Raw genomic sequence first — 115,343 nt, forward strand, 5'->3', positions numbered from 1 at the left:
ACCACAGTGAGCGCAGCGAACGGAGGGAGTTTGGCGCCGCTGAGCCGCGGAGTGAGCAGCGAGGGGAGTCGGCTCGCCCGAGCCGACCCGCGAACCATGAGCCCGGCGGCGGGCCGAGCCACCGCAGCGAGAAAGAACAAGACAGCCGAGGTCTGCAACGTGCCGAGAACCGTCAGTCCAAGCAGCTGAAAACAAAAAGCCCGGTCTCCTCGTGGGAGCCGGGCCTGCCGTTCAGGGCGCGATCAGAGAGTTCAGCCGTGCTTGGCTTCGAAGAACTGTTCGTCTTCGGTGGAACCCTTGAGCGCGGCGGTGGAGGCGTCGCGTTCGATGGTGGTGGTCACGGCGTCGAAATAGCCGGTGCCGACTTCGCGCTGGTGCTTGACGGCGGTGAAGCCCTTGTCGGCGGCGGCGAATTCAGCTTCCTGCAGTTCCACGAAAGCGCTCATATTGTTGCGAGCGTAGCCGTAGGCCAGGTTGAACATGCTGTAGTTCAGGCTGTGGAAGCCGGCCAAGGTGATGAACTGGTACTTGTAGCCCATGGCTCCCAGCTCGCGCTGGAACTTGGCGATGGTGGCGTCGTCCAGGTTCTTCTTCCAGTTGAAGGACGGCGAGCAGTTGTAGGCCAGCAGCTTGCCCGGGAACTTGGCGTGGATGGCGTCGGCGAAAGCCTTGGCGAAGGCCAGATCCGGCTTGCCAGTTTCGCACCAGATCATGTCGGCGTAAGGGGCGTAAGCCAGGCCCCGGCTGATGGCTTGGTCCAGGCCGTTCTTGGTGCGGAAGAAGCCTTCGACGGTGCGCTCGCCAGTGCAGAAGGGCTTGTCGTTGTCGTCGATGTCGCTGGTGACCAGATCGCCGGCTTCGGCATCGGTGCGGGCCAGCAGCACGGTGGGCGTGCCCATGACATCGGCTGCCAGGCGGGCGGCGACCAGCTTGGCCACGGCCTCACGGGTGGGCACCAGCACCTTGCCGCCCATATGGCCGCACTTCTTGGCCGCAGCCAGCTGGTCTTCGAAGTGCACGCCAGCGGCGCCGGCCTCGATCATGGCCTTCATCAGCTCGAAGGCATTCAGCACGCCGCCGAAACCGGCTTCAGCATCGGCCACGATGGGGGCGAAGTAGTCGCGGTAGTCCGGGTCGCTGGGGTTCTTGCCTTCGCTCCACTGGATCTGGTCGGCGCGGGCAAAGGTGGCGTTGATCTTCTTGACGACCTTGGGCACCGAGTCGACCGAGTACAGCGACTGGTCGGGGTACATCTCGCCATTGCTGTTGGCGTCACCGGCGACCTGCCAGCCCGACAGGTAGATGGCCTTGAGGCCGGCCTTGACCTGCTGCATGGCCTGGTTGCCGGTCAGGGCGCCCAGCGAGTTGACGAAGGGCTCGGTGTTGACCAGGCCCCAGAGCTTCTCGGCGCCGCGCTTGGCCAGGGTGTGTTCGATCTGCAGCGAGCCACGCAGGCGCACGACATCGGCGGCGGTGTAGCCGCGCTTGATGCCCTTCCAGCGCGGGTTCTCGGCCCAGTCTTTTTCGAGGGCGGCGATTTGCTGTTCACGGGTGGCGATGCTCATGGTGTGCTCCTGCAAGTGGGTGGTGCGATATCGAAACTTGGAAACCAAGGCTTGATCTGCTGGCGCCGATTTCAGCGTCGGGACCGGGCTGGGTTTGGCATCCAGGTCCTGCGGCTGAAGGGCCGAACAAAGAAGAAGCTTTGTTGGGCTCAAGATTAGCCCTCCGAGCCGTCTTGCGGAACACTTATGTCTTATATAAGACTTAATTTTTTATCTATAAAATTCAATGACTTAAGTTTTAAATTTCTGATCGTGAAAAGCATTTCACCATCATGAGAAATTTTGCGGCGGCGCAGCATGGGTGGAATTCACCATATGAAAACATGTTTCCGCATCGTGCAAGGCATGGCGAGACCAGGCCCAACGGGAGAAAGAAAGAACCGCAGGACTCCTCACGGAGAGCCTGCGGTGTCGATGAAGGCTTGCGCAGAAGCGGTGAGCAAAGGCGAAACGGCTTGAGCCGACTCAGCCGCGGCCAACCCATTCACCGTGTGGGCCCACACCGGCCTGCGCAGGCGAGGCCGCAGCGAGCCGATGAGCCGCGACTCGCACCGCCCCGCCCCTGCCCTTATTTGCCGAGCACGTGGTTGAACTCCAGCCAGAACTGGCGGCCATGCGGCAGGTAGTAGCCCACCGGGTAGTAGGGCCAGCCGCCGCTGTCATCCTTGCGCACGCTGTTGGCCAGGTTGTTGACGATCAGAGTGACGCTGCTGCTCTTGTTCAGCTCATAGCTGCTGCTCGCATTGAAGCTCCACTTCGGCGAGATCCAGCCCTTGCCGTCGCTGCTGACGATCTTGCCGTTGCGCAGGCCGGCCAGGGTGGTGTTGAAGGCGCCGTAACGCCAGTTCACGCTGGTGATGAGCTTGTTGGGCCAGTCGCTGAAGCTGCGGGTGCCGACCTGGTTGCTCGCCTCGTCACCTTCGAACTGAGCGTACTTGTAGCTCTGCACCTGGGTGTACTTGGCCGAGAAGACAAAGTTGCCGGCTGTGGCCGTCTTCAGGCTGTAGCGGCTGCTGATGTCGAAGCCGTAGGTGCTTTGCACCGCCGCGTTGATCGGGTTGACCACGATCTCCTTGACCTCGCCCGGGCGCAGCACCGCGTCGGCCGGGTTGCGGCGCACGCGGGCAATCGCGTCCACACAGGTCGGGCTGCTGATGTTTTGCTTGCCGGTGCGGCAGTCAGCCTCGTCGCGCAGGATCTTGTCACTGCTGAGGTCGGTGACCAGATCGCTGATCGAGATCTTCCACAGGTCCAGCGAGGCATCGAACTCGCTGCTCGGCGACCAGACCAGGCCCAGACCCCAGGACTTGCCCTTCTCGCTCTTCAGGTCCTTGGAGCCGTTCTTGACGTAGTTCGGCTGGATGCCTGCAAAGTCGCATTTGTCCAGCGCCTGGCCCGCCAATGCGCAGCGGTAATAGTCGTTGGCCGAGGCGTAATAGCCGCGGCTCTCGGCCGTGAAGATGTAGCTCATGTCCGGGGCGCGGAAGCTGGTCGCGTGCTGGGCGCGCACGAGCAACTCCTTGTTGGGGCGGAACTCCAGACCGGCGTTGTAAGTGAAGGCGCTGGTGTCGCGACCGGCAAACTTGTAGCTGTCGTAGCGGCCCGCCAGCGTGCCCGTGAGTTCGCGGGTCAGGGGTGCGTTCAGCTCGGTGCCCAAAGCCCAGCGGGTGCGATCACCGCTGACATTGGCCACTTCGCTGGTGGCGTAGAACAGGCCTTGGCCCAGGCGCGGATCGGCCTTGTTCTCAAAGCCCTGGCTGCCCACCTCGGCCAGCACCGCGGCGCGCAGCGGGCCCGCGGGCAGCTGCAGCACTTCGCCGTTGGCGGTGGCGCTGACGTTGCGGGTCCAGGCGCGGTCGTCAGACTGGTTGCTGGACGAGATGCTGGCGTACTCGGCCGGTGTCAGGGCCTTGAACAGGCGCGCGCTGTCGGGCTTGTAAATCGGCACGCCGTCGGCATTGACGCCCTGCTGGGCACCGAGGAAGAAGCTGTCCACCGTGGCCAGCAGGCGCGGCCGGTTCAGCTTGCTCTTGTAGCCCGAGCTGTTCAAGCCCAGGTCATAGCTCCAGCTCGTACCTTGCAGATCACCACGCACGCCCAGCACCAGATTGTGGGCTCGGTCTTTCCATTCGCGGTTGAAGGCTTCGGCGCCGCCGATTTCCTCCGGTGCAAAGCGCCGGCTCCAGGTTTCCAGTTTGCCGCTGTTGGCATTGACGAAGTAGCCGTTGCTGGCGCTCAGCGAGGTCCAACTCGGGCCGCGGGTGTTGTTCTCGGTGCGGGTGAAACCGAGCAGGGCCTCGGCGTAGAACTCGGTGTGGGCGTTCAGGCCATAGTTCAGCAGGCCGGCGAAGTTCTCGCTCTGGTTGCCGGTCTGGGTGGTCCAGAAGCTCGGCGAACCACGACCGCTGCCGCAGTAGGTGCCCGACTTGGCCGTGAAGGACTTGACCGAGCCGTCGAACAACCCGGCCGCGCCTTCGCAAGCGCCTGCGTCCGGCGTGATGTACTTGTTGCTTTTGGCATCCTTGCGGCCAAAGATCACGGTCGGCGCCGCGCCGGTCAAGGTGGTGTCGGCCATGAACTCACGCTGGCGGCTCCAGATCGGCTGGCGCTTGCTCAGCTCCACGGCATAGACCAGGCTCAGGGCGCCGGACTCCAGGCCGCCGGTCAGCTGCGCGCGGGCGTTCTCACCGCCGCCGCGCTGGGTGCCGCCCAGCTTGAGGTTGAGCTGGGTGCTGTCGACATGCTTCTTGAGGATGATGTTGATCACGCCTGCGATCGCGTCCGAGCCATAGATGGCCGAGGCGCCGCCGTTCAGCACCTCGATGCGGTCGATCAGGGCGGCCGGGATGTTGGCAGTGTTGACGAAGTTGACCGAGCCTTCGTAGGCCGTCGGGTAGTCCGCCACGCGGCGGCCGTTGACCAGGGTCAGCGTGTGGTTGGGCCCCAGGCCGCGCAGGCTGATGGCATTGGCCGCCGGGGTGAAGGTGTTGCCGAAGTCCTCACCCTGGGTGAAGCCGGTGTTCTCGGTCAGCGAGGCGAGCGCGTCGCCCACATTCTTGAAGCCGAGGCGGGTGATGTCCTCGGACTTGAGCACGGTGACGGCGGCCGGGCCCTCGGCCTGGGCGCGCGAGATGCGCGAGCCGGTCACTTGCACCTGGGGCAAGGTGTCGGTGCTGGCGGCAGGAGGCTGGGCAGGAGTTTGGGCCAGAGCGGCGGCGTGCGGCAGGCCATAGGCCAGGAAGACAGCCATAGCCAGCGGCGCCGGCCTGCTGCGGAACAGGGTCGGAGATTTCATGTGGAGCAATTTCCCTCGGTTGCAAACATCCGCCAGTCCGACCGCAGCACGGTGCTGCGGTGGCTGGCATGTCGGGTGTCGGTCTGTTCGGCTCACGCCGACCGCACCGTTTTGTGGAGCCGCAACTCTAGGGTTTGCCCTTAAGGGTTTGAACGAAGAAAAGGTTCTGTGCTTGGCTGAAAAAAGCACAAGCCCGGCACGCCGGGCTTGTGTCTTCGAGGGCAGTGCTCAGAGGCCGCCGATGAAATAGCGCTTGAGGCCGGCCAGGCACATCTCCACCGCAATCGCGGTCAGCACCAGGCCCATCAGCTTCTCGATGGCCGAGATCACCGAATCGCCGAGCAGGCGGCGGATGCGATCGGCCATCAGCAGGGTCAGGCCCGAGACCCACATGGCCGCGCACAGCGCGCCGATCCAGTCCCAGATGCGCTCGGGCTGGCGCGAGGCCAGCAGCAGCACGGTCGCCATGGCCGAGGGGCCGGCCAGCAAGGGCACGGCCAGCGGGAAGATGAAGGGCTCTTTGCCCGGCTCCAGGCCGTAGGCCGATTCACCGGCGCTGCCGAAGATCATCTTGATGGCGATGATCAGCAGAATCACGCCACCGGCCACTTCGAGCGAACGCTCGGACAGGTGCATGACGCTCAAAAAGCTGTCGCCAAAGAACATGAAGGCCAGCAGCACGATGGCGGCCAGGCCCACCTCGCGGGTGGCCACGCGGGCCCGGCGCTCCTTGGGCACCTCGCGCATGATGCCGATGAAAATGGGCAAGCTGCCGAGCGGGTCCAGCACCAGCAAGAGCAGGATGAAGGCGGAGAGAAAACTATGATCCATGGCCGCAATTGTCGCGCCCCTGCCGTGACACAAGACTGAACTTGCGCCGCAAATGCCCGCCAATCTCTGTCTTGCCCCTTACCACGCTCGTTCCCAAGCCCGTTCCCAAGCCCCCCCACAGCCCGCCATGACCGACGCCGCCACCAAGCTGGACACCATCGACCGCCGCCTGATCGAGGCCCTGCAGCGCGATGGCCGGGCCTCCAATGTGGAGCTGGCGGCGCAGGTGCATCTCTCGCCCCCTCAGTGTTTCCGGCGCGTCAAGGCCCTGGAGGAGCGCGGTGTGCTGCGTGGCTATCGCGCCCTGGTGACGCCGCAAAGCCTGGGCCTGGGCGTGACGGCCTTTGTCAGCCTCAATATCGACGGCGAGGCCTTTGACCGGGTGCGCGAGATCGAGGGCCTGATCCGCGACTTCCCCGAGATCCTGGAATGCCACACCGTCTCGGGCGACTGCGACTACCTGCTCAAGGTGGTGGCCAGCGACCTGAAGTCGCTGTCCCAGTTCCTGACCGACCGTCTGATGCAGATCCGCGGCGTGGCCGACATCCGCTCGATGATCTGCCTGGAAGAGATCAAGCCGCCCTCGCCGCTGCCGGTGGGCTGATCCTCGGTCCCGTCACGCCCAGCCCGACCGCGCGAGACGCGGCCGGTCCTTCGCCGGGCGTCGAATCAGCCGCAGGGCTGATCCTCGGTCCCGGCTCAGCCTCGTGGGTGGTGTTGGGCGTGGATGAGCTTGAGGCGCTCGCGGGCGACGTGGGTGTAGATCTGGGTCGTGGACAGATCGGCATGACCCAGCAACAGCTGCACCACGCGCAGATCGGCGCCATGGTTGAGCAAATGGGTGGCGAAGGCGTGGCGCAAGGTGTGCGGTGAGATGGGACTCAGGATGCCGGCTTGCAGCGCGTACTTCTTGACCAGGGTCCAGAACATCTGGCGGGTCATGCCTTCGCCGCGCACGGTCACGAACAAGGCCTCGCAGGACTGGCCTTTGAGCAACGTGGGTCGGGCTTCCTGGAGATAGCGCAAGAGCCAGCCATGCGCTTCTTCACCGAAGGGCACGAGGCGCTCCTTGCTGCCCTTGCCAGTGATGCGCAGCACCGCCTCGCGAAAACCGACGTGCACGCTTTTGAGCGTCACCAGTTCGGTCACGCGCAGGCCGCTGGCATACATCAGCTCCAGCATGGCGCGGTCACGCAGGCCCAGCTCGTTGCCCACATCAGGCGCCTGCAACAAGGCTTCGACCTGGGCCTGGCTGAGCAGCTTGGGCACGCGCAGCGGGGTCTTGGCATTGGCCAGCTTGAGGGTCGGGTCTTGCGCCAGGCGCTGCTCACGCAGGGCCCAACGGAAGTAGCGTTTGAACACACTCAGTCGCCGGTTGGCGCTGCTGGTCTTGCTGCCCGCGTGGCGGGACATGGCATAGGCATGCAGATCGGCCTCGCTGCAGGCGTCGAGCGAGCGCTGTGCGTGCGCAGCCAGCCATTGGGCCAACAGGGTCAGGTCACGCCGATAGGCCTGCAAAGAATTGCCGGCCAAGCCGTCCTCCAGCCACAGGGCCTCGACAAAAGCCTCGATGCCCTGCTGACTGGCGAGTTCGGCCACGCGCTGCGCGGCCGTGTGCAAAGCGCCCTCGGCCTCAGTCGAGCTTGAGCTTTTGCTTCTCGACGACCTTTTTGTAGACATCAAACTCGGCACTGATCTGGGCGGCGAACTGCTCGGGGGTGTTGGCAACGATCAGGGAACCGGTGTCCTCGATGCGCTTCTTGACGTCGGGAAGCTCCAGCGTCTTCTTGACTGCATCATGCACCTTGGCCACGACGTCCTTGGGCAGGTTCTTGGGGCCGTGCACACCGTAGTAGGCCATGCGATTGACCGGCTCCAGACCCACCTCTTTGAACGTGGGCACATTGGGCAGCACCGCCAAGCGATTGGGTGCAGCCACGACGATGGGGATCAAGCGGCCATCCTTGATGAAGGGCAGCGCCGAAGGCAGGTTGTCGAAAATGATGGGCACCTGGCCAGCCACGGTGTCGTTCAGGGCCGGGCCCGCGCCGCGGTACGGGATGTGCAGCACGAAAACGCCGGACAAGCTCTTGTACAGCTCCATCTGCAGATGGCCAATGCCGCCGGTGCCCGAACTGGCGTAGCTGTGTTTGCCCGGGCTCTTCTTCAGCTCGGCCACAAAACTCTTGTAGTCGCGGGCGGGAAAGCTCGGGTGCACCGCAATCACGTTCGGCGTGGCCGCCATATTGATGATGGGTGTGAAGTCGCTGATCGGGTTGTAGGGGATCTTGGGGTCGATGGCCGGGTTGGCCGCCGTGGTGGACACCGTGGCCACGCCCAGGGTGTAGCCATCGGCCACCGCCTTGGAGATTTCATTGGCCCCGATCTTGCCGCCGCCACCGGCCTTGTTCTCGACCAACATAGTTTGACCCAAGGCCTGGTTGACCTTTTCAGCCACCACGCGGGCGATGATGTCGGTGGTGCCGCCCGGAGCGAAGGGCACGATCAGGCGCACCGGCTTGGCGCTGGGATAGGCTGCCTGGGCCTGGGCCGAACTCACCGCCCCCAGGCCCAGCATCAGGCTGCCGGCGGCCGCCACGCTGGCGCGCAGGCAGGCGCGGCGGCGGTTGATGTTCCGGCTCTGCGAGGTCTTGCGCTTCGGGTGCTTCAGGGTCATGCCAATCTCCAAGGGTGAATTTCTCACCATCCTAGCCCGGTCGCCGAGCAGTCCGGCTCGCATTTCTACGTAGCCTGCGCAGATCAGCTGGTGGCTTCGCCCAGCAAGCCGGCCTTAAGGCGCTTGTCCACGGGTTTCTCGCCCAAAAACACCTTCAGGAATGCGGTGTACAGATCAGCCCCAGGCACGGCCTGACCCCATTGCTTGCCGTTCACGATCAACACCGTGCCCTGCTCGGGCAGAAAATCGATGTTGATCAGGTCGTTCTTGCGCACCTTGCCCACCGATTGCAGGTTTTGCGTGAACAGCGGCAGCCGTGTGGCCAGCGCTTCTTTCTCTGCCTCGCTGCAGTTGCGTCCCACGCCTTTGTTGACAGCCTTGACGAACTCCTCGGCGCCCACCTCCAGCAACATGCGGATCTGCACCCGCTTGGGTCCCGATGTGGCATAGACGGCCTCGGGTGAGGTGGCTTTGTGGCTCAGGTACAAACCTGCCACATAGCCGCGAAGAATCGAAACGGCGCGCTTGCCCACGCCATTGAGGACCAAGCTGCTGCCGGCCAGCTGGATCTTGTCCTCGAACTCCTGGTCCTCGTACTTGAAAGCCTGGGCCGGGCGGGCCAACCAGGCACTGCCCACGACGGCCGCACCGAGCGAGAGCAAGAAGCGGCGGCGCGCAGCGCCCGTCACAAGGGTCGAAGAAGCAATGCGGGCCGGGTGGGACGATGGAACAACAACAGCCATGGTGCGGGCAAGAAGCCGGTAGTCGCGACAAGGCCTCAACGATACCTGTTCCTGAGCGCGCCCCGAGTGGCAGGCCCGGCGCGCTGAGAGGTAGCAGGAGATGCGCCCTTCCGGGTCTGCTCATGCCGGCTCATGCCTGCGTCAGCTCAGCCGCGCTGGCACACTGGCACCCATGCCCGACGTCTATTTGCTGCTGCCCGACTTCCTGCTGATTCTTTGCGGTTTTCTGCTCTGCCGTTACAGCGGCCTGGACCGCCCGGTCTGGGAGGCGGCCGAGCGCCTGGTCTACTACCTGCTGTTCCCGGTCCTGCTCTTCAACTCCATCTTGCGCACGCCGCTGCAGCCCGGCGCCACGGCCGATCTGGCCCTGGGCGGCGTGCTCAGCTGCCTGGCCGGCGTGCTGCTGGCCTACAGCCTGCGCGCCCTGCCCGGTGTGGATGCGCGTCTGCATGCCTCGGGCGCGCAGACGGCGTTTCGCTTCAACTCCTTTATCGCCCTGGCTCTGGCCGAACGCCTGCACGGCGCGCAAGGCGTCGCCTGGGTGGCGCTGCTGATTGCCTTGTGCGTGCCGATCTGCAATATCGCTGCCGTCTGGCCACTGGCCCGGCATGGCGGCCACGGCTATGTGCGCGAGCTGGCGCGCAACCCACTGATCCTGGCCACCCTGGCCGGCCTGACCGGCAATCTCCTCGGCCTGAAGCTGCCCGAACCGGCCGCCCTGACCCTGTACCGCATCGGCCTGGCCGCCCTGCCCCTGGGCTTGATGGCGGTGGGCGCCGGCCTGCGCTTCGGCGCCCTGCGTGATGCGCCGCGCCTGGCGGCCGCCCTGCTCGGCATCCGTCACCTGGCCTTGCCGCTGGTCGGCCTGGGCCTGGCGCTGGCCCTGCAGCTGCCGGCGCCGCAGCGCGCCACCTTGCTGATGTTCACCGCTCTGCCGACCGCCTCGAGTGCCTATGTGCTGGCCGTGCGCATGGGCGGCAACGGGCCTTTTGTCGCCGGCTTGGTCACGCTGTCCACCCTGCTGGGCATGCTCAGCCTGCCGCTGTGGCTGGTGGTGCTGCGTTTTCTGTAGCGGCCACTTCGGCGTTTTGCGCCAGCGCCCAGTCCAGATGCTCGGCCAGCAGCTCGCCGGCCTGGGCGCGCTGGGCCAGCAAGACCGCGCGCAGGGCTGGCCATTCGCGCTGACGCAAGGCATTGCCCGAGACCACGGCCAGATTGCGCTGCCAGCGGCCATGGCCGATGCGGCGCATGGCCGAGCCCTCGGTCTGGCGCAAGAACTGCTCCTCGCTCCAGGACCAGTAGCTCAGCAAATCACCACCGGCCATGGCCGGACGGGCGTCGAAATCGGCCAGCTTTGCCTTCTGGGCAAACTTGTTCCAGGGACAGATCAACTGGCAGTCGTCGCAGCCGTAGAGGCGGTTGCCGATCAAGGGCCGCAACTCGCGGGGAATGGCGCCTTCATGTTCGATGGTCAGGTAAGACACACAGCGCCGCGCGTCGACCCGGTAGGGTGCGACGATGGCGCCCGTCGGGCAGGCCTCCAGGCAGGCGCTGCATTGCCCGCAATGGGCCGTGACCGGCTCGCTCAGCGGCAGAGGCAGGTCGATGTAGATCTCGCCCAGAAAGAACATCGAGCCCACATCGCGGTGCAGGGTCAGGGTGTGCTTGCCGCGCCAACCGATGCCGGAGCGCGAGGCCAGCTCCACCTCCAGCACCGGCGCCGAATCGGTGAACACGCGGTAACCGAAAGGGCCGACGGCCTCGCTCAAACGTGTGGCCAGCTGCTGCAGGCGGGCGCGCAGGACCTTGTGATAGTCGCGCCCCCGGGCATACAGCGAGATCTGGGCGCGCTGCGGATCGGCCAGGCGCTGCCATTCCACGGCCTGCCAGTCGGCGCCGCTGTCGCGCGGCAGGTAGTCCATGCGCAAGCTCAGCACCCGCAGCGTGCCTGGCACCAGCTCCGCCGGCCGCGCGCGCTTGAGGCCATGGCTTTGCATATAGTGCATGGAGCCGTGGAAACCCGCCTCCAGCCAGGCCAGCAAACCGGCTTCGGCGCTGTGCAGATCGATATCGGCCACGCCAATCTGTGAGAATCCAAGCTCCAGCGCCCAGCGGCGCAGCGCGGCCATCAGGCCGTCGGCATCCAAGCCCGCTGTGCCCGGCTTGCTGTTTGTGTTCGACTGTTGTGGAGCCTGCGTCATTTGCGCATTCTAGAAACCCGCTCTCTGCGCTGGCCCGATGAGGCCGCCACCCAGGCCTTTGCCGAGCGCCTGGCGCGCTGCCCTTCTTTGCGTGATGCCAATCTGGAGCTGCACGGCAGCCTCGGCGCCGGCAAGACCAGCCTGGTGCGCCACCTGCTGCGAGCGCTGGGGGTGGCCGGGCGCATCAAGAGCCCGAGTTACGCCGTGCTGGAGAGTTACGACCTCGCCGACTGGGGCGGCCAGGGCCTCGTCAGCCATTTCGATTTCTACCGCTTCAGCGACCCGCGCGAGTGGGAAGACGCGGGCTTTCGCGAGATCTTCACCGCCCCCGGCCTCAAGCTCAGCGAATGGCCTGAGAAAGCCGCCGGCATGCTGCCCGATGCCGATCTGCAGGTGCATCTGAACACCGAGAACGACGACAGCCGCACGGTCGAGCTGCGCGCTGGGACGGCACGGGGTCAGGTCTTGCTGCAGGAGCTTCAGGCCCTCGAAATCCCAGGAGGCCCGGTATGAGCGCCGAGCGTCGCCGCGCCCTCCGGGCCATGGGCAGCCTGGCCCTGCTGCTGCGCCTGCCCGCGGCGGCTGCAGCACCGAGCAGCCATGGCGCCAACAGTACCATCGTCGCTGTGCGGGTTTGGCCTGCCGAGGCCTACACCCGGGTGACCTTGGAATCCGACAAGGCCTTGGCCGCTACCCATTTCATGGTGGAGGCGCCCGACCGCCTGGTCATCGATGTCGATGGCCTGGAGCTCAGCCCCAATCTGCGCGGCCTGCTGGGCAAGGTCAAGGCCGACGACCCCTTCATCGCCGGCGTTCGCGTGGGCCAGAACACGCCGCGCGTGGTGCGCATCGTGCTGGACCTGAAGCAGCCTGTGGCGCCGCAGATCTTCACCCTGGCGCCGGTGGCCGCCTACCAGCACCGCCTGGTGTTTGACCTCTACCCCAAGGTGGCCGTCGACCCCTTGCTAGCCCTGATCAAGGAAAAGGATCAGGCCGAGCGCGAGGCCGCGCAGTCGGTGCAAGACGCCTTGGGTGAGCTGATTGCCAAGCTCGACAAACCGGCGCTCAATGCACCCGGCGCCGCCAAGCCCGGCGCCAGTGCGGCGTCTGCACCCGCAGCGCAGAACACCCCGGCCCCGCAGGTCAACCTGCCCGCCCCGGCTCCGGCTGAACCCTCGCAAGCCAAGCTGGACCGGCTCATCGTCATTGCCCTCGATCCTGGCCATGGTGGCGAGGATCCTGGCGCCATCGGGCCCAGCGGCCTGCGCGAGAAGGATGTGGTGCTGGCCATTGCTCAGCAGTTGCGCGAACGCCTCAACCGCAATCCGAACATGCGCGTGCTGCTGACCCGCGATGCCGATTTCTTTGTGCCGCTGCGCGAGCGGGTGCAGAAAGCACGGCGTGTGCAGGCCGATCTGTTCGTGTCCATCCACGCCGACGCGTTTTTCACGCCGCAGGCACGCGGCGCCTCGGTGTTCGCGCTCAGCGATGGTGCGGCCAGCAGCCAAGCCGCGAAATGGATGGCCAACCGCGAGAATGCGGCCGATCTGGTTGGCGGCGTCAACGCGGCGGTCAAGGATGCCAGCGTGCTCAAGGCCATGTTGGACATGAGCACCACCGCCCAGATCAAGGACAGCCTCAAGCTCGGCAGCGAGGTGCTGGGCCAGATCGGCCGGGTCGGCACCTTGCACAAGCGCCGGGTCGAGCAAGCGGGTTTTGCCGTGCTCAAGGCACCCGATGTGCCCTCCATCCTGGTCGAGACCGCCTTCATCTCCAACCCCGAGGAAGAGGCCAAGCTGCGTGACCCCGAGTACCAGGCCAAGCTGGTTGAGGCCTTGGCCACCGGCATCGCACGCTATTTCGCCAAGAACCCGCCGCTGGCGCGTCATCGCGCCCTGAGTTGAGGTTTCGTCAGCCTGTGCCCATCACGCAATAGCTCGTAGAAACCCGAATGTCGGTGGACTTGCCATTGAGCGCCCATCGCAACGAAACCCTGCTGTAACTGCTGGATTTGCCACAGCTGGTCTGAAACTTGCTGCCTTGACCCGTGCCCTATTTCACATTTCGCAGCAGAAAGCATTCCTCAGATGGCACAGCAACATTTCCCAATCAAGACCGTCAGCGCCGGGGTTCTGGCGTTCCTCTCCGGCGCCGCACTGGCCGGCCCCGTGGTGGTGGGCAATCCCAACGACGGGCAAATCACGCTCGCCGCCACCTATGCCCTGCCGAGCAATGGCAGCACGCAAGACGGCATGATCGAGAGCCCGCCCAGCACCACTGCCACCGGCGCCGACTTCTACCTGGATCGCAGCCAGGCGGAAGGTTCCGTGTTCTTCCATACCTATGGAGATGCCGGTGCCACCAGCTATTTCGGCGCCCGCGTGACCGGTACGGGCAACTTCAGCGCCACCACCAGCACCCGCTACAGCCGCACCTTCACCAACACCACCGGTGTGGCCCAGCTGTTCAATTTCTCTTTCCATGTGGACAGCGGTGAAACCTCGATCAACGGCACCGGCCTGGGCTTCGCCGACCTGCTGCTGCAAGTGAGCAAGAACGGTCAGGCCATTGCCCGCGACCGCACCACCCGCAGCCAGGACATCAACGGCAACCAGAGCTGCGTCAGCGACGATCTGGGCAGCCTGGGCGGCTATATGGATTGCGCCAGCAGCTATGCCAATGACGCCAACTTCAATGTCAGCCTGGGCATGATCGGCGCCGGTGAAAGCTTCACCCTGGACTACGACATCATCGCCACGGTCAGCGGCGACCTCGCCAGCGACGGCGGTGGCGGTTACGGCGATTGCCCGACCCTGGCTGCCAAGGGCGATGGCCCGGTGACGCTGTGGGAATGTGGTGGCGGCGGCGCCGGTTCGGCCACGGCGCGCTCGGGTGACCCCTTCAGCTGGGGCAATCCGGCCAATTTCCACATCGGCCCCACGGCCAACATCCCCGAGCCCAGCTCGCTGGCCCTGCTGGGTCTGAGCCTGGCTGGCCTCGCGGCCACCAGCCGCCGCAAGAAGGGCGGTCAAGCTCAAGACTGAGCCACCCCTGGGATCAGCCAGAGCCTTTGAGATCGAGGCTTCCTGAGGGAAGCCTCGCGCTCTTTCAAGCGCGGCGCCTCCGGGCGCCGTGTCTGTTTTCGCAAAGTTTTTTGTCGGTGTGGAGTGATCGGTCGATGGCCACTGTTGTGATTGCCTGGGAGCTGGGCGGGGACTACGGCCATCTGGCGCGCCTCCTGCCTTTGGCCCAGGCCTTGCGGTCCCAGGGCCATCGCCCGGTGTTTGTGGTCAGAGACCTGCTCGGCGCCGAAGCCCTGTTGCAACCCCATGGCTTCACGGCCTTGCAAGCACCCTTGTGGCTGGGCCGCCTGACGCAACTGCCCAGCCCCATCAGCTATGCCGAGTTGCTGATGCCAGCTGGCTTTCTCAAGCCGCAGGCCCTGACCGGCATCTGCCGGGCCTGGCGGCAGCTGTGGCAGCTGTTGAAACCCGACTTGCTGGTGCTCGACCACGCACCGACCGCCTTGCTGGCCAGCCGCGGCCTCGGCTTGCCCCGCCTGCATTTTGGCGATGGGTTCTGCATCCCGCCGGCCCGCCACCCTTTGCCTCAGTTCGCCTGGTGGCAGCCAGCCCTTGGCGCGCGTTTGGCCGATTCCGAAGCCCATGTCCTGGGCCATGCCAACCAGGTGCTGGCCGCCCTGGGTGAACCACCGCTGAAGACGCTGGCCCACTTGTTCGACGTGGAGGCGCAAGCGCTGTGCAGCTTTGAAGCGCTGGACCCCTATCCGCCCGCGCTGCGTGCGGCTGAGACCGCGCGACTGGGTCCGGTGTTCTTGCTGAACCAGGGCCGAAGCCCGGTCTGGCCCAAGGTGCCCGGCCCGCGCATCTTTGCCTATCTGAAGCCGGGCTATGCGCCCTTGGAGACGGTCTTGCAGGCCCTCCACCGCATGCCCGCCTCTTGCCTGGTGCATGTGCCCGGCGTGGCCCGCAAAACCCTGGACCAGCACAGCCATGGAACGGTGCACATCAGTGCCGAGCCGCTGGCCATGGCTGAGGTCAGCGCGCAGTGCGATCTGGCCTTGTGCCACGGCGGCGCCGGCACCACGGCCTTGATGTTGCTGGCCGGCAAACCGCTGGCCCTGCTGCCCATGCAAACCGAGCAATGGATGAGCGCCCACCGCCTGCAGACCCAAGGCCTTGCCGCCGGTCTGTTGATCGACGAGGTCGGGCGACTGCCTCAACTCTTGCAGCATGTCTTGACGGAGCCGCGTTACCGGCTGGCCGCGCAAGCTTTTGCCGAAGCTCACCGCAGCTACCGTCAGGAGGACACCGTCGCCAGCGTCCTGGCTCAGTGCCAGGCCCTGCTGGCCGCACAGGCCACCCGCCCTCCTTGCGGCGAAGGCCTCGCATGAAGCCCCGCGTGCTCATGGTGACGCGCATCCCCTTCTGGCGCATGGGTGCCGGCGAACGCACCCGGGTTCTGGCCATGGTGTGGCTGTTGGGTGCGCATTGCCAGCTCAGCCTGCTCTACCTGGGCTCGCTGAGCGCGCAAGAGCGACAGCTCCTGGCACGTCTGCGCGTGCAGGCCGAGCTCCATGACGTGGATGCTGCGGCGCCTGGCCTGCAGGGCGAAGCCGCCGAACGGGCGCGATTCCAGCAGATCTGCGCCAGCCAGCGCTTCGATGCCTGCATCTTCCAGCGTCTCAGCGTGCATGGTTTGCGTGATCTGCTGCCCTCGGGCGTGGCCGCCGTTCTTGACACCCATGACCTCGAAAGCCAGGCCGCCGCCTCACGCCGGGCGCAGGGCGTCGCGGCGCACACCCGCTTGAGCTGGGAGCAGGAGCTGGCGCTTTTCAGCCGCTACCAGCGCGTGTTGTTGATTCAATCGGAGGACCATGCGCGGGTACAAGCAGCCCTGGGTGAGCGCGCCTTGCTGGCGCCGCACCCGGTGCAGTTCGCGGCCTTGCCGATGCAGGCGAAGCGCCGCCACCTGGGGCTGATCGGCAGCGACTGGTCGGCCAATCTGCATGGCATGGACTGATTCGCCGACCAGGTCTGGCCCCATCTGGGCACCCGGGTGGCTGGCATCGAGCTCCACCTCTTCGGCTGGCTGAGCGAGCGTTGGCGACCAGAGTTCACCGGCTTCCATCGCCACGGCTTTGTGGCCGACTTCAAGCAGGCCTGGGGTGGCATCGACGTCGCCATCAACCCGGTGCGCTGGGGTGCCGGGCTCAAGATCAAAAGCGTGGAAGCCCTGGGCCATGGTCTGCCCCTGGTCAGCACGCTGGAGGGCGCGCGCGGCCTGCCCGAGGACGGCGGCCAGGCCCTGGTCCGCTGCGACGATCCGCTCATATTCGCCGAGGCCTGCGCACGTTTGCTTGAAGACAGCGGGGCCCGCGCCGCCATGGGCATGGCCGCCCATGCTTATGCCCGACAGCACTTTTCGCCCCAGGTGTGTTTCGAGCCCTTGCTGCGCTGGCTGCAGCAGCAAGCACAACAAGGGCGAGCTGCCTGAAATCAGGCCTGCTGCTTGGCCCGCAATCCGCCGGCGATGGCCAACAGACCTGGGATCAGGATCATGGCCCAGATGATCTTGGAGAAATTGGCCTGCACCCAGGCGAGGTTGCCAAAGGCATAGCCCAGCAAGGTGATGCCCAGCACCCAGATCAGGGCACCGATGATGTTGTAGGCGCTGAACTTGGCGCGGCTCATGGCCGCCACGCCGGCCACAAAGGGCGCAAAGGTGCGCACAAATGGCATGAAGCGCGCCAGCACGATGGTGATGCCGCCGTGGCGCTCGTAGAACGCATGGGCCGCATCGAAGGCGCGGCGGTTGAAAAAGCGCGACTGCTCCCACTGAAACACCTTGGGCCCGAAGTAGCGGCCGATCATGTAGTTGCACTGGTCGCCCAAAATGGCCGCCACCAGCATGACCACCAGGACCAGGGGCAGGCTGATCAGGCCAGCACCGCACAAGGCCCCGACAACAAACAGCAGCGAGTCGCCAGGAAGAAAAGGCATCACGACAACGCCGGTCTCCACGAACAGGATCAAAAACAGCAGCGCATAGACCCAGGCGCCATAGCTGGCCACGAAGGCGGCAATGTGTTTGTCCACATGGACGATGAAGTCGATCAAAAAGGTGAGCAGTTCCATGGCGGCGCATTATGGGGCCGCCATGTGGCGCGCTCATGGCGTGCTCATGGTGTGATCATGGTGCACTCAACGCGCGCAGCGGGGCAGGTGGTGAAGCAGCGGTCTTCCAACCCCAGGGCCTGCGTGCTTGGCCCACCGGCGCTCGCGCCAGGCGCACAAGCGGCATCACAGCAAGCCTCAGAACGCCGCAGCTCGGCCAGAATGCCCATCCGTCCCTTGATCGTCACGAGCCTGCCATGACTACTTCCGTCACTTTTCAGGTACCAGGTGCCCGACTGCCCGCACACCTGCAGCGCCACCCAAGCTCCGAGTTGCCGCCGCTGGTGTTCTTGCATGCCGGTGTCTGCGACCACCGACTCTGGCTGGCCCAGCTCGAGGCCTTTGCTGCCGAGCGCACGGTGCTGGCCTATGACCGGCGCGGCTACGGCGGCGTGGAGATCGAACAGGCGGCGCCGTTCTCTCACCTGGCCGATCTGTGGGCCGTGATGGACGCCGCGGGCTTGTCTCGCGCCGTGCTGGTGGGCTGCTCCTTGGGCGGGCGCCTGGCGCTGGAGGCGGCGCTCGATCGCCCCGAGCGCGTGGCCGGTCTCTTTTTGGTGGCGCCGGCGGTCAATGGCGTCCCGGCACCGGAACTCAACGCGCAGGAACAGGCCATGGACGCGGCAGCCGATGCCGCCTACGAAGCCGGCGATCTCGCTGCCGCCAACGAAGCCCTGGCCGCCCTCTGGCTGGATGGCCCGAGCAGCCCGGCCGGCCGTGTCAGCGGCGCGGCACGCGCGCTCTTCCTGGACATGGACGATCGCATGCTGCGCGCCACGCCGCCGGGCACAGCCCTCGAAGCCGAACCCAGCTGGCCGCGTCTGGAGCAGATCAGTGCCCCGACCGAGCTGCTCTGGGGCGATCTGGATCTGGGCTACTTCTTCCCGCGCTGCGAGGCCATGGTGGCACGCATCCCGGGTGCTCGCGGCACGGTCATGCCGGGCGTGGCCCACCTGCCCTCGCTGGAGGCGCCCGAGGCTTTCAACACGGCTTTGGCGGCCTTTCTGGCCCGCCTGCCCGGCTGAGGCGCGGGGCCTTCTTACAATAGCGGCATGGATGTTTCCACCCCCGAGTCTTCTCCCTCCTCTGCTGCGCCCTCCCCTGACAGCCCCGCTCCGGCGGCCTCTCGCCGCACCATCCGCGAGCTCCCCGATGAACTGATCAGCCAGATCGCCGCCGGCGAGGTGGTGGAGCGGCCGGCCTCGGTCGTGCGCGAGCTGGTGGACAACGCCCTGGACGCAGGCGCCAGCCAGATCCAGGTCAAGCTGATGGCGGGCGGCGTGCGCGCCATCGTGGTGGAAGACGACGGTCTGGGCATACCCGCCGAAGAGCTGCCCCTGGCGCTCAAACGCCACGCCACCAGCAAGATACGCTCGCTGGACGAACTGGAATCGGTGGCCACCATGGGCTTCCGCGGCGAGGCTTTGGCCGCCATCTCTTCGGTGGCCGAGATGGCGGTGGCCAGCCGCTTTGCCGGTGCCGCCCATGCCCACCGTCTGGATGCACGCTCGGGCGAGCTGGTGCCCGCCGCCCGCTCGCGCGGCACCAGCGTCGAGGTGCGCGAGCTGTTCTTCAGCACACCGGCCCGCCGCAAATTCCTGAAAACCGACGCCACCGAGCTGGCCCATTGCTTGGAATCAGTGCGCCGCCACGCCCTGGCCCGGCCCGATGTCGGCTTCACCGTCTGGCACGAAGGCAAGCTGGTCGAGCAATGGCGCGCCGGCAGCTCGGAAGCGCGCCTGGCCGATGTGCTCGGTGACGAATTCATGGCCGAGAGCCGGCCGGTCTATGCCGAGAACGGCCCGCTGCGCATCTATGGCCGCGCCGGCCTGCCCGAGGCGGCGCGCAGCCGCGCCGACATGCAGTACGTCTACGTCAACGGCCGCTATGTGCGCGACAAGCTGATCGCCCACGGCATCCGCTCCGCCTACGAGGACGTGCTGCACGGCCACCGCCAGCCCTGCTATGTGCTCTTCATCGAGATCGCCCCCGACCGGGTCGATGTCAATGTGCACCCGACCAAGATCGAGGTCCGCTTCCGCGACGGCCGCGAGGTGCACCAGCGCGTGCGCTATGCTGTGCAGGACGCGCTGGCCACCTCGCGTTCAGCGGAAGCCGCATCGCCTGCGGCGGGCGACGCCGAGCCGCCGACCGTTCGCACCGCGCCGGGCAGCACCCCCGCCTGGTTCCAGCCCGCTCAACACGCCGCAAGCCAGCAGGCCGCTGAGGCCAGCCCGCCGCTCTACGCGGGCACGCCCAGCTGGCGCAGCAACAAGCAGGCCTCGCTGGGCCTGGCCGAGGTGGCCACGCTCTACGGCCAGACGGCACCGGCCTTCAGCTACAGCACGGCCAGCCATGCCAATGCCAATGCCAATGCCAACGCTGATGCCGAGCCCGCAAGACCTGACCCCGCACCTGCTGCGCCCGGCGCCGAGGGCCTGGCTGTTCGCAGCGGCACGCCCCTGCCCGAGCACGACTGGCCCCTGGGCCGGGCGATTGCCCAGATCCAGGGCGTCTATGTGCTGGCCGAGAACGCCCAGGGCCTGGTCATCGTCGACATGCATGCGGCCCACGAGCGCGTGGTCTACGAGCGGCTCAAGGCCAGCCTGGGTGCGGCGGCGATTGAATCGCAACCGCTCCTGATCCCCGTCACCTTCGCCGCCACGGCCCAGGAGATCGCCACGGCCGAGGCGCACGCCGAGGCCCTGCAGCGCCTGGGCCTCGATGTGGCGCCGCTCTCGGCCAAGATGCTGGCGGTGCGCGCGCGGCCGGCGGCCCTGGCCGGCGGTGATGTGGTCGAGCTGGCCCGTGGCGTGCTGGCCGAGCTGGCGCAGTTCGATGCCAGCCATGCCATCGAGCGCGCCCAGCACGAAATCCTGGCCACCATGGCCTGCCACGGCGCGGTTCGGGCCAACCGCCAGCTCAGTCTGGACGAAATGAATGCCTTGTTGCGCGATATGGAGCGCACCGAACGCGCCGATCAATGCAATCATGGGCGACCGACCTGGCGCCAGCTCAGCATGCGTGAGCTGGACGCGCTCTTCCTGCGCGGGCGCTGAGCCCCCTCGCTGGCGCCCAGTGCGCGCGAGGGCTCGCTTTTCCTTGACTTTCTTTCTCTCTTTTTTCGACGGAACCCCGGAGGCATCATGGCCACTTTGAAACTCAACAAGAAGACTGCAGGCCCGCCCGGTTCCGGCAACAAACGCAGTGCCGATGGCGAGCGCCGCGCGCCCATCCGCGGCAAGGGCGTGTCTCGCCCGCGCCAAAGCCTGGAAGCGGCCAAGGCCGAGCGCGAGCAGCGTCAGGCCCAGTTCGAACAGCGCGAGCAAAAGAAGACGCAGCGCAACGGCGACACGGACCGTCCGCGTGCTGAGCGGCCGAGCGGCTCCGGTGGCCCTGGCGGGCGCCCAGGTGGTCGCCCTGATTCGCGCCCCGGTGGCCCGGGTCAACGCCCGCCGGCACGCGATGGCTGGCGCAACGAAGGCCCGCGATTCGAGAGCCGGCATGAGGGCCGCAGTGAAGGCCGCGGTGATGGACGAAATGAGGGCCGAAATGACGGCCGATTCGAAGGCCGCAACGAGGGACGCTTCGACCACCGAGGCGACAACCGCGGCGACAACCGCGGCGACAACCGTTTCGACAACCGTTTCGACAACCGCTCGGCCCCCCGTTACGAGGGTCGCCCCGACCCGCGCCGCGACGGCGGCGGCCGACCCGAGTTCCGTGATTCACGGGATTCACTGGACGCGCAGCGCCCGCGTTACGAGGACCGCCGCCCCGGTTTCGGCCAGGCCCCGCAAGGCCCGCGCCGCCACCCCGATGAGCGCGGCGCCCCGGGCCCGCGCGAAGACCGTTGGCAAGGCCAGCGCCCCAGCTACGCCCAGGAGCCGCGCCGCGAAGGTGGTGGCTTTGGCGGCCCACGCGGCAGCTACCGAGACAGCAACCGAGAAGGCTACCGTGACGCCCCGCGCGAGAACCAGCGCCCGGGCGGCCACGAGGCACGACCCGAGTTCGCCCGCCAGGACCAGCGCCGCCACAGCGGCGGCCCGGGCTACAACAACCCCCGGCTCAGCGCGCAAAGCCGCGCCGGCGAACAGCTGCCCGCGCATCTGCGCGAAGCAGCGGCCAAGCTGCGCCGCCAACTCGATGAAGGCGACGACGGTGACGACCGCGACGAGGTCTTTGTCGACGCCAACAGCGAAGGCGTGCGCCTGTCCAAGCAGATGGGCGTGCTCGGCCTGGCCTCGCGCCGCGAAGCCGATGAATGGATCGCCGCCGGCTGGGTGCGCGTGGACGGCAAGCTGGCCGTGCTGGGCCAGCGCGTCAAGCCCGATGCCAAGATCGAGGTCGACCCGTTGGCCCACAAGGAGCAGGCCAAGCGCGTCACCATCCTGCTGCACAAGCCCATCGGCTATGTCTCCGGCCAGGCCGAAGACGGCTACGAGCCCGCCTCGGTGCTGATCAAGTCCGATGCGCAGTGGAGCGAAGACAGCTCGGGCATCAAATACCACATCGGCCACAGCCGCGGCTTGGCCCCGGCCGGTCGCCTGGACATCGACTCCACCGGCCTCTTGGTGCTGACCCAGGACGGCCGCATTGCCAAGCTGCTGATCGGCGAGGATTCGACGGTCGAGAAGGAATACCTGGTGCGTGTCGAGTACCAGGGCCGCAACGGCGTCAAGAGTGAAGACGGCCGCCTGCCCGCCGAAGACCTGGCCCTGCTCAACCATGGCCTGGAGCTGGACGGCGTGCAGCTGAAGCCGGCCAAGGTCAGCTGGCAGAACGAAGACCAGCTGCGCTTTGTGCTGCGCGAAGGCCGCAAGCGCCAAATCCGCCGCATGTGCGAGCTGGTCGGCCTCAAGGTGGTGGGCCTCAAGCGCGTGCGCATCGGCCGCATCAATCTGGGCAATCTGCCGGTCGGCCAATGGCGCTTCCTGACCCCCTGGGAGCGTTTCGACTGATGATGAGCCAGGCCCAGGCCCCTGCGGTGTTTCGCCGGCCCATTTGCATCGCCGGCCCTACCGGTTCGGGCAAGACCGCGGCCGCCCTGGCCGCGGCCGAGTTTCTGCCTGTGGAGGTGATCAGCGTCGACTCGGCCCTTGTCTACCGAGGCATGGACATCGGCACGGCCAAGCCCACACGGGCCGAGCTGGCCGCCGTGCCGCACCACCTGATCGATGTCATCGAGCCCACCGAGGCCTACTCGGCGGCCGAGTTCGTGGCGGACGCACGGCGCCTCAGCGCCGAGATCCTGGCGCGCGGCCGCCTGCCCCTGCTGGTCGGCGGCACCATGCTCTACTTCAAGGCCTTGTTCGATGGCCTGAGCGACATGCCGCAGGCCGACGAGGCCCTGCGTCGTGAGATCGACGAGCGCGCCGCTCGCCTGGGCTGGCCGGCCCTGCATGAAGAGCTGGCCCGGCTGGACCCCGTCACCGCCGCCCGGCTGGCACCGCTCGATTCGCAGCGCATCCAGCGCGCGCTCGAGGTCTGCCAGCTGGCCGGTCGGCCGATGAGCGAGCTGCACCAGCAGCGCAGCGAAGGCGTGGACTGGCCGCTGATCTCGCTCGAGCCCAGCGACCGGGCCTGGCTGCACCGCCGCCTGGACCAGCGCTTCGAGCAGATGCTGCAAGACGGCCTGATCGAGGAGGTGAAAGCCCTGCGCGCACGCGGCGACCTCAGCCTGGACCTGCCCTCCATGCGCTGCGTGGGCTACCGCCAGACCTGGGAGGCGCTGGACAGCCGTGACTTCAGCACCCTGGCCGAGCGCGGCAGCGCTGCCACCCGCCAGCTGGCCAAACGCCAGATCACCTGGCTGCGCAGCATGCCGCAGCGCCAGATCGTGGCCTGCGATCACCCGCAAGCACAGCTGCAAGTGCTGGCCCTGCTGCAGAAAATCCTGCAGGCCGATGGCCTGGAGCTGCCGGCATGACCGAGTTGCCCCTGCTGCTCGCTCGCGGCCTGAGCAAGAGCTACGGCCACACGCCGGTGTTCTCGGGCATTGACTTGCTGCTGCGCCGTGGTGAGCTGGTGGCCTTGCTGGGCGAATCGGGTTCCGGAAAAAGCACCTTGCTCAACTGCCTGGCCGGCCTGGACGAGTTGGATGGCGGCAGCGTGCAGCTGCTGGGCCAGCAGCTCGAAGGCCTGAACGAGGGCGAGCGCGCCCTGCTGCGGCGTCAGCAACTCGGCTTTGTGTTCCAGGCCTTTCATGTGCTGCCCTACTTGAGCGTGCGCGACAACGTCGCCCTGCCCTTGCTGCTGCTGGGCCGGCCCGATGCCCAGCGCGTGCAAGACATGCTGGATGCCGTGGGTCTGGGCAGTTTGGGCGAGCGGCTGCCGCGCCAGCTCTCGGGCGGCCAGCTGCAGCGCGTGGCCATCGCCCGCGCCTTGGTCCACAAGCCGGCCCTGGTGCTGGCCGATGAGCCCACCGGCAATCTCGACAGCCGCAGTGCCAGCGCCGTGCTCGATCTGCTGCTGGCCCAGGTGCGCGAGCAAGGCGCGGCCTGCCTGCTGGTGACCCATTCCGAGCGCGCCGCCGAGCGGGCCGACCGCTGCCTGCGCCTGGAAGACCTGATGGGCAGCCCCTCCGCCTGATGCGCCACGCGATGCGCCTGTTCGTCTGGCTGCGTGCGCTCTCCTGGCCGGCCCTGCGCCACCAGGCCGGGCGTCAGGCCCTGGCCGTGCTGGCCATCGCCCTGGGCGTGGCCCTGTCCTACGGCGTGCACCTGCTCAACGGCGCCGCTCTGGCCGAATTTGGCAGCGCCGCAGCCAGCCTCAATGGCCAGCCCGATCTGGTGCTGCGCAGCCAGCCGGGCACCCCGCTGCGCGAAGCCGACTACGCGGCGGTCGCGAATCTGGACGGGGTCGATCACGCCTCGCCGGTGCTGCAAGGCCAGGCCCAGGCGCTGGACGCGCAGGGCCATCCTTTCAACCTGACCGTGCTGGGCCTGGACCTGCTGCAGGCCGGCGCCATCCAGCCCGATCTGCTGCCGCGCCTGGCCTCGCCGTTGGACGGCCTGGACCCCGGCCGCATCCACCTCAACGCCGCTGCCTTGCGCCGGCTGGGCCTGAGCGAGCCCATGCCGCAGGGGCAGGTCTTGCGCTTGCGTGCCGCGGCAGCCGACAGCGGGGCCGTGCAAAGCCTGAGCTTTCAGCTCGGCGCCGCCAGCCCCGATGGCGGGCCGCCACGCGCCATCCTCGACATCGCTGCGGCGCAGGCCCTGTTCGGCCGCCTGGGTCAGCTCGACCGGGTGGACCTGCGCCTGGCGCCAGGCCTGTCACTGGAGGAATGGCGGGCCGCGCAGCGCTTGGGCCGCGGCCTCACACTCAGCCCGCCGCCCGATGAAGGCGCGCGCCTGGGGCGGCTGACCCAGGCCTACCGCGTCAACCTCGGCGTGCTCTCGCTGATGGCCTTGTTCACCGGCAGCTTTTTGGTGTTTGCCGTGCTCTCGCTTTCGGTGGCGCAGCGCCTGCCGCAATGGGCCTTGCTCGGCGTGCTGGGCATGAGTGCGCGCGAGCGCATGGCCTTGGTCTTGATGGAGGGCCTGGCCCTGGGCCTGCTGGGCAGCGCGCTCGGCCTGCTGCTGGGCTGGCAGCTGGCCCGCCTGGGCTTGCAGCTGCTGGGCAGCGATCTGGGCCTGGCGGCGGTCAGCGGCATGCGGCCCACTCTGCGCTTCAGCGCTGAGCAGCTGCCCGCCGCCGCGGTGTTCGGCGGCCTGGGCCTGGCGGTCAGCCTGCTCAGCGCCTGGTTCCCGGCGCGCAGCGTGCAGCGCATGCCGGTGGCCCAGGTGCTCAAAGGCCTGGGCCAGCGCCTGGGCGGCGGAGCGCCCGTGTGGCTGGGGCCGGCTCTGCTGGCGCTCGGTGGCTTGCTGGCCTTGCTGCCCAGCCCGACTTGGCCGGCCTGGCTGGCCGGCGTGCCGGTGGCGGCCTATGCCGCCATGCTGGCCATGCTGGCCGGGGGCATGGCCAGCGTGCCCCTGCTGCTGCGCCTGAACCTGCGCGCCTTGGCCTGGCCTCGCCCCAGCGCTGGCTTGCTGCTGATGCGTGAGCGCGCCCGCGATCAGGCCGCTGAGGCCAGCCGCGCCCTGGCCGGCGTGCTGGTGGCGCTGAGCCTGTCGGTGGCCATGCTGGTGATGGTGGGCAGCTTCCGCGATTCGCTCAGCCAGTGGTTGAGCCAGATGCTGCCGGCCGATCTCTACCTGCGCTCGGCCCTGCGTGGCGAGGGTGGGCACCAGGCGCCCCTGCCGCCCGAACTGATCGAAGCGGTGCGCCAAAGCGGCCAGGTCCAGCGCCTGAGCCTGCAGCGCAGCCGCGATGTCTGGATCGATGGGCTCGCGCCCGAGCAGGAGCTACCGGCCCTGCAAGCCCGTGAGCTGCGCGAGCAAGACCTGCCCCTGGCCGGCCCGCTGGCAGCGCCGCCGGCCGGCTCGCAAGACCTGACCCCGATCTACATCAGCGAAGCCCTGCGCGACAGCCTGCGCCTGCAGCCGGGCCAGCGCAGCCAGCTGCGCCTGAACCCGCAGGGCCCTGCCCTGCCCGTCTTTGTGCGCGGGGTCTGGCGCGATTACGCGCGCCAGAGCGGCGCCCTGCTGATGCCTCTGGAGGCCTACCAGGCCTGGAGTGGCGACCGCCGCATCACCGAGCTCTACCTCTGGCTGCCGCCCGGCGCCGATGCGAGCAGCCGCAGCGAGGCCTTGCGCGCCCTGGCCGCGGCGCCGCAAGACCTGGAGATCGCGGCTGTGGGCGAGCTGCGCAGCCTGTCGCTGCAAATCTTCGACCGCAGCTTTGCGGTCACCGTTTGGCTGCAAGCGGTGGCCCTGGCCATCGGCCTGTTCGGCATCGCCGCGGCCCAGTCGGCCCAGGCCCTGGCGCGGCGGCGCGAGTTCGGCCTGCTCTTGCACCTGGGCTTCCGGCGCGCCGATGTGCTGCGCCTGTTGGGCCTGGAGTCGCTGCTGCTCTGCGGTGTCGGCGCCCTGGCCGGCCTGGGCCTGGGCCTGGGTTTGAGCGCCGTGCTGATCTGGGTGGTCAACCCGCAGAGCTTTCACTGGAGCATGGACATGAGCCTGCCGATAGCGCGCCTGGCGGCCTTGGTGGCCGCGGTGTTCGTGGCCGGCGTGCTGGCGGCGGTGCTGGCCGGGCGCCAGGCGATTGGCGAGCAGGCGGTGCAGGCCGTGAAGGAGGACTGGTGATGTCGGCGGAAGCGAAGGCCCTGCTCCGGCGCCGCCGCGCCTGGCTGCTGCAGGCCGCAGCGGCCAGTTTGGGTCCGGTAGCGGGCACGGCGGCTTGGGCGGCGCCGCAAGCCCCGGCCACGCGCCTGCAGTTTCCGCGTGATTTCGGGGCCCACCCGGAGACCGCCATCGAATGGTGGTACCTGACCGGCTGCCTGGCGCGCGAGGGCCGCAGCGAGCCCGAGTTTGGCTACCAGCTGACATTTTTCCGCCGCCGCGGCCCGGCACCGCTCGATCACCCCAGCGCCCTGGCCGCGCGCCAGCTGATGCTGGCCCATGGCGCTTTGAGCGATCTGCGCCCCGGCGGGCGGCTGCGCCACGACCAGCGCCTGGGCCGGGCCGTGGCCGGTCTCCATGAAGCGAGTGAGCAAGACTGCCAGCTGCGCATGGGCGACTGGTCGCTGCAACGCCAGAACCTGCCGGACGGCCACGCCTACCAAGCCCAGCTGCGCAGCCGCAGCGCCGGGTTCGAGCTGCGCCTGAGCTTGCAGACCAGCCAGGCCCTGCTGCTGCAGGGCGATGGTGGCTACTCACGCAAAGGGCCGCAGCCCGATCAGTTCAGCCACTACTACAGCCAGGTGCAGCTGCTGAGCCAGGCGGAGTTGCGGCTGGAGGGTCAGGTCTTGCGCCTGCAAGGCCGATCCTGGCTGGACCACGAATGGAGCAACAACCTGCTGGGCAAGCCCGGCGCCGAAGCCGGCGCCAGCCAGGACGCCGCTGTGGGTTGGGACTGGGCCGGCATCAACCTCAGCGATGGTGGCGCGCTGACCGTGTTTCGCCTGCGCCGGGCAGACGGCAGCACGCTCTGGAGCGGCGGCAGCTGGCGCCGGCCCGATGGCCGGACCGAGGCGCTGGGGCCCGAGCAGGTGCAGCTGCAGCCCGGGCGCCTGTGGGCCAGCCCGCGCGGTGGCGCACGCTATCCCCTCGAATGGCGGCTGCGCACGCCGCAGGGTGAGCAGCGCCTGCGCGCCCTGATGGACGATCAGGAGATCCACGGCCGCGCCGGCGCCGGCATCCGCTACTGGGAGGGCGCGGCCGAGCTGCTGGACGCCAGTGGCCGACGCAGCGGCCTGGGCTATCTGGAGCTGACCGGCTATGCCGAGGCCCTGAAGATCTGAAGCCGGCGGCCTGCTCAGCCGCGGATGGCGCTCAGCGAATCGGGCAGCAGGCCCGGGCCGGCGCGCACACAGTTGCGACCATCGGCCTTGGCCAGGTGCAAGGCCTCGCCGGCCTCGTTGAGCAGATCGTCCAGACCCGTGTGGTTGAGCTTGAGCACGGCCACCCCGATGCTGACGCTGGTGGGGATGCTGTGGCCGTTCCAGCCATAGCCCATGCGCTCGACCCGCTCACGGATGCGCTCGGCCACATCGAGCGCGCCCAGCGGATCGGTGTGGGGCAGAAACAGCATGAACTCCTCGCCGCCGTAACGCGCCAGCACATCGGCGTGGCGCAGGGTTTCACCGCAGACCCCGGCCACCTCGCGCAGCAACAGATCGCCGCAACGGCTGCTGTAGGCCTCGTTGATGCGTTTGAAATGGTCGATGTCGATCAGCACCAGGGCGCAGGGGGTTTCGTAGCGCCGCGCCAGCGACCATTCGCGCTCCACCTGATGCAGAAAATGGCGGCGGCTGTAGAGGCCGGTCAGGCTGTCGCGGGTGGCGTAGCGCACCGAGTAGCGCAGCGCCCGGTCCAGATGGCTGAGCAGGCCCAGCAGGCTGGCGCTGAAGAGTGCGGCCAGTCCCAGGCCGCAGACGGCGGCCACCACCGCCGCGCTGAGTCGGTCGCCCTGCCCCATCAAGGACACCAGCAACTGCGACACCGCCACGCAGACCAGGCCGACAAAGGCACAGAACAGCCAGCGCAGCGGCCCCGGGCCCACGCGCTGCAAGGCGAGGCGAAGCGGCGGCAGCCAGGCCGGCACATTCAGGTCGTCTTGCATGGGATCAGGAGCCAAAACTACAGGGATCAGAGACTGGGGGACGCGGGTGCGGGAGGCTGGCGACAGTGCAGAGGCCGGCGCAGAGATCGGCGCAAAGAAAGGCGCCGGACGGGCCCGCCTGCGCTGCAGATCGCACAGCTGCCCGCATTTCAGCACAGGCTGGCCGGCCGCCAGGGCGCGCACCCCATGGGTTGGGGGGAAGCCACTAGGCCTTTTCGCCGCTTTGGCCGGCTTTTGTGGCGATCTTGCTGAATGTCAAGACTCACCTTGCGGCGGGGCCGGAAACTGTGGCATCCACCCGAGTGGAAAGACAACAAAGACAAGACCGCAGGAGACTGATTTGCTGCATCGCAACGCCCCCCAAGCACCCGACGACGACCTGAGCGCCAAGCCACAGCCCCAGCTCTGCGCCGATCTGGAGGCCGCCGTCGACGAGATCCTGCGCCGCATCCCCGGCGACATCGGCCTGGCCCTGCCCCTGGGCATCGGCAAACCCAACCCCCTGGTCAACGCGCTCTACCGCCGCATCGCCGCCCTGCCCGAGCGGCGCCTGCGCATCTACACCGCCTTGTCGCTGGAAAAGCCCAAGGGCCGCACCGAGCTGGAGCAGCATTTCCTGGCACCCCTGGTCGAACGGGTGTTTGCCGACTACCCCGATCTGGCCTACGTCGGCCCGCTGCGGGCCGGCCAGCTGCCGGACAACATCGCGGTGCAGGAGTTCTTTCTCAAGACCGCCGATTACCTGGGCAATGAGGCGGCGCAGCAGGGCTTCATCTGCACCAACTACAGTTTTGCCGTGCGCGACATCTGTGCCCAGGGCGTCAATCTGCTGATTCAGGCGGTGGCAGCGCGCGTCAATCCGGAAACGGGCGAGCGCGAGTTCTCGCTGTCCTGCAACCCGGATCTGAGCTTTGACCTGCTGGAGCACCAGCGCGCCGCAGGCCAGCCGGTCCTGACCGTGGCCATGGTCAACGAGGCCCTGCCCTTCATGCCCGGCCCGGCGGTTGCTGATGCGCGCTTGTTCGATCTCATGGTTGAAGGCCCGGGCTGCAGCCATGCCTTGTTTGCGCCACCCAACGCGGCCATCTCCTGGGCTGACTACGCCATCGGCCTGCATGCCTCCAGCCTGGTCAAGGACGGCGGCACGCTGCAGATCGGCATCGGCTCGCTTGGCGACGCTATCGCCCAGGCCTTGATCGTGCGCGACAGCCGCAACCACGACTACCGCGCCATCCTGGCTGGCCTGTGCAGCGGCGGCGCGGCCGTGGCGCCCGACGGCTGGCAGGAGGGGCGCGAGCTCGGCCGTTTCGAGCAAGGCCTGTACGGCTGCTCGGAGATGTTCGTCAACGGCTTCATGCGCTTGATCGATGCGGGTTTGATCCGCCGCCTGGTCTTCGACGATCTGGCGCTGCAGCAGCTGGCCCTGGAGGGGCGCCTGGGCGCCGCGCCCGATGCCGGCGTGATCCGCGCCCTGTGCGAGCGCGGGCGCATTGCCTCGCCGCTGCGCGCAAGCGACCTGGCCTTCTTGCAATCACAGGGCTTGCTGCAGGCCGGCGTGACGCTCGCCGCGGACGGCCATCTGCTCTTCTGGCAAGGCCAGACCTGGTCCAACCAGCCCGAGGCCCTGGCGCCCGAACTGATAGGCCTGGGCTGGCGCCGCGCGGCGCTGATGCACGGCGGCTTCTTCCTCGGCCCGCGCGATTTTTACCAGCGCTTGCGCGAGCTGCCCGAAGCCCTGCGCCAGCGCATCGCCATGACGCGCATCCACTACATCAACGAGCTCCATGGCGACGCCCAGGGTTCGGAGGCACTCAAGCGCGCCCAGCGCCGCGACGCCCGCTTCATCAACACGACGATGAAGATGACACTGCTGGGCGCCGCATCATCGGACGGTTATGAGTCGGGCCAGATGGTCTCGGGCGTGGGCGGCCAGTACAACTTCGTGGCCATGGCCCATGCGCTGCCGGACGCCCGCTCCATCTTGCTGCTGCGCGCCACGCACGACAACGCCCAGGGCCTGAGCAGCTCCATCGTCTGGCATTACGCCAACTGCACCATCCCACGCCACCTGCGCGATATCGTCGTCACCGAGTACGGCGTGGCCGATCTGCGCGGCTGCAGCGATGCCGAGGTGATTGCGCGCTTGCTGCAGGTCTGCGATTCCCGCTTCCAGCAAGGCTTGATGGACGAAGCCAAGGCCCACGGCAAGCTGCCGGCCGACTACCAGCTGCCAGCTGCGGCACGGCACAACCTGCCCGAAACCTTGCGCGAGCGCCTGCGCCCCTGGCGCAACAGCGGCGTGCTGCCCGATTTCCCTTTCGGCACCGACCTCAGCAACGAAGAAATGCAGATCGTGCGCGCGCTCAAAAAGCTCAAACACGCCAGCCACCACCCGGTGGAGTTGGTCAAACTTATCGTCAAGAGCCTGGGGCCGCAAGCCCCGGTACCCGAGGCCTGGCTGGAGCGCCTGGGCTTGAATGAAGCACACAGCTTCAAGCAGTTGTTCTTGCGCAGGCTGTTTGCGAGCAATCTTTGATGGCCCGAAGCGTAGCGAAGCTGGGCATCTTCAAAAAACCAGCCGCAAGCCGCAGCGAACGATCAGCGCACCCGCGGTTCAGTGCCAAAGAGTCAAAGCCGCCACAATTTGATGGCAATATTCGACCGGCCAGCCGGTTTCGACCGCCATCCGTGCTGAGCGTGCATTTGTAACAAGCGCGGCTTTTGTCGCCCGAATTAATGAGCTGAGGAAAGCAAATGCTTGAACAAAAAAGCCTTCCCCGACAAGCACTTGCCCGGCTTGATTCGTGGTCGGTTATTACGACACTTGCCGTGATATGCGGCGTGTGCCGTCGATATACAACACGTTGTGCAGCAAGCTAAGCAACGCATGAAGATCCGCCTTCTGTCCGTCGTTCGCCGCGATCTCGTGGGGCAATCCGCATCGCGCTTGTTCGAGTCGGGCGCTGTTCAAGCCAATTCAACCTCCGGCTGCCATGATCTTGCCGGCTTGGGCTCGGCCGCTTGGTTTCCTTTTCGTCTTTCGCCGCCAGCGGGCAGGCGGACAAGGCGCTTGGCGCCTCGGGCATTCGCCCCATGGGTACCGCTTCGGTATGCTGTTGGGCAATTCCACCGCAGTGCCTCCGAAGTGGCTCTGCACAACCTGTCATTCGAGCGGACCGCCTTCGGCGTCCGCTCACTTTCACGTTGTGCAGCAAGCTAGGCAACGCATGAAGATCCGCCTTCGGCCCGTCGCTCGCCACGGTCTCGCCGGCCAGTCCGCATCGCGCTTGCTCGAGTCGGGCGCAGTTCAAGCACTGTCAGTCCCTGGTCGCCGTGATCTTGCCTGCTTTGCCTCCGCCGCTTGTTCGTCGTTTCTTGGTTCTCCGCCAGAGGGCTGGCGGACAAGGCGCTTGGCGCTTCGGGCGTTCGCCGCATGGGTACCGCTTCGGCATGCTGTGGGCCTGTTCCAAGGCAGTGCCTCCGAAGTGGCTCTGCACAACCTGTCATTCGAGCGGACCGCCTTCGGCGTCCGCTCACTTTCACGTTATAGCGCTCGCCATGAGTGAAGAGTCATTCCCTTGCCCAAGCTGCGGATTCCTCGTCTTCGGGGAGCCGCCCGGCAGTTACGAGATCTGCAATTTGTGCGGCTGGGAAGATGACCACGTGCAGCTCGCGAACCCGGCAATGGGCGGCGGAGCTAACAAGAAAAGCCTGGTCCAAAGCCAGTTGCTTGCTCTTCAAAGATTTCCCGTGGGTGTTTCCGTTGTCGGCACCATCCTTCGCGCTCCCGGATGGCGGCCATTGCGGCCCGAAGACATCGAGCTCGCGCAATCACCAGCGAATGGGCTTGCGTACTTCGAAGCCGCTGCAGGCGATGCCCCAAGTTACTACTGGGTTCGCGATGCAGCGCTATAACCTTTTGGTCAAGCGGACCTGCGCCAGCTACGCTGGCTGGCCCGCTTACCGCTCACGTTAGGCCTTGCAACAGAGTCCACCTAGCCACGATGCTCTGCAATACAACGTTAGTCGCACCTTCAATCGCACGCTCATGTCGGCTTGGCAGCGAGCTCACCTTTCTTGGTACCAGTAGTGTCTGATTTGAACGCGTCGCGGGACCGACTCTCTCAACGAGAGAGGGCTGTCTACAAAGTGCTGCATGCGCTAGGCCTCGCATGGGCGGTGCTTGGCTTTACTTGGTTCCTTCTCCTCAGGTGGTCAGAGCCAACATACGTTCACGTAGCCATCTTCGCGCTGGGGTGCTTGCCGGTAACAATCTTTGGCTACGCTTTGCGCACTGACACAAGAGTCATCTATGGCATCCATTGGCTACGCAAGCAGTAGTTCAGCTCTGTGTCCGCTTCGCATGCCAGTATCGGCAAGGCCTAACCCATCGTTCAACCGGACCCGCAACGGCATGCCACCTTCGGGCCTCATTTCATTCTGGCCCTCCGGCGTCCTGCCGTCGCGGGCCGGCTAGCTCAAACGTTGTGCGTCGCTAGATTGGTGACCGAGATGATCGACCGTTTCATTCCGCAGATTGAGGCTGCTCAAGCGCACGGAGGCGTTGTCTTGCTCAAGTGGGACGGGGAAAGGCCGAACCTTCGTTGCACGGTTGTCATCACGCGCCAGGACACGGACTATGTTTGGCGCAAAGACTGCGAGGGTGTTGCGGCGGGATTGGCGGAGGCGTTGCAAGACTACGAGGCCAAGCATGCCCATTGAATCAGGCTGCCTTTCACGCGCAACGCACAACCTGTCATTCGAGCGGACCGCCTTCGGCGTCCGCTCACTTTCACGTTAGGCGTCATGCCCACCACACACTGCCCAATCTGCTCGACCGCGATGATAGAAAGCGATGTCGCGCCGTGTTTCGACTGCGGCCACTCCGAGTCTGAGTTGGATGAGTTCAGGCGAAACGAGCATGAATACAACTTCTTTGAGCTCTGGGGTCACGAGCTCGTTCTCTGCGATTTCTGCGATGCAGATTTTGGCTCCTATTTCCCAGAGCATTGGGGGTTGCCTCCGGGGCCGCTGCCAGACTATCCGCTCAACTTGGTGGGGCCAGTCGAGGCACCGGCAATTGCCAGGGAGGCATGCTGCCCCAAGTGCAATCATCGGCTCGCATTTCTCCGCGTACTCGCCGCGGCTAGGAAGCAAAATGCCGCCTAACCCGGCGTTCGAGCCGACTCGCAACGGCTGGTCACTCCAGGCCCTCATTTCACTCTGGGCCTTCCGCGCCCAGCCGCCGCTCGCGGCTCAACTTCGACGTTATGCAGCAAGCTAAACAACGGTTGAAGGTCCGTTCTAGGTCGGGCGTTCGCCTCGGCCACGCGGAACAAGCTGCCGTGATCCTCTCGGAGTCGGGCTGCAGTCGATCCGGACCAGCTTCCGTCCGCCGTGATCTTGCCGGTCTTGGCCCGGATGCTCGTACTCTCTTCTTGGTCTGCCACCGACCCGCAGAAGAACAAAGCGCTTGCCGCCTCAGCCGATCGCCACATGGGTACAGCTTCGGTATGCTGTCGGCCACTTCCACTGCAGTGCCTTCGAAGCGGCTCTGCATAACTGGTCGCTCGAGCCGATCGCCTGCGGCTCCGGCTCAGCTTCAACGTTAAAGCGCATCTCCAATGACTGACGCTCATCCATTGCTGATTGCATGCGGATCGCACGGTTCTCGCGTCTCGGCTGTCGTTTGCCGCCACATGCTTGGGGCTGATCGACCGCCTGTTGGCTTTGTCGAAAACAGCGACGATCCGAACGACTTGCAGGCTTGGTGCGCGATGTGCGAGGCCAAGTTCGAAGCCGAAGGTGGAATGACCGACGCCTTTCGAGAATTCAACGACATGGCACTTGTGTGCGTCGTCTGCTACACGGAGAAAAAGCAGCTTCACATGATTCATCCAGACGGAGCGTGCAATGCGCTTTAACCGTTTGGTCAAGCGGACCTGCGCAAGCTACGCTGGCTGGTCCGCTTACCGCGTACGTTAGGCCGCATTTGAAGCGCCGCACTCTTACCACCGCCGCTCTGCTGCTCCCATTGCTGGCCTCTGCTGCCGAGAGTCAGTGCTACGGGACCGTGAGCAACGGGCGAGTCGAAGGGAGCGTCAAGCTTCCCCTCGGCGGAGCCAACTTCTCCTCCTACAGTGCATTGGCAGCCACCGCAGGCCGAACTCACGTTCATTCAAAGGTAGCTGAGATCCTCGAGACCAGCTACAAGGCCCTCGCCGCCTCCCACCCGAACACCCACTATGTCTACGGCGAAACCGGCTGGCCTTCCGGTGGCAAGTTCCGGCCGCACCGAACTCACCAGAACGGCCTGTCGGTTGACTTCTTTGTTCCCGTGAGGGACGGCAAAGGCCGTTCGGTACCGCTGCCCACGAACCTCTCCGAAAGATTCGGGTACGACGTAGAGTTCAACCAAGAGGCGAAGTACGACGAGTATTCGATCGACTTCGAGGCCCTGGCTGAGCACCTCTATCAGCTTGATATCGCCGCCAAGGCGGCAGGCTCGCGTCTGGTCCTGGTCATCTTCGAGAATCAATATCAGTCACGCCTGTTCGCCACAAACAGAGGCGCCTACCTGCAGAAGAATCTGCCTTTCATGAAAGGCAAGCCCTGGGTACGGCATGATGAGCACTACCACGTGGACTTCGCGGTCCGTTGCAAACCGAATGCGGCCTAACCCTTCGCTCGATCCGACCCGCAACGGCATGCCCCGGCTGGCCGTCATTTCATTCTCGGCCAGCCGCGTCACGCCGCTGCAGGCCGGTTAGCTCAAACGCTAGCTTCCACAAGAATCCACTCCACTCCACTCCACTCCACGCCACGCCCATGCCACTCCATATCGGAATTGTTGCTTGTTCGGCCGAGGGGGCAGCGCTTTGCTATCGAACCATCTGTTCAGAGGGCGCCGCACTGCTCGGGAAACATGCCCACCCTGAAGTCTCGATGCACACGCCATCGCTCGCTGACTATGTGAGCTGCCTTGACCGGAAAGATCTGCAAGGTGTTGGCGAATTGATGCTGACTTCAGCCCGAAAATTGGCGCGGGCAGGGGCCGATTTTCTCATCTGTCCTGACAACATGATCCACCAAGCCTTTTCCTACGTCGAGCCTCGCTCTCCGCTGCCCTGGCTGCACATCGCCGAGGTTGTGGCACTGGCAGCCGCTGAACGCGGATGCAGGCGCCTCGGCCTGACGGGCACTCGCTGGCTTGTTGACAGCGCGGTCTATCCTGAAAAGCTAGCAGCGCAAGGCCTGCAGTGCGTCAAGCCAGACATTCCTGAGCGGGATGAAATGGACCGCATCATCATGGACGAACTTGTTTGCGGGACGATCAAACCGGAAAGCATCGCTTACTTCCAGTCCGCTATCCACGGTTTCAAAGAGAAGGGTTGCGATGCCGTCATACTCGGATGCACGGAGATTTCATTGATCGTGAACGCCAAGAACTCCGCCTTGCCAACGTTGGACTCGACACGTTTGCTCGCACGAGCCGCGCTTCGGCGAGCACTGCACACAGGTGACGCCCAGTAGCGGCTAGACCCCGCCAGAAGCTTCAATGCGCCCCACCCGCATCCACCGCCGCCGCGCCCGCCGCTAACTTCGGCGGCCGACGGGTCAGCCAGATGCCGGCGATCAGCAGCAGGAAGATGGCGGCCGAGGCCAAGAAGATGTCGTCCGCTGCACGGGTGAAGGCCTGCTGATCGATCAGGCGGTTGATCTGGAAGGCGGCTTGCTGGGGCGTCAGGCCCGCCGTCTGCAGCCCGGCCAAAGCTTCGGTGGCGACCGGGTCGCCTTGCGCCAAGCGCTCCACCAAGTGCTGGTGGTGCAGCGTGGCGCGGCTTTCCCAGAGCGTGGTCGAGATGGAGGTGCCCATGGCCCCGGCCGTGATGCGCACGAAGTTGGACAGGCCGGCGGCGGCGGGCAGGCGGTCGGGCGTCAGGCCGCTCAGGGTCAGTGTGGTCAGCGGGATGAAGAAGCAGGCCAGGGCTGCACCTTGCAGAATCGTCGGCACCATGATGGTGGCGAAGTCCGTCTGCGTGGTGAAGTTGGAGCGCATCCACAGCACCAGGGCGAACATCAGAAAGGCAAAGGTGCCGATCTTGCGCGGGTCCACCCGGGCCACGTTCTTGCCCACCACGGGCGAGAGCAGGATGGCCAGCAGGCCCACCGGTGCCAGCGCCATGCCGGCGTCGGTGGCGGTGTAGCCCATCCACTGCTGCAGCCACAGCGGCAGGAGCACCACATTGCCGAAGAACAGCCCGTAGCCGATGGACAGGGTGGCCGTGCCGAAGATGAAGTTGCGGCGGGCAAAGAGGCGCAGGTCCACCACCGGGTGCTTGTCGGTCAACTCCCAGGCAACGAAGAAGGCAAAGCCCACGGCCGCGGCGACGGCCAGGATCTGGATCTCGCCGCTAGCGAACCAGTCCAGTTCCTTGCCCTTGTCCAGCATGATCTGCAGCGCGCCCACCCAGATCACCAGCAGGGCCAGGCCCACGCCGTCGATGGGCAGCTTCTTGATCGGCGTCTCACGCTTGCGATAAAGCTGCCAGGTCAGCACGGCCGAGAACAGACCCACCGGCACGTTGATGTAAAAAATCCAGGGCCAGGAGACGTTGTCGGTGATCCAGCCGCCCAGCAGCGGCCCGACCACGGGCGCCACCAGGGTGGTCATGCCCCAGAGCGCCAGAGCGGTGCCCGCCTTGGCGGCCGGAAAGCTGCTCAGCAGCAGGGTCTGCGAGAGGGGGATCATGGGCCCGGCCACCAGGCCTTGCAGCACGCGGCAGGCGATCAGCATCTCGAGCGAATGCGCGAAGCCGCACAGCCAGGAGGCCAGCACGAAGAGCAGCACGCTGGCGGTGAACAGGCGCACTGCGCCGAAGCGCTGGGTCAGCCAGCCGGTCAGGGGCACCGAGATCGCATTGGCCACGCCAAAGCTGGTGATGACCCAGGTGCCTTGCACCGGGCTCACGCCCAGATCGCCCGAGATCGCTGGCAGCGAGACATTGGCGATGGACGAGTCCAGCACGTTCATGAAGGTGGCCAGGGACAGGGCCAGGGTGCCCAGCACCAGGGCCGAGCCCTGCAGCGGCGGCGGTGGCGCCGGCGGCACCAACGAAGCCTGCGGGGCCCGGGGGTCAGTTACGGAGGAGCTGCTCATGCGAGGGCCTCGCCGCTCAGGCCTTGGTGGCCGGCGTGAGCGGCTTCAGGGCCGCCGCGGCGGCCTTGCTGCCACCCAGATTGGCTTTGATGATGCGGGCCACTTCGGCATCGGCGGCCTGATCCTGGCGCTCGAACACCGAGGTCTGGGCCAGCGGGGCCTGGCGGCTTTGCGCTTCGGCCAGGCTCTTGCCGCTCTGGTCTTGCACATCGACGCTGACATTCATGGACAAGCCCACACGCAGGGGATGCTCGGCCACCTGCTTGGCATCGAGCGCGATGCGCACCGGCACGCGCTGCACCACCTTGATCCAGTTGCCGGTGGCGTTCTGCGCCGGCAGCAGCGCAAACGCCGCACCGGTGCCCGCGCCGAGGCCGGCGATCTGGCCCTTGAACTCGACCTTCTTGCCATAGACATCGGCCACCAGGGTGGCGGGCTGGCCGATGTGCAGGCGGGCGAGTTGGCCTTCCTTGAAATTGGCGTCGACCCAGACCTGCTGCAGGCCCACCACCGACATCAGCGGCGCACCGGCGGCCACACGCTGACCCAGTTGCACGCTGCGGCGGGCGATCCAGCCGTCCACCGGCGCCGGCACTTCCACGCGCTGCAGGGCCAGGAAGGCCTCACGCACGCGGGCGGCGGCGCGCTGGACATTGGGATGCTGCTCCACACTGACGCCTTCGGTCAGCACCTGGTTGGCGTTCAGCTGCTCCTGGGCGGTCAACAAGGCCGACTGCGCGGTCTGCAGTGCGCTCTTGGCGCTGGCGACCTGGGCGGTGGCGTGCTCGTACTCTTCGCGGCCGATAGCGCCGCTGGCCAGCAACGGCGCGCGACGCGCCACATCGGCTTGCAGCGTGGCCAGTTGCACCTCGGCGCGGCGCACCTCGCTGTCGCGGGCGTGGATCTGCGCTTGCAGGGTGCTGTTGTTGGCGTAGAGGCCGCGCACCTCGCGCACGGTCTGCGCCAGCTGGCTTTGCGCCTGCTCCAGGGCCACGCGGGCGTCGGCCGCATCCAGGCTGACCAGGGGCTGGCCGGCGCGCACGAAATCGGTGTCGTCGGCGTGGATGGCGCGCACAGTGCCGGCCACCAGCGGGGTGATCTGCACCACGTTGGCGTTGACGTAGGCGTTGTCGGTCTGCTCATAGCGGCGGCCGACCATGGTTTCAAAAACGCTGTAGCCGATGCCGCCGGCCAGCACGGCCAGGGTCAGCACGGTCAGCGCCTTCTTGCGCTTGGGGTTGGTTTCGGGCTTGGAGGCTTGGATGTCGGACATGATCTTGGGTCTCTTCGGTGTGCGTGGTGGCGGGCGCCGGGCCGCTCGGGCGGCGCCGCGTGAATTGGGTATTAGGGCTTGGCCTCGGTCCAACCGCCACCCAGGCTGCGCAGCAGTTGGAGCTGGGCATCGAGGGTCTGGGCTTGCAGGTCCAGGGCCTGGCGCTGCTGTTGCAGCAGGGACTGGCTGGCGTTCAGAACCGCCAGGCGGTTGCCCAGGCCGGCGCTGTGGCGCTGGCGGGCCAGCTCCAGGGCGGCCTGCACATGGGCTTGCGCAGCGGCCTGCTCGGTTTTCTGTTCCTGCAAGGAACGCAGGCTGCGCAGCTGGTCGCTGGCATCACGCACAGCCTCCAAGAGCGCGCCGTTGTAGGCCGCGACGGCCGCGTCGGCCTCGGCCGCCGAACCGCGCAGCTGGGCGCGCAGGCGGCCGCTGTCGAACAGGGGCAGGCGCAAGGAAGGCGCCACACCGTACTGCAGGCTGCCGGACTTGAGCAGATTGTCAAAACCGATGGCGTTGAAGCCGACAAAGGCGCCCAGCGAGATGTTGGGATAGAACTGGGCTCGGGCGCTGCTGACCTGGGCCGTGGCCGCCTCCACACGCCAGCGAGCGGCCACCACATCGGGGCGGCGGCCCAGCAGGTCCAGGCCCAAGGCGCCCTCGCCGGCCAGCGGCAGCGCGGCCGGCAGCGCGGGCTTCAAACCCTTCAGCGCGGCCATGGGCTGGGCGCTCAGCGCGGCCAGCTGATGACGCAGCAGATCGGCCTGCTCCTCGAGCTGCAAGGCCTGGCGGCGCAGCTCAGGCAGGGGCAGCTCGGCGGCGCGCAGGTCCTGGGCCGTGTCCAGGCCGGCCTGGCTGCGCTGGCGCACCAGGGCCAGGGCTTGCTCGCGCTCGGCGCTCTGGCGCGCCAGCAGCTCGCGCTGGGCCAGCACACGGGCCAGCTGCACATAGCTGCGCGCCAGCTGGCTGCTCAGCATCAGCTGGGCGGCGGCCGCGTCGGCGCGGGCGGCCTGGGCGCTGCCCAGGGCGGCGTTCAGCTCGGCCTGGTGGCGGCCAAAGAAATCCCACTCATAGCTGGCCGAGGCCTGCAGGGTGGCGGTGTTGCGCAAGGTGCCGGCCAGCGGCGGCGGGTAGATGCTGTGCTCGGGGAAGCGCTGGCGGGCGGCGTCCAGGCCCAGGCCGACGGCAGCGCGTTCGCTGCTTTCGGCGTTGTCGATGCTGGCCTGGGCGCGCTGGATGCGGGCGCGCGCCTGGGCCAGGCTGGGCGCTTCGCTCAGGGCGCGCTGCATCAGGGCATTGAGCTCGGGCGCGTTCAGCTCGGTCCACCAGCTACTCGGCGCCATATGGGCGGGGGCGTCCGCGTTGACCTGGAGACCGATTTGTGAGCCATCGAGGCGCTGGGCAGTTGGAGGCAGCGTGGGCTGCAAGGCGCAGGCCGCCAAAAGGGTCGGCAAGCTCAGCGCCAGGGTCAAGCGTTTGAGGGGGTGTGCAAGCATGGTCATGAATTCGAGAGAAAGGGGATGCCGCGTACCGGGCAAGGTGGCCCGTCGACGGCGCGGCCGCTGCAGCCTGGGCGGCGGCGATCAGTCGATGTCCGGGGTGCTTTGCGCCCGGCGCAGCGCTTCGCCGTTGTCAATCATTCGGCGCAACATGCTGAGCAGCAGCTGCCATTCGGCGTGGCTGAAGCCCTTGAGGTGGGCATTGAAGACATCGGACAGCAAGGCCGGAAGCTGGTCGGAGGCTGCAAAGCCGGCGTCGGTCAAGGAGACCTGGACCACGCGGCGGTCTTCGGCCAAGCGTTCTCGCAGAACCAGGCCTTTGGCTTCCAGGCGGTCAAGCAAGCGCGAAAGCGCACCCGCGTCGGCATCGAGTTCGCGGCACAGGGCCGTGGTCGTGCAGTGGTTGCTGCCAAAGCGCAGCACCATCAATACGCCCCACTGCGCATGGGTCAGGCCATGATCGCCGAGCTGGCGGCCTGCCTGATGGACGATGGACTGCTTGAGCTTGCGCAAGAGCCAGCCCAGGCTGTCTTCGCGACGGTAGCTGGCCGACTGATAAAAGCGCGGATGACCGGCGGCGTCGAGACCCGCTTCCGCGCTGGCACCCCGATCTGGGCCCGGGTGCTGGCCGGGCTCAGGGGTGGCCGAAGGAGTTTTGCTTTTGGGCATGGGTGGCAATTTATTTGCCTAGGCAATCATTGTCAAGGCAAATAATAGAAAAGCACACCGAAGCCAGGGCTTGTGGAGGGGGCAAGTCACCCCATCTCAGCTGCTGCGACCCTCACCCCTAGGCTCCTCGCTCGGAGTCCGAAGCGCCGGCGTGCTCAGCACGCATCCCCTTGCGTTTGGTGCACCTCGCGCCCCCTCCTCTGTCCTGTCTACACTGCGCTGCATGTCATCCTCTGCCACCTCGCCTGCCACCTCGCCTGCCGCCACGCCTGCCGCCCTGCCTTCCAGCTCCCGCGCCACTCTGGCTGCGGCCGATGGCCCCAAAGCAGCCGCTCGCCCCGGGGCGCATCCGCGTTCCTTGAGCGGCCTCTGGCCTTTTCTGCGGCCCTATCGCCTGCGCATCGGTGCGGCCCTGCTGTTCTTGCTGCTCGCGGCCCTGGCCACCCTGGCCTTTCCCATGGCCTTGCGCCAGCTGGTGGATCAGGGTCTGGGCGGCGCCAGCAACCACGGCGAGCGCCTGATGGCCATGCGAGAGCATTTCCTGGCGCTCTTCATGGTGGGCGCTTCGCTGGGTCTGTTCTCGGCCGGGCGCTTCTACATGGTGACCTGGCTGGGTGAGCGGGTGACGGCCGATCTGCGCAATGCGGTCTACCGCCATGTGCTGCAGCAAAGCCCCGAGTTCTTTGAAACCACGCAGAGCGGCGAGGTGCTCAGCCGCATCACCACCGACACGACGGTGGTGCAGACGGTGGTGGGTTCCAGCCTCAGCATGGGCCTGCGCAACACGGTCATGGGCATCGGCGCGCTGATCATGCTGGTGGCGACCAACCCGCTGGTCATGGGCCAGGTGCTGGGCATTCTGGTGCTGGTGGTCTTGCCGGCCCTGTACTTCGGCCGGCGCGTGCGCAAGCTCAGCCGCGCTTCACAAGACCGGGTGGCCGACACCAGCGCCATCGCGGCCGAGGTGCTCAATGCCGTGCCGGTGGTGCAGAGCTACACCCAGGAGAAGGCCGAGGCTGCCCGCTTTGCCGCCGCCAGCGAGAGCGCATTTGACACCGCCCGCAAGCGCACCAAGGTGCGCTCGGGCCTGGTGGCCTTCATCATCACCGCCACCTTTGCCGCCCTGCTCTGGGGCCTGTACCAGGGCACGCAGGCCGTGCTGGCGGGCAAGATCACGGCCGGCCATCTGGGCCAGACTGTCGTCTATGTGATCCTGCTGGTCAGCAGCGTGGCGGTGCTGGCCGAGGTCTTTGGCGATGTGCAACGCGCGGCCGGCGCGACCGAGCGCCTGATGGAGCTGCTGGCCAGCGAATCACCCGTGGCCGAAGCCCGCGATCCCCTGCCCTTGCCTTCGGTTCAGGGCGGCACGGCCCTGAGCCTGCAAGCCCTGCAGTTCCACTACCCCTCGCGCCCGGCGCAGGCGGCCCTGGCGGACTTCGACCTGGAAATTGCCCCGGGCGAAACCGTGGCCCTGGTCGGCCCCAGCGGCGCCGGCAAGAGCACGGTGTTCCAGCTGCTGCTGCGTTTTTACGAAGCGCAGAGCGGCCGCATCCTGCTCAACGGTGTGCCCACGGATCGCCTGCGCCTGGCCGATCTGCGCTCGGCCATCGGCCTGGTGCCGCAGGACAGCGTGATCTTCTCGACCAGCGCGATGGAGAACATCCGTTACGGCCGGCCCGAGGCCAGCGATGCCGAGGTGATGGCCGCCGCCAAGGCGGCCTTTGCCGACGATTTCATCCGCGCCCTGCCCGAGGGCTATGCCACCTTCCTGGGTGAGCGCGGTGTGCGCCTGTCCGGCGGCCAGCGGCAGCGCATCAGCATCGCCCGCGCCATGCTCAAGAACCCGCCCCTGCTGCTGCTGGACGAGGCCACCAGTGCGCTCGATGCCGAGAGCGAGCGCATGGTGCAGGCCGCGCTGGAAGTGGCCATGCAGGACCGCACCACCCTGGTCATCGCCCACCGCCTGGCCACGGTGCAGCGCGCCGACCGCATCATCGTCATGGAGCATGGCCGCATCGTCGAGCAAGGCACGCATGCGGAACTGAGCGCGCGCGACGGGCTGTATGCGCGCCTGGCGGCGCTGCAGTTCGACCAGTAAGACAGCCGCCTCAGCCGCCCGCCAGTGGCGCCCCCCCCTGCAACCAGCTCAGCAAACCCTGTTCCGGCATGGGGCGGGCGCCGTACCAACCCTGGGCTGTGGTGCAGCCGAGCTGGCGCAGCAAGGCCCACTCTTCTTCGGTTTCGGCCCCCTCGCCCACGGTCGCCAGGCCCAGATTTCGGCCCAGGTCGATGGCGGCTTTGAGCAGGGTCAGCGTGGTGCTCGCGCCGGCGGCGCCGCGGACAAAGCTGCGGTCGATCTTGAGCTCGGAGACCGGCAGCATGTGCAAATAGGCCAGCGAGGACTGGCCCGTGCCGAAATCATCGACCGACCACTCAAAACCCTGCGCATTGATCTCGCGCATGCGGTCGATCACGGTGGCCGGGTCCTTCATGACTGCGCCCTCAGTCAGCTCCAGCCGGATGTCCTCGGCCCTCGCGCCGGTGGCGTTCAAGAGCTCGCTCAAGGTGGCCGGGAACGCGGCCGAACCGACATCGTGCACCGACACGTTGACGGCAATCTGCGAGACCAGGCCCGCTTGGCGGAGCTGGGCCGACAGCAACATGGCCCGGCGCAAGACCCACTCGGTGATGCCGCGTATATTGCCCGTGCTTTCTGCGAAGGGGATGAAGTCCACGGGTGGAACCAGTCCGCGGCTGGGGTGATTCCAACGAATCAAGGACTCGAAACTGGTGACCGCGTTGTCGACAAGTCGGAACTTGGGCTGAACGAGCAAGGTGAACTCATCGTCCTGCGCGGCCCGTTTGAGCTCGGAGATCAGCGACAGCTGCAAGGGGTCGGCCCGCACCAGGCTGGGTTCGTAGACGGTCCAGCTGGCATCGCTGCGCCGCCCCTCGTGCAAGGCGATCTCGGCATGGCTCATCAGGCGGTGCATGGTGCTGCCGTGGTCGGGGCCGTAGGACAGGCCCCACGCAGTGCTGATGTCGACCCACTGGCCGGCCACCTGCAGCGGCGTGGCGAAGAGCTCCGAGGCCATGGCTTGCAAGTCGGCCAGCTCGGCAGCCTCACCGGCCAACACCAGAACGAACTGATCGGCATAGACGCGGCCGGCCAGGGCGTGGTCGAAACGGATGCAGACCTGGCTCAGGCGTTCGGCCACGGCCTGCAGCACGGCATCGCCAATGTCCTGGCCGAGCGCTTGGTTGATGGCATTGAAGCGCCGCACATTCAGCATGGCGACATGGGGCGCCAAGCCGCGGGCAATCCAGCTGTCACCGACCGCAATCAAGCGCTCGCGGTTGCCCAGGCCGGTCAGGCGGTCGCGCTGCGCGGCTTCGATGGCGCGTGTGCTGGCATCGGTCTGGAACTGCGCCGCCACCCGGCGCACGGCGGCCATATCTCGCTTCTTGGCCTGATCGAGCAGCCGGTAGCGTTGGATCAAGCCATAGGCTTGCTCCCAATGGCCTTGTGTGCTGAACAGTTCGGCCATGCGGGACCAAAACCGCGGCGCCAAGGTCCGTTCGCTTCGCGGCATGGTTTGGACCAGGCGCAAAGCCTCTGCCGTGGCTGCAGCCGTCTCCGCAGGTCGCCCGGCCGCCTGGTGGACCATGGCCCGCGCCATGGCCAGCAGACACAGCAGATCGTGGCTGTGCTGGTCTTCAGAGCGGTCGGTCAGGAAGTCGAGGTAGGCAACCGCCTCTTCGATCTGCCCCAGGCTGGCAAAGACCTCGGCACCCAGGACGTGAAAGTGCGCCAGCGTGGCGCCATCCAGACCGGCAGACTTGGACGGGAAGGACCACATGCGCAGCAAGGGCATCACCTTCTCGAAGTCACCGGCCGAGGCGTAAATCTCAGACAGGATGGTCACCGCGCCGAACCGCACCCACCCTCCCAGCTCATTGCTGGCCACGGCCTGCTCGAGCTGGATCCGGGCCTGCAGTTCATCGCCCGCAAGAAAAAACGCGATCCCCAGATTGCTGAGCGCCGCCGACCTCATGCCGCTGTGGTCGATCTCTTGCGTCAGCTGCAGCATGCGACAGGCCTGCTGCATATAGCCAACCAGATCGCCTGCCGCCTGGTACAGCACCAGTGATGAACCCATCGCGGCATGCTGCTCCAACGGGTCTTGCATGCCATTGATCGCGTCGCTGAGCTGCTCATAGGCTGCGAGCGCGCCGGCCGCGTCGCCACCGAAGTTCTCGGCACCCAAGGCCATGCTCTGCGCGATCAGGCTGCCTGGCACATCGCCCTGGGCCTGCATGCGCGCCGCCAGCTCTCGGTAGGGCTCGCCAGCGCCGGCGTGCAGCGCATCCAATCGCTGCTGCACCAGTTGCATGCGCAAGATCAGGCGCTGATCGTCGCCGGCCTCGGCCAGGTACTGCTCGGCCAGGGCCTGGGCCTCGCCGGGCGAGCCGTAACGCGCCAGCCATACCTGCCGGAACGCCACCCTGTGGGCGTCGGCCAAGACCGAAGGAGAAGATAGGGACAAGTCAAGCCTATGAAACCGCGACGATGGCTTGCATTCTAGGGTTGCGCTCCAGTGTGGCGACGCAAGCAAACGTGGTCAATTTGGCGCCTGCGCAGAGCAGACCGTCACCCTGTTCTGAAAAGCCTTTGCCAGCGCAAGCACGTCAAGGTTTGCCAACACCTGAAGCGGCTGCCTCAGCCGGCCTGCCTGGATTGGTGTGCACCACGACGCCCGGTGACAAGGAAATGTCCGAAGCCACCGTCACCTTGGTCACGTAATGGCGGGTTTCGCCAAAGCAGCTGGTGGGCAGGCCGACCTTCTCCTCGTAGTGGAGACTCACGCGCTTGCCCATCACCTCGGTCAGGGCGGCGGCGGTCTCGTCATTGGCGACCGTGAACTGGAACTTTTCGACGGTGGAGCTGCCCGGGATGGACACCAAAGCCAGCTCGCCCTCCCAGGTCTTGCAGATCCAGCCCTTCTTGGACAGCTTCTGAATCCAACCCGCCCGCTCGCCGCTGGAGTAGCTCCAATTCAAGGCAGCGTAAAAATAGGCCACAGCCAGAAGCACCAGAACCAGCAAAGCGATGAGCAGACGTTTGATCAACATAGGACCGTAGATTTCAATGGGAGGGGATGAGATGAGATGGGATGAAATTGGGCGGAAGCGCATGCCTTGTTGGCAAACCAGACGCGCCATCATCGCAGCTTGAACGGCGCTTGCCTGTGACAGACCCGCTGGAAGCAGCCCGCAGCTCTAGAATCCCGCCCCATGTACATCTGCAGCAGCGTCGCACCTCGCGAGTTTGAGGATTTCATGCACCATGTCTTGGAGTGTGGCGCGCACAAGGGCGACCGCACCGGCACCAGCAAGCGCACGCGCTCGTCGCGCGGTCCCCAGATGCGCGTCGATCCGAGCCCGGGCTTTGCTCGGGCCACGACCACGGCGGCGCAGCTGAAATCGATCATCCAGGAGCTCCCCCGGCTCCTGCGCGGTGACTCGAAGGTGAAATCACTGCAGGAACGCGGCGACACCGTCTGGGACGAATGGCCGCGCGAGAACAGCCGCCGGGGCCCGGTCTACAGCGTGCAAATTTCGATGGGTCCCGGTACACATCCGACCCTCCACTGACCAGCCATAGAAGCCGCCTGCGGATAGCTTTCTGTCCGGCGGGCAATGAACGTATACAAGTCAAGGTGACCGCAGTCACCGGCCTAACCTGGACGCGACATCCCATGCAGCAATATCTTGAGCTACTCCAACGCGTAATGGATGAGGGAACCGACCGGCCAGACCGGACCGGGACCGGCACGCGCGCTGTCTTCGGACATCAGATGCGGTTCAACCTGGCGAAGGGATTTCCAGTCCTGACGACCAAGAAGCTGCATCTGCGATCCATCATCGTTGAGCTCCTGTGGTTCCTCCGCGGAGACACAAACATCAAATGGCTCAAGGAGCACAAGGTCTCCATTTGGGATGAATGGGCCGACGAGAATGGCGACCTTGGGCCGGTCTATGGAAAACAGTGGCGCCACTGGACGACTTCGGACGGGCGCACTATTGACCAAATTGCTGAGCTAGTTCAGCAAATCAAGCGCGACCCAAACTCACGCCGTCAGCTCGTTACTGCCTGGAACCCGGGCGAGCTCCAACAGATGAAACTCGCTCCCTGCCATTGTCTTTTCCAGACGGCTGTGATCGGAAACAAGCTTCACCTCCAGCTCTATCAGCGCTCTTGTGATGTGTTTCTGGGCGTGCCCTTCAATATCGCAAGCTATGCGCTGCTGCAGTTGATGCTTGCGCAGCAATGCGATTTGGAACCCGGCGACTTCGTTTGGACGGGGGGCGATGTTCACATCTACAGCAATCACTTCGAGCAAGTGAAGCTGCAATTGACGCGCGATCCGCGCCCGCTTCCCAAAATGAACCTTGTTCGGAAGCCGGACTCGATAGACGGTTATGTCCTCGAGGATTTCCAGCTCACCGACTACGAACCGCACCCCCACATCAAGGGCGCAGTCGCGGTTTAGTCCTTGCAGGGCAATGCCGCCTTCACTCCTTCGAACAGCGTGCTTCGAAGGAGTAGGAACTCGCATCGCTTCTGGACGCGCCCCATCGCCAGCACGCTTCAGCATCGCTGGGCGCAGCGGACATTGCTTCAAGCTGGATCAGCCAGTCCAGATAACTTGGCTGGACGCATGCTCACGCCCATCCAAAGACCTGGTGTGAGCCCGAGTCAGATGGCTTGAAAAATGCGTTTTTGGGCACGCTAACTGAGCGATGCCCACTCAAGAAGCATTCTTAAGATGGTTGGCGAATCCGCCTCCTGCACCGTGCAGCCCCGCGCGCCCCACAACTGTGCAGGCATCAGGGCAGACCCGGTACCAGGCAACCGCCCTCACCTGCCGTCTTCTGCCATGACTCCACGTATCACTTCCTCTGCCACCGACGTGGACACGAGCGCGCACGCGTATCACGGGGCTTTTGCCAATCGCCCCTCACGTCGGCTGATGCTGGCGCAAGGCTGGGGCATTCTGTGCCTGTGCGCACCAACTGCAGCCTGGCCACAGGCGGTCACGGCCGGCCCCAACTACTACGTGTCCGATGCCCGCAGTGGCGCCAATGGCAACGCGGGCAAGGATGCGGTCGGCGGTGGCTCTTGCGTCAGTGGCCCCGTACCGGGTACGGCGGGCGGTACCGGCCCTTCGATTGACGAGACGATCAAGCTCGGCCTCGTGTCCCTGAGCTACCCAGGGACGCTGATCGGCGTGAGCAGCAGCGGCGGCAATGGCGGCAAAGGCGGCAATGGAGACCCTTCCGGTCAATGCGGCAAGGGCGACTTCGACGGCCGCCCTGGCGGTGCAGGCGGCTCCGTGACCGTGTTCGTGAAGCCCGGCGCCAACCCGGCAGAAGCAATCTACAGCACCACGAGCACCGGCGTGGTGGCGGTCAGCCATGGTGGCTCGGGCGGCAATGGGGGCGACAACACCCGCGGCAAAGACGACTACAAGGGAGGCGATGGCGGGGCGGGCGGTGCTGGCGGCAATGTCCGTCTGGAGAACGCGCTGTCCATGCAGGTCAGTGGTGGGCTCGGTGCGGCGGGGCTGGTGGCCCAAAGCGGTGGCGGCGCCGGTGGCACCGGCGGCGATGCCGCCAACAAAGCCAATGCGGGCAGTGGCAAGAGCGGTGGCACCGGGGGTGATGTGGTGCTGCGCAACACCGGCAAGATCCTGACCGACGGCGGTAACGCGATGTCTGCGCAGAGCATTGGCGGCTTTGGTGGTGATGGCGGTGTGAACACCAAAAGCCACAGTGGCAGTGGCGGCACGGGTGGCAATGGCGGCACCCTGGCCGTGGACAACACGGGGGCGCTGCAGGTCGGATCAGGATCCCGCCTGGGCTGCAGCGACAGTGTCACCACGAACTGCAATCCCGCGGGCGGATTCGGCCTCGCAGCGCAGTCGGTCGGCGGCGGCGGCGGCCATGCCGGCGCCAGTGCAGGGCTTCATATCCTGGGTGCCGATGGTGGGGCAGCCGGGCATGCGGGCGCCGTGGTGGTGAACAACACCGGATCGGTTTCTGTGTTCAGTCCCGCGAGCACCGCCTTGTTCGCCCAGGCCATTGGCGGCGGCGGCGGCTCGGGCGGCATGGCCATTTCCAGCGGCAGCAAGACCACGGCCGTCGGCGGCGCCGGCGGCGCGGGCGGTGACGGTGGCGCCGTGACCGTCATCAACTGGAACAGTCTGTGCACCGGCATCGCCTGCAACGGTCAGGACCGCTGGACGGCCGATGACTCGAGTGCAGGGGGTGCCATCGCGCTGGTGGCCCAGAGTATCGGCGGCGGTGGCGGCGTGGGCGGCTTTGCCAAGGCCAAAGGCAAGGCGACGACCATTTTCGGCAATGCCTCGGCCATGGCCGTGGGCGGAACCGGCGGCAGTGGCGGCGCAGGTGCGCAGGTGCTGGTCACGCATGTCGGTCACCTCGGAACCGCCGAGATCAGTTCCCCGGGCTTGCTGGCCCAGAGCATTGGCGGCGGCGGGGGCAGTGCGGGCGGAGCCCTGGCCTATGCGACGGCCCTGGCCGGCGACAGTGCCGCCGTGTCTCATGGGGGTGCCGGCGGAGGCGGTGGCAACGGCGGCAATGTGCTGGTGAACTGCAACAGCTACAGCGCCCTCTCCTCCAGCTTCAGCCCCTGCGCCGGAACCCCTGTGCTGACCGCGGTCCGAACGGACTTCCGCATCGCCACCACCGGCCTCGCCTCGCCTGGCATCGTGGCCCAGAGCATTGGCGGCGGCGGGGGCGCGGGCGGCTACGCCATGTCGCTGTCCGGCAGCCTGATCGGCTCGCAGTCGCTGGGATTCGGCGGCAGCGGCGGCGCGGCAGGCACCGGGGGTCAGGTCTTTGCCAGCAGCAATGGGCAGAGCATCAACACCTCCGGGGCGCAATCACCTGGGCTGTTGGCCCAGAGCATCGGCGGCGGTGGCGGCTCCGGCGGCAGCACCATGGACCTGAGCCTGGCGTACACCGGCAGTTCGGCCTCTTTGGGTGTGGGCGGCAAAGCGGGCAGTGGTCAAGCGGCCGGTGCTGTGGCGGTCCACAACCCTGGTGGCGTGATCAACACCAGCGGTGAAGGATCACAAGGTCTGGTGGCCCAGAGCATTGGCGGCGGCGGCGGCAATGGGGGCTCGGCCATCACTTTGGCGGCCTCGGGACGCTATGCCGGCTCCCTGGCGGTCGGCGGCGATGGTGCCACGGGTGGAACCGGCGGCAACGTGACCCTCGTCAATGAGGACAGCAGCAGCAATCCGACTTACGGACGTGGCGCAATCACCACCCAGGGCAGCGGCGCGAGCGCCCTGGTGGCCCAGAGCATTGGCGGCGGTGGCGGCCATGGCGGGTTCTCGGTGGCCCTGTCCGGCGCGGAGTTCGTGGCCGGCGCGGTCAGCGTCGGCGGCAGCGGCAGCTCGGGCAACCATGCGGGCACAGTCAACGTCAGCAACAAGGGGGCGCTGACCACCCAGGGCGGTGGTGCCCCCGTGCTGCTGGCCCAGAGCATTGGCGGCGGCGGCGGCTCGGGTGGCCATGCCATCGCGGGCACCGTGGCGGGCATGGGCAGCATCAGCATCGGCAAGGGAGGCAGTGGCGGCTCTGGCGCTGCGGCTTCATCCGTGCAGGTCAACAACACCGGCGCCATCGCCGCCCAATCCAGTCAGGTCGGCCATGCGCCAGGCATCCTGGCGCAGAGCATCGGCGGCGGCGGCGGACAAGGCGGCTTCAGCGCCGCAGGTGCGCTGTCCTTTCAAGGCAGTGTCGCGCTGGCCGTGGGCGGTGGCGGTGGCAATGCGGGCAGTGCCGGCACGGTCAGCATCGACCATGGCGCGAGCCTGCTCACCCGCGGCGCCTTTTCTCCGGGCATTCAAGGCCAGAGCCTGGGTGGCAATGGCGGCAGTGGCGGGCACACCCTGGCAGGCGCCTTGGCCGGCGGGCTGAGCCTGGCCGCCAACCTGGGTGGCGGCGGTGGCAAGGGTGGCACCGGTGGGGATGTCTGGCTGCATGTCCATGGCCCCGAGCAGCGATTGGTCACCGAGGGCGACCAATCGCCTGGCGTGCTGGGGCAAAGCCTGGGCGGTTCGGGCGGCACCGGCGGCTGGGCCGCCAGTGCTTCAGTCAGCATGGCAGCAGCGCCCTCCGTCTCCCTGGGTGGCGCGGGTGGCGCCGGTGGCAGGGCCGGTCTGGTGGCCATGACGGCCCGCCTGCCCGTGCAAACCAGCGGACACATGGCCCCAGGCCTGGCGGCTCAAAGCATCGGTGGCAACGGTGGCAGCGGCGGCTTCACGGCCGCCGGTTCGGCCACCACCATCGTGGCGATGGCGACCAGCATCGGCGGCACGGGCGGCACGGGCGGACAAGGGGGTACGGTCAACATCAAGGCCGATGCGCCGGTGCTCACCAGCGGGCAGCAGTCATTCGGCCTGCTGGCGCAGAGCATTGGCGGGAACGGCGGCAATGGCGGCTCGGCCCTGTCGGCCAGCGCATCGACGGGCAACCCGTCCATGGCGGTATCCGTCGGCGCGGCGGGTGCAGCAGGTGCCACGGGGGGTAGCGGACAGAACGCCGGCAACGTCGCCGTGGTGGGACGCAGCACCGTCATCACCCAGGGTCAAGGGGCGGTGGGCGTGGTGGCTCAGAGCATCGGCGGCGGCGGCGGCCAGGGCGGGGCCACCGCCGCGATTGCGGCCTCAGCCTCTGGGGGCGACCCCAACAACAAGAGCATGGCCGCCGCTGTGACGGTGGGCGGCAAGGGGGCTGCCGGCGGCGCCGGGGCCGAGGCCGCCGTTCGCTTGCTGGATGCCGTGCAAACAGGCGTGCCCAGCCGCAACAGCGCTTCGGGCGCGGCCGGCCAGGGTGACCGTGCAGCAGGTGTGCTGGTGCAGAGCATCGGCGGCAGCGGCGGCCAGGGGGGCGCGGCCAGCTCGCACGCCATCGCCGGCTCCGCCGCAGCGGCTGTGGCGATTGGCGGTGGCGGCGGCAGTGGCAGCAACGCGGGCAATGCGCTGCTGAACTTCGATGCGCAAACCTATCTGGCCAGCAACGCCGACCTGCTCAAGGCTTATGGCAACAACCCGGCGGCTGCCCTCAAGCACTACATCGACTGGGGCTTCGGCGAGGCGCGCCCTACGCAGAGCTTCAATGCAGCGCAGTACATGGCGAACTACAGCGACCTGCAAGCCTCCTTCAACGGCGACCTGGCAGCAGCCACCAATCACTACGTGAGCACCGGCGTCAGCGAGGGCCGCAGCGCGAGCGCGCCCGCCGGCAGCACCCCGGTCGCACTGGCGCTGACCGACAGCGCGAGTGCCTTCGTGGACCCGCTGATCTACATCGCGTCCCACCCCGACCTGATCCGCGCCCTGGGCAACGATCCGCTCGCCGGGCTGCGGCATTACCGGGACTGGGGGTATGGGGAAGGTCGCGTGACCAGCAGCTTCAACCCGGCCCAGTACCTGGCCAATTACGCTGACCTGCGGGCCAGCTTTGGCAACGACACCCGCGCCGCCACGGTGCATTGGATCACCACCGGCCAGGCCGAAGGGCGCTCTGCCAGCGCAGCGGCGGGCAGTACCCCGGTCAACAAGGTGAGCTTGCCCAGCGTCAGCACCTTCGGTCAGCAGGCCCCGGCCATGGTGGCTCAGAGCATCGGCGGCGGTGGCGGTCAGGGCGGTGCCGCGTCGGCCAGCGCCGTCAGCAACCAGCACGCGGCCTCGGTGGCCGTCGGCGGCTTTGGCGCAGGCGGCGGCGATGCCGGCATGGTGGTGGTGACCCCCACTGGCGCACTCAACACAACGGGCGCGCAGTCGCCTGGGGTGCTGGCGCAGAGCATTGGCGGCGGTGGTGGCCATGGGGGCTCGGCATCGGCTTCCGCAGACGGCTCCCAGGGCGCGGTGGAGGCTGCCGGCGTGGCCGCGTACACCGGCCTGGTGGGCTCGACCGTGGGCAATGCCACGGTGGCCGTGGCGCAGAAGTTCAGCCAGGACAACGGTGCGCCGAGCAGCTCGAGCGCCAAGAACGACAACGGCGTGGGGGCCTCCCTCAGCATCGGCGGCGCCGGTGGCCTGGGCGGCAAAGGCAGCGCCGTGGCGGTGGACAGCAGCGCGCTGGTGAGCACCTTGGGCGATCTGTCGGCCGGTCTGTATGCGCAGAGCGTGGGCGGCGGTGGCGGTCACGGCGGCAGCAGCACCAGCAATGCCAAGGGCGGCAACAGTGCGGTCGCCGTCAGCCTCGGAGGCAGCGGTGGCACCGGCGGCGACGCGGGCTCGGTGCAGGTGCGCAACAGCGGCCGCATCGGCACGGCCGGAACCCAGTCCCTGGGCGTCTTTGCCCAGAGCGTGGGCGGCGGCGGCGGTGATGGTGGCTCGGTCAGCGCCACCTCACAGGCCGGGGGCAAGGCCGCCGCCTCCTTGGGTCTGGGCGGCAGCGGCGGCGGCGGCGGCAGTGGCGGCAGCGTCAATCTGATCAACACCGGCAGCGTCAGCACCTGGCTGGGCAACGCCGGCGGGCTGTTTGCCCAGAGCGTGGGCGGAGGCGGTGGCAACGGGGGCGCCGCCAGCACGGCCGCCAGCGTCACCCCGGCCGCAGACGACGGCAAAACCAGTGCCAGCACCGGCACGGCCAGTGCTTCGCCCAACAACCAGAGCAACTCGGCCAGCGCCGGCAGCGTGTCCGGCAGCACCCCGACCAAGGGCGGCGCTGCAGGGGCCAGCACCGGCTACGCAGCCAGCCTCGCCCTCGGGGGAGCGGGTGGCAAGGCGGGTCATGGCGGCACGGTGGTGGTGCAGCACAGCGGCAGCGTGAGCACAGGCCTCGCGGTGCAAGACGGTGTCGTGCACAGCATCGCCCACGCCCCGGCCCTGCTGGCCCAGAGTGTGGGCGGCGGCGGTGGCCAAGGGGGAAGCAGCAGCAGCAATGCCGATGCGGCCAAGAGCAGCGTGGCCATCTCGCTGGGTGGCTTGGGCGCTGGCGGTGGAGATGGGGGCATGGTGGCCGTGCATGCCAGCGCCGGCAATCTCAGCACGCGGGGCGCCTTGTCGTCCGGGCTGATCGCGCAAAGCCTGGGCGGCGGTGGCGGCAACGGGGGCTCGTCCACCTCCACGGCCAGCCAAGGCAGTTCGGCCTCGGTGGCCATGGGACTGGGGGGCACCGCGGGTGGCGGCGGCCACGGCGGTGCGGTGACGGTGTGTGGCACGCGCCAGGCCGATGGCAGCTGCGGCACTGCGCTGGGCAGCAGCATCAGCACCGGCGGCGTGCAGTCGCACGGCGTGTTCGCCCAGAGCGTGGGCGGCGGCGGTGGCAGCGGCGGAGCCGTCAGCGCGGCAGCCACCGCGGGTGACGCCAGTGGCAGTGACAACAGTGCCAGCACGGGCAATGGCAGCAGCTCGGCTTCCGCCTCCAGCGGCGTGGCGGTGGCCGCCGCCCTGGGGGGCAGCGGTGGCAGCGGCGGCTACGGGGGTGATGTTCGGCTGTCCATTGCGGCCTCAGTCAGCACCCTCGGGCCGCGCTCGACGGCTTTGTTTGCTCAAAGTGTGGGCGGGGGTGGCGGTGAGGCCGGCAGCAGCAGCACCAATGCCAGCAGCGGTGCCCATGCGGTGAGTCTGGCGCTGGGCGCCAGCGGCGGCAGCGGCGGCCGGGGCGGCAATGTGTCGGTGGACCTGGCCAGCAGCGCCCAGCTGCAAACCCGTGGCCTGATGTCTCAGGGCTTGATGGCCCAGAGCGTGGGCGGCGGCGGCGGCGTGGCGGGCAGCACCAGCGCCACCAGCGCCGATGCCGGCAACAGCAACACCAGCCTGGCCTTGGGCGGCAAGGCGGGGAGCGGCCAAGATGGCGGCACCGTCAAGGTCAACAGCGGCGGCAGCATCAGCACCAGCGGTTGGGGCGCGGATGGCCTGGTGGCGCAAAGCATCGGCGGTGGCGGCGGAACCGGAGGCGCAGCGTCGAGCAGCGCATCGACAGGAACAGCTGCTGCGTCCCTCGCCCTGGGTGGCCAGGGCGGCGCATCCGGCAAAGGTGGCGATGTCGCGGTCACGCTGTTCTCTGGAAGCGTGAAGACCGAGGCCGAAGCGGCCCGCGCCCTCTTGGTGCAGAGCATTGGCGGCGGTGGCGGCAGCGGCGGCAACGCCAGCAGCAACACGGGTGGAGACAACACCAAGTCGGTCAGCCTCGCGCTGGGTGGCCAAAGTGGCAGCAGTGGCGGCGGCCAGGGTGGCACGGTGAGCGTCAACGCCAACGGTACCGCGACCTTGGCAACCCAGGGACATTTCGCCACCGCAGTGATGGCGCAGAGCATCGGCGGCGGCGGCGGCGTGGGCGGCAGCAGCCAAAGCAGCAGCAGCGCCAGCGGCAGCAGCTACACCCTGGGGCTCAACCTGGGCGGCGCTGGCGGCGCCGGGGGCAACGGCGGCGCGGTGACCTTGGATCTGCGTCAGAGCAATTCCAGCGTCAGCACGCAGGGGCTGGCCGCCTTTGGGGTGATGGCGCAAAGCATCGGTGGCGGCGGCGGTGTCGGGGGGGCGGCCGCCTGGCACCAGTCCGGCAGCTTGGGCAGTGTCTCAATCAGCAGCCAGCTGGGCGGCAGCGGCGGAGACGGCGGCGATGGCGGCAGCACCCGGCTGCTGTCCGACCAGACGGTGAGCACCGCAGGGCACCTTGCCGTAGGCCTGCTGGCCCAGAGCGTGGGCGGCGGCGGCGGCGTGGGTGCAGCGGCCACCTCGTCCAGCGAGGGCAGCGCCTTCGGCGGCAGCGTGAACCTGGGCGGCAGCGGCGGCAAAGGCGGCGCGGGCGGTACGGTGGAGCTGGCGCTGGGTCAGCGTATCAGCACATCCGGCAATCTGGCGCATGCGGCGGTGGCGCAGAGCATTGGCGGTGGCGGCGGGCTCAACCTCAGCCGGGCCAGCGGCACCGTCCTGGGGAACAGTCAGGCCAAGGCGGGCGCTCGCGTGCTGCTGTCCAGCAGCGCTGCAGTGGAGACCAGCGGCACGGGGGCCGCGGGCCTGGTGGCCCAGAGCATCGGCGGCGGCGGCGGCCTGTCGACCTCCTTCGGATCAGCCACCCTGGGTGGCGCGCCGGGCTTTGCCAACGGCGGCGTGGTGCGGCTGTGCAATGGGCTGGACAGCACCGGCCAGTGCAGCGGCGATGTGGCGCTCTTTGGCAGCATCCGCACCCATGGCGCACTCGGCCACGGCCTGGTAGCCCAGAGCATTGGCGGCGGCGGCGGGATGGTGCTCAGCCCGGAGAACCCGCTGCAGACCACTTTGCGCGGCAGCGGTGCCATCGGCAGCGACGTGACCGTCTGGACCGCCCAGGCCATCAGCACACAAGGCCATGGGGCCGCCGGCCTGGTGGCACAGAGCATCGGGGCGGGCGGCGGCTTGGTCGGGGACCACTACTGGGCCACCGGCAGCGTCACCCACAAGCTGAGCATGGCCAGCAGCACGGATGTGTCCACCGGCGCGGCGGTCAGCGTGGATGCATCCAAAGGCTCGCAGGCCTGGAGCACCAGCGGCATGAACGCGCCCGCACTCGTGGCGCAAAGCATTGGCGGTGGGGGCGGCTACTTTGCCCACACCAATCTGACTCAGGCCAGCCGGGTGGACCTGAGCTTCCAGCTCGGCGGCACCGGCGGCAGCAGTGACGGCGGCACCGCCCGGGTGAACCTGGGCGCGCGAGCCATCAGCACCGCTGATGCGGGCAGCCTGGGTGTGCTGGCGCAAAGCGTGGCGGGCGGCGGCGGTGTGTTTTCCTGGGTGGCGCCGACCGTGGCGGCGCCCGGCAGTGCGGCCAGCACCAACGCCACCCTGAGCGGCCAACTGGGACAGACCGGCAGTGGCAGCCGCGCCTTCGATGCCAGCGTCAGCGGCAGCCCGTCGATCAGCACCAGCGGCCTGCACTCGGCGGGCCTGGTCGTGCAGAGCGTGTCCAATGGCGGCGGCGTGGCCCTGGCGGCGGGACGTTTGGGCCAGGGCTTCAGCGGCACCATGAACCTGGGCTCGACGGCCACTGGCAAGAACGATTGGAAGTTCAGCGGCCTCGTGACGGCCCAACTGGACGGCGGCAGCATCAGCACCCGGGGCGATATGGCGCCGGCCTTGGTGGCCCAAACGGTCAGCGGTGGCGGCGGTTTGAGCCTGGCGCTGGCCAGCGACGCCAAGCTGGGCGGCCGGCCCGGCAGCCCCGCCTACCCGGGGGAGGATCAGCGGTCCAAGCCGGCCGTGCTCGTGAACAACCGCGCAGCCATCAGCACCACAGGGGCCGGCTCGATCGGCATCGTCGCGCAGAGCGTGGGCAATGGCGGCGGCCTGGCCTATGCCAGCAACAGCGCCACACTCGGCGCGGGCGGCAGCGGCGGCCATGGCGGCACGGTCGAGGTCAACAGCTACGCCCCCATCCGCACCTCGGGTGTGAACGCCTACGGCATCCTGGCCCAAAGCGTGGGCGGCGGTGGCGGCGCCGTGATCGGCGTGGGCAATGCCCTGAACGTGACCTACAACAAGGGCAGTGGAGACGCCGGGGCCGTAACGGTCAATGTCTATGCGGACATCAGCACCAGCGGAGATGGCGCTCACGCCATCGTGGCGCAGTCGATCGCCGGCGGCGGCGGCATCGTCGCCAGCGGAACTCAGACCACCACCTACAAAGGCGGTTCCGGCAAGAGCGGCGATGTGAAGGTGAACTACGCCGCCGGTGTGAAGGTGACGGCCTCAGGCCGAGACGCGCACGCCTTATGGGGCTCATCCTCGACCGACCCGGTTGTCAATGTCGGCGAGGGTGCACGCTTGGTGGGCGGCAGCGGCGGCGCCGCCATGTACTTTGAGGGTCCCATCAACGAACTGCACAACCGGGGGTACGTGGGCAGCGCCGACGGGCACGCCGGTCGCGCAGTGCAGACCATTGGAGGCGACATCGCCATCCACAACCACGGTGAGCTGCTGGGTGACCTGCACCTCACGGAGGGCGCGCGCAACGAGGTGCACAACCACAGCGGCGGCAAGATGCTGCACGGTGGCACGCTCAACCTCGGTGGCAGTGGCACGCTGCACAACCAGGGCACGATCATGCACGGCGGCGAGACCGGTGCTGCCACGCGCGTCCACGGTCATCTGATTCAAGGGGAAGGCGGCACGCTGGCGCTGCGCATGGACCATGCCAGCGGGGTGGCCGATCAGTTGCACGTCACTGGCAACGCCACCCTCAAGGGCCGTCTGCAACCGGTGCTGCAGACCGCTCACGTGATCACGCCAGGCACGCACTCGCTGGGCACCATCTTCAGCGCGGGCGGGGGCCTGGACGCCAGCGCCTTGTCCGTGACCGACACGGCCATCCTGGATTTCCGCCTGCATCCCCAGGATGGCAAGCTGGGGTTCAGCATGCACGCCGACTTCAGCCCCGAGGGCATGAACGAGGACGTGCAGCGCCTGGGCGACCTGCTGGCCACCGCCCAGTCGGAGTCACGCGACAACTACCGCGAGCTGACCGCCCGCCTGGTGACCCTGTCAAGCCCTGAGGCGCTGCACCAGGTGTACTGGGACCTCAGCGGCGCGGGTGCCACCACAGTGGCGACCGTGGGCACTCGGCTGAGCACCCTGTTCGGGCGCCTGTTGACGGACCGCCTGGGCGCCCTGCCCGCCGCACCGTCAACGGGTCAGCTGACACGGCATGCCTGGGTCCAGGCCCTGGGTGAACGCCACAGCGCCAGCTACGACGGCGCAGGCAGCTCGGATGTCAAGGCCCACTTGGGCGGTCTGGCCTTCGGGCTTGAAACTTCGCTCGACGCCAACACGATGGTGGGCGCTGCGCTCGCGAGCAACCGCTCCAGCCTGGAGATGTCCCACGGCTACCAGGCGCGCGGGCCTGGCGTTCAGCTGGGCGCCTATGCGGTGCGCCAGGCAGACAGCCGCTGGGGCCAGCTGTACCTGACGGGATCGTTGACGCATTCACGCCAAACGCTGGATACCGAGCGACGCTTTGAACTGACAGGCGCACACCACCTGGCTCAGATGCGCACCCAGGCCTGGGGTGCGCGGATCGAGACGGGCCTGCGCATCAATCCGCCAGGATGGCGCATCGCCCCCTTCGCGGCCTTGCAACTGCAGCATTTCACGATCCAGGCGCATGACGAGGAGGCCTCGGCCCAGCCTCACCTGGCCCTGAGCTACCAGCGCAGCGCATTCACCCAGCTGCGCAGCGAGTTGGGCGCGGCGGTGGAGGGCCGCATGATGCTGCGAAGCGGCGCCTCGCTCCAGCTGAAGGGACGCGTGGGCTGGGCTCACGAGACCTGGAGTGAGCACCGCATGTTTGCCGCATTCAAAACCCTCAACGGACGAGCTTTCAGCGTCAACGGCCTGATGCCCACGCCCGACCTGGCCATCCTGTCCGGCCAGGCCGAGCTGCGCCTGAGCCCATCGCTGGCCGTGGAGTTCAACCTGCAGGCTGAGTACGGCCGGGACACCCGCACGCGGGCGGGTGGTGTTGCGCTGCGCTACAGCTGGTAAGGAGAGCTGGTCAGGAAACTGCCCCTGCGTGCCCTGGTACCGCAGGGGCCCGCAGCAGGGCCCGGGCGACCTGAATCCGACAGACCAGGTCAAAACGCCAGTCATCGGGCAGGCGACGACGCCGACAGGCGATTGACCATGTCCAGGGGTTCGGCATCGCCGGTGCCAGCAAGCTGACGCAGTGGGTCCATCACGCCCCCGCGTGCCTGGGTCTGAGCTTCAAACTGGAGGCCTCGGACATCACCGGTCCGATGGGCCGTGTTCGGCGTTGCAGAAGGCAGCCTCTCCTGCGCGGCAGAGTCCCCAAGGCATCCCATCGAATCGGATTGCGCGAACTTCTTGCCTCAGAGTTCGCCAGCAACAGGCGCAGGGCCTCGCTCAACAAGCCCCGCGGATCACCGCATGACAGCATCGCCTCGAGGGCCTCACGCGCCTGTACTTTGGCATCGATGCGAACCGATGCGACGCTGCGGCAGAGGGAACAGACACTGAAGGCGGCCTCAAGACAACTGACATCATCCCTGGCCTCATTGCGACTCATGTGCGGCCATCGCCCGGCGCGTGCTTCATGGCGCGGACCGTGCGGACGTTCCTAACGGGTCGGCTTGCGTCAGCAAGCCGTTCGCGAGGTTCTTCACCCTGGCAGGGATCGGCAGTCGGTGAGCAACGAAGACTCTTGCTCGCCAGGTCGAGCGGGCCGTGATCCGACCCGGCAGCCCCACGCGCCGCATAATTGCGGCCCGCAGTCTCTGCACTGCTTTCATGGGCACCCGGTTGTGGGTATTTCTTTAGAAACCTCGTCAAGAACACCTCTGCGTACCGTTCGGGCTCGGAAACGGGATGTCGCGCATCGTCACGCCATCTTTCGGTCTTTGCTCGCGCCGCCGCAGGCGCTGGGCCGGCGTGGACGCAGGTCCTGCCCGTGCGACCAGCGCAACCTCGACGTCTTCCTGGGCCTGCCCTTCAAAATCACCAGCAACGCCTTGCTGACCCAGATGCTGGCGCCGCAGTGCGACCTCGACGATTTCGCCTGGACCGGCGGCGATCGCCCTGTCTACAACAGCCGTATTGACCAGATGCGTACCCAGTTTGGCCGCGAGTCGCGCGCCTACCCGCAGACGAAGATCCGCCGCCGGCCGGATTCCATCTTCAGCGATGAGTTGGAGGACTTTCAGCTGCTGGGCTACGCCCCTCACCCGGCCACCAAGGCCATGGAGGCCGTATGAGCGAGCAGCGGACACCCGCCATTTCTACACGACCCAAGGTCGTGCTGGTCGCCGCCCTGGGCCGCGGTCGAGAGATCGGCCGCGACAACGGCTTGCTCTGGCATCTGCCTGAAGACATGGCTCATTTCAAGGCCTTGACTCAAGGACAGCCGGTGCTGATGGGTCGCAAGACCTGGGACTCCCTCCCTGAGCGTTTTCGCCCCCTGCCGGGTCGGCGCAACATGGTTCTGTCAAGGCAGCCGGGTCTGATGCTGGCCGGGGCCGAGGTATTTGCTGATGTTCCGAGTGCCTTGCGGGCCTGTGACGGCCTGCCCCAGGTCTGCGTGATCGGCGGCGCGCAGATCTACGCCGAAGCATTGGCCCATGCCGATGTGCTGGAACTGACCGAGGTGGCCGCCGACTTTGCCGATGCCGACAGCTGGTTTCCGGCCTGGCCCGCGGCCGAGTTTGCGGAGACTGGGCGGCAGACGCTGCACAGCGAGAAAAATGGCTGGCGCTTCGACTTTGTGCGTTATGAGCGCCGCGCCCAGCCTTGAAACAGAACGATTGGATAGCGAGAGAGGACTGAAGCCACCATGTCTGGACACGGATTCCATGTGCACGGCCCGCACGACCACGAGATTGAACATGCTGCCCATGCCGACCCCAAGGGCCTGGCCGGACAGTTGGCGGTGATCACGGCCGTCCTGGCCACTGTGGGCGCGATGTTCTCATATATGGGCGGGGCCACGCAGGCCAATGCCGGCCTGTACAAGAACGATGCTGCCATCAAGAAGACCGAAGCGGCCAACCAATGGGCGCTCTACCAATCCAAGAGCAACAAGCAAAACATGGCCGAACTGGCCTTGGCCCTGGTGCCCGAGGACAAGAAAGCCGGCTACCAGAAGGAAGTCGAGCGCTACAAGGAAGAGAAAAGCGGCATCCGAGAAAAGGCCGAAGCGCTGGACAAGGAGTCTCAGGCTTTTGACGAAAAGAGCGCCGAGCAGATGCATTTGCACCACCGTTGGGCACAGGCCACCACCGCTTTGCAGGTCTCGATTGCCTTGGCCGCTATCGCCTTGCTGACGAAAAAGCGCTGGATGGAATGGGCCACGGTCGGCCTCGGCCTGCTGGGTTTTGGCCTGGGCGGCATGGCCGCGCTGCATCTGTAATATTTCAGTTTTCAGTCAAGGCCCGCGATTTTTACCGGCTCCCGCTGGCTTTTTCGGGCGTTTTGGCGTCAACTGCCTGGGCCGCTTGGCCCAGAAGGCAGTGACATATGACAGTCGCCGCCTTGTCACATGACAGGCGGCGATTTTCATTTGTGACGCCGGATGTCAAATTCCGTCATATCTCTGTCACGACCGCTGTTTAGCATCCGGGCTGCTTCAAGACAAAGCACACCCCTTCTAATCACTGGAGTTGACGAATGACCCCTTCTCGCCTTGCCGCTGCCCTGCACATCGCAGGCTTGATGTTTGTCGCAACCTCCGCCACAGCCCAGGCTGTCAAGGTGGATCCGGCACTGCCCGCATATCAAAAGGCATCCGGCGTCTCCGGCAACTTCACCAGTGTGGGCTCTGACACGCTGAACAATCTGATGACGCTGTGGGCCGAGGAGTTCAAGCGCCTCTACCCCAACGTCAACATCCAGATCCAGGGCGCGGGTTCGTCCACCGCGCCGCCGGCCCTGACCGAAGGCGCCGCCAACTTCGGCCCCATGAGCCGCCTGATGACTGCTCGTGAAGTCGAAGGCTTCGAAAAGAAGCATGGCTACAAGCCCACCGCCGTCGGCGTGGCCATTGATGCCCTGGCTGTGTACGTCAACAAGGACAACCCGATCAAGGGCCTGACCATCACCGACCTGGACGCCATCCTGTCGGTCAGCCGCAAGTGCGGCGGCGCGTCTGACTTCACCAAGTGGGGCCAAGTCGGCCTGACTGGCGAATGGGCCAGCCGCGACATCGCCATGTACGGCCGCAACTCGGTCTCGGGCACCTACGGCTTCTTCAAGGACGTGGGCCTGTGCAAGGGCGACTTCAAGCGCAATGTGGCCGAGCAGCCGGGTTCGGCTTCGGTGGTGCAGAGCGTGTCCACCCAGATCAACGCCCTCGGCTACTCGGGCATTGGCTACAAGACCTCGGGCGTGCGCGCCCTGCCGCTGTCGAAGAAGGCCGGTGAGCCCTTCGTCGAACCCGATGCCAAGCATGCCATCGACGGCACCTACCCGCTGGCCCGCGTGTTGTACGTCTACGTGAACAAGAAGCCCAACCAGCCGCTGAACCCGCTGGAGCGCGAGTTCTTCAAGATGGTGCTGTCCAAGCAAGGTCAGGAAGTGACCATCAAGGACGGCTTCGTGCCGGTGCCCGCCGCCATGGCCACCCGCTTCCTGGCTGAGATCAGCAAGTAAGAAGCAAGCCAGCGGATGACGCGGCTGCCGCCCAGCCCTCGTGGCGCCGCGGCAGCCCGACCTCAAGCTGCAAAGGAACCCAAGCAATGAAGACGACTGCACTGAACTCGGCCCTGCTCGTGGCCGTCCTGGGTTTGAGCGCTTGCGCCAACACCCAGCCTGTGGCCGCTCCGGCTGCCGCGCCGGCATCCGCTCCGGTGGTGGCCGCTGCGTCGGCACCGGCTCCGGTGGCTGCCCCGGTCGCTGCGCCGGCGCTTGAACTGATCAAGGAGTTGTATGTGGTGCTGCCCGAGTCGGGCCGTGTCCATGCCTTCGGTGATCTGAAGAACTACCAGGACTTCCTGAACCACGGCGAAGTGACCCTGACCCGCACCAAGATCGGTGAAGGCCCGGGCGGCGCGACCTTGGTGTTCGGCATCACCGGCGACGATGTCAAGGGCAACCGCCCCAGCCTCGGCGAAAAGGCCTTGAGCGGCCAGTTCGGCGGCGCGCCCGAGTTCTACGGCGAAGTGCTCAAGGGCAATCGCTTCTACGTGTTCGGCGACCTGAAGGACATGAAGGACTTCCTGGCCTTCGGCGAAGTGCCTTACAGCTTCACCGAAATCGGCAGCGGCCCCAAGGGCGAGACCCTGGTCTATGTGATGAACAAGGACAGCGTCAAGGGTGGCAAGCCGATGAACCGGGTGGAGCGTTTCAAGTCCCTGCGCGTGGCGCAAAAGTCCTGAATACAAAACCTGGCTCTGTCCTTTCTTTGAGCCTCTGAGAGAAAAAGGGTGAGCAGGCCAGTCCTGCCCACCCTTGACCACCATCAGCGCGGAACTTTTCCAAGCCATGAATACTGCCAGTCCCACCCAAACGGCCATCAGCGTCGACCGAGCCATGAGCCGGCGCCTGCTGACCGACAAGCTGTTCGAGAAGTTGATGACCGTCGGCGGCCTCAGCGTCATCGTCGCCGTGTCGGCCATCTTCGTCTATCTGGTCAGCGTGGTGGTGCCGCTGTTCATGCCGCCTGGCATTGATCACCGCGCCCAGTTCGCCACCCCGGGCGGCAACGCTCAAGCCACCCTCACCCTGACGGGTGAGGAACAGCGCGAGATCGGCTCGCGCGTTGGCGCAGGTGGCGCCATTACCTTCTTCAAGTTCGCCTCGGGCGAGACCATCGGCCAGGTGCAAGTGCCCGTGCCGGAGGGTGTGCGCATCACCAGCGCCGAGACCGGCGAGCGCCGCAGCTTCTCACAGGCCTTCGGTCTGTCGGATGGCCGCGTGCTGCTGGTCAAGCAAAGTTTCTCGGTCAGCTTCCCCAACAACAAGCGCGTGATCACGCCCGCCCTGGCCTACCCGGTCGGCGAAGCACCGCTGGCCCTGGACCCGCAAGGCCGCGCCATCCAGCTGATCGGCATGCAGCAGTCGGACGATGGCTCGACCATCGCCGCCGTCACGGAAGACGGACGCCTGCTGCTCTCCGCCGTGAACATCAGCAACAATGCGATGACGGGCGAGACCAAGAGCGAAGTGCAGAGCTCCGAAATCGCCAACCCGCCCGCCGGCATTCGCCAGCTGGTGGTGGAAGCCAAGCAACGCGAGCTCTATGTGTTGCACGGCGACGCCAAGCTGGCGCGCTACAACATCAGCGACAAGAGCAATCCCAAACTGCTGGAAACCGTGGAGCTGGCCAAGGGCCAGAAGGTCACGGCCCTGACCATGCTCAGCGGTGGCTACTCGCTGATCGTCGGCACCGACAAGGGTGAGCTGAGCCAGTGGTTCCTGGTGCGCACCGAAGGCGCCAACTTCGGCATGACCCGAATCCGTGACTTCAAGCCCATGCCGGCTGCGGTCACGGCCCTGGCGCCGGAGTTCTTCCGCAAGGGCTTCATCGTCGGCGATGCCGCCGGCAATCTGGGCAGCTATTTCGCCACCTCGCAACGCCTGCTCTTCGTCGAGAAACTCAGCGACAAGCCGCTGACCGTGCTCGGCGTGCCGCCGCGCGGCAACGGCTATCTGGCGCAGGATGAGGCCGGCCGCGTCTACACCGCCGCCGTCGACAACCATTACCCGGAAGTCTCCTTCAGCAGCCTGTGGAGCAAGGTCTGGTACGAGAGCTATGAAGAGCCTGACTATGTCTGGCAAAGCTCGGCCTCGAATGCTGACTTCGAGCCCAAGTTCAGCCTGGCCCCGCTGACCTACGGCACCATCAAGGCCGCCACCTACGCCATGCTGGTGGCGATGCCGCTGGCCATCCTGGGCGCCATCTTCACCGCCTATTTCATGACCCAGCGCATGCGCGAAATCGTCAAGCCCTCGATCGAGGTCATGGCCGCGCTGCCGACCGTGGTGCTGGGCTTCCTGGCTGGCCTGTGGCTGGCTCCGCTGGTGGAGAACAACCTTGCCGGCGTCTTGATGAGTTTGCTGCTGCTGCCGGCGGCCATGGTGCTTGCATCCTTTGTCTGGCACCTGATGCCCCGCAGCCTGGTCGAACGTGTCGGCCTGGGCTGGGAAGCCGCCCTGCTGATGCCCATTGTCGCCCTGGCCATTTGGGGTTTCTTCCAGCTGGGCCACCCGATCGAGGCCGCCTTCTTCGGTGGTGACCTGCCGCACTGGTTGTCCAACACGGCCGGCATCAGCTTCGAGCAGCGCAACTCGCTGGTGGTGGGCATTGCCATGGGCTTCGCCGTCACCCCGACCATCTTCTCGATCGCCGAAGACGCGATCTTCAGCGTTCCCAAATCGCTGACCTCGGGTTCGCTGGCCCTGGGTGCCACGCCCTGGCAGACCATGATGGGCGTGGTGCTGCTGACCGCCAGCCCTGGCATCTTTTCGGCCGTGATGATCGGCCTGGGCCGTGCGGTCGGTGAAACCATGATCGTGCTGATGGCCACCGGCAACACCGCCGTGATGGACTTCAGCATGTTCTCGGGCTTCCGCACCCTGTCCGCCAATATCGGCGTCGAAATGCCCGAGGCTGGCGTTGGTGAAACCCATTACCGCCTGCTCTTCCTGTCCGCCCTGGTGTTGTTCGCCTTCACCTTCCTCGTCAACACCCTCGCCGAGCTGATTCGTCAGCGCCTGCGCGAGAAGTACAGCACCATCTGACGGAGCACGATCAATCATGAAAGACTGGTTCAAAAGCGGCTCGCCCTGGATCTGGCTCACCGCCGGTGCCGTGGCAGTCTCCGTGCTGGCTGTGGCCGGCGTGATGGCCCTGACGGCCCTGCGTGGCCTCGGCCACTTCTGGCCCAAGGCGGTCATCGAGACCACCTACAAGGAACGTGACGGCTCCACCATCGGCCTGATCGGCGAAATCCGTGAACGCGAAGAGGTGTCTGTGCGCCGCCTGCGCGAAGCGGGATTCGTGATCCCGGGTGATGACACCTTCACCGACCGCGTGCTCATCAAGATGGGCAACCGCGATGTGTCGGGTGTGGATTTCCGCTGGTTCCCCCTACCCTTGCTGGGCGAACAGACCAAGCCGCACGACGTCATCACCGTCGAGCGTCGCGAGTGGGGCAATTTCTACGGTCATCTGGTGGCCGTCAAGCAAGAAGGTCAACTGATTGCCAGCGGCGAAGCCGCCTGGGCGCCGCTGCAAGAACGCACCGCCCGTGCCCAGGACCTGTTCAAGCAGATCCACAAGCTCGAGAAGCAAGAGATTGGCAAAGTCAACTACGAGCTCGAGCGCCTGCGCCTGAGCGAACGCCGCCTGCAACTGGAAGACCACCTGGACGAAGCCGCCAAGGCCAGTCTGGCTGCCAAGCGCGAAGCCCTGAACAAGGAGTTCGGCGCCCTTCAGGAGAAGACCGACGCCTTGCGCAAACAGCTGGCCCGCGACAGTTTTGTCGCCCGCGTGGCCGACGGCCGCGAAGTGGAAGTGCCCCTGGCCCAGGTGGCCGATGTCTACCGCGCCAACACCATGGGCCTGTTCGACAAGATCAGCCACTACGCCAAGAAGCTGGGCGAGTTCATCTGGGACGACCCGCGTGAAGCCAACACCGAAGGCGGCATCTTCCCCGCCATTTTCGGCACGGTGATGATGGTGCTGCTGATGGCCGTGATCGTGACGCCGCTGGGCATCATGGCCGGCATCTATATGCGCGAGTACGCCAAGCAAGGCACCCTGATCCGCATCATCCGCATCTCGGTGAACAACCTGGCCGGCGTGCCCTCCATCGTCTACGGCGTATTTGGCCTGGGCTTCTTCGTCTACTTCCTGGGCGGCAATATCGACCGCCTGTTCTTCCCCGAAGCCCTGCCCGGCCCGACTTTCGGCAGCCCCGGCATCCTGTGGTCGGCCCTGACCCTGGCCCTGCTGACCCTGCCGGTGGTGATCGTGGCCACCGAAGAAGGTCTGGCCCGCGTGCCCCGCTCGGTGCGCGAAGGCAGCCTGGCCCTGGGTGCAACCAAGGCCGAGACCCTGTGGCGCACCGTGCTGCCCATTGCCAGCCCGGCCATGATGACCGGCCTGATCCTGGCCGTGGCTCGCGCGGCCGGCGAAGTGGCGCCGCTGATGCTGGTGGGCGTGGTCAAGCTGGCGCCGGCACTGCCGCTCGATGGCTTCTTCCCCTTCCTGCACCTGGAGCGCAAGTTCATGCATCTGGGCTTCCACATCTATGACGTGGGTTTCCAAAGCCCCAATGTCGAAGCTGCACGGCCCCTGGTCTACGCGACCGCCATGCTGCTGGTGGTGGTCATCATCGGCCTGAACCTGACCGCCATCCGCATGCGCAACCGTCTGCGCGAAAAATTCAAAGAGCTGGACTCGGTCTGATGCCCTGATCGCATCGCCCTGCCCCACACTCTGCCCCACACTATTGATCTGGAGAGACTTTCATGAGCTCCCTCACCCAAACCGCCGAACTGCCCAAGCTGAAGATCGCCACCGCCGTGCCTGAGTCGGCCGTGCCGCTCAAGCCGCTGGAAGAACTGGACGTGGCCCTGGCGGTCAAGAACCTGAACCTGTTCTACGGTGCCAAGCAGGCCTTGCACAACGTCTCGCTGAACATTCCGCGCGGCCATGTGGTTGCCTTCATTGGCCCCAGCGGCTGTGGCAAGTCCACCCTGCTGCGCTGCTTCAACCGCATGAACGATCTGGTGGATGGCTGCCGTATCGAAGGCGAGGTGCAGCTGGACCAGAAGAACATCTTCGACCGCAGCGTCAACGTGGCCCAGCTGCGTCGTCGGGTCGGCATGGTGTTCCAGAAGCCCAACCCCTTCCCCAAGTCCATCTACGAAAACGTGGCCTACGGCCTGCGCCTGCTGGGTGTCAAGGACCGTGCCCAGCTGGATGAAACGGTGGAGCGCTCGCTGCGTCAGGCCGCGCTTTGGAATGAAGTCAAGGACCGCCTGGACAGCAGCGGCCTGAGCCTCTCCGGCGGTCAGCAACAACGTCTGGTGATTGCCCGCGCCATTGCCCTGGAGCCCGAAGTGCTGCTGCTGGACGAGCCCTGCTCGGCCCTGGACCCGATCGCCACCGCCAAGATCGAAGAGCTGCTGCAAGAGCTCAAGACCAAGTACACCATCGTCATCGTGACCCACAGCATGCAACAGGCCGCTCGTGTCTCCGACTTCGTGGCCTATATGTACCTGGGTGAGCTGGTCGAGTACGGTGCCACGCGCGAGGTTTTCATGAAGCCCAAGCGCAAGGAAACCGAAGACTACATCACCGGCCGCTTCGGTTGAGCCCACGGGCGGCACGGCCGCCTCTCAGCGCAAGCTGCTCGTTAGACTGCAACGATTGATTCAAATTCGCAAAGGGTAGAAGTCATGGGTGACAAACATCTGTCGAGCCAGTTCGATCTGGAATTGAGCGGTATCTCGACCCGCGTTCTGGAAATGGGCGGCCTGGTGGAATCGCAGGTGGAACTGGCTGTCTCGGCCCTGACCTCCTTCGACGGCGACATTGCCTCGCGCGTGCTGGTCGCTGAAGAGCGCGTCAACCAGATGGAGGTCGAGATCGACCACGACCTCTCCGCCATCATCGCCCTGCGCCAGCCCACCGCCCGCGATCTGCGACTCTTGATCGCCATCTCCAAGACCATCGGCAACCTCGAGCGCGTCGGCGATGAAGCCGCACGCATCGCCCGCACCGTGCACCGCCTGATCAACTCGGGCGTGTTCAGCCGCCTGCGACTGCCGGTCAGCGACATCTCCTTCGAGGCCGAGCTGGCCACGGCCTCGCTGCGTAAGGCTCTCGACGCCTTCGCCCGTCTGGACACCGTGCAAGCGCTGGAAGTGATCAAGCAGGACAACCAGATCGACCAGGAATTCGACGGCCTGATGCGCAAGCTCATCACCTACATGATGGAAGACCCGCGCACCATCTCGGCCTCCATCGATCTGGTGTTCGTGGCCAAGGCGATCGAGCGGGTCGGTGACCACGCCAAGAACCTGGCCGAGCAGATCATCTACATCGTCAAGGGCACGGACATCCGCCACAACCCCATGGACACCGTGGAATCCGTGGCCCTCAAAGACTGATCAACCTCATTCGAAAAGAAGAAGCACAGCATGTCGAGGATTCTTGTTGTCGAAGACGAGTCGGCGATTGCCGAACTTATCTCCATCAATCTGCGCCACTCCGGTTTCGAAGTGACCCTGGCCAGCAGCGCGGACCAAGCACAGTACGAGGTCGACCGGGTGCTGCCCGATCTGGTGGTGCTGGACTGGATGCTGCCCGGCCAGAGCGGTCTGGCCCTGGCCCGCCAATGGCGCGGCCAGCAACGCACCAAGGACCTACCCATCATCATGCTGACGGCCCGTGCCGAAGAGACCGACAAGGTCTCGGGCCTGGACGCCGGGGCCGATGACTACCTGACCAAACCGTTTTCCACCAACGAGCTGTTGGCCCGCATCCGCGCGGTGCTGCGCCGCAAGGCGCCCGAGGCGCTGGATTCCGTGGTGACGATTGGCGGGCTGAGCCTGGACCCCGGCACCCGCCGGGTCAGCCGCGAAGGTGCCGAGGTCAAGCTGGGCCCGACCGAGTTCCGCCTGCTGCACTTTTTCATGAGCCACCCCGAGCGCGTGCACAGCCGCTCGCAGCTGCTGGACCGCGTCTGGGGCGATCATGTCTTCATCGAAGAGCGCACGGTGGATGTGCACGTCAAGCGCCTGCGCGAAGCGCTGGAACGCGTGCAATGCGCGCGCATGATCGAGACCGTGCGCGGCGCCGGCTACCGCCTTTCGCAGCAAGCCCAGCCCGTTTCGGCCTGATGAATCCGCCTTCGCCTGGAAAGCGTTTTTCATGACCGTGATCGGTTTTCTCCCCCGCCTGGCCCTGGTGGGTTTGATCGTGTTTGCCGGTGATCTGGCCGGGCGCGGCATCGGCACGCTGACGGGCTACCCCCAGCTCAGCGAGTGGCTGGGCGTGGTCAGCGCCATCGTGGCCCTGCTGCTGATCGACACCTTGCGCATCCGCCGCCTGATGCAGTGGCTGCGCGAGAAGCAGCCAGGCGATGCGCCGCGCAGCAGCGGCTACTGGGGCGACCTGGCCTATCTGATCGAGCGCGCCCTGCGCAAACGCGACCGGGCCATCGCCCACGAACGCCTGCAACTGCAGCAATTCCTGTCGGCCATCGAGGCCTCGCCCAACGGCGTGCTGATGCTCGATGCCCACGACCATGTCACCTGGTGCAACCGTGTCGCGGCCGACCATTTCGCGCTCGACCCGCAGCGCGATCTGCAGCAGCGCATCACCAACCTGGTCCGCTATCCGAGCTTTGTCAGCTATTTGCAGGCCGGCCGCTTCAACGAGCCCCTCTTGCTGACCAGCTCGCGTGGCTCGGGCACCTTGTCGGTGATCGTGCGCCCCTACGGCGACGGCCTGCGGCTGGTGCTGAGCCAGGACGTGACCGAGCGCGAACGCGCCGAAGCCATGCGCCGTGATTTCGTGGCCAATGTCTCGCACGAGATCCGCACGCCCTTGACCGTGCTCAGCGGTTTCATCGAAACCATGAGCTCCCTGCCCCTGAGCGAGCCCGAACGCCGCCGTGTGCTGACCTTGATGGGCCAGCAAACCGAGCGCATGCTGAGCCTGGTCAGCGACCTGCTGACCCTGGCCCAGCTGGAAGGCAGCCCGCGCCCCGGCTCGGACCGATGGATCGGTCTGGCGCCGCTTTTCCAGCGCCTGGGCACCGATGCCAAGGCCTTGTCCAATGGCCGGCACCAGCTCAAGGTCGGCGAAGTCGGCGCACTGGAACTGGCGGGCGTGGAGACGGAGCTGATCAGCGCCATCAGCAATCTGCTGAGCAATGCCGTGCGTTACACCCCCGAGGGCGGCGAGATCGAATTGAGCTGGCGCCTGGCCGCCGATGGTCACGGCGAAATCTCCGTCACCGACACCGGCCCCGGCATCGCCCGCGAGCACCTGCCTCGCCTGACCGAGCGCTTCTACCGTGTCGATGGCAGCCGCAACCGCGAGACCGGTGGCACCGGCCTGGGCCTGTCCATCGTCAAACATGTGATGCAGCGCCACGGTGGCGAGTTGCAGGTGCACAGCGAAGTGGGCCAGGGCAGCCGCTTCACCCTGTTGCTGCCGCCCTCCCGCGTGCGCCAGGCAGCGCCCTGATTTCGCGCAGGCTTCGCAGCGCTGCATCTTCACCAGGGCCGGCCAGGCGTTAAGCTGCCGGCCCTGCGTCATTTCTGACGCATTCGACCATTTGCTTGATGTACGCGACCTGCACCGGAGCCCGCCCCATGAAATTTGCCACCTGGAATGTCAACTCCCTGGCCGTTCGCCTGCCCCAGGTGCTGGACTGGCTGGCGGCCAACCCGGTCGATGGCCTGGTGCTGCAGGAAACAAAACTGACCGACGACAAGTTCCCGCAGGCGGACTTCGAGGCCGCGGGTTGGCAGGTGCAGTTCTTCGGTCAGAAGACCTACAACGGCGTGGCCTTGATCAGCCGCAGTCCGGCTACCGACGTGGTGAAGAACATCCCCGGCTTCGAAGACCCCCAGGCGCGCGTGATCACCGGCACCGTCGACGGCGTGCGCTGCATTGGCGCCTACTTCCCGAATGGCCAGGCGCCCGACAGCGACAAGTTCGTTTACAAGATGGCCTGGCTGGATGCCTTGCGCAGCTTTGTCGCGGCAGAGCTTCAAACCCACCCGAACCTGCTCCTGATGGGCGACTTCAACATCGCACCGGACGACCGTGATGTCTACGACCCAGTGGCCTGGGCCGGCCAGATCCACTGCACGCCGCAGGAACGGGCGCATTTCCAGGCCCTGATCGAGCTGCCGCTCTGCGACGCCTTCCGCCTCTTCGAGCAAGCACCCAAGAGCTGGAGTTGGTGGGATTACCGCAACCTGGCTTTCCGCAAAAACCAAGGCCTGCGCATCGACCACATCCTGGCCAGCGCCGCCCTGCAGCCCAAGGTCAAGTCTTGCGTCATCGATCGCGCCCCGCGCAAGAACGAACGCCCCAGCGACCACGCGCCGGTCTGGGTGGAACTGGGCTGAACGCCCGCTGCGACCTGCAGCCGCAACGCCGCGCACGGGGGCTGGTCATGAAGCGCCCGGGCGCGTGATACTGCGCCCAGCAGACGCGGATGCGGCCGGGTCCACCGGCGGCCACGGGCGATCTGCGCCGCGAGGACGCTGCCCATGCGAAGCAATCTTCCCGTCAGCCAGCAGGAATTCCCCTTCCCCAGCGGGCGCACTCTGGTGTCCACCACCGATCTCAAGGGGCGCATCCTGCACTGCAATGCGGCCTTCATTCAGGTCAGCGGCTACAGCGCGGACGAGTTGCTGGGCCAGCCCCACAACCTAATCCGCCACCCGGACATGCCCGAGGAAGCGTTTCGCGACCTCTGGGACACCGTGGCACGCGGCCTGCCCTGGTCCGGCGTGGTCAAGAACCGCCGCAAGAATGGCGACCGCTACTGGGTGCTGGCCAATGTCACTCCGCTGAGCGAGAACGGCAGGCCGGTGGCCTACCTGTCGGTGCGCACCCAGCCCAGCCGCGAGCAGGTGCAGGCGGCAGAGGCGCTCTACGCCACCATGCGCGGTGAAGCGGCGAAAGGCGCTTTGCTGCATGTGCTGCACGAGGGTCAGGTCTTGCGCCGGGACTGGCGCAGCCGCTGGCTGCGCGCACTGCGGCCCGGCCCCTGGTTGCCCACAGGCCTGATCGTGCTGCTGGTGGCGGGCCTGAGCATGGCCGTGGGGCGCTGGGGCGTGGCGCCAGCCAGCCCCTGGTTTGTGCCCCAGGTACTGCTCCTGGCCGCCCTGGCGCTGGGTCTCGCCCGCGCCTGCGTGAATCGCGATCGCGCGGGCCTTCAGCGCCTGCTGGCCTATGCCCATCAGCTCTCCGCGGGCGACCTCAGCCAGGCACTCAAGCCTCAGGCGAGTCTGAGTTCGGGCAGCGATCTGCAGGCGCTGGAAACCGCGCTGAACCAGCTGCGCGTCAATTTGCGCGCCTTGGTGGCCGACACACTCGATGAGCTGCAGGACATGAACCGTCTGAGCCGCGAGATCGCCCAGGGCAATGCCGATCTGGCCCAGCGCACCGGGGCTCAGGCCGCCAGCCTCGAGCAAACTGCCGCCGCCATGGAGGAAATCACCGGCACGGTGCGCAGCAGCACCGACAGCGCCCACCAGGCTTCGTCGGTGGCCGAGGAACTGAGTCGGGTCAGCAGCCAGAGCGGCGACGTCGTCCACCATGTCATGGACACCATGGGCGGCATTGCCGGCGCCTCTCGGCGCATCGGTGAAATCATCCAGGTGATCGACTCCATTGCCTTTCAGACCAACATCCTGGCACTCAACGCCGCCGTCGAATCGGCCCGCGCCGGGGAGCATGGGCGAGGTTTCGCCGTGGTGGCCAGCGAAGTGCGTGCTCTGGCCCAACGCAGCCAGCAGGCTGCAGCTGAGATCCGCCAGCTGATTCACGATTCAGCCGAAAAGGTCGAGGCCGGAGAACGCCAAACGCGCAGCGCCCAGGACAGCATCGAACAGACCCTGCAGTCGGTGCAGCACTTCACGCGCCTGATCGGCCAGATCCACCTGGGTGCCGATGAGCAACTGCGCGGCATCTCGCAGATCAACCAGGCGATCAGCCATCTGGACGGCATCACGCAGCAAAACTCGGCCCTGGTGGAGCAGCTGGCACGTGCGGCCAGCGTCTTGCAGGCCCAGGTCGGCGAGGTGCAGGCCGCGGTGCAGATATTCCGCCTGCAACATGGCACAGCGCGCGAGTTGCCCGATGCGGTGGCATTGCGCCGCACCGCGCGTCCGCCACAACAGGCATGAGCCCTCGCGTGCGCGAAAAGTTGGGCAATTGCGGTCCACCAGTCCCGCTTCGCGGGTACCCAAGCGCCCAGGCTTCCGATATAAGCAAATCTGCATGTGCGCTTGACGGATTCGGGCTCGCACGCAGCCCGCGAGCGTGACAAACATCGCAGACCTAACTAGATACCAGTCTGTAAAATTGGTATTCAGTTGGTTTTAATGTTGTGTGCACAGGCCGAAGCGAATTCGCGGCCGTTTTTGGCCTGTTTGTCCAGCGCTTGCGAGGAATGATCTTGAACACTGCTCCTGCTGTTGCCCCCAAGTCCTCGACGGCCGCGGCCCCGGCCTATCGCCGCGCGCAGCCCACTGCGGCACAGGCCGGTTTCACTCTGGTCGAGTTGATGATTGCCGTGGTCGTGCTGGGCATCCTGGCCGCCATCGCCATCCCCTCCTACACCAGCTATGTCAACAAAAGCCGCGCCAAGAGCGGCAGCGCCGACCTCGCCGCCCTGGCGCTGAACATGGAGAACCGCTATCAGCTACAGCTGAGCTACCCGGTCAATGCTGCCGGCACGGTGGCCACCACCACCATGTTCCCCGCCTGGGCCCCCACGCAATCGGCCTACTTCAACTACACCCTGGTCAGTACGGCCACCAGCTACACCCTGACCGCCACCGGCAAGGGCAGCCTGGCCAGCTGTGTGCTGACCCTGAACAACAGCAACACGCGCACCGCCACCAATGCCTGTGGCTTCACGACATGGTGATCCGCGCATCGTTGGGCACGAGGCAATGCGGGGTGTCGCTGATCGAAATGATGGTGACCATTGCCATCATGATGCTGCTGGCCCTGGCCGTCGCGCCGTTCTCGGCCTCCTGGGGCGCCCAGGCCTATATGCGCCAGAGCCAGACCTTGCTGATGCAGGGCATGAGCCAGCTCAAGGCGCTGGCGCTGCGCAATCCGAGCGCCAGCAGCGCCGGCGCCTCGGCGGTGATGATCAGCATTCCCGGCAAGCTCTGCGTCGCCAGCGGCGTGCCAACCGCACTGAACTGCACGGCTGCGGCCTGGACCTCCAACCCGCCAGCCAGCATCCAGGTCAACGGCGCCGACAGCCAGTGCGTGGCGCTGGACAGCGCAGGCATGCCGATCGCGGCCACGGTGGCCGGCACCGTGTGCGGCACCGCCCTGAGTTTTCGCGTCAGCCGCGGCTCTGAAACCCCGCTCGATGGCACGCTCAACTGAGATGACGGCACCCATGACTGCGACCTCTCCCACCGTCTCTCGCGCCTGCGCACCGGGCCGATCCGCTCGCCGGCGCGGCGAGCGCGGCGATGCCTTGATCGAGTCCTTGATCGCCATGGTGTTGCTGGGCGTGATCGGCCTGGGCCTGGTCTACGCCGTCAGCCGCGCCATGGTCGCGCAGAAGTACCAAAAGGGACAAAGCCTGGCCATCCAGAGCATCCGCGCCGATCTGCAAGGCGCAGGTGTGGCCAATGGCTGCCCGGCCACCGGCGCAAGCACCAGCAGCAGCAACCTCAGCCTCGGCGGAAGCCTGCAGGTTTCGGGTGTGCAAAAGACCTGCACCATCACGGCCGTGACGGTCACCGTCAACGGTGTGGCCAAGGCCACCAGCCTGCCGCAGATCCAGTACGCCGCCGATGCCCAGACCTTGTTCGGGCCTGGCACGCTGACGGTGAGCAATTGAGGCCCGAGCCGATGTCCACGCCCCGGCTCACCTCCGCAAGCCGCCGCCCCCAAGCGGGCTTGAGCCTGATCAGCTTGATGGTGGGCATGGTGATCTCCTTGATCGCTGTGCTGGGTGCCTTGGCGCTGTACCGCAGCACCACGCAGACCGTCTTCGGCGACGGAGGCCTGGTGCGCAACTCCATCCAGGACGGTCAGCTGGCCACCGGCCTGCTCAGTGCACAAATCGCATTGCAAGGCGCGGGCTACGGCATCAGCAGTCCGAGCAGCGGCAACCATTTGCTGCTGATTCGCAACGCCGTGCTGAACTCCAGCACGGGCAAGCTCGATGGCACCCCGGTCACCCTCAGCGGCGCGGCGCAAAGCGGCAATGCCCTGGTCTGGGTGCACAACCCGGGGCTCAGTGCCAACACCGCCAGCTACAGCTGCGGCGCCCTGCTCTCCGACAGCAGCAACAAGGCGCTCTACCTGCTGCAGGCCAGCAGCGGCTGTCACCCCTTGAGCAGCAACTGGAAAACCATCAGCTGGACCAGCCGCGCACTCGTGGAGGACCAGGTGCTGGCCCAGGCAGTCACCTTGAGCGCCCGCAACGGCAGCAATTGCTGGCCCTACGGCGCCGTGCCCGAGGCCATCAGCAAGCTCAGCGCGCCGGCCGCTTCGGTCAGCGTGAGTCTGGGTTATGCCTCGAGTGTGAGCGGCAGCAGCAACACCTACGTCAGCTGCCTGGCCAATCTGATTTCCTGATTTCCCATGGCCATTCGCATTGTTTCAAGCACCCGCCTCGCACGCTCATTGCAGCGGGGCATCTCCTCGGTGCTCTTCATGCTGCTGACAGGCCTGTCCCTGGGTGGCATGGTGTTCGGCGGCATCTACTACGTGCGCAGCCTGCAGGTGCAATCGGTCACGGTGCATGCCCTGACGCAGGCGCAGCTGAAAGCCTGGAGCGGCATTGAAGCGGTGCGGCAGTACCTGTTCCAGATCGGGGCGGTCGAGGCGGCCAAGCTCAGCGCCAATCAGGTGGTCAGCTTCGCCGGTGTCAGCGGCATTGCCGCCACGGTCAGCGAGGTGCTGGCCAATGACACGGTCAACTGCGGCGGTGGCACCCGGGTGGGCTTCAACATCACCGGCAGCAGCGGCGGCGCGAATGCCTTGTTGGCGGCCACCTTCTGCGCCAAAGGCAGCCCGGGCGGCGGCGGTGGCGGCGGCAAGACCGCAGCCGTCAACATCAAGGGCAATCTCGACATCAGCGGTGACCTGACCGTGATCGGCGATGCCAGCAGCAAGATCGTGGTCGATGGCAAGGTCACCGGTGCCGGCAGCCTGGCCGGCATCTCGAATCTGTACGCCTCGGGCGACATCAGCCTGGGCGGCAGCACCAGCATCGAGACCCTGTTTTCCGAGGGCAATATCGCCCTCAGCGGCAGCGGCAGCTACAGCCAGGTGCAGTCCCTCAAGAATGTGTCGCTGACCGGCGGCGTCAGCGCAGGCACGATCAAGGCCAACGGCACGGTCAGTCTGGAAAGCAATGCCGTGACCGAACTGCTCGCCATCGGCAATGTCACCCTGGGCAGCAGCGCCACCATCGCCACGCTCAAGACCAAGGGCAGCGTGGTCGCCAGCAACTCGCTGATCACGGGCTCGGCACAGGTGCAGGGCAATTACGAGGAACAAGTGGCCGGCACGGTGGCCGCCGGCAACTACGGCGGCAGCCTGACCGTGCAGCCCTGGAACACCGGAGTGCACATGAGCCGCGTGGCCGGCCTCAATGTCGCGATCACGCCGCTGACGGCCGGCACGATCAGCGTGCCGACCTTCGATGCCTACGCCTACCAGAGCTCCGCCAACTACGCGTTCGAGCGGGTCGGCAGTGACACCAAGGTCACGGTCAAGAACGTCAGCAACATCCCCGACGGCGTCTACTTTCTGGTCGGCAGTGGTGCCAACCAGGACTACGTTTGCAGCAGCAACAGCTACAGCCCCGCCAGTTGCCCGGCCAAGATCTGCACCGGCTACAGCGAATACAACAGCTGCCTGAGCTACAGCGGCGGCAAATGGACGCTGGCCGGCGTGACCATGGCACCCGGCATTGTCTGGTTCAAGGGTGATTTCGAAGCTGGCCAGGGCACCTTCTACAACAGCTGGCTGGCCACCGGCAACATCAACACCGGCGGTACCAATGTGTCCTACGCGGTCAACTATGCCGGTCACGCCTCGGTGTGCACCAACAGCAGCTACCCCAATCTGGCACCCAAGAACTTCTGCAAGGCCGGCAGCAGCACCCTGCTGACGGTCGGCGCGGGCAATATCGCCTTCGGCGCCGGCGGCCAGGTGGGCAACAACTACACCGGCGGCAAAGTCACATTGGCTGCCTCCAACCATGTCTACGGCGATGTGCTGGCCGGAGACATCCTGGAAACCGGTGGCAGCACCACAGTGCACGGCTACATCTCGGCGGCGCGCATCGGTACCGCACCGGGTGCCAGCAAGATCGGCGCCAGCACCAAGATCGACCTGAGCAACCTGCCTTCCAGCTTCAAGCCAGGCGAGACCGCAGTGACCCCGTCCGCCGCCAACAGCGCCAACCTGCTGTGGTCGCGTTACCGCTGAGCTTCGTCGCCAGGCAGGGGCGCTGACGCCGCCGCAGCGGCCGCTGCAGCCGCTGCAGCGGCTTCTCTCAGCTTGTCCTTTTTGCTCTTGCGGCGGCCCTTGATGCCGCCGTTCGAGTTCAGAGCCTGAGCCTGCTCCGGGCTCAGGGGGCTGGCTGCGAAACCCGCGATCTGTTCACGCGGCACGCGCTGGCCCTGGCGCTTCTCGATCAGCCGGAAATGGGCCTCGGCGCTGGCCGGCACCAGACTGACGGCCAGACCGGTTTCGCCCGCACGCCCGGTGCGGCCGATGCGGTGGATGTAGTCGGCCGGCGAACGTGGCAGGTCGTAATTCACCACCACCGGCAGCTCGGGAATGTCCAGACCGCGGGCCGCCACATCGGTGGCCACCAGCACCTGAATCTCGCCATGGCGCAAGGCCGCCAGCACCTGGGTTCGGGCACCCTGGCTCAACTCGCCGTGCAGGGCGGCAGCCTTGATGCCGTGGGACCAGAGCTTGTCGGACACATGCTCGGTCGCGTAGCGCGTGGCCACGAACACCAGCACCCGACTCCAACTGGGCTCGGTCTGCAGCAGATGGCGCAGCAAAGGCGTGCGCCAGCTCCCGTCCACCTGAATGGCGCGCTGCTGGATGGCGGCCGTGCGCTGCGGCTCCGGGGCGATGCTGACTTCCACCGGTTCGTGCAGGAGGCCCTGCGCCAGGCCCTGCACCGCCTTCGGAAAGGTGGCCGAAAAGAACAGGCTCTGCCGGCGCGCCGGCAGCTGGGCCAGGATGCGCTGCAATTCCTCGGCAAAGCCCAGGTCCAGCAAGCGATCGGCCTCGTCCAGCACCAGCATCTCGACGCTGCGCAGATCGAGAGCATTGTGGTCGATCAAGTCCAGCAAACGGCCCGGCGTGGCCACCATCACATCGGTGCCACCGCGCAAGCCCATCAGCTGCGGGTTGATAGAAACACCGCCGAAGGCCTCGGAAATCTTCAGGCGCGGCGAGCCGCTCAGGCTGCGTGCGAACTCCCGCAGCACCTCGCCCACCTGAGCGACCAACTCGCGCGTGGGCAGCAACACCAGGGCCTGCAGGCGGCGCGGGCCTTGGCCGGGCGGCAAGCGCAAGCGCTGCAGCAGGGGCAAGCCGAAAGCGGCGGTCTTGCCCGAACCGGTCTGCGCCAGGCCCAGCACATCGCGCCCGGCCAGGATGGGCGGAATGGCGGCGGCCTGGATGGCCGTGGGGGCGTGATAGCCCTGCTCGCGAACGGCACGAACCCAGACGGGCGCAAGGCCCAAAGAAGCAAAAGACATGGTCGGACCTGGCTGCGAGACGGGCGCCGATTGTAGGTCGCCAGCGACGTCCGGCCGGCTTCAGCGGATCTTCACGGTGATTTGCCCCAAACCCTCGGCGCTGTGCTCCAGCACATCGCCTGCTTGCAGAAAGCGGCCCGACGCCAGGCCCTCGCGAATCTGAGCATCCAGCACATAGCGCACCGGTCCATGGTGCAGCCAGGACAGGCCGAAGAACCAGGCCAACCCATGACGCCACCGGAAGCCCAGGCTCGGCGCCCGGTAGACCACACCCTCGGGCGTGCCCGTCAGCAGCACCTGCCCCTGCCGCAGCACACCCGATTCCAGCAGCGGCACGGGCCGCCCCTGGTAGCGCCAGAGTGGCAGAAGGCCCCGTTGCCAGGCTTGCTGCAACAGGCGGTCGGGGGTTTTCAGCATGTCCGACGCCGCGGCGTCCTGGCGCAGTTGCCCGTTCACATGGCTGCGCAAGCGCACGCCCTGCAGCCAGCGGCGCCAGTCGCGCGGCACCACCAGATAGGGCCCGGTGGGCATGCGCCCTGGCCCGCTTTTCGCATCACTGAACCCATGGCCCGAAGTCAGGTCCTCGGTGTTGATGCGGCGCAGCAGCTCGGCACGATCGGTCAGATCGCCGCAGAGAAAAAAGCCCAGCTGCGCTGCCTGCAGATCGGCCAAGTTGGCCAGATCGCGATCGGCTCTCAGGCACAGTTCCACCTCATAGTCCAGCAACTGCCCCGCTTCATGGCGCAGCTCGCTGCGCGCCGGGCTGGGCGTGCTGAACTTGGGAAACAGAAAGACCTCGTCGATGTCGGCCTCGCGTGCATGCGCAGCGTAGTTGGTGCCCGCGGCAATATGGGAATGAGCCCTGGCGCTGGGCAGCAATTCGCGCTTGTCGACCGCCACCCAGGGCAGCCGCTCCGAGAGCGCCTGCAGGCCCGCGTGGCCCATGCTGCGCACCAGCTCCAGACTGTCTTCGGGAAAGCGTTGCAAGCCCACGCTCAGGTCCTGCGCCAGCAAGCGCGCGCCCTGGTCCTCGCGCACCAGCAAGGTGTGGGCGCGCCCCTCGGGCGACCGGCGCTGCGCCAGCGTCCAGGCTTGATCCAGCGACGCCAGCTGCTGGGGCTGCGGTCCGTCTGGCTGTGTGTTCTGCGGCGTGCCTTGCGGCGCCGCGCAGACGGCCGGGCCCTGCACCATGAGTGCAACTGCAAGCCATGCACAGACCCACGATCCGGCGCGGCGACAAGAGCGCTGCGCTGACGAAACCGAGGTGGGGGACATGAAGGGATCTGAAATCGTCATGAGGCAGCCTTGTGAACGTGAAGAGTCGGTCGGGTTGGAAAGGCTCGCTGGCCAAGCTCAGCGGCGCCCTTTCACCCTAGCGCCCGCCCTGTCACAAGCAGGTCAAATCGTGAGACAGCCCCTCAGACTCCAGGTCGGCAGACCGAGCCGGTCGGCTTCCTCGGTTAAGCTGCGCCGCCGCACGCGCTGCCTCCTGCTTCGCTCCCCCGGGCGGCGTGCTGAAACCAAGCTCGAACCATGCGTGTACTGATTGTTGAAGACTCGGCCGCCCTGGCCACCACCTTGGGTGACTACCTGGGCCTGCTGGACTGCAGCGTGAGTCATGCCCACAGCGCCGCCAGTGCATTGGCCAGCCTGCGCAGCCACTGCTTCGACGTGCTGTTGCTGGACATCAATATGGCCGGCATGGATGGCCTGAGCCTGTGCCGAAGCCTGCGCCAGGATCTGCAGATCGACACCCCCGTCCTCTTCCTCACCGCCCGAGATACCTTGCCGGACAAGCTGGCCGGCTTTGCCGCCGGTGGCGACGACTATCTCGTCAAGCCCTTTGCGCTCGAAGAACTGGGCTGTCGCGTGCGCGCCCTGCATGCCCGTCACATCGGCGCGCACAAACGAGTCCTGCGATGCGGCGCGCTCGAACTGGACCTGGTCGGCCTGATCCTGAAACATCAGGACCGGCCCATCGCCCTGGATCCGGTGCAGCTGAAGATCTTGCGCCTGCTGATGCAAAAGGCCCCCGCCGTGGTCAGCAAGGCCGATCTGGAGTACGCGATCTGGCAAGACGAAGCCATCGAGGGCAGCGCACTGCGTACGCATGTCTACCGGCTGCGCCAGCTGCTGCCGCCCGGCTGCCTCAGCACCGTCCGCGGCCAAGGTTACCGGCTCGATGCGAGCGCTTGAATTGGCACTTGAACTGGCGCGTGGCCGAGTGGCCACCTGGTGGGCAGCCAGCCTGCGTCGCCGCGTGCAGCTGGCGGTGCTGGGTCTGGTCGCGGTGCTGTCCATGGGCATGGCAGTGATCGCTTGGGCAGCCACGGAACTGGCGGCCGACAGCTTCATCAACCAGGCGCTGGAGAGGCGCGCGCAGGATCTGCGCCAGCACTTGAGCCAAGGCGTCCCGCTCGCGCAACTGGCCGCCCAGGATTCTCGCCCTGCCTACCATTTCTACAGCAGCGCACAGGCGGGGCTGCCCGCCGTGCTGCAGCAATTGAACGAAGAAGGCGTGCATGAACTGAGCGAGATCGATGCGCATGTGCTGGTGCTTGAACATCCGGCGCCCGAAGACGGCCGCCGCGAGCAGGTCTTTCTGCTCTACCGACCCGAGCTGGACAGCGAGTTGGCCGCCTACGACCGTGCGATCCGCGTCCACCTGCTGCTGATGCTGGCCGGTGCCGCCCTGCTCGGCCTGTTCATGGCCTGGCGGCTTGGGCGCTGGACCGCAGCCCCGATCGAGGCCTTGACCGCCCAGGTCCAGGCCCAGACGCAGGGCCTGGCGCCAATGCGCAGCCCAGTGCTGGAGCGGCCCGACGAGATGGGCCGGCTCAGCCGCAGTTTTGCCCGGGCCTGCCAAGATCTTGCCGACTATGCCCGGCGCGAGCGCGACTTCACCCGGTTCGCCAGCCATGAGCTGCGCACACCGCTGAGCGTCATCCAGGGCGCCGCTGAATTGATGCGTTTGGCGCCCAACCGCGAACGCATGCTGGCACCGCTGCAACGGGTTCAGGAGGCCGGCGCTCGGATGCAGGCCTTGATTGAGCTCTTCCTCTTGCTCGCCCGCGAGCAGCAAGGCCCGGCGGCTGACCACGAACCCTTGTTGCAAGGCCTGAGCGCCTGTCTGCAGGAACTTCCCGCCGCGAACACAACGGCGCCTCATGTGCAATGGCCCGCGGACGGTGCGGAGGACTGGCGAGAGCTCGAACAGCTGTGCCTGCCCCGGGCACTGGGACGCATGGCCCTGGGCAATCTGCTGCGCAATGCCTGGCTGCATGGCGACGGCAGAATCTGCATCACCATGCGCGGGCGGCGGCTGCAGCTCAGCAATGGGCGGAGCGCCAGTGCAGCCATCCGCCACGCGGGCGCGCCGCCGGAGCCTGGCCACGGCCACGGCCTGGACATCGTGGCCGCCATCGCTGAGCGCCTGGCGTGGCGCCTCAGTACCGAGGTGCAGCCCGAGCGATATCGGGTCGAGATCGAGTTCCCGGGCGGCGCAGGGCCTGCTGCCGGCGCGCCGGCAACCGCCGCCGCGGAGCCCTGCTTTCCGAATCATGCAAACCCTGCGAGCCCTTCTAGCCCTGCAACCGTGCCGCCCGACACGGCCGGTCTGACCGCCACGGGCCCGGAACGAAGGCTGTGACCTGGCTGTGACGCGCTGATTTCTAGAGTGTCGACATCCCCATCACACAGGAATCGACACCATGGCATTCACCGCCTCTGTTCTCCCGCACGCCGCTCAAACCGCGTCGCCTGCCCAACGCCGAGCTGGCAGGGCGCCCGCCCTGGCGCACCGCCTCGCTTGGCGCCTCATTTGTGGGATCGGCTTGGGCCCGTTCCTGAGCCTGCCCCCTGCCCACGGGGCAGGCACGTCAGCCGCATCACCGGTACCGCAAGAAGCAGGCGACTCAGTCGGCCTGCACGGGCATATCAGCCTGCTGCTGATGGCCGAGCAGCGCCGATCCCGCCTGGACGGCGAGGGGCAAGCCCAGCAAGAGTCGCTGCAGTCCACGGTTGACGCACACCGGCAGCTGCGCCTGCGCCCCATGTTCGAGTTGCGTCAGCGCCTGGGGAGCACGGCGGGCGAGTGGCGGGTCAGCAGTGCCGTGGGCGGCGTGGCCGATGGCTATCACATGCTGCTCGGCTCTCGCATGCGTTGGGATGATGGCTCCACTCTGGGCCTGTACTGGATGCCGGCTCTGCCCCAGCGCGAAGTCTGGCAAGACCCTTATGCCCTGGGTGTCGTGCGCCAGCGCAGCCGGGAAAGCCTGCAGGGCTGGCAGATCGAGGCGTCGCAGCTGCTGGGCAGCAGCTACAACCTGCGCTTGAGCAGCGCGCAGCGCCGAATCGCCACGGAACTCAGTGGCCAGCAGTCGCTCGCGGAGGCCGAGCGTTTGCTGCTGCGACGTTCGGGCCGCGTCAGCGAGCTGAGCCTGTGGCGAAGCCACGATGTCGGCGCCCACCAGACCTTGAGCTGGCAGCTCGACGCCCGCCACGACACCGCCGAAGGGCAGGCCATGGCCCACCGGCGCTGGGGTGGCGAGCTGCGCTACCAGCAGCAATGGGGACGTCAGGGGCTGGCACTGAGCCTGGCCTGGCATCGGCAGAAGCAGCGCGGCCCGCATCCCCTGGCTCCAGCGTCGAGCGGGGTAGGCAGTGAACAGATCCACAGCGCGGCGCTGATGGCCTTTCACGCCGCACCCTTCGGGCTGCGCAAGTTCACGGCCTTCGGGCGCCTGTCCTGGCGCCATCGCCAATCGTCCTGGGACTTCCACGACGCGCGAGACCTGAGTGCGGCCATCGGCCTGCGTCGAGACTTCTGACCCGCCGGAGCGGGCAGCCGCAGGCCGGCACCGCCCGCCCCCAGGCTTGCTGCAGCTTCATGGCAATCGACCTACCAGAGTTGATAGGTTTCAAACCACAGCGCTTTGCGTATCGTCCGCACCGTTCCAAACGGAGGAGATGGACGTGCATATCAGTGCTGTTTCGCGAGACGAGATGGGGGCGCAACTGCTGGCCGAGATTGCGGCCTACCGCTACCAGGTGTTCGTCGAAACCTTGGGGTGGCAGCTCGACTGCCCTCCAGGCTGCGAGCTCGATCAGTTCGATCATGCCCATGCCCATTACCTCTTGCTGCGTGACGAATCGGGCGCTCTGGGAGGATGCGCCCGCCTGCTGCCGACGCTGAGGCCCTACCTGCTGCAGGAGGTCTTCCCCATGCTGGCGCCGGGGCTATTGCCGCGCGATGCGGCGGTTTGGGAGCTCTCGCGCTTTGCAGTTCTCAATCCGAGCCAAGCCTTGATCGATGCAGACCGGCCGCGCGCCCACAGCACGCTGCCCCAGTTTTCCTCGACCGAGGCCATCGCCTTGCTGCAGGCGGCCCTGGACCACGCCCGGGGCCTGGGCGTTCGCAGCCTGGTCACCGTCTCCCCTGTGGGCATCGAGCGACTGCTGAACATGGCCGGCTTTGTCACCCGCGCCCTGGCGCCCGCGCAGGTGGTTGGTGGCCACCGCCTGTTTGCCTGCCAGATCGAATGCCAACCCCGTCGCCCCCTGCGCGTGCAAGCGGCCGGCCGCAGCCCCAGCGTTCAGGCGGCCTGAGCCCGGCACCTAACCGCGAGAGCACCATGAGCTTCGACGACACCCTGATCGCCCCCTCCACCCGCCCTCGTGCGGTGGCCCCGCCGCAGGAGCACAGCATCAGCCATGAGCTGCCCGAGTGGCCCCGAGCGCGCAACTTTGCCGAGGCCTTGCGCCGCAATGCCGCAGAACAGGGCGACGCCCTGGTCTACCAGTTCTGGCAAACCGAGGACGATCAGGACGAGCAACTGAGCCACAGCCAATTAGCCGCTTGGGTGGGTCGTTATGCCCAGGCCTTGCGCCAGCTGCCGGGTGCGGACGATGGGCGTCTTCAGCTGGTCCTGGCCCTGCCGCAGGGGCGGCAGTTCGTGGTGGCCTTTCTGGCCTGCCTGGCGGCGGGCATCGTGGTCGTGCCGACCTTTCCGCCGCGCAGCCCCTTGCAGGCCGATCGTCTGCGCCTGGTGCTGCGTGAGCTGGGCCAGGCCCATGTGCTGTGCCGCCGGGCCAGCCTCCATGAGGAACTGGCCGAGCTGCGCACCGACCCTGAGCTTGGCGCCACTCGATGGATCTGCGTCGAGGAGCTGGATCAGGCGCCCGCAGCCAGCCTGGCCGGGCTGGATCCCGACCCGGAGGCCCTGGCCATGCTGCAGTACACCTCGGGCTCGACCGGCCGGCCCAAGGGCGTGATGCTGAGCCAGCGCAATCTGGTCGAGAACTCGCAGCTGATCCAGGAGTGTTTCGGCCACCGCAAGGGGCACAGCCGATCGGTGATCTGGTTGCCGCCGTATCACGATATGGGCCTGGTCGGCGGCGTCCTGCAGCCGGTCCATGCAGGCTTCGCCACCTTGCTGATGCCCACCAGTGTGCTGGTGCGCAGCCCCGCCCGATGGCTGCAAGCGGTGAGCGAGTTCAGCCAGGGCTGCAGCGGCGGGGTCAGCAGCGGCGGCCCCAACTTTGCCTTCCAGCTCTGCGTCGACAAGGTGCGAGATCGCGAGCTGCAGGATCTGGACCTCAGTGGCTGGCGCGTGGCCTTCTGCGGCGCCGAGCCCATCCATGCGCGCTGCATGGATGCCTTCGCTCAACGTTTCGCCGCAGCGGGCTTCAAGGCCGAAGCACTGTTCCCCTGCTACGGCATGGCCGAGACCACCCTCATGGTCAGCGGCAAGCCCCTGGGTCAGGCACTGGGGCGACGCCACCTGGACGCACGCGCCCTGGCGCGCCAGCAATGGCTGCCGCAGGATGCGCAGCTGCCGCACAGCCAGACCGTGGTCAGCTGTGGCCGGCCTCACGCCAGCCTGGAGCTTCGCATCGTCGAGCCCAGCTCGCGACTGGCGCGCGGCGAGCGTGAAATCGGCGAGGTCTGGGTGCGCGGCTCCAGCGTCACCCACGGCTACTGGCAAGACCCCGAGCGCAGCGCCCAGAGCTTCAACCAATGGCTGGACGGGCAAGGCGGCTGGCTGCGCACCGGCGACCTCGGCGCCCTGGATCAAGGCGAGCTGTTCATCACCGGGCGCAGCAAGGAGCTGCTGATTGTTCGCGGTGCCAACTACTTCCCTCAAGACCTCGAACATGAAGCCCTGAGCGCCTGCCCCGAGCTGATCAACTGCCGTGCTGTGGCCTTCCAGCATGGTCCGCTGGGCGAGGAACAGGTGGCCCTGGCGCTGGAGGTTCCGCGCAGCGCGATCGACGAGCTCGACATGCAGCGCCGCATCAACGCCCGCCTGAGCGAGAAGTACGGCATCACGCTCGATACCTTGCTCTTCATCCCGCGCAAGACGGTGCGCACCACCTCCTCGGGCAAGCTGCAGCGCGTGGCGCTGAAGCAAGAGTTCATTGAAGGCCGGCTGCCCATCTACCTGCGCATCGATGCTCGGACTGAAGCGATCGAAAGCCAGGCCGCGGCAAACACGCTGCCCACGCGCCTGGACAGCGCGGCCGCCATCGAAAGCTGGTTGCTGCTTCGCATCGCCCAGGCGCTGCGTTGCACGCCGACGCAGCTGCACCCCGAGGACAGCTTTGCCAGCATGGCGCTGGATTCGGTGGCGGCGCTGGAGCTGCTGGCCGATCTGGACAGCAGCCACGGCATCCAGCTGGAGCCTGATGCGCTCTACCGCCACAACAGCCCCGCCCTGCTGGCCCAGGAAATCTGGCGCCGCACCCAATTGCACCCTCTTGCCTGCTGAAGGAGCACGCCATGGCTGACAGCCATTTCTCACTGACCTTGTGCCGATTCATCGCCGATGCCTTCCTGGGTGACGGCAGCCGCGTGCAGCGGGACACCCCCTTGCTGGAGCTCAACATCCTGGATTCGGCCGCGCTCTTCGATGTCGTGGACTACATCCGCCAGGAGTTCGGCGTGCAGATTCCGGTGGCCGACATCCACCCCGAGCATTTCGCCAATGTCGCCCAGCTCGAAGCGCTGGTGCTGCGTCTCAACCCCTTGGAGAAAATCGCATGATTCCGAACCAGTGGTATGCCATCCTTCGCAGCGAAGACGTCAAGAAGAAGAAACCCGTCGGGATTCGCCGCTTCAACAAGAACCTGGTGGTCTACCGGGACACCGCCGGCCAGGTGGTTTGCCTGGCCGACCGATGTGCCCACAAGGGCGTGCCCTTGAGCCACGGTCAGCAGCATGGCGACTACATCGCCTGCCCCTACCACGGCTTCCAGTACGACGCCAATGGTCGCTGCGTGCACATGCCGGTGCTGGGCAAGAACGGCGTGGTGCCCAAGCACATGCAGGTGCCCAGCTTCACGGTGCGCGAGCAACATGGGCTGATCTGGTGCTGGACCGGCGAGCAGGTGCCCGAGCAACTGCCGGAAGTGCCCATGTTCAAGGAGTTTGCCGAGTACACCGGCTTCACCTCGCGCTATGCCTGGCATGCGCCCACGCATTACACACGTTATGTGGAGAGTGTCTGCGAGGTCTACCATGTGCCCTTCGTCCACAAGGGTTCGGCCCTGAACATCTGGGACCCCAAGGGCGGACGCGTCGATGACTTCAGCTGCCATCTCGAGGGGCACCTGATTCGCAGCGACTTCATCCTGCGGCCCGACGACGACCGCACGGCCGAGGAAACCCTCAGGGCACGCCTGCCCTGGACCCGCGGCTGGCGCATCGGCGTGGATGTGCAGATGCCGAACATGGTGCAGATCCGCAACGATGTGTTCGACGTCTATCTGATCGCCACGCCCATCGACGACGAGAACTGCTGGCTCTGCATTTGCTACAAGGAGCCCAAGCGCGACCTGCTGTTCCCGATGGTGAAGCCCCTGCCCATCCCGGGCTGGCGCCGCGTGCGCCCCTGGCTGATGTGTCGCATGGAGCGCTTCATCCAGCAATCCAAGGACATGGCCGCGCTCAGGGGCCAGACTCCCAAGATCTCCAGCCTGGAGGCCAACCGGCTGATCTCGGTCGACAAGGTCAATGCCTACTACCTGCGTCTGCGCGATCAGCTGATCCAGGAGGCCCAGGCGCAAGCGCAGAGCCAGGTGAGCGCTGCCTCGGCCCAGCGAGCCGCCAACGAGCAGGAGGCGCCGCCTTGCGAGATCAAGCCCATCCACATCTTGCCGCACAAGCCGCAAGCCGCCTGAATCCCAGCAGCCAGGCCAGCACTTCAGTCAGCCCCTCAACCACGCAGCACGCACCATGAACGCAGCACATCACGACATTGCGGCCACCGTCAGGGCGGTCGTTCAGAAGCACTCGCAGTACGCCGATGAGGCCTTGCAGGACCATGCCCTGCTGCAAGAGGATCTGGGCATCGACTCCATCATGCTGGCCGGCATCGTCAGCGAGCTCAACAGTCTCCTGCAGACGCGGGTGAGCGTGTCCCCGGGGGATTCCGACACCCTGGTGAGCCTGAGCGCGCGCTTTGCGGCGCAGCTACCGGCACAGGCCCCGGTGCAACAGCCGCCAAGCGCCGACCCGGCTGCACTGGCCCGGGCTGCAGTGGCCGCTGCCGCCGCCTTCAGCGCGCCCGCGCTGGCCACGGCTGACTCCAGCAGCAGCACGGGCAGCTCGGGCAGCAAGGCGACCATGCGTGATTTTGTCGGCAACGGCACCGACCCGGACATCTTCACCAAGACCCGTCGCTTCCAGCGCTTCCAGCGCGAGCGGGCCGAGCAAGGGCACTTCTGGTACGGCATGGCCTCGCGTGGGCGCAGCAGCAACCGTGCGCGCATCTTCGACCGGCACGAGGGCCGGGAGCGTGAATTCCTGCTGTTCGCCTCCAACAACTACCTGGGCCTGGCCAATGACGAACGGGTGCTGGACGCGATTCAGCAGGCCAGCCGCGAGTACGGTGCCACCAACACCGGGAGCCGTTTGATCGCCGGCACCACCGAGGTGCATCAGTTGCTGGAGCGCAAGCTGGCACAGCTGAAGGGCCGCGAGGATTGCCTGGTCTTCCCGTCCGGCTACTCGGCCAATCTGGGCACCATCGCCGCCTTGGTGGGACCGGGCGATCAAGTCATCGGCGATGTTTTCAACCACATGAGCATTCAGGACGGTTGCAAGCTTTCGGGCGCCACCCGCCGGCTCTACCCGCACAACGACATGCAGGCGCTGGAGGACATGCTGGCGCGCCATGAAGACCAGTCGGGCGGGCGCCTGATCGTCGCCGACGGGGTCTTCAGCATGCATGGGGACATCGTGCATCTGCCCGAGCTGCTCAAGCTGGCCCAGCGCTACCAGGCGCGCGTGCTGATCGACGAGGCCCACAGCACCGGGGTGCTCGGCACCACCGGCTCCGGTACCACCGAACATTTCCAGCTCAAGGGCCGGGTGGATCTTGAGGTCGGCACCATGAGCAAGGCCCTGGGTGGCCAGGGTGGCTTTGTTGTTGGTGACGCTGAAGTAATTGACTACCTGCGCTACTACGCCAACAGCTATGTCTTCGCGGCCACGATTCCGGCTCCCGTGGCCGCGGGTCTGAACGCCAGCCTGGACATCATGGCAGCGGAGCCCGAACGGCTGACGCGGCTGTGGAGCAATATCGACTACCTCAAGGCCAGCCTGGACCGACTGGGCTTCGACACCGAACAGTCAAACAGCGCCATCATCCCGGTGCGCATCGGCGACGAGACCCTGGCCATGAATATGGGTCGCTCCCTGCGTCGGCGCGGTCTGTACTGCCAGACCGTGGTCTTCCCCGGCGTGGCCGTGGGTGATGCGCGCCTGCGCATCAGCGTGCTGGAATCGCACACCCGGCAGGATCTCGACCAGGCACTGGACATGCTGCTCGCGGCCGCCCAGGAGAACCGCCTGCCCCTGCATGAGGCCTTGGCCGCATGAGCAGCCCCACGCCGGAAACGACCCCAGCGGCCATGGATCGGCGGTCCCTGGGACTGCAAGCCGTGCTGCAACGTGGCGTGCATCAAGCCCTGTTGAAATGGCCCGACGCCCGGCCGCTGCTGCGTGATGCTGAACATGAGCTGAGCTATGGCGATTGCCGCCAATGGGTGTCCACGGCCCGTGAGCAGCTGCTGGCGGACTGCGGCGGCCAGGCCGTAGCCATCTGGATGGACAAGCAGGCGCTGTACGCCCAGTGCATTCTGGCGACGCTGTTCTCGGGCGCACGCTACCTGCCCCTGGACGGCGCGCAGCCGGTCGAGCGCGTGCAAGCCATCGTGGCCGACGCGCGGCCAGCCTTGCTGATCCTGGATGCCGCCCATGCCGAACTCTGGCTTCAGGCCCAAGCGCAGCGCCGCGATCCCGACACACGCCCGACACGCCTGCTGGTGCTGAGCGAGCAGACGCCTGCGCTGGAGGCCTGGGCGGACGCCTGGGCCGAAGCCCAGGGACGCTGGCTTTCTCCGAAGCTGACCGACTTTCACCCTGGACCGGCCTTGCAGGAGGAGCGCATCGATCCCGGAGCGGTGGCGGCCATTCTCTACACCTCAGGCTCCACCGGGCTGCCCAAGGGCGTGCAGCTGAGCCAGCTCAATGTGCTCAATTTCGTCAGCTGGGCCGCCCAGACCCTGGGCCTGCAGCATGAAGACCGCCTGCTCAATCTCGCGAGCTTCAATTTCGACCTCAGCACCTTCGATCTCTTCGCTGCCTTGCAGGCCGGCGCCAGCGTCTACATCAGCCATGAGTCGGAGCTGCGTCATATGGCGCGACTGGGCGAGCTGCTGGAGCAGCAAGCGGCCACCGTGGTCTACGGCGTGCCTTCCACCTTCGGCCTTCTGCTGCGCAGTGGCGTCCTCACACCGGAACGCCAGTCGGCCCTGCGCCACCTGATCTTTGCCGGCGAAGTCATGCCCAAGCCGCTGCTGCAGGCCCTGGCAGCGCAGCTGCCACGCGTCTGCCGCCTTTACAACTTCTACGGCCCGACCGAGACCAATGTCTGCCTCTGGCATCCGGTCAGCGCCGAAGACCTGGCCAGCGATGGGCCTGTGCCGATTGGCCGCCCCATCCGCGGCGCCGAGGTCTGGCTGCAGGACGAAAGCGGTCGTCACATCGTCGAGGAAGGCCATCAGGGCGAGATCTGGGTGGCCGGTGACTGTGTCACGCCGGGCTACTGGCAACGCCCCGACGATGCCAACAGCCACCAGCACCGGCTGGGCCGCCATGCCACGGGTGACCAGGGCTCCTGGCATCGGGGCAGCCTGCTCTATCACGGTCGCCGCGACCGCATGGTCAAGATCCATGGCTTCCGCGTCGAACTCGGGGAGATCGAGGCGGCCCTGGCTCGCCAAAGCCAGTTGGCCGAATGCGCGGTGCTGGCCCTGCCAGGCGCCAGTGGCACCCGCCTGCTGGCCGCCTATGTGCCGCGCGAAGGCTGCTGCGTGCCCGGCACGCTGGCTCTGAAGCAGCATTGCGCCAGCCTCCTGCCGGCCTATATGGTGCCGCAGCAATGGGTGGCGCTGGCTCAGTTGCCCAAGAACGCCAACGGCAAGATCGACCTGCGCCGGCTTCAGGCCCTGATCCTGGATGAAGAGGCCGCCCAGTCATGAACGCTTCCGCCGCACACCTGCTGGGCCTGGGCTTGCGCCACGCCAACCTGCCGACAACCCAGGATTGGCTGGATCGGCTGGCGGCCGTCCGCTCGGCCAGCACGGGTTCAGGCGCGGACCATGCGCTGCAGCCCCATGCCTTGCCGCTCCATAAACTGCCGCCCTTGCCTGCCGAGCAGCGCCTGCCCGTGAGCGCGGGCGATCTGGGTCAATTCGGCATCCCGCCGATCTATCGCGGGTCCATCCACCGCATCCAGATCCATCTTCTCGAACTCGCGCAAGAAGCGCTGCAGCAGGCCGAGCGGGCGGGCGTGAAGCTCGAACGCGAGCACTGCGATGTGATTCTCGTCACCGCCCTCGGGCTCAACCGCAGCCACGAAAACGAGGCTCGCGCGGCAGCGCTGCGCTGGGCCGCCGCGGGCTGGCGCGAACACCCCGATGCACGTGCTCTGCTGGAACTGTGGCGTCAGGATCTGGAGCAGGGCTTCACCGCCAGCTCGCACGACAAGGTGGGCGAAATGGCCAGCGCCCTGGCCGCACGGGTGGCCGCGCATTTTCAGCTGCGCGGACGCGTGCTGGCCCTGGAGGCACGCGCCGAAGGCGGGCGCGCAGCGCTGGCCGCAGCCCTGAACTGCCTGTCGCATGGCGGCAGCCGGCAGGTGCTGATCCTGGGCGCGCAAACCCTGGACAGTCCCCTGCACGAACGCCCCGACCTGACGGACACCTCCACCCCTGAGCTGCCCACCTGGCGCGAGTCCGCCTGCGCCCTGCTGCTCGGCGATGTGTCCGCGGCCCACGCCGGGCAGCTGATGCTGCAGCTGCCCCCCGCCCCGCCCATCTGTCCAAGGCCCGCAGCGACCGTGGCCGCCGGGCCGGTGTTGCACATCGAGGGTCAGGTCTTGCCTGTACAGACGGTCTTGGGCTACGGCCATGCGATGCAAGACTTGCAGGCCCTGGCTCTGGCGGCCCTGGCACAAACGCAAGCGCAAGTACAAACCGCGGGAGCTGGTGCGAGCCGCAGCCCAGCCGTCCACGCCGAACTCGGCCCGCAGGCGATTTTTGTGCTGCAGGCCGCCGGCCAGCCGCTGCCGGAACAGGCTTGCTCCGAGACGGACCCGGTGGCCGTGGTCGGCTGCGGCAGCGCCTTTGGCGACACACGAGGCAATGCCGAGTTCTGGGCAGCCCTGAGCCAGCCCGGCCACCGCTTCCGCCCGCTCGACCCGGCGCGCCATCATTGCGATCCCTTCCTGGACCCGCAAGCCCGCCACAGCCTGGCCTACTACATCGAGCAGGCCAGCCATGCCGGCCTCGAGCCGGCCCTGCACCCGCATGCAGCCAGCATGCATCTGGCGCGCAGCGTGGCCAGCGAGGCCTGGTCGGCTGTGGCCGGCCTGGCCCCGGAGCGCCTCGGCCGGCTGCAAGTCATCTGCGCCAGCAATCTGACGACGCCGGCCTTGCGCAGCGCCGGCGCCCAAGCCCTGCTGCCGCGCGTGCTGGAGCGCCTGGATGCGCTCGGCCGCCTGCAGGGCTGGAACGAGGCACTGCGCCAATCGCTGGCCCGCGCCCTGCACAACCAGGCCCAGGCCGAACGCCAGCCATCCGCCGAGGACCAGGGCCTGGCCACCGCCAGCGGCCTGGGCCGCGCCGTGGTCGGCGACCTGCCGGCCCAGGTTCTGGCGCTTGAAGCCGCATGTGCCAGCTCCATGGCGGCGCTCGATCTGGCCGGCCTGGCCCTGCGCGCCGGTCAGGTCGACACCGTGCTGGTGCTGGGTGTGGAGCTGCCGGTCAACAGCAGCGATCTGCTGCTCTGCGCCGCACAACGCATGCTGGCGCCGGGCGTGATGGCCAGCTTCGGCATCGATGCCAGCGGCTTCACGCCGGGCGATGGCGCCGGCGCGGTGCTGCTGATGCGCAAGCCCCAGGCTGAGGCCCTGGGCTTGCCGGTGCTGGCCCAGTTGCTGGCTTTTGGCGCCAGCACCGACAGCAAATCCATGATCGCGCCGAACCAGGCGGGCCAGACCCAGGCCATGCGTCGTGCCTTTGCCGCGCTGGCGGCCCAGGGCATCGGCCCGTCGGCGCTGCAGTATGTGGAGACCCATGGCACCGGCACCTTGATTGGCGATCAGGTGGAAACCGCCTCGCTGGCCGAGGTCTACGCCGGGGCCACCCAAGGCCTGGCACTGGGGGCGCTCAAGTCCAAGTTCGGCCACTGTTTTGCCGCGGCCGGCATGGCCAGCCTGATCAAGACCGTGCTGGCCCTGGCCCATGAGCGCATGCCGGCCAACCACTTCGAACGCCCGCTCAAACCCGAGCTGGAATGGCCACGCCTGGGCCTCGACCCCTTGTTCACCGAGCGCCCCTGGCCACGCAACCCTCAGCAGCGTCGCCGTGCCGGCATCAATGCCTTTGGCACCGGCGGCATCAATTACCACCTTGTGTTGGAAGAGGCTTGAATGCAGTTCGCCCTGACCCCCGCGCAGCATGCGCTGCAAGCGCGTATCGCCACCCTGGCCTCCAGTTTGCAGGACCCGCTCTTGCACGAACGTGACCGGGCCTGCGAGTTCTCACGGCCGCTCTGGCAGGCCATGGCCAGCGCAGGCCTGCACCTGCTGCCCGCCCCGGCCGAGTACGGCGGGCAGGCCCTGGGCGCCCTGGATCTGGCTCTGGCCCTGGAGACCCTGGGCGAGCAGGTACCGGACACCGGCCTGGTGTTCGCCCTGGCCGCCCACCTGTGCGCCTGCATCCATCCGCTGCTGACCTTCGGCAGCGAGTCGCAGCAAAAGGAATGGCTGCCGCAGATCGGCAAGCAAGGCTGGCTGGGTGCCCATGCGATCACCGAGGCGCAAGCCGGCTCGGACATCTCGGCCATGCGCACCCGGGCCCAACGCGAAGGCCAGGGCTACCGCATCAGCGGGCGCAAGTGCTACATCAGCAATGCGCCGGTCTGCGACTTCCTCATCGTCCACGCCCGCACCGGCGAGAGCGGCAGCTTTCTCGACTACAGCAGCTTTGTGCTGGACCGCCACAGCAGCGGCGTGCACATCAGCGCCACGCCGCATGAGAAGCTGGGCCTGCGCACCACGGCCATGGGCGATGTGGAGTTCGATGGCGTCTGGGTTCATGAATCCCAGCGCCTGGGCAAGGAAGGCAGCGGCGGCCCCATCTTCCAGGCCAGCATGGCCTGGGAACGCAGCTGCCTGTTCGCCATGTACCTGGGCACCATGAAGCGCCAGCTGCGCGCCTGCTGGTCCCATGTGGAGGAGCGCGAGCAGTTCGGTCGTCCCCTGATCGAGCAGCAAAGTCTGGCCCACCGCCTGGCCGATATGCAGCTGCGCTACGAATCGGCGCGCCTGCTCTGCCTGCGCGCCGCCTGGTCGCTGGACCTGCCGCAGCCCGCCCGCGGTGATGCCAGCCTGGCCGCCAAGCTGGCCCTCAGCGAGGCCGCCGTGCTCAACGGACTCGATGCAGTGCATCTGCACGGCGCGCTCGGCATGCTCAGTGGCGCCATCGAACGCGAGCTTCGCAATGCCCTGCCCAGCAGCGTGTTCTCGGGCGGCAGCGAAGTCTTGAGAAACCAGCTCGTGCAGCAACTGCGCGGCGACTACAAGCGTGAAGCGCGCGGAGGACGTTGAACATGGCAAGCATGGTGGGACAAGCCACACTGGGCAAGGAAGAGCTGCTGGAGACGGCGGGGCTGATGGTCGAGTTCACCCGCGCGCGCGGAGACCATCTCTACTACCTCGATGAGAACGGGAAGGAACGGCAAGTCCTGGATCTGGTCGGCGGCTTCGGCTCCACCCTGCTGGGGCACAACCACCCCGAGCTGGTCGAGCTGTTGACCCGCTGCCTGGCGCAGCAGCGCCCGGTGCATGCCCAGGGCTCGCGCCGGCAACAAGCCAGCGACCTCAAGCAGGCCCTGGCCGACTACCTGCACCAGCACAGCGGCGAGCGCTACAAGATCTACCTGCTCAACACCGGCACCGAGGCGGTCGAAGCCGCCATCAAACATGCCCGTTATGCCTATGCCCAGCGCATGGAGGCCATGAGCGATGCCTGCGCGGGCAATGCACGCGAGCTGCAGATCCGGCTGGAGCGCGGCGAGATCCAGATCGACGCGTACCTGCTGCAACAGGCCGAGCGCCTGCTGCAGCACGAGCCCCTGGACCATGTGGACGCCTTGCTGTCCGCCGTGAACCAGCGCAACCTGCAAGCCCTGGCCACGGCGCCGCTGATGGCGGCCCTGCCCTATGCCTTCCATGGCAAGACCCTGGGCTCGCTCGCCCTGACCTGGAACCGCGATGCCCGCCTGGCCTTTGTGCGCAACAACCCCGACGCCTTGTTCGTCCATGAGCCCAGCCAGTTCCTGGCCCAGCTGCGCGAACACAGCGTCAGCGTCTACCAGTTCGAGTTCCAGCCCCTGCGCCTGGTCGAGCGCCGCCTGCCCCGGCTGGCGGGTCTGATCTACGAACCCCTGCGCGGCGAGGGCGGCATCCTGGAACTGGATCCAGAGTTCCGAACCCTGCTGCAAGCGCTGCGCGAGCACCACCCCGAGGTGGCCCTGATCGCCGACGAGGTGCAGTGCGGCCTGGGCCGCACCGGCCGGCCGATCGAAAGTGCAGCACAAGGGCTGCCGGCCGACTACCTCACCTTCGCCAAATCGCTGGGTGGTGGCCTGTGCAAGATCTCGGCCCTGGCGGTGCGCGAATCGCTGCAGCACCGCGAGTTCGGCATGCTGCACAGCTCGACCTTTGCCGAGGACGACCTCAGCGCCAGAGTAGCGCTGCGCAGCCTCGAGATCCTGCAGCGCGATGCTGTGGCGCAACGCTGCGCCTCGCTCGGCGAGGCCTTGCTGGAGGGCTTGCAAGCCCTCCAGCGCGCCCATCCCGAGCTGATCCGCGCAGTGCGCGGGCGCGGCTGCATGCTGGGTCTGGAGTTGCAGGACCTGAGCGAGCATCGCTCCCCCCTGCTGGCCAGCCTGGCCCAGGAGCAGCTCCTGGGCATGGTCTGCGCCGGCCATCTGCTGCACGCCCATGGCTTGCGGGTGCTGCCCTCGCTGGGCCGACGCAGCGTGCTGCGCATCCAGCCCTCGGCCTATTTGCAGCCCGCCGATCTGCAGCAGGCGCTGCAAGCCTTCCGGGCCTTGTTCGAGACGCTGGCCCAGGGCAATCTGCAAAGCCTGCTCGCCCACATGCTGTCCAGCGGCTTCACGCCCCTGGCCCTGCCGGCCGCGCGGACGGGCAGCGGCGCCGAGTCTCTGGCGCCCGCTGGCAGCGCCACGGCCGTGGAGCGCATCGGCTTCCTGGCCCACCTGATCGACGCCCAAAGCCTGCGCGAGTGGGAGCCCGGCCTGGCCGGCCTCAGCGACGAACAGCTGAGCGAGCTGTGCAGCCGCGTGCAATGCGCGATGGAGCCGCAGCTGATTGCCAGCCGGCGCGTGCGCTCACCCCTGGGTCGCGAGGTCGAGCTGCGGCTCTACGGCATCATGATGGATTCGGAGAGCATTGCCGCCGACATCCGCTTCCACCGTGCCCAGCAGATTCGGCGTCAGGTCCAGCATGCCTACCAGCGGGCGCGCGATGAAGGCTGCGGCCTGGTCGGCTTTGGCGGCTACACCTCCATCGTCACCGCCAACTGCATCGATTTCGAGTACGAGCATCCGCCCGTCACCAGCGGCAACGCCCTGACGGTGGCGGCCAGCCTGGCCGCGACACGATCCAGTGCCGCACGCATGGGCCTGGTCAGTTCCGAAGCGGTGGTCGCCGTGGTCGGCGCCGCCGGCAATATCGGTCAGGTGCAAGCGCTGCTGCTGGCCGCGCAGTGTCGCCGCCTGATCCTGCTTGGACGCCCCGGCCATGAGGCCCGCCTGGCCCAGGTGCGGCGCGACATCGCCAGCGAGCTGCTGCAACAGCCGCTGCCCAGCATCGATGCCGCCAGCACCTGGGCCCGGGCGCTGCGGGAGTGGCGCCAAGCCCAGCAAGGCACGCCGGACCTGGCCCAGCTGGATGCCTGGTTGGCGCAGCAGGCTTGGGTGCAGCTGAGCACCTCGCTGGACGCCTGCCGCGAGGCCGACATCGTGATCAGCGCCTCCAGCAGCCCCCAGCCCGTGCTGCGGGCCGAACATTTCGCGACCGACCGCCCGGTGCTGGTTTGCGATGTGGCGGTGCCCGGCGATGTCGAAGCCGACAGCGTCCAGGCCCTGCCGCAGCTGCGCCTGATCCGCGGCGGCGTGGTGCGCCTGCCGATGGCACCCAAGCTGGAGCTGCCCGGCATGCAGCTCGATCCGGGCCTGATCTTCGCCTGCGCCGCCGAGACCTTGCTGCTGGGCCTCTCGGGCATCCGCGCCGACTTCAGCAAGGGTCCGGTGCGGCCCGAGCAAGTGCGCGAGATCGAGGGTCTGGCACGCCTGCACGGTTTCGAAATCGATCATGAAAAGCGCGTCGGCGCCTTCTGAGCGCGAGGCCCCATGCACGACGCCGTGATGCCCGACGCCTTGCTGCAGCGGATCGAGCCCTTGCTGGCCCTGGCTGCACGGGCGCCGTCCTCGCACAACAGCCAGCCCTGGCGCTTGCGCTGCCTGCCCGCGGTTCCGCCACGCTGGCAAGACAGCGGCCCCTGGACCCAGGCCCTGGCCATCGAGCTGGACCCCGCGCGCTGCCTGCGCGCCCTGCCGGCGCTGCAGCGCGAGATGCTGATCAGCCTGGGCGGCTTTGCGGCCATCTTGCTGAACCTGCTGCGTCTGAGCGCCTGGCCGGTCAAGGCGGTGCCGGCCGAGCCGAATCAAGAAGGCCAGGAAGGGCGCCTTCTCTTGCTGCTCGGCGCTCAACCCTGCGCCGAGCGCGTCGATCACGCCGGCCTGGCACGCCTGAACCGCGCCCTGCGCCTGCGCCACACCGAGCGCGGCCCCTACCTGCCGATGCAGGGCCTGCGCTTTCACCTGGAGTCACCGGACAACCCGCTGCCCTACACGCTGGACCTGCAGGAGCCGCGCCCGACGCTGCGCTGGCAAGCCCTGCATGCCAGGTCCGCACGGGCCGAGTTGGCCGAGTTCTATGCCCGCCACGGCGCCCGCGATCTGATGCACCCGCAGGCCTGGGCCGAGACCTATGCCCACCTGAACTTTGCCGCCGAGCAGCCCGCCCGCCCTGTGCCACAGGGCATGCCGATCGAACGCTTGTTCGGCCCCCTGCCCGCCTGGCGCCGCCGCCTGCTGCAGCTGTTGCTGCACCCGCGCTTGCTACGCGGGCCGGCCGGCCGCCCGGTGACGGCCGAGGCCGGACGCCAGCTGCGCGCCCTGATCCTCAGCAGCCCCGCCCTGCTCTACCTCAGCACGCCCCGCGAGAGCGGCACGGCGCTGGAGGGATGGCTGGCCGGGGAGGCCATCGCCCGGCTCTGGCTGGCGGCGGCCGATGCCGGCCAGGCCCTGCACCCCTTGAGCGTGGCGCTGCAGCACGAGGACCTGGCTCAGGGTCTGGCGGGTCTGCTCGGTTGCCGCGAGCGCCTGCTGTTCATCGCGCGCGCCGGCACGCCGGCTCAGGCCCTGCGCCAGGCCCAGCACCACCGCCGTGCGCCATCTGCGTTCTGCGTCTCGCAGCGTTCCGACGCATCACCCTGTTTGCCTTGCAGCCCCAGCCCATGACCGCCACAAAACCGCCCTCGTCAAGACCGCCCTCGCCGAGCTCGCCCTCGCTCACCTGGCGTTCCCTGGCAGCGCCGCCCGCGGCGCGCCGCCTGTTTCTGCAGCTGCTGGCCTTGCTGCCGGCCGCCGCCGTGCCCATGCAGCTCCGGGCCGCGGAGGCGGTCTCCGACGCCGCGCTCAGCCAGTGGATCCACGAAGCCGAGCGCGTGCTGCGCGGGCGCAGCTCGGCCGCGGTGATGAAGATGCACATCGAGCGCAGCGACTACCAGCGCAGCTACGACCTGATGGTGCTCAGCGACGACCGCAGCGAGCCCGGCAAGGTCTTGATCCGCATGCTGGGCCCGGCACTGTGGCGCGGCAATGCCACGCTCAAGGTCGGCGAGCGCATCAGCTTCTACGACCCGCGCAGCCGCCGCATCACGGTGATGGGCAGTTCCATGCTGGCCGACAACTGGATGGGCAGTCACTTCAGCAACGACGACCTGATGCGCGAAACCGATCTGGCGCGCCACTACGGCTACGAGCTGCTGCAAAAGACACGGGACAAGGACGAGCTGGGCCGCCCGGTCGAACGCGCCCTGCTGCGCCTGAGCCCCAAGCCCGCAGCACCCGTGGCCTGGGGCAAGGTGGAATATCAGCTGCAGCTGCTGGAAAACGGCAAGGGCGCGAGCGTGCTGCCGCTGCAAGTGGATTACTTTCGCCGCGCCGATGACACGCAGGCCCAGCGCTCGCTGCGTTACAGCCAGCTCAAGCCCTTGGAGGGCCGCGTGCTGCCCACGCGCCTGACCATGAAGGCCCTGGACAAGCCCGGCGAATACACCCAGATCGACTACGTCCGGCTCAAGTTCGACAGCGACTTCGGTGCCGACGACTTCTCGGAGCGCGCGCTGCGCTGAAACCCCATGAGCACCGTCTACCGCATGGCCTGGCGCAATCTGGGCCGCAACGCCAAACGCAGCCGCGTCACCGGCCTGGGTCTGGCCCTGGCCCTGGCCTTGTGCATGGCCACCCTGGCCCTGATGGATGGCCTCAGCCAGGAGCTGATTCAGGGCACGACCGAGGGCGAGGTCGGCCACATCCAGATCCACGAGCCTCACTACCTCGACAGCCGCGCTCTGCGCCGCAGCGTGCCGGCCGACGCCCAGGCCCTGGCCGCGCTGAGGTCGGCCGAGGGCGTGCAGGGCGTGAGCGCCCGGCTCTATGCCTTCGCCTACCTCAGCCACGGCAGTCGCTCCAGCGGAGTGCAGCTGCTGGGCATCGATCCTGAACAGGAAGCCGCCGTCACCGTGCTGCATCGCAAGCGCAGCAGCGGCGAGTGGCTCTCGGCCGAGGCCACGCCCTGGCGCCAGGCCCAGGCGCTGAGTGAAGCCCAGCAGGCCGCCGACCAGGCCCTGACCGAGGCGGCCATCGCCGAGGCCTTCGCCCGGCTGGAGGGGCGCTCCAGCTCCACGGCCACGCCCACGCCCGCGCCCTCACCCACCGCCACATCGGGCGCCGAGGCCAGCCTGGCCCTGGCCGAGCAGCTGGCACCGGGGCCAAGCCGGCGCCCCGGCGTGGTCCTGGGCGCCAAGCTGGCCGCCAATCTGGGCCTGAGCGCCGACCCCGAAGGTCGCTGGGGCCAGGTGCTGGAGCTGCTGGTGGAAGGTGCCCACGGTGTGCAAAGCCATCTGGAACTCGAAGTGCGCGGTGTGCTGCAAACCGGCCTCGACCACCAGGACCGCAGCCGTCTGCTGCTGCATCTCAGCGATCTGCAGCACATGCTGCAACTGCCCGATCAGGCGCACGAGATCGCACTGCGCCTGACCGACCCCGGCCAGGCCGATGCACGCGCCGCTGCTTTGCAAGCCCAGCTCGGCGAGGGTCAGCAGGTGCAGAGCTGGTCGCAGCTGCGGCCCGATGTGCTGGCTCTGATTGCGGCCAATCGGGCGCTCATGGGCACCCTGGTATTCATCGTCTTTCTGATCGCCGGCGTGGGTGTGCTCAACACCATGCTGGTCAGCGTGATGGAGCGCCAGCGCGAACTCAGCCTGCTCAAGGCCCTGGGGCTGGCGCCGAGCAAGGTCTTGCTGCTGGTGATGGCCGAGACGGTGCTGCTGTGTCTGGCCGGCGGCCTGGTGGGCCTGACGGCTGGGGCCGCGCTGGTGGGCTGGTTGCAGGTCCATGGTCTGGATGTGTCGCGCTTCGGCGAGTTCAGCCTGTCGGGCGTGGGCATGGCGCCGGTGCTGCGGGCGCAGCTGAGTGCGGCCGGCGCGGCCCTGCCCCTGGCGATGCTGGTGCTGATCAGTGTCGTATCGGCCCTGGTGCCGGCGCTTTGGGCTGCCCGGCTGGCCCCAGCTGCCGGCATGAGAGCGCAGTGAGGAGATGAGCATGCTTGCCCACCGTTTGGCCCTGCGCAATCTCTTGCGCCACCGCCGCCGCAGCGGTTTCACCGCTGCCATCATCATCATCACCATGGCCCTGCTGACCTGCTTCCAGGGCCTCTCCGACGGTGGCCACCAGGCCATGATCCAGGTCGGCGTGCGCATGGGCCTGGGTCATTTGATCCTGTCCCAGCAAGGCCATGCCCAGGACCCCAGCCTGGAGCGGCTGATCAGCGCCGGGCCTCAGGCCCTGGCTCTGGTGCGTGCCAGTGCCGGCCCGCTGGCCCAGAGCGCCGTGCCGCGCCTGCGCTTCTCGGCCATGGCGCAGGCCGGGGCGCAGCAGATCGCGGTCACCGCCTCCGGGGTGGACCCGGCGCTGGAGCTGCCGGTCTCTGGCATCGCCGATGCCCGCGCCATCGTGCAAGGCCAGCCCTTGCCCGCGGAAAGCGCCACGGAAGACGGCCGCACTGCGCCCGAGCAAGCCGGCCTGCCGCCCTTGGTGCTGGGTGAGCGCCTGGCCAAAGCCCTGGACGTGCGCATCGGCGATCGCGTGACGCTGACGGTCAAGCCCCTGGGTGGCGGCGAATTTGCCCGCGCTGCGTTCCAGTTGCACGGCATCTTCCGCACCGGCATTCAGGAACTCGATGCCTTCTGGGTGGAGTTGCCCTTGCCGCAGGCGCAAACCCTGAGCCGCAGCGGCCAGGGCATCAGCCATCTGGCGCTCTACCTCCAGGATGAGCGCCAGCTTGCAGCCCTGCAAGAGCGACTCCAGCCGGTGCTGCAAGCGCGCGGCTGGGAGGCTCAGACCTGGACCGAAGCGGCGCCGGAGCTGAACTCGGCCGTGGCCATGGATGCCGCCGGCATGGCCCTGCTGATGGTGATCGTGGTCGTGGTCGTGGTGGCGGGCATCCTCAACACCGTGATCATGTCCGTGCTCAAGCGGCACCGGGAATTCGGCGTGATGCTGGCCCTGGGCAGCAGCCCGGGCCTGATCGTGCGCGTGGTGCTGCTGGAATCCCTGTACCTGGCCGGCGCGAGCCTGGCCTTGGGCCTGATGCTCGGCCTGGCCGCCCATGCCAATTTCGCCACCGAGGGCCTGAACTTCCGCGAGGTCTTCGGCACCGGCCTGGAGGCCGGCGGCGTGCTCTTGCCCGAGCGCTTTTACTCCCTGCTCAACCCCTTGAAGCTGGCCGGCGTGGCCGCCCTGATCCTGGTCCTGACCCTGCTGGTCAGCCTCATGCCGGCCGTCAAGTCCGGACGTCTCAAACCCATCGAAGCGATCCAACACCATGCCTGATTCCGCCATCTTCCAGGCCCAGGGCCTGCACAAGCGATTCCAGCAAGGCGATGTGCAGGTGCATGCCTTGCGCGGCATCGATCTGCGCATCGATGCCGGCGAGTTCGTCGTGATCGCCGGGCCCTCCGGCTCCGGCAAGTCAACCCTGCTCAATCTGCTGGGCCTGCTGGACTCGCCCTCCGAAGGGCAGCTTCTGTTTGGCGGGCGCGATGTCTCGCGCCTGTCCTCGAGCGAGCTGTCCGTCCTGCGCCGGGATGCCCTGGGTTTTGTGTTCCAGGCTTACAACCTGATGCCGGTGCTGAGTGCGCTGGAGAACACCGAGATGGTGATGGAGTTCCAGGGCGTGCCCGCAACCGAGCGCCGCCAGCGCAGCATGCAGTTGCTGCAGCAGCTGGGTCTGGCCGAGCAGATGCACCGATATCCCGACCAGCTCAGCGGCGGCCAGCAACAGCGGGTGGCGGTGGCGCGCGCCATTGCCAGCCGGCCGCGGGTGGTGATCGCCGATGAACCCACGGCCAATCTCGACTCGGCCACCGCAATTGCGCTGATGGAGCTGATGCAGGGGCTGAACCGCGATCAGGGCGTGAGCTTTGTGTTCAGCTCCCATGATCCCCTGGTGATCCAGCGCGCGCGGCGCGTGATCCTGCTGCGCGATGGCCAGCTGGTCTCCGACCAGGCCCAGGACGCGGTGGAGCCCGGGGGTCGCGCCGAAGGGCGCGAGCCGCCACGGCGCGCGGCCTCGCCCTCGCCCGCACTGGCCTGAATGCGATGGTGATGTTCGTGTTGCTGCTCCTCCTGCTCCTGCTTGCGCCCGGGGCAAGTCGCGCCGCACCCCCGACCGAGGCGGCCAGCATGCCCCCGTTGGAGGTGTCGCAGGACCGCGAGATGAGCAGCGAGATGGCCAGCGAGCGCGGCGCCTTGCTCTGGCTGCGCGCCATGCAGCTGCGTCCTGAACTCGGCGTCCTGCCCACAGAGCGGCAGCATCTGCTCAATGCCCAGCTGCGCCTGCACGCGCAAGGCGGCGCCGGCAGCGCCGCACAGCCGCGCTGGACCCTGCATCTCGATGCCGAGCACTGGCAGGCTGAGAAGCGTGAGGACTGGGCCTGGCTGCGCCCTTCGCCGGACGTGCGTGCCCTGGGATCGCCGCGGGCCCGCCTGGGCGCTCGCCATGCCAGCCGCCTGCAGCTGGACTGGGCCTATCTCAGCGCACGTCAGGCCGGCTGGCAAGCCAGCCTGGGCCGGCAGCCGATCAGCCGCGGTCTGGGCCGCATCTGGTCGGTGCTGGATCTGCATGCGCCGTTTCAGCCTCTGGATCTGGAGCGACTCTACAAACCCGGAATCGATGCCCTGCTGTTCGAGCAGAGCTTGAGCGAAGGATGGAGCAGCCAGAGCCTGATCAGCCTGCACCGAGAGCCCACGCCGGACGGCAGCAGTGCGGCGAAGCAGCGGGAATGGCATGTGCAGCAAGGCCTGGCCTGGAGCCGCAGCTCCGATCTGGGCCAGCTCTGGCTGGCGCGCCGCGGCGGCCGCACCGTGATCGGCCTCGGCGCCCAACGACTGGATCTGGCCGGCGGCGACTGGTACCTGGAGCTGCTCACCCACCGCGGCGGCGCGGCGAGCGCCCCGGGCTGGCAGCAGCGCGCCTTGCTGGGCAGCCAATACCGGCTGCGCCCGGGCTGGCTACTGAACCTGGAGCTGCTGCGTCAGAGCGCGCCGCAGAGCCCCGGCCTGCCGGCCCTGGGCCGCGGCCGGCATTACCTCGCGGCCGCTCTGAGCTGGGAGGCCCACCCCCTGCTGCAAGTCGACCTGATGGGCTTGCACCAACGCGAGGACGCCAGCGGCCAGCTGCTGCTGGGCCTGAAGTGGCAGGTGCGCGAAGCCATGGAGTTGCGCGCCCATTGGAGCCGGCCTTTAAGCGGCGCGGCCGGCAGCGAGTTCCGCCAGCTCGGCCAGGCTTTGCAGCTGAGCCTGCTGATGCACCACTGAACACAAGGATTGCGAATGAAACTGGCCACGCTGAAGAAGCTGATCTTTGAGAAAAACGTGCTGTCCTTTCTGCGCCTGGGCGGGGAAACCCAGAGCCTGTACCGCAGCGCCTTCGCCAGCGCTGCCGATGCCTCGGGCCTGCTGAGCCTGCTGCACGAGGCGCCACGCGACAGCCACAGCATCGCGCAAGCCCTGCGCGTGGGGCCGGAGCGCCATCACGCCCTGCTGGCCTGGCTGGACTGCGGCCTGGGCGTGGGCGAGCTGGCCCTGCGCGGCGGCCGCTACCACCTCAAGGGCAAGCTGTCGCGCCTGCTGGCACGGCCGCGCAATGATGTGACCGCCGCCATGTTCGCCGAAGTGACGCGTTATCACTTTGACGCCATTCTTGCTGCACCGACGCGGCTGCGCGAGGGTCGCGCCTACACCCTGGACGATCAGGACGGCGCCTTGATTGCCCGTTCCTCGCGCATCCTGGAGCCCTTCGTCGAAGAAGCGATCGACTGGGCATTTGCCCAGGACCCGCAGCCGCCACAACGCGTGCTGGAGGTGGGCTGCGGCGCCGGGCACTACCTGAGCTACATGCTGCGGCAATGGTCACAGCTGCACTTGAGCGCCATCGACATGCAGGCCGAGGTGGTGGCCAGCGCACGCGCCCACCTCAAGGCGCAAGGCCTGCTGGAGCGCGTGTCGCTGCAAGAGGCGCAGCTCTTCGAGCTGGCGCCGCCGCCGGCCGGTCAGGGCTTTGACCTGATCACCTTGCACAACAACTTCTACTACTTCAAGACGGAAGAGCGCCGGGCCTTGCTGGACCATGTGGCGGGTCTGCTCGCCCCTGACGGCCGTCTGTTGATCACCAGCAGCTGCCAAGGTGGCAGCCCGGCGGTGGCCGCCCTGCACCTGTGGTGGACCTTGTCCGACATCGACGCCGGCCTGCCCCGGCGCGACCAGCTGCTGGGCCTGCTGCAAGAAGCCGGCTGGCGGGACGCCACGCACCGCCAGCTGCTGCCCGGCGAAAGCTACTACGGCTTTCTGGCCCGCCGCCCCGCCCAAGCGCAATGACGAGGAGACCCCGATGAAACTGGACAGCCCGCTCGATCTGAGCCCCCGCCACGGCGACGGCAGCCCTCACACCAACCGCCACCCCGACAAGCGCTGGGCCTGGCGCTTCTCCGCCTGCCACCACCTCAACGCCCAGCGACTGGGCGGAAAAGGCGCCCAACTGGCCCGACTGCATGCCCTGGGTCTGCCCGTGCCCGACGGGCTGTGCATTCCCATCGAAGCCATGGACGAGTACGCGCAGCACAACGGCCTGGATCTGGACCGTGCCCTGGGCAGCGGCGATGCAGCGGTCTGGGCCGAGATGGCGGACAAGCTGCGCCAGGGCGAGTTTCCGAGCCACGCGATCAGCGAACTGGCCCTGGCTTACGAAGGCCTGGGCGCCGGTGCCGTGGCCGTGCGCTCATCGGCCTGTGATGAAGACGGCCACAGCCTGTCCTTCGCGGGCCAGCACAGCAGCTATCTGCAGGTGCAAGGAGTGCCCGAACTCCTGCAACGCCTGCGCTGCTGCTGGGCGTCCTTGTTCAACGCCGCGGCGCTGAGCTACCGGCGCCAACATGCGCAGGCGCTGGCCGGCGCGCGCATGGGGGTGGTGATTCAGCGCATGGTGCAGGCCACGGCCAGCAGCTGCGCCGGCGTGGGCTTTGCACGCGATCCGCTGGCACCCGAGCTACAACAGATGCGCATCGAAGCCTGCCGCGGACTGGGTGAGGGTCTGGTCTCCGGGCGGGTGCCCAGCGATGGCTATACCCTGGCGCTCGACGATCTGCGCACTCTGGGCGAGGACCTGGCTCACAAGCACAGCGCCTTGCTCTGGTCGCCCGAACATGCGCAGCTGCAGGTGCACAGCCTGCCCCAGGATCTGGCCACCGCAGCGGCGCTGGATGAGCCGGCGCGCAAGGAAGTCGGCGCCTTGCTGCTGCGCTGCTCGCGCCTGCTCGGCCAGCCGCAGGACATCGAGTGGGCGCGCGATGAGCAGGGCCAGCTCTGGCTGCTGCAAAGCCGTGCGATCACGACCTTGCAGACACTCGCACCGGACGAGGGGCCACAGCAAGGACCGGCCGATGCGGCGCTGACCGACAACGTGCTCTGGTCACGCATGGACATCGGCGAGATCTTCACGGGTCGCATGACCCCACTGGGCATCAGCTTCGCCAAGCACTACCAGTACCAGGTGCACCGCGCCTGCGGTGCCGGCATCGGCTTGCTGGATCTCGGCGACCCCGATCACTACATGGGCTACTACCGCGGCCATGTCTACCTCAATGTGGCCTACACCGCCTACCTGCTGTCGCAAACGCCGCCGGGCATGGACCAGGCGCCCTTCCTGCACCGCTTCAGCAGCGAGGAAGTGGTGCTGGACGGCTATCGCAACCCCTACGGCCAACGCCTGGGCGCGAGCGCGTGGCGCCGCCTGCAGAGCACGGGCTACTGGCTGTACAAGACCGCGCGCGAGCTGCTGGGCGCCCAGCGACGTGCGCGCCGGATGGTGGCCAGCCGCCACCGCGAGTACGCGCGCGCCCAGCAGATGGACCTGAGCCGGCTCAGTCGGGGCGAGCTGAACCAGGAGCTGCAACATGCCCTGGCCTATTTCAAGTCCATGCACATGGGCTACCTGCCCTTCTACATCAATGCCTTCACCCTTTACGGCGCGCTGGAGGAAATGTGCACCAGCTGGCTGCCCGGGCGCGGCCTGCATCTGCAGAACCGGCTCAAGGGCGATATGTCCAATCTGCGCACCGTGGAATCGGCGCGCGAGCTGTGGCAGCTGACCCAGGCCCTGCAAGCCTACCCGGAACTGCCCGCGCTCCTGGATCGCACACCGGCCGAGCTGGCCCTGAGCACCCTGGCCGAGCATGCCCAAGGCCAGGCCTTTCTGCGCACGGAGTACGCCGCCTTCATGCGCGAGAACGGCGTGCGAGGCCACGAAGAAATGGAGCTGACGCACCCGCGCTGGGTCGACGACCCGAGCTATGTCTTCCAGATGATCAAGATCTATATGCGCCAGGGCTTCAGCGTGGATGAGCGCCTGGCCAACAACGATCAACACCGCTCGGTCGACACCGAGGCCTTGCTGGCCGAACTCTCGCCCGGCCGCCGCTGGCTGCTGCGCCGTGTCAGCACCCTGTACTGCGCCTGCAGCCGCCTGCGCGAAGAGACCCGCATGAGCATGATCACCTCGATCTGGCTGGTCCGTCGGGTGCTGGTGGAGCTGTGCCGCCGCCTGCTGGAGCAAGGCCAGTTGCGCGATATGAGCGACATGGCCTGGATGGAGTTCGCCGACATCCAGGCCTATCTCGAGGGGCGCCTGAGCGCCGAGCAAGCCTTTCCCCCTGCCGTTCTGGAGGCGCGCCGGCGTCGCCAGCAAGCCTGGCTGCATGACGGTGAACCTCCACTGACCTTTGTGGGCCGCCCGCCAGCGCGCCCGGCGACCGTGGCCACCGTGCGCGGCGACCTGACCGGCCTGGGCACCTCGCGCGGCGTGTTGCGAGCACGCGCCCGTGTGATCCTGGACCTGAACCGCCAGGCGCCCGAGCTGCAAAGCGGCGAGGTCATCGTCACCCATTTCACCGACGCCTCCTGGACGCCGCTGTTTGCACTGGCCGGTGCGGTGGTCACGGATGTGGGCTCCATGCTCTCGCACAGCTCCATCGTGGCGAGAGAGTTCGGTATCCCCTCGGTGGTGAACACGCAGTTCGCCACCTCCAGCATCCGCAGCGGTGACTGGCTGACCGTCGATGGCGAACGTGGCCTGGTGGCCATTGAACGCCAGCACACCCTCGCAGAGGAGACCCCACCATGCCCGTTCTGATCGACCGCATTCGCCTGAGGTCCGTCGACCACCGCGCCGCCTTCATCCAATGGGTGCAGGAGGTGGACTATGCCGCCTGCCAGGATCTGCCCAGCGTGCAACGCTTTCGGGTGTTTGCCTGCCCCGGCGGTGACGGCCTGGATTTCTTCGAGATCGTGGAGATCAGCAGTTTCGAAGCGTTCGCGGCCGACACCTCCAGCCCCCTGTTCCAGAGCCTGGTCGCGCGCTTCGTGGAGCTGGCCGAGCTGGGCGAGCAGTTCTCGGGCGATTTGCTGGAGCCGGGATTTGAACGCCTGGCCTGAATCGCCGACATGGCTGGCAGCAGCAAGCGAGCCGCAGCGGGACACGCCGACGAGCTGCGAGCTGCTGCTGCATGCGCTGCCCGAGCCGCCCGATGCTGCATGGCTGGCCGCCCGACTGCATCCGCAGGAGCTGCAACGCTGGCGCGGAATGGCCTGGCCCAAGCGTCGGCGCGAATGGCTGGCGGGGCGTTTGTGTGCCAAATCCGCCCTGCGCCCCTGGTTGAGCGCCTCGGAGGCCGCACCAGACCGCCTGCTGATTGGCTGCGATGCGCTGTCGCGCCCTTGTCTGCCGGGCAGCCCGCTGCACCTGAGCATCAGCCACAGCCGCCGCCGGGCCATGGCCGCGGCCGACTCCGCGCCGCTTGGACTGGACACCGAACTGCACGAGGCCGTGCGCGCCCAGTCTCTGGAGATGCTCATCTCCGCCGACGAAAGCGCGCTCACGGCACAGCAGCTGGGCCTGAGCATCCACGAAGCCCGCACCGTGGTGTGGTGTCTCAAGGAAGCACGATTCAAGTGCCAGGGCCAGGGCAGCTTTGTGAGCCTGGCCCAGGGCTGGCTGCTGGAGGGCTGGAGCAGCGACGCCCAACCGCGCTGGAGCCGCCAGTCGGCCTGGCCGCCGGCACCGGCCGGGCGCCACTGGCACGTCCGATTGCACATCAACGAACACGAAGCCTGCGCCCTGGTCCACACCCGGCCTGGTGCAGCGCCGTTTGAGGAGAGCCGCCATGCATGCTGAGAGCCTGAAGCTGGCAGCGCAGTGGGAGCAAGAACTGGGCGATCCGCGGCAGAGCGATGCGCTGCTGTGCTTTGCCGACACCTTGCGGGAGGATGAGGCCGAAGTCTTCCCCCAAACCAGCCTGGAACAGCTGCGGCGCCTGGGTCTGTTCGATCAACTGGTGCCAAGCCGCCTGGGCGGTCAGCTCCAGGAACCCGAGCGCATCCTGACCTTGTCCCGCATCCTGTCGCGCCGCGACCTGAGCACCGTGATCGCCTTCGGCCAGACCTTGCTCGGTTCCTTGCCGATCTGGCTGGCGGGCAGCCCCGCCCAGCAAGCGGCCCATGCACGCAGCCTCAGGGCCGGTGGGCTGGCTTGCCTGGCCCTGACCGAGCGAGCCCATGGCAGCGACATCCTCTCGACCGAGTTCCGCGTCGAAGCCGAGGCGGATGGGCAGCACCTGCGCATCCAGGGCGAAAAATGGCTGATCAACAACGGCAGCCGCGGCGCTTCTGCCACGGTGCTGGCCTGCCAGCACCACGCGGACGGTCGCAAGGAGCTGGTGCTGCTGCGCCTGAGCCGCCCCGAGCCTGATGCCGACCCCAGCTGGCACAGCCTGCCCAAGAACGCCACGCATGGCATCCGTGGGGCCGACATCAGCGGCTTTGCATTGCAGGACCACCGTTGCCTGGCCGCCGATGTCAGCCTGCCGCGCCAGGAACCGGCCCTGAACCTGGTGCTCAAGACCTTGCAGATCTCGCGCATCCTGTGCGCAGGTTTTTCGCTGGGCGCCACCGACACCTTGCTGCGCCTCACCCTGGAGTTTGCGAGCCAGCGACAGCTCTACGGCAAGACCGTCACGCAGATTCCGGCCGCCCGAGCCAAGCTGGCCCACAGCTACGCGCGCTTGCTGTGCAACGATCTGCTGGCCCAGGCCTGCACGCGAGCGATCGCTCGTCTACCCGCTGAATTGAGCGTGCTGTCACCCATCTGCAAATACCAGCTTCCGGTCAGCTGCGAAGCGGTGGCCCGCGAACTGGCCCAGGTGCTGGGCGCCCGGCACTATCTGCGCAGCCAGGATGCGCTGGGCATGTTTCAAAAGATGGCGCGCGATCTGCAGGTGGTCAGCCTGTTTGACGGCAGCACGCAGGTCAATCTGGGCCTGCTCGCCGCCCAGCTGCGCCAGTTGCAACCCACCCTGCTGCAATGCTGGCAAGAAGGTTCAAGCGCCCGCGAAGCGCTGCTTGAGGATGCGCGCGCCTTGTTGCGCAGCGAGGCCGCGGCCTGCGACTGGCCGGACAGCAAGGACCTGCGCCTGAGCAGCCAGGGCCAGGACCGTCTGATGCAGGCCTACCTGGTTTGGCGCCGCGAACCCGGTGTTTGTGAGGGCGCGGTCTCCGAGGAAGGCACCGTCGCGTCCGCCTTGCACGCCCTCGACCAGCGGCTGCAGCAATGCTTGAGCGAGATCGGACAGCATTTCTGGGTGCAGCGCCTGCCCGTGGACAGCTGCGCAGCGCAGCAACTGGCCGTGGACTACGCCCGTCTCTGGTCCGCTTGTGCGCTGGCCCTGGCCTGGTCATTCGCTCAGGAGTCCTCATCCACCGTGGCTGCACCACGGCTGGACAGTGATCTGCTGCTCGAAGGCTTGCGCCAGACCTTGCCCGACTTGCGCATCCCCGCCTGCGAAGCCCGCGATCAACGCCTGCTCGAAGCTGCCTTGTCTTGCGTGAAACAGCGCCGCCTGTTCTCGCTCTCGCCGCTGCCGGCTGCCTGGTGAAGCCTGGGCCCGAAAGCAATCTCCACCTCTCGTAGCCTCCCTCAACAAAGGAAACTGTCGATGCGAATTCAACACACCCTGGTCGCCCTGGCCGCCCTTCTCTCCCTGCCCAGCGCCCAGGCCGGCTGGGATCCGGTGGTCACCGGCGGCCAGTACATCGTCACCGTGGAATATGGCGGTGGCAGCGTCAGCGTCAGCGAAGGCCGCAACCAGTACGGCCCCCTGGCCCGCACCGCCGGTGAGCTGCGCGCGATACCGTTTCAGATGGAAAACGGTCTCAACAGCTTCATGCGCAGCTATGCCAGCAGCAATGGCGTGAACTTCCAACGTGGCTCGCTCAGCGGCGATCTGCGTCTGCAGATCAGCCCGCAAGGCAATGGCCTGATGCGCACCACCCTCAGCGGTGTGAGCTACAACGCATGGACCCAGTTCTCGGGCAAGAAGTGGGGCATCATCCGCTTCAACTGCGTCAGCCACCTGTCCCTGGCGAACATCTCGGTGGGCGCGAGCTACAACGTCAGCAATGGGCAGGTGCCCAGCAGCAGCATCATGCTCGATGGCCAGCCGAACTCATCCACCGACTGCGATTCCAACCTCAGCTGGATCCTGCCGGTGGTCGGCAACTTCATCATCCGCAAGGTCGAAGGTCAGATCGACCAGGCCGTGCTGCAGGGCCTGCAAGGCACGCTGGGGCAAGGCAACCAAGCGCTGTTCTACGGGCGTGACAATCTGCAGCTCACCGGCCTGACACGCCTGATCTCGGCCGATCGCCAGGTCACCTTGCCAAACGGTCAGCAGTTCCCGATCGGCCAGTATGTACACAACAACCTGGCATATCTGCTGGGCAATGCACAGGTCACCGTGCAGCTGGGCAAGGGGGCCATCGTGCCGGACACCCATTGGGGCGGCGGCGAACCGGGCTACTACCAGGTCCAAGGCGATCACCTGAATCTGCAGATCTCCGTGCCCGGTCTGAGCTTCAGCGTGCGCTTGCACGAGCAGGTTCAGTTGGAATGGAACTGGAACGGCCGTTGCGGTCCCAACTCGGACATGACCTGCCACATTCCCTGAGCGTCTTCAGCTCAGTTCAGCAAACCCAGCAAGGCCGCCTGCACCACCGCAGCGGTCTTGTTGCTGGCGCGCAGCTTGGCCATCGAGTTCTTGATGTGGAAGTTCACCGTGTTCTCGGACACGGTCAGGATGGTGGCGATCTCTCCCGAGGTCTTGCCATCCGCGCTCCACTTGAGCACTTCCAGCTCACGTGTGCTCAAGGCCGCTTCGCGCCCGGGAGCATGGCGACGCTTCAAAAGCCGAGACAGGCTTTGATGCGCGACGCAGACCAGCCAGCGCAGCTTGACCTCCTCCTGGTCCAGCCAGCGCTGTGACAGCGGCTCTTCACTGCGCGCCAGGGTCAGCATGCCACCCACGCCGAAGGCGTCGAGGCTGGACTGGGCCCAGCCATGGCGCAAGCCATGGTCCTGGGCATCACGCCAGAGCTTCAGGGCGTTCACGAACACCGCGTCAGCCCAGACCAGAGGCTGCAGGCTTTGCCGACAATGCAGCACGGTCGGATCGATCTTGAGGTAGTTCTCCTGCGCATAGTGCTGTTGCCAGCGGGCCGGATAGTTGTTCAGCATCACCGTCTTGGGATTGCTGAAGGAACGAGGGATCCGCATGCCATAGGCGCAATAGTCGAAGCCCAGGTCACGCGCAGCACCACCCAGCCGTTGCAGCATCATGTGCTCGCAATCGGCGTCATGCGCCACACGCAACAGTTCCTCCTGCCAAACTTTCATCGCTCCCCCAAGGCTGCTTCGGACACCCAAACAATGGCTGCCCCAGCATACCTGGGGGTCTGAGCCCATCGCCATGTAAACCCTTACAGTTGCCCTGCCCCTTTCGCAAGCAGACGTAACGGCTGGGTCCAGCGCGCACCCGACGAAACGGCGGTCCATGATCCGGACGGCCTCTGCGTGCAAGACAGTCGCATGAAGGCACGCTCGGAACGGGCTCCTTGAGCGCGAGGCTTCCCCCTAGAACGGCAGCTCGGCCTGCCGACCGGGACGATCGGCGGTGGCTCTAGCCTCCAGGCGCAGAAGCGCCAGCTTGGTATGCAAGCTCCCATGGGCCGAAAAACCGCCGGCCGCACTGCCACTGGCCAGGACGCGGTGGCAGGGCACGATGGGCGCAAAAGGGTTGTGGCCCTCGGCCTGCCCCACGGCGCGCGCGGCACCGGGCTGGCCCAGCTGCGCAGCCAGCTCGCCGTAGCTCAAGGTCTGGCCCAGCGGGATTAGGCGCGTCTGCGCGAGCACCTGGCGCTGGAACTCGGGCAGCGCGCTGTCGTCCAGCACGATGGCCAACAACTCCTGATCGTCGTTCAGCTGCCCCGACAGCAGGCGCTGTACGGCCCGTACGGCCGCGGCGATCGGGGGCGGCAATTGATCGGTCTCACGCCCGGCAGGAAAACGCTGGCGCAGACGGTCGCGGCTCAGGCTGGGCGTGGCTTCGGGCAGCTGGCTGCCACAAACCCCGTGCTCATTCCAGGCAATGCCGCAACGGCCCAGGGCGGTGTCGAAGC

General features: G+C 67.0%; 86 protein-coding genes (1 of these 86 running past the window's edge). 67 read left to right on the forward strand and 19 right to left on the reverse strand.

Annotation, left to right across the window (positions count from 1 at the left end):
• Nucleotides 1–251: 251 nt before the first annotated feature.
• The 3 genes from aceA to AC1Q6P_RS15315 all read right to left on the reverse strand — a co-directional run bounded on the left by aceA (nucleotide 252) and on the right by AC1Q6P_RS15315 (nucleotide 5,691).
• The gene (gene aceA / locus AC1Q6P_RS15305) at nucleotides 252–1,565 is read right to left on the reverse strand and encodes an isocitrate lyase (RefSeq protein ID WP_492664967.1); all 1,314 of its coding nucleotides are present in this window, start codon (nucleotides 1,563–1,565) and stop codon (nucleotides 252–254) included.
• Between the two features lie 568 nt (nucleotides 1,566–2,133).
• On the reverse strand, nucleotides 2,134–4,860 hold the full coding sequence (locus AC1Q6P_RS15310) for a TonB-dependent receptor plug domain-containing protein (protein WP_492664968.1): 2,727 nt from the start codon (nucleotides 4,858–4,860) through the stop codon (nucleotides 2,134–2,136).
• A gap of 228 nt (nucleotides 4,861–5,088) precedes the next feature.
• Nucleotides 5,089–5,691 carry a MarC family protein gene (locus AC1Q6P_RS15315; RefSeq protein ID WP_102766697.1) on the reverse strand — a complete coding sequence of 201 codons (603 nt, stop codon included), beginning with the start codon at nucleotides 5,689–5,691 and terminating at the stop codon, nucleotides 5,089–5,091.
• 127 nt (nucleotides 5,692–5,818) lie between these two features.
• Here AC1Q6P_RS15315 and AC1Q6P_RS15320 point away from each other — a divergent pair, with 127 nt between their 5' ends.
• The gene (locus AC1Q6P_RS15320) at nucleotides 5,819–6,295 is read left to right on the forward strand and encodes an Lrp/AsnC family transcriptional regulator (protein WP_171826348.1); all 477 of its coding nucleotides are present in this window, start codon (nucleotides 5,819–5,821) and stop codon (nucleotides 6,293–6,295) included.
• 95 nt (nucleotides 6,296–6,390) lie between these two features.
• Here AC1Q6P_RS15320 and xerD read toward each other — a convergent pair whose 3' ends face one another.
• The 3 genes from xerD to AC1Q6P_RS15335 form a co-directional block, all read right to left on the reverse strand.
• Complete coding sequence (gene xerD / locus AC1Q6P_RS15325; protein ID WP_171826349.1) at nucleotides 6,391–7,371, reverse strand: site-specific tyrosine recombinase XerD; 981 nt, start codon at nucleotides 7,369–7,371, stop codon at nucleotides 6,391–6,393.
• Nucleotides 7,325–8,269, reverse strand: coding sequence for a tripartite tricarboxylate transporter substrate binding protein BugE (locus tag AC1Q6P_RS15330; RefSeq protein ID WP_171826443.1), 945 nt, complete (start codon nucleotides 8,267–8,269; stop codon nucleotides 7,325–7,327). The genes xerD and AC1Q6P_RS15330 overlap by 47 nt, the downstream gene beginning before the upstream one ends.
• 182 nt (nucleotides 8,270–8,451) lie before the next feature.
• On the reverse strand, nucleotides 8,452–9,111 hold the full coding sequence (locus AC1Q6P_RS15335) for a chalcone isomerase family protein (protein ID WP_492664969.1): 660 nt from the start codon (nucleotides 9,109–9,111) through the stop codon (nucleotides 8,452–8,454).
• 172 nt (nucleotides 9,112–9,283) lie between these two features.
• Here AC1Q6P_RS15335 and AC1Q6P_RS15340 point away from each other — a divergent pair, with 172 nt between their 5' ends.
• A complete protein-coding gene (locus AC1Q6P_RS15340) occupies nucleotides 9,284–10,183 on the forward strand; it encodes an AEC family transporter (RefSeq protein WP_492664970.1) in 900 nt (299 codons plus the stop codon).
• Here AC1Q6P_RS15340 and queG read toward each other — a convergent pair.
• Nucleotides 10,143–11,240, reverse strand: coding sequence for a tRNA epoxyqueuosine(34) reductase QueG (queG, locus tag AC1Q6P_RS15345; protein ID WP_492665046.1), 1,098 nt, complete (start codon nucleotides 11,238–11,240; stop codon nucleotides 10,143–10,145). The genes AC1Q6P_RS15340 and queG overlap by 41 nt on opposite strands.
• 72 nt (nucleotides 11,241–11,312) lie before the next feature.
• Between queG and tsaE the strand changes: the two genes are divergently transcribed.
• The 6 genes from tsaE to AC1Q6P_RS15375 all read left to right on the forward strand — a co-directional run bounded on the left by tsaE (nucleotide 11,313) and on the right by AC1Q6P_RS15375 (nucleotide 16,829).
• A complete protein-coding gene (gene tsaE / locus AC1Q6P_RS15350; RefSeq protein ID WP_223696581.1) occupies nucleotides 11,313–11,825 on the forward strand; it encodes a tRNA (adenosine(37)-N6)-threonylcarbamoyltransferase complex ATPase subunit type 1 TsaE in 513 nt (170 codons plus the stop codon).
• Entirely contained in the window at nucleotides 11,822–13,216 is a 1,395-nt protein-coding gene (locus AC1Q6P_RS15355; protein WP_492664971.1) for an N-acetylmuramoyl-L-alanine amidase, read from the forward strand. Before tsaE ends, AC1Q6P_RS15355 begins: the two co-directional genes overlap by 4 nt.
• 183 nt (nucleotides 13,217–13,399) lie before the next feature.
• Entirely contained in the window at nucleotides 13,400–14,356 is a 957-nt protein-coding gene (locus AC1Q6P_RS15360; protein WP_492664972.1) for a PEP-CTERM sorting domain-containing protein, read from the forward strand.
• 134 nt (nucleotides 14,357–14,490) lie between these two features.
• Nucleotides 14,491–15,726 carry a glycosyltransferase gene (locus tag AC1Q6P_RS15365; protein WP_492664973.1) on the forward strand — a complete coding sequence of 412 codons (1,236 nt, stop codon included), beginning with the start codon at nucleotides 14,491–14,493 and terminating at the stop codon, nucleotides 15,724–15,726.
• Nucleotides 15,723–16,355, forward strand: a complete 633-nt coding sequence (locus AC1Q6P_RS15370; protein WP_492664974.1) for a hypothetical protein — start codon at nucleotides 15,723–15,725, stop codon at nucleotides 16,353–16,355. Before AC1Q6P_RS15365 ends, AC1Q6P_RS15370 begins: the two co-directional genes overlap by 4 nt.
• A gap of 24 nt (nucleotides 16,356–16,379) precedes the next feature.
• Nucleotides 16,380–16,829, forward strand: a complete 450-nt coding sequence (locus tag AC1Q6P_RS15375; protein WP_492665047.1) for a glycosyltransferase family 4 protein — start codon at nucleotides 16,380–16,382, stop codon at nucleotides 16,827–16,829.
• Between the two features lie 2 nt (nucleotides 16,830–16,831).
• Here AC1Q6P_RS15375 and AC1Q6P_RS15380 read toward each other — a convergent pair whose 3' ends face one another.
• Nucleotides 16,832–17,470 carry a DedA family protein gene (locus AC1Q6P_RS15380; protein ID WP_171826355.1) on the reverse strand — a complete coding sequence of 213 codons (639 nt, stop codon included), beginning with the start codon at nucleotides 17,468–17,470 and terminating at the stop codon, nucleotides 16,832–16,834.
• 236 nt (nucleotides 17,471–17,706) lie between these two features.
• On the opposite strand from AC1Q6P_RS15380, the gene AC1Q6P_RS15385 reads away from it, so the two are divergent.
• The 7 genes from AC1Q6P_RS15385 (at nucleotide 17,707) to AC1Q6P_RS15415 (ending at nucleotide 27,851) form a co-directional block, all read left to right on the forward strand.
• Nucleotides 17,707–18,534 carry an alpha/beta fold hydrolase gene (locus AC1Q6P_RS15385; RefSeq protein ID WP_492664975.1) on the forward strand — a complete coding sequence of 276 codons (828 nt, stop codon included), beginning with the start codon at nucleotides 17,707–17,709 and terminating at the stop codon, nucleotides 18,532–18,534.
• Between the two features lie 27 nt (nucleotides 18,535–18,561).
• Nucleotides 18,562–20,568 (forward strand): DNA mismatch repair endonuclease MutL, encoded by a 2,007-nt coding sequence (gene mutL, locus AC1Q6P_RS15390; protein WP_492664976.1) that lies wholly within the window; start codon nucleotides 18,562–18,564, stop codon nucleotides 20,566–20,568.
• A gap of 87 nt (nucleotides 20,569–20,655) precedes the next feature.
• The gene (locus AC1Q6P_RS15395) at nucleotides 20,656–22,470 is read left to right on the forward strand and encodes a pseudouridine synthase (RefSeq protein WP_492664977.1); all 1,815 of its coding nucleotides are present in this window, start codon (nucleotides 20,656–20,658) and stop codon (nucleotides 22,468–22,470) included.
• Between the two features lie 2 nt (nucleotides 22,471–22,472).
• Nucleotides 22,473–23,438: a tRNA (adenosine(37)-N6)-dimethylallyltransferase MiaA gene (miaA, locus tag AC1Q6P_RS15400; protein ID WP_492664978.1), complete on the forward strand. Its 966-nt coding sequence runs from the start codon at nucleotides 22,473–22,475 to the stop codon at nucleotides 23,436–23,438.
• On the forward strand, nucleotides 23,435–24,100 hold the full coding sequence (locus tag AC1Q6P_RS15405; protein WP_492664979.1) for an ABC transporter ATP-binding protein: 666 nt from the start codon (nucleotides 23,435–23,437) through the stop codon (nucleotides 24,098–24,100). Before miaA ends, AC1Q6P_RS15405 begins: the two co-directional genes overlap by 4 nt.
• Nucleotides 24,100–26,694 (forward strand): ABC transporter permease, encoded by a 2,595-nt coding sequence (locus AC1Q6P_RS15410; protein ID WP_492664980.1) that lies wholly within the window; start codon nucleotides 24,100–24,102, stop codon nucleotides 26,692–26,694. Before AC1Q6P_RS15405 ends, AC1Q6P_RS15410 begins: the two co-directional genes overlap by 1 nt.
• Nucleotides 26,694–27,851, forward strand: coding sequence for a lipocalin-like domain-containing protein (locus AC1Q6P_RS15415; RefSeq protein WP_492664981.1), 1,158 nt, complete (start codon nucleotides 26,694–26,696; stop codon nucleotides 27,849–27,851). Before AC1Q6P_RS15410 ends, AC1Q6P_RS15415 begins: the two co-directional genes overlap by 1 nt.
• A 14-nt stretch (nucleotides 27,852–27,865) precedes the next feature.
• On the opposite strand, the gene AC1Q6P_RS15420 is transcribed toward AC1Q6P_RS15415, so the two are convergent.
• Entirely contained in the window at nucleotides 27,866–28,672 is an 807-nt protein-coding gene (locus AC1Q6P_RS15420; protein ID WP_271009503.1) for a GGDEF domain-containing protein, read from the reverse strand.
• Nucleotides 28,673–29,012: 340 nt separating this feature from the next.
• Between AC1Q6P_RS15420 and AC1Q6P_RS15425 the strand changes: the two genes are divergently transcribed.
• The 6 genes from AC1Q6P_RS15425 to AC1Q6P_RS15450 all read left to right on the forward strand — a co-directional run bounded on the left by AC1Q6P_RS15425 (nucleotide 29,013) and on the right by AC1Q6P_RS15450 (nucleotide 36,205).
• The gene (locus AC1Q6P_RS15425; RefSeq protein WP_492664982.1) at nucleotides 29,013–31,208 is read left to right on the forward strand and encodes an acetyl-CoA hydrolase/transferase C-terminal domain-containing protein; all 2,196 of its coding nucleotides are present in this window, start codon (nucleotides 29,013–29,015) and stop codon (nucleotides 31,206–31,208) included.
• A gap of 1,022 nt (nucleotides 31,209–32,230) precedes the next feature.
• A complete protein-coding gene (locus AC1Q6P_RS15430; RefSeq protein ID WP_492664983.1) occupies nucleotides 32,231–32,587 on the forward strand; it encodes a CPCC family cysteine-rich protein in 357 nt (118 codons plus the stop codon).
• 597 nt (nucleotides 32,588–33,184) lie between these two features.
• Nucleotides 33,185–33,394, forward strand: coding sequence for a hypothetical protein (locus tag AC1Q6P_RS15435; RefSeq protein WP_492664984.1), 210 nt, complete (start codon nucleotides 33,185–33,187; stop codon nucleotides 33,392–33,394).
• 902 nt (nucleotides 33,395–34,296) lie between these two features.
• Nucleotides 34,297–34,596, forward strand: coding sequence for a hypothetical protein (locus tag AC1Q6P_RS15440; RefSeq protein WP_492664985.1), 300 nt, complete (start codon nucleotides 34,297–34,299; stop codon nucleotides 34,594–34,596).
• Nucleotides 34,597–34,664: 68 nt separating this feature from the next.
• Nucleotides 34,665–35,351 (forward strand): penicillin-insensitive murein endopeptidase, encoded by a 687-nt coding sequence (locus AC1Q6P_RS15445; protein ID WP_492664986.1) that lies wholly within the window; start codon nucleotides 34,665–34,667, stop codon nucleotides 35,349–35,351.
• A gap of 149 nt (nucleotides 35,352–35,500) precedes the next feature.
• Entirely contained in the window at nucleotides 35,501–36,205 is a 705-nt protein-coding gene (locus AC1Q6P_RS15450) for an aspartate/glutamate racemase family protein (protein WP_492664987.1), read from the forward strand.
• Nucleotides 36,206–36,227: 22 nt separating this feature from the next.
• Here AC1Q6P_RS15450 and AC1Q6P_RS15455 read toward each other — a convergent pair whose 3' ends face one another.
• From AC1Q6P_RS15455 to AC1Q6P_RS15470, 4 genes are all read right to left on the reverse strand, one after another.
• The gene (locus tag AC1Q6P_RS15455; RefSeq protein WP_492664988.1) at nucleotides 36,228–37,832 is read right to left on the reverse strand and encodes a DHA2 family efflux MFS transporter permease subunit; all 1,605 of its coding nucleotides are present in this window, start codon (nucleotides 37,830–37,832) and stop codon (nucleotides 36,228–36,230) included.
• Between the two features lie 16 nt (nucleotides 37,833–37,848).
• Nucleotides 37,849–39,105, reverse strand: coding sequence for an HlyD family secretion protein (locus AC1Q6P_RS15460; protein ID WP_492664989.1), 1,257 nt, complete (start codon nucleotides 39,103–39,105; stop codon nucleotides 37,849–37,851).
• A 71-nt stretch (nucleotides 39,106–39,176) separates the two neighbouring features.
• Nucleotides 39,177–40,598 (reverse strand): efflux transporter outer membrane subunit, encoded by a 1,422-nt coding sequence (locus AC1Q6P_RS15465; RefSeq protein ID WP_492664990.1) that lies wholly within the window; start codon nucleotides 40,596–40,598, stop codon nucleotides 39,177–39,179.
• A gap of 87 nt (nucleotides 40,599–40,685) precedes the next feature.
• Nucleotides 40,686–41,270, reverse strand: coding sequence for a MarR family winged helix-turn-helix transcriptional regulator (locus AC1Q6P_RS15470; RefSeq protein ID WP_492664991.1), 585 nt, complete (start codon nucleotides 41,268–41,270; stop codon nucleotides 40,686–40,688).
• 223 nt (nucleotides 41,271–41,493) lie between these two features.
• Between AC1Q6P_RS15470 and AC1Q6P_RS15475 the strand changes: the two genes are divergently transcribed.
• Complete coding sequence (locus tag AC1Q6P_RS15475) at nucleotides 41,494–43,368, forward strand: ABC transporter transmembrane domain-containing protein (RefSeq protein ID WP_492664992.1); 1,875 nt, start codon at nucleotides 41,494–41,496, stop codon at nucleotides 43,366–43,368.
• Between the two features lie 10 nt (nucleotides 43,369–43,378).
• On the opposite strand, the gene AC1Q6P_RS15480 is transcribed toward AC1Q6P_RS15475, so the two are convergent.
• Together AC1Q6P_RS15480 and AC1Q6P_RS15485 are read right to left on the reverse strand one after the other, a co-directional pair.
• Nucleotides 43,379–45,817, reverse strand: a complete 2,439-nt coding sequence (locus AC1Q6P_RS15480; RefSeq protein WP_492703249.1) for a putative bifunctional diguanylate cyclase/phosphodiesterase — start codon at nucleotides 45,815–45,817, stop codon at nucleotides 43,379–43,381.
• A gap of 142 nt (nucleotides 45,818–45,959) precedes the next feature.
• Nucleotides 45,960–46,403 carry a hypothetical protein gene (locus AC1Q6P_RS15485; protein ID WP_223696910.1) on the reverse strand — a complete coding sequence of 148 codons (444 nt, stop codon included), beginning with the start codon at nucleotides 46,401–46,403 and terminating at the stop codon, nucleotides 45,960–45,962.
• Between the two features lie 162 nt (nucleotides 46,404–46,565).
• Here AC1Q6P_RS15485 and AC1Q6P_RS15490 point away from each other — a divergent pair, with 162 nt between their 5' ends.
• The 21 genes from AC1Q6P_RS15490 (at nucleotide 46,566) to AC1Q6P_RS15590 (ending at nucleotide 78,980) form a co-directional block, all read left to right on the forward strand.
• Nucleotides 46,566–46,925, forward strand: coding sequence for a thymidylate synthase (locus tag AC1Q6P_RS15490; RefSeq protein ID WP_492664994.1), 360 nt, complete (start codon nucleotides 46,566–46,568; stop codon nucleotides 46,923–46,925).
• A 104-nt stretch (nucleotides 46,926–47,029) separates the two neighbouring features.
• Nucleotides 47,030–47,824: a thymidylate synthase gene (locus AC1Q6P_RS15495; protein ID WP_102766742.1), complete on the forward strand. Its 795-nt coding sequence runs from the start codon at nucleotides 47,030–47,032 to the stop codon at nucleotides 47,822–47,824.
• A 387-nt stretch (nucleotides 47,825–48,211) separates the two neighbouring features.
• Complete coding sequence (locus AC1Q6P_RS15500) at nucleotides 48,212–59,836, forward strand: hypothetical protein (RefSeq protein ID WP_492664995.1); 11,625 nt, start codon at nucleotides 48,212–48,214, stop codon at nucleotides 59,834–59,836.
• Between the two features lie 872 nt (nucleotides 59,837–60,708).
• Complete coding sequence (locus AC1Q6P_RS15505) at nucleotides 60,709–61,062, forward strand: thymidylate synthase (protein ID WP_492664996.1); 354 nt, start codon at nucleotides 60,709–60,711, stop codon at nucleotides 61,060–61,062.
• Entirely contained in the window at nucleotides 61,059–61,598 is a 540-nt protein-coding gene (locus AC1Q6P_RS15510; RefSeq protein WP_492664997.1) for a dihydrofolate reductase, read from the forward strand. The genes AC1Q6P_RS15505 and AC1Q6P_RS15510 overlap by 4 nt, the downstream gene beginning before the upstream one ends.
• A 39-nt stretch (nucleotides 61,599–61,637) precedes the next feature.
• A complete protein-coding gene (locus AC1Q6P_RS15515) occupies nucleotides 61,638–62,213 on the forward strand; it encodes a DUF4337 domain-containing protein (RefSeq protein ID WP_102766746.1) in 576 nt (191 codons plus the stop codon).
• 257 nt (nucleotides 62,214–62,470) lie between these two features.
• The gene (locus tag AC1Q6P_RS15520; protein WP_171828875.1) at nucleotides 62,471–63,451 is read left to right on the forward strand and encodes a PstS family phosphate ABC transporter substrate-binding protein; all 981 of its coding nucleotides are present in this window, start codon (nucleotides 62,471–62,473) and stop codon (nucleotides 63,449–63,451) included.
• Between the two features lie 86 nt (nucleotides 63,452–63,537).
• On the forward strand, nucleotides 63,538–64,176 hold the full coding sequence (locus AC1Q6P_RS15525) for a hypothetical protein (RefSeq protein WP_492664998.1): 639 nt from the start codon (nucleotides 63,538–63,540) through the stop codon (nucleotides 64,174–64,176).
• Between the two features lie 106 nt (nucleotides 64,177–64,282).
• The gene (locus AC1Q6P_RS15530; protein ID WP_492664999.1) at nucleotides 64,283–66,541 is read left to right on the forward strand and encodes an ABC transporter permease subunit; all 2,259 of its coding nucleotides are present in this window, start codon (nucleotides 64,283–64,285) and stop codon (nucleotides 66,539–66,541) included.
• 16 nt (nucleotides 66,542–66,557) lie between these two features.
• Entirely contained in the window at nucleotides 66,558–68,213 is a 1,656-nt protein-coding gene (gene pstA / locus AC1Q6P_RS15535; protein ID WP_171828873.1) for a phosphate ABC transporter permease PstA, read from the forward strand.
• 62 nt (nucleotides 68,214–68,275) lie between these two features.
• Entirely contained in the window at nucleotides 68,276–69,124 is an 849-nt protein-coding gene (gene pstB, locus AC1Q6P_RS15540) for a phosphate ABC transporter ATP-binding protein PstB (protein ID WP_102766751.1), read from the forward strand.
• Between the two features lie 84 nt (nucleotides 69,125–69,208).
• Nucleotides 69,209–69,922, forward strand: a complete 714-nt coding sequence (phoU, locus tag AC1Q6P_RS15545) for a phosphate signaling complex protein PhoU (protein ID WP_102766752.1) — start codon at nucleotides 69,209–69,211, stop codon at nucleotides 69,920–69,922.
• Nucleotides 69,923–69,952: 30 nt separating this feature from the next.
• A complete protein-coding gene (gene phoB, locus AC1Q6P_RS15550; protein WP_171828872.1) occupies nucleotides 69,953–70,654 on the forward strand; it encodes a phosphate regulon transcriptional regulator PhoB in 702 nt (233 codons plus the stop codon).
• Between the two features lie 31 nt (nucleotides 70,655–70,685).
• On the forward strand, nucleotides 70,686–72,008 hold the full coding sequence (phoR, locus tag AC1Q6P_RS15555) for a phosphate regulon sensor histidine kinase PhoR (protein WP_171828871.1): 1,323 nt from the start codon (nucleotides 70,686–70,688) through the stop codon (nucleotides 72,006–72,008).
• A 128-nt stretch (nucleotides 72,009–72,136) separates the two neighbouring features.
• Complete coding sequence (xth, locus tag AC1Q6P_RS15560; protein ID WP_171828870.1) at nucleotides 72,137–72,901, forward strand: exodeoxyribonuclease III; 765 nt, start codon at nucleotides 72,137–72,139, stop codon at nucleotides 72,899–72,901.
• Between the two features lie 144 nt (nucleotides 72,902–73,045).
• On the forward strand, nucleotides 73,046–74,689 hold the full coding sequence (locus tag AC1Q6P_RS15565; RefSeq protein WP_492665000.1) for a methyl-accepting chemotaxis protein: 1,644 nt from the start codon (nucleotides 73,046–73,048) through the stop codon (nucleotides 74,687–74,689).
• A 272-nt stretch (nucleotides 74,690–74,961) separates the two neighbouring features.
• Nucleotides 74,962–75,435: a type IV pilin protein gene (locus AC1Q6P_RS15570; protein ID WP_285805998.1), complete on the forward strand. Its 474-nt coding sequence runs from the start codon at nucleotides 74,962–74,964 to the stop codon at nucleotides 75,433–75,435.
• A complete protein-coding gene (locus AC1Q6P_RS15575) occupies nucleotides 75,429–75,911 on the forward strand; it encodes a prepilin-type N-terminal cleavage/methylation domain-containing protein (protein WP_223696909.1) in 483 nt (160 codons plus the stop codon). Before AC1Q6P_RS15570 ends, AC1Q6P_RS15575 begins: the two co-directional genes overlap by 7 nt.
• Nucleotides 75,912–75,924: 13 nt before the next feature.
• Nucleotides 75,925–76,374 carry a type IV pilus modification PilV family protein gene (locus AC1Q6P_RS15580; protein WP_171828866.1) on the forward strand — a complete coding sequence of 150 codons (450 nt, stop codon included), beginning with the start codon at nucleotides 75,925–75,927 and terminating at the stop codon, nucleotides 76,372–76,374.
• Between the two features lie 11 nt (nucleotides 76,375–76,385).
• The gene (locus AC1Q6P_RS15585; protein WP_492665001.1) at nucleotides 76,386–77,117 is read left to right on the forward strand and encodes a PilW family protein; all 732 of its coding nucleotides are present in this window, start codon (nucleotides 76,386–76,388) and stop codon (nucleotides 77,115–77,117) included.
• Between the two features lie 6 nt (nucleotides 77,118–77,123).
• The gene (locus AC1Q6P_RS15590) at nucleotides 77,124–78,980 is read left to right on the forward strand and encodes a hypothetical protein (protein ID WP_492665002.1); all 1,857 of its coding nucleotides are present in this window, start codon (nucleotides 77,124–77,126) and stop codon (nucleotides 78,978–78,980) included.
• Here the strand turns inward: AC1Q6P_RS15590 and AC1Q6P_RS15595 are convergent.
• Nucleotides 78,971–80,275 (reverse strand): DEAD/DEAH box helicase, encoded by a 1,305-nt coding sequence (locus AC1Q6P_RS15595; RefSeq protein ID WP_492665003.1) that lies wholly within the window; start codon nucleotides 80,273–80,275, stop codon nucleotides 78,971–78,973. The genes AC1Q6P_RS15590 and AC1Q6P_RS15595 overlap by 10 nt on opposite strands.
• 60 nt (nucleotides 80,276–80,335) lie before the next feature.
• Nucleotides 80,336–81,466 (reverse strand): fumarylacetoacetate hydrolase family protein, encoded by a 1,131-nt coding sequence (locus AC1Q6P_RS15600; RefSeq protein WP_492665004.1) that lies wholly within the window; start codon nucleotides 81,464–81,466, stop codon nucleotides 80,336–80,338.
• Nucleotides 81,467–81,808: 342 nt separating this feature from the next.
• Between AC1Q6P_RS15600 and AC1Q6P_RS15605 the strand changes: the two genes are divergently transcribed.
• The 24 genes from AC1Q6P_RS15605 to AC1Q6P_RS15720 all read left to right on the forward strand — a co-directional run bounded on the left by AC1Q6P_RS15605 (nucleotide 81,809) and on the right by AC1Q6P_RS15720 (nucleotide 113,836).
• Complete coding sequence (locus AC1Q6P_RS15605; protein WP_102766764.1) at nucleotides 81,809–82,471, forward strand: response regulator transcription factor; 663 nt, start codon at nucleotides 81,809–81,811, stop codon at nucleotides 82,469–82,471.
• Between the two features lies 1 nt (nucleotide 82,472).
• Nucleotides 82,473–83,924 (forward strand): sensor histidine kinase, encoded by a 1,452-nt coding sequence (locus AC1Q6P_RS15610; RefSeq protein ID WP_492703251.1) that lies wholly within the window; start codon nucleotides 82,473–82,475, stop codon nucleotides 83,922–83,924.
• Between the two features lie 61 nt (nucleotides 83,925–83,985).
• Complete coding sequence (locus tag AC1Q6P_RS15615) at nucleotides 83,986–85,104, forward strand: DUF2860 family protein (protein WP_492665006.1); 1,119 nt, start codon at nucleotides 83,986–83,988, stop codon at nucleotides 85,102–85,104.
• Between the two features lie 145 nt (nucleotides 85,105–85,249).
• The gene (locus AC1Q6P_RS15620) at nucleotides 85,250–85,882 is read left to right on the forward strand and encodes an acyl-homoserine-lactone synthase (protein ID WP_223696907.1); all 633 of its coding nucleotides are present in this window, start codon (nucleotides 85,250–85,252) and stop codon (nucleotides 85,880–85,882) included.
• 26 nt (nucleotides 85,883–85,908) lie between these two features.
• Nucleotides 85,909–88,044: an AMP-binding protein gene (locus tag AC1Q6P_RS15625; protein ID WP_492665007.1), complete on the forward strand. Its 2,136-nt coding sequence runs from the start codon at nucleotides 85,909–85,911 to the stop codon at nucleotides 88,042–88,044.
• Nucleotides 88,045–88,055: 11 nt separating this feature from the next.
• Nucleotides 88,056–88,319 (forward strand): acyl carrier protein, encoded by a 264-nt coding sequence (locus tag AC1Q6P_RS15630; RefSeq protein WP_102766768.1) that lies wholly within the window; start codon nucleotides 88,056–88,058, stop codon nucleotides 88,317–88,319.
• Nucleotides 88,316–89,455: a Rieske 2Fe-2S domain-containing protein gene (locus AC1Q6P_RS15635; protein ID WP_102766769.1), complete on the forward strand. Its 1,140-nt coding sequence runs from the start codon at nucleotides 88,316–88,318 to the stop codon at nucleotides 89,453–89,455. The genes AC1Q6P_RS15630 and AC1Q6P_RS15635 overlap by 4 nt, the downstream gene beginning before the upstream one ends.
• A 55-nt stretch (nucleotides 89,456–89,510) precedes the next feature.
• Nucleotides 89,511–91,157, forward strand: a complete 1,647-nt coding sequence (locus AC1Q6P_RS15640; protein WP_492665008.1) for an aminotransferase class I/II-fold pyridoxal phosphate-dependent enzyme — start codon at nucleotides 89,511–89,513, stop codon at nucleotides 91,155–91,157.
• On the forward strand, nucleotides 91,154–92,821 hold the full coding sequence (locus AC1Q6P_RS15645) for an AMP-binding protein (RefSeq protein WP_492665009.1): 1,668 nt from the start codon (nucleotides 91,154–91,156) through the stop codon (nucleotides 92,819–92,821). Before AC1Q6P_RS15640 ends, AC1Q6P_RS15645 begins: the two co-directional genes overlap by 4 nt.
• On the forward strand, nucleotides 92,818–95,274 hold the full coding sequence (locus tag AC1Q6P_RS15650; RefSeq protein WP_492665010.1) for a polyketide synthase: 2,457 nt from the start codon (nucleotides 92,818–92,820) through the stop codon (nucleotides 95,272–95,274). The genes AC1Q6P_RS15645 and AC1Q6P_RS15650 overlap by 4 nt, the downstream gene beginning before the upstream one ends.
• Complete coding sequence (locus AC1Q6P_RS15655; protein ID WP_492665011.1) at nucleotides 95,275–96,453, forward strand: acyl-CoA dehydrogenase family protein; 1,179 nt, start codon at nucleotides 95,275–95,277, stop codon at nucleotides 96,451–96,453.
• 2 nt (nucleotides 96,454–96,455) lie between these two features.
• Nucleotides 96,456–99,272, forward strand: coding sequence for an aminotransferase class III-fold pyridoxal phosphate-dependent enzyme (locus AC1Q6P_RS15660; protein WP_492665012.1), 2,817 nt, complete (start codon nucleotides 96,456–96,458; stop codon nucleotides 99,270–99,272).
• Nucleotides 99,273–99,284: 12 nt separating this feature from the next.
• Nucleotides 99,285–100,457 (forward strand): nitroreductase family protein, encoded by a 1,173-nt coding sequence (locus tag AC1Q6P_RS15665; protein ID WP_492665013.1) that lies wholly within the window; start codon nucleotides 99,285–99,287, stop codon nucleotides 100,455–100,457.
• A complete protein-coding gene (locus AC1Q6P_RS15670; RefSeq protein ID WP_492665014.1) occupies nucleotides 100,454–101,353 on the forward strand; it encodes an outer membrane lipoprotein-sorting protein in 900 nt (299 codons plus the stop codon). Before AC1Q6P_RS15665 ends, AC1Q6P_RS15670 begins: the two co-directional genes overlap by 4 nt.
• Before the next feature lie 6 nt (nucleotides 101,354–101,359).
• Complete coding sequence (locus AC1Q6P_RS15675) at nucleotides 101,360–102,814, forward strand: ABC transporter permease (protein ID WP_492665015.1); 1,455 nt, start codon at nucleotides 101,360–101,362, stop codon at nucleotides 102,812–102,814.
• A gap of 10 nt (nucleotides 102,815–102,824) precedes the next feature.
• Nucleotides 102,825–104,114, forward strand: a complete 1,290-nt coding sequence (locus tag AC1Q6P_RS15680; RefSeq protein WP_492665016.1) for an ABC transporter permease — start codon at nucleotides 102,825–102,827, stop codon at nucleotides 104,112–104,114.
• Nucleotides 104,107–104,877 (forward strand): ABC transporter ATP-binding protein, encoded by a 771-nt coding sequence (locus AC1Q6P_RS15685; protein WP_171828848.1) that lies wholly within the window; start codon nucleotides 104,107–104,109, stop codon nucleotides 104,875–104,877. The genes AC1Q6P_RS15680 and AC1Q6P_RS15685 overlap by 8 nt, the downstream gene beginning before the upstream one ends.
• An 89-nt stretch (nucleotides 104,878–104,966) precedes the next feature.
• Nucleotides 104,967–106,100 carry a hypothetical protein gene (locus tag AC1Q6P_RS15690; RefSeq protein WP_492665017.1) on the forward strand — a complete coding sequence of 378 codons (1,134 nt, stop codon included), beginning with the start codon at nucleotides 104,967–104,969 and terminating at the stop codon, nucleotides 106,098–106,100.
• Between the two features lie 15 nt (nucleotides 106,101–106,115).
• A complete protein-coding gene (locus tag AC1Q6P_RS15695; RefSeq protein ID WP_492665018.1) occupies nucleotides 106,116–107,159 on the forward strand; it encodes a class I SAM-dependent methyltransferase in 1,044 nt (347 codons plus the stop codon).
• A 13-nt stretch (nucleotides 107,160–107,172) separates the two neighbouring features.
• A complete protein-coding gene (locus tag AC1Q6P_RS15700; protein ID WP_492665019.1) occupies nucleotides 107,173–109,968 on the forward strand; it encodes a PEP/pyruvate-binding domain-containing protein in 2,796 nt (931 codons plus the stop codon).
• Nucleotides 109,956–110,270, forward strand: a complete 315-nt coding sequence (locus AC1Q6P_RS15705) for a hypothetical protein (RefSeq protein ID WP_492665020.1) — start codon at nucleotides 109,956–109,958, stop codon at nucleotides 110,268–110,270. The genes AC1Q6P_RS15700 and AC1Q6P_RS15705 overlap by 13 nt, the downstream gene beginning before the upstream one ends.
• Nucleotides 110,254–111,009: a 4'-phosphopantetheinyl transferase family protein gene (locus AC1Q6P_RS15710; protein ID WP_492665021.1), complete on the forward strand. Its 756-nt coding sequence runs from the start codon at nucleotides 110,254–110,256 to the stop codon at nucleotides 111,007–111,009. The genes AC1Q6P_RS15705 and AC1Q6P_RS15710 overlap by 17 nt, the downstream gene beginning before the upstream one ends.
• Entirely contained in the window at nucleotides 110,999–112,765 is a 1,767-nt protein-coding gene (locus tag AC1Q6P_RS15715; protein WP_492665022.1) for an acyl-CoA dehydrogenase family protein, read from the forward strand. The genes AC1Q6P_RS15710 and AC1Q6P_RS15715 overlap by 11 nt, the downstream gene beginning before the upstream one ends.
• 60 nt (nucleotides 112,766–112,825) lie before the next feature.
• Entirely contained in the window at nucleotides 112,826–113,836 is a 1,011-nt protein-coding gene (locus tag AC1Q6P_RS15720; RefSeq protein WP_102766784.1) for a hypothetical protein, read from the forward strand.
• A gap of 11 nt (nucleotides 113,837–113,847) precedes the next feature.
• Here the strand turns inward: AC1Q6P_RS15720 and AC1Q6P_RS15725 are convergent, their stop codons facing one another.
• Both AC1Q6P_RS15725 and AC1Q6P_RS15730 read right to left on the reverse strand, forming a co-directional pair.
• Complete coding sequence (locus AC1Q6P_RS15725) at nucleotides 113,848–114,561, reverse strand: autoinducer binding domain-containing protein (RefSeq protein WP_102766785.1); 714 nt, start codon at nucleotides 114,559–114,561, stop codon at nucleotides 113,848–113,850.
• Between the two features lie 237 nt (nucleotides 114,562–114,798).
• Nucleotides 114,799–115,343, reverse strand: partial view of a methylated-DNA--[protein]-cysteine S-methyltransferase gene (locus tag AC1Q6P_RS15730; RefSeq protein ID WP_492665023.1) — the 3' portion only. Its footprint extends 16 nt past the window's final position; only the last 545 of its 561 coding nucleotides appear in the window; its start codon lies beyond the right edge, outside the window; it ends in the stop codon at nucleotides 114,799–114,801.

The sequence above is a fragment of the Roseateles sp. GW835-FHT13E02 genome, assembly GCF_058794035.1.

Coding starts and splice junctions, on each gene's coding strand:
- pstB (WP_102766751.1), top strand. CDS start 68,276: ATGAGCTCCCTCACCCAAACCGCCGAACTGCCCAAGCTGAAGATCGCC.
- AC1Q6P_RS15635 (WP_102766769.1), top strand. CDS start 88,316: ATGATTCCGAACCAGTGGTATGCCATCCTTCGCAGCGAAGACGTCAAG.
- xth (WP_171828870.1), top strand. CDS start 72,137: ATGAAATTTGCCACCTGGAATGTCAACTCCCTGGCCGTTCGCCTGCCC.
- AC1Q6P_RS15495 (WP_102766742.1), top strand. CDS start 47,030: ATGCAGCAATATCTTGAGCTACTCCAACGCGTAATGGATGAGGGAACC.
- AC1Q6P_RS15700 (WP_492665019.1), top strand. CDS start 107,173: ATGAAACTGGACAGCCCGCTCGATCTGAGCCCCCGCCACGGCGACGGC.
- AC1Q6P_RS15640 (WP_492665008.1), top strand. CDS start 89,511: ATGAACGCAGCACATCACGACATTGCGGCCACCGTCAGGGCGGTCGTT.
- aceA (WP_492664967.1), bottom strand. CDS start 1,565: ATGAGCATCGCCACCCGTGAACAGCAAATCGCCGCCCTCGAAAAAGAC.
- AC1Q6P_RS15615 (WP_492665006.1), top strand. CDS start 83,986: ATGGCATTCACCGCCTCTGTTCTCCCGCACGCCGCTCAAACCGCGTCG.
- AC1Q6P_RS15435 (WP_492664984.1), top strand. CDS start 33,185: ATGATCGACCGTTTCATTCCGCAGATTGAGGCTGCTCAAGCGCACGGA.
- AC1Q6P_RS15680 (WP_492665016.1), top strand. CDS start 102,825: ATGCTTGCCCACCGTTTGGCCCTGCGCAATCTCTTGCGCCACCGCCGC.
- AC1Q6P_RS15460 (WP_492664989.1), bottom strand. CDS start 39,105: ATGTCCGACATCCAAGCCTCCAAGCCCGAAACCAACCCCAAGCGCAAG.
- AC1Q6P_RS15335 (WP_492664969.1), bottom strand. CDS start 9,111: ATGGCTGTTGTTGTTCCATCGTCCCACCCGGCCCGCATTGCTTCTTCG.
- AC1Q6P_RS15395 (WP_492664977.1), top strand. CDS start 20,656: ATGGCCACTTTGAAACTCAACAAGAAGACTGCAGGCCCGCCCGGTTCC.
- xerD (WP_171826349.1), bottom strand. CDS start 7,371: ATGTCTACAAAAAGGTCGTCGAGAAGCAAAAGCTCAAGCTCGACTGAG.
- miaA (WP_492664978.1), top strand. CDS start 22,473: ATGAGCCAGGCCCAGGCCCCTGCGGTGTTTCGCCGGCCCATTTGCATC.
- AC1Q6P_RS15725 (WP_102766785.1), bottom strand. CDS start 114,561: ATGAAAGTTTGGCAGGAGGAACTGTTGCGTGTGGCGCATGACGCCGAT.
- AC1Q6P_RS15525 (WP_492664998.1), top strand. CDS start 63,538: ATGAAGACGACTGCACTGAACTCGGCCCTGCTCGTGGCCGTCCTGGGT.
- AC1Q6P_RS15310 (WP_492664968.1), bottom strand. CDS start 4,860: ATGAAATCTCCGACCCTGTTCCGCAGCAGGCCGGCGCCGCTGGCTATG.
- AC1Q6P_RS15645 (WP_492665009.1), top strand. CDS start 91,154: ATGAGCAGCCCCACGCCGGAAACGACCCCAGCGGCCATGGATCGGCGG.
- AC1Q6P_RS15660 (WP_492665012.1), top strand. CDS start 96,456: ATGGCAAGCATGGTGGGACAAGCCACACTGGGCAAGGAAGAGCTGCTG.
- AC1Q6P_RS15410 (WP_492664980.1), top strand. CDS start 24,100: ATGCGCCACGCGATGCGCCTGTTCGTCTGGCTGCGTGCGCTCTCCTGG.
- AC1Q6P_RS15485 (WP_223696910.1), bottom strand. CDS start 46,403: ATGTTGATCAAACGTCTGCTCATCGCTTTGCTGGTTCTGGTGCTTCTG.
- AC1Q6P_RS15670 (WP_492665014.1), top strand. CDS start 100,454: ATGACCGCCACAAAACCGCCCTCGTCAAGACCGCCCTCGCCGAGCTCG.
- AC1Q6P_RS15600 (WP_492665004.1), bottom strand. CDS start 81,466: ATGGTGCAGGGCCCGGCCGTCTGCGCGGCGCCGCAAGGCACGCCGCAG.
- AC1Q6P_RS15455 (WP_492664988.1), bottom strand. CDS start 37,832: ATGAGCAGCTCCTCCGTAACTGACCCCCGGGCCCCGCAGGCTTCGTTG.
- AC1Q6P_RS15625 (WP_492665007.1), top strand. CDS start 85,909: ATGAGCTTCGACGACACCCTGATCGCCCCCTCCACCCGCCCTCGTGCG.
- AC1Q6P_RS15665 (WP_492665013.1), top strand. CDS start 99,285: ATGCACGACGCCGTGATGCCCGACGCCTTGCTGCAGCGGATCGAGCCC.
- AC1Q6P_RS15450 (WP_492664987.1), top strand. CDS start 35,501: ATGCCACTCCATATCGGAATTGTTGCTTGTTCGGCCGAGGGGGCAGCG.
- AC1Q6P_RS15470 (WP_492664991.1), bottom strand. CDS start 41,270: ATGCCCAAAAGCAAAACTCCTTCGGCCACCCCTGAGCCCGGCCAGCAC.
- AC1Q6P_RS15695 (WP_492665018.1), top strand. CDS start 106,116: ATGAAACTGGCCACGCTGAAGAAGCTGATCTTTGAGAAAAACGTGCTG.
- AC1Q6P_RS15515 (WP_102766746.1), top strand. CDS start 61,638: ATGTCTGGACACGGATTCCATGTGCACGGCCCGCACGACCACGAGATT.
- AC1Q6P_RS15370 (WP_492664974.1), top strand. CDS start 15,723: ATGAAGCCCCGCGTGCTCATGGTGACGCGCATCCCCTTCTGGCGCATG.
- AC1Q6P_RS15565 (WP_492665000.1), top strand. CDS start 73,046: ATGCGAAGCAATCTTCCCGTCAGCCAGCAGGAATTCCCCTTCCCCAGC.
- AC1Q6P_RS15590 (WP_492665002.1), top strand. CDS start 77,124: ATGGCCATTCGCATTGTTTCAAGCACCCGCCTCGCACGCTCATTGCAG.
- AC1Q6P_RS15490 (WP_492664994.1), top strand. CDS start 46,566: ATGTACATCTGCAGCAGCGTCGCACCTCGCGAGTTTGAGGATTTCATG.
- AC1Q6P_RS15420 (WP_271009503.1), bottom strand. CDS start 28,672: ATGCAAGACGACCTGAATGTGCCGGCCTGGCTGCCGCCGCTTCGCCTC.
- AC1Q6P_RS15320 (WP_171826348.1), top strand. CDS start 5,819: ATGACCGACGCCGCCACCAAGCTGGACACCATCGACCGCCGCCTGATC.
- AC1Q6P_RS15510 (WP_492664997.1), top strand. CDS start 61,059: ATGAGCGAGCAGCGGACACCCGCCATTTCTACACGACCCAAGGTCGTG.
- phoU (WP_102766752.1), top strand. CDS start 69,209: ATGGGTGACAAACATCTGTCGAGCCAGTTCGATCTGGAATTGAGCGGT.
- AC1Q6P_RS15355 (WP_492664971.1), top strand. CDS start 11,822: ATGAGCGCCGAGCGTCGCCGCGCCCTCCGGGCCATGGGCAGCCTGGCC.
- AC1Q6P_RS15575 (WP_223696909.1), top strand. CDS start 75,429: ATGGTGATCCGCGCATCGTTGGGCACGAGGCAATGCGGGGTGTCGCTG.
- AC1Q6P_RS15475 (WP_492664992.1), top strand. CDS start 41,494: ATGTCATCCTCTGCCACCTCGCCTGCCACCTCGCCTGCCGCCACGCCT.
- AC1Q6P_RS15655 (WP_492665011.1), top strand. CDS start 95,275: ATGCAGTTCGCCCTGACCCCCGCGCAGCATGCGCTGCAAGCGCGTATC.
- pstA (WP_171828873.1), top strand. CDS start 66,558: ATGAAAGACTGGTTCAAAAGCGGCTCGCCCTGGATCTGGCTCACCGCC.
- AC1Q6P_RS15405 (WP_492664979.1), top strand. CDS start 23,435: ATGACCGAGTTGCCCCTGCTGCTCGCTCGCGGCCTGAGCAAGAGCTAC.
- queG (WP_492665046.1), bottom strand. CDS start 11,240: ATGGCCGCGCTGCGCCGCTGGGCGCTGGAGCTTGGATTCTCACAGATT.
- AC1Q6P_RS15430 (WP_492664983.1), top strand. CDS start 32,231: ATGAGTGAAGAGTCATTCCCTTGCCCAAGCTGCGGATTCCTCGTCTTC.
- AC1Q6P_RS15380 (WP_171826355.1), bottom strand. CDS start 17,470: ATGGAACTGCTCACCTTTTTGATCGACTTCATCGTCCATGTGGACAAA.
- AC1Q6P_RS15715 (WP_492665022.1), top strand. CDS start 110,999: ATGCATGCTGAGAGCCTGAAGCTGGCAGCGCAGTGGGAGCAAGAACTG.
- AC1Q6P_RS15440 (WP_492664985.1), top strand. CDS start 34,297: ATGACTGACGCTCATCCATTGCTGATTGCATGCGGATCGCACGGTTCT.
- AC1Q6P_RS15595 (WP_492665003.1), bottom strand. CDS start 80,275: ATGTCTTTTGCTTCTTTGGGCCTTGCGCCCGTCTGGGTTCGTGCCGTT.
- AC1Q6P_RS15675 (WP_492665015.1), top strand. CDS start 101,360: ATGAGCACCGTCTACCGCATGGCCTGGCGCAATCTGGGCCGCAACGCC.
- AC1Q6P_RS15650 (WP_492665010.1), top strand. CDS start 92,818: ATGAACGCTTCCGCCGCACACCTGCTGGGCCTGGGCTTGCGCCACGCC.
- phoR (WP_171828871.1), top strand. CDS start 70,686: ATGACCGTGATCGGTTTTCTCCCCCGCCTGGCCCTGGTGGGTTTGATC.
- AC1Q6P_RS15705 (WP_492665020.1), top strand. CDS start 109,956: ATGCCCGTTCTGATCGACCGCATTCGCCTGAGGTCCGTCGACCACCGC.
- AC1Q6P_RS15330 (WP_171826443.1), bottom strand. CDS start 8,269: ATGCTGGGCCTGGGGGCGGTGAGTTCGGCCCAGGCCCAGGCAGCCTAT.
- phoB (WP_171828872.1), top strand. CDS start 69,953: ATGTCGAGGATTCTTGTTGTCGAAGACGAGTCGGCGATTGCCGAACTT.
- AC1Q6P_RS15580 (WP_171828866.1), top strand. CDS start 75,925: ATGACTGCGACCTCTCCCACCGTCTCTCGCGCCTGCGCACCGGGCCGA.
- AC1Q6P_RS15685 (WP_171828848.1), top strand. CDS start 104,107: ATGCCTGATTCCGCCATCTTCCAGGCCCAGGGCCTGCACAAGCGATTC.
- AC1Q6P_RS15340 (WP_492664970.1), top strand. CDS start 9,284: ATGCCCGACGTCTATTTGCTGCTGCCCGACTTCCTGCTGATTCTTTGC.
- AC1Q6P_RS15465 (WP_492664990.1), bottom strand. CDS start 40,598: ATGCTTGCACACCCCCTCAAACGCTTGACCCTGGCGCTGAGCTTGCCG.
- AC1Q6P_RS15385 (WP_492664975.1), top strand. CDS start 17,707: ATGACTACTTCCGTCACTTTTCAGGTACCAGGTGCCCGACTGCCCGCA.
- AC1Q6P_RS15520 (WP_171828875.1), top strand. CDS start 62,471: ATGACCCCTTCTCGCCTTGCCGCTGCCCTGCACATCGCAGGCTTGATG.
- mutL (WP_492664976.1), top strand. CDS start 18,562: ATGGATGTTTCCACCCCCGAGTCTTCTCCCTCCTCTGCTGCGCCCTCC.
- AC1Q6P_RS15415 (WP_492664981.1), top strand. CDS start 26,694: ATGTCGGCGGAAGCGAAGGCCCTGCTCCGGCGCCGCCGCGCCTGGCTG.
- AC1Q6P_RS15605 (WP_102766764.1), top strand. CDS start 81,809: ATGCGTGTACTGATTGTTGAAGACTCGGCCGCCCTGGCCACCACCTTG.
- AC1Q6P_RS15500 (WP_492664995.1), top strand. CDS start 48,212: ATGACTCCACGTATCACTTCCTCTGCCACCGACGTGGACACGAGCGCG.
- AC1Q6P_RS15630 (WP_102766768.1), top strand. CDS start 88,056: ATGGCTGACAGCCATTTCTCACTGACCTTGTGCCGATTCATCGCCGAT.
- AC1Q6P_RS15720 (WP_102766784.1), top strand. CDS start 112,826: ATGCGAATTCAACACACCCTGGTCGCCCTGGCCGCCCTTCTCTCCCTG.
- AC1Q6P_RS15690 (WP_492665017.1), top strand. CDS start 104,967: ATGCCCCCGTTGGAGGTGTCGCAGGACCGCGAGATGAGCAGCGAGATG.
- AC1Q6P_RS15585 (WP_492665001.1), top strand. CDS start 76,386: ATGTCCACGCCCCGGCTCACCTCCGCAAGCCGCCGCCCCCAAGCGGGC.
- AC1Q6P_RS15315 (WP_102766697.1), bottom strand. CDS start 5,691: ATGGATCATAGTTTTCTCTCCGCCTTCATCCTGCTCTTGCTGGTGCTG.
- AC1Q6P_RS15530 (WP_492664999.1), top strand. CDS start 64,283: ATGAATACTGCCAGTCCCACCCAAACGGCCATCAGCGTCGACCGAGCC.
- AC1Q6P_RS15360 (WP_492664972.1), top strand. CDS start 13,400: ATGGCACAGCAACATTTCCCAATCAAGACCGTCAGCGCCGGGGTTCTG.
- AC1Q6P_RS15365 (WP_492664973.1), top strand. CDS start 14,491: ATGGCCACTGTTGTGATTGCCTGGGAGCTGGGCGGGGACTACGGCCAT.